Source organism: Streptomyces sp. NPDC048604, from assembly GCF_043199435.1.
In the GTDB taxonomy this organism is placed as follows: Bacteria; Actinomycetota; Actinomycetes; order Streptomycetales; family Streptomycetaceae; genus Streptomyces.
In genome coordinates, this window is the sequence record NZ_JBICVX010000005.1 from 238,711 (window position 1) to 346,701 (window position 107,991).

At 70.8% G+C, this 107,991-nt stretch carries 127 protein-coding genes and 4 tRNA genes (1 of these 131 only partly in view); 41 read left to right on the forward strand and 90 right to left on the reverse strand.

Annotated elements, in window-relative coordinates; genetic code table 11:
* Nucleotides 1-792, reverse strand: the 5' portion of a protein-coding gene (locus ACGFMM_RS12780; protein WP_393645883.1) for a polysaccharide deacetylase family protein. It extends 177 nt beyond the left edge of the window; only the first 792 of its 969 coding nucleotides appear in the window; the start codon lies at nt 790-792; the stop codon falls past the left edge of the window.
* Nucleotides 793-874: 82 nt separating this feature from the next.
* Between ACGFMM_RS12780 and ACGFMM_RS12785 the strand changes: the two genes are divergently transcribed.
* Nucleotides 875-2,065, forward strand: coding sequence for an SAM-dependent methyltransferase (locus ACGFMM_RS12785; protein WP_393646294.1), 1,191 nt, complete (start codon nt 875-877; stop codon nt 2,063-2,065).
* A gap of 199 nt (nt 2,066-2,264) precedes the next feature.
* Here ACGFMM_RS12785 and ACGFMM_RS12790 read toward each other — a convergent pair whose 3' ends face one another.
* The 8 genes from ACGFMM_RS12790 to tsaB form a co-directional block, all read right to left on the reverse strand.
* Nucleotides 2,265-2,888 (reverse strand): hypothetical protein, encoded by a 624-nt coding sequence (locus ACGFMM_RS12790; RefSeq protein ID WP_393645885.1) that lies wholly within the window; start codon nt 2,886-2,888, stop codon nt 2,265-2,267.
* Nucleotides 2,889-2,898: 10 nt separating this feature from the next.
* Entirely contained in the window at nt 2,899-4,116 is a 1,218-nt protein-coding gene (locus ACGFMM_RS12795; RefSeq protein WP_393646296.1) for an RNA polymerase sigma factor, read from the reverse strand.
* 83 nt (nt 4,117-4,199) lie between these two features.
* Nucleotides 4,200-4,559: a YciI family protein gene (locus ACGFMM_RS12800; protein ID WP_393645887.1), complete on the reverse strand. Its 360-nt coding sequence runs from the start codon at nt 4,557-4,559 to the stop codon at nt 4,200-4,202.
* 116 nt (nt 4,560-4,675) lie between these two features.
* Nucleotides 4,676-5,527: a polysaccharide deacetylase family protein gene (locus ACGFMM_RS12805; protein ID WP_393645889.1), complete on the reverse strand. Its 852-nt coding sequence runs from the start codon at nt 5,525-5,527 to the stop codon at nt 4,676-4,678.
* Nucleotides 5,528-5,593: 66 nt separating this feature from the next.
* Entirely contained in the window at nt 5,594-5,866 is a 273-nt protein-coding gene (locus ACGFMM_RS12810; protein ID WP_393645891.1) for a hypothetical protein, read from the reverse strand.
* Nucleotides 5,863-7,008: a tRNA (adenosine(37)-N6)-threonylcarbamoyltransferase complex transferase subunit TsaD gene (tsaD, locus tag ACGFMM_RS12815; RefSeq protein ID WP_393645892.1), complete on the reverse strand. Its 1,146-nt coding sequence runs from the start codon at nt 7,006-7,008 to the stop codon at nt 5,863-5,865. Before tsaD ends, ACGFMM_RS12810 begins: the two co-directional genes overlap by 4 nt.
* Nucleotides 6,998-7,492: a ribosomal protein S18-alanine N-acetyltransferase gene (gene rimI / locus ACGFMM_RS12820; protein WP_393645894.1), complete on the reverse strand. Its 495-nt coding sequence runs from the start codon at nt 7,490-7,492 to the stop codon at nt 6,998-7,000. Before rimI ends, tsaD begins: the two co-directional genes overlap by 11 nt.
* Entirely contained in the window at nt 7,489-8,145 is a 657-nt protein-coding gene (gene tsaB, locus ACGFMM_RS12825; protein WP_393645896.1) for a tRNA (adenosine(37)-N6)-threonylcarbamoyltransferase complex dimerization subunit type 1 TsaB, read from the reverse strand. The genes rimI and tsaB overlap by 4 nt, the downstream gene beginning before the upstream one ends.
* A 129-nt stretch (nt 8,146-8,274) precedes the next feature.
* Here tsaB and ACGFMM_RS12830 point away from each other — a divergent pair, with 129 nt between their 5' ends.
* Complete coding sequence (locus tag ACGFMM_RS12830; protein WP_393646298.1) at nt 8,275-8,817, forward strand: hypothetical protein; 543 nt, start codon at nt 8,275-8,277, stop codon at nt 8,815-8,817.
* Between the two features lie 84 nt (nt 8,818-8,901).
* Here the strand turns inward: ACGFMM_RS12830 and ACGFMM_RS12835 are convergent, their stop codons facing one another.
* The 9 genes from ACGFMM_RS12835 to ACGFMM_RS12875 form a co-directional block, all read right to left on the reverse strand.
* Nucleotides 8,902-9,024 carry a hypothetical protein gene (locus tag ACGFMM_RS12835; protein WP_393646325.1) on the reverse strand — a complete coding sequence of 41 codons (123 nt, stop codon included), beginning with the start codon at nt 9,022-9,024 and terminating at the stop codon, nt 8,902-8,904.
* A gap of 157 nt (nt 9,025-9,181) precedes the next feature.
* Entirely contained in the window at nt 9,182-9,700 is a 519-nt protein-coding gene (gene tsaE, locus ACGFMM_RS12840; protein WP_393645897.1) for a tRNA (adenosine(37)-N6)-threonylcarbamoyltransferase complex ATPase subunit type 1 TsaE, read from the reverse strand.
* Entirely contained in the window at nt 9,663-10,868 is a 1,206-nt protein-coding gene (locus ACGFMM_RS12845; protein ID WP_393645899.1) for an alpha/beta fold hydrolase, read from the reverse strand. Before ACGFMM_RS12845 ends, tsaE begins: the two co-directional genes overlap by 38 nt.
* 12 nt (nt 10,869-10,880) lie before the next feature.
* On the reverse strand, nt 10,881-12,038 hold the full coding sequence (gene alr / locus ACGFMM_RS12850) for an alanine racemase (protein WP_393645901.1): 1,158 nt from the start codon (nt 12,036-12,038) through the stop codon (nt 10,881-10,883).
* Nucleotides 12,039-12,095: 57 nt separating this feature from the next.
* Entirely contained in the window at nt 12,096-12,695 is a 600-nt protein-coding gene (locus ACGFMM_RS12855; RefSeq protein WP_393645902.1) for a DUF4291 domain-containing protein, read from the reverse strand.
* A gap of 70 nt (nt 12,696-12,765) precedes the next feature.
* Nucleotides 12,766-14,208, reverse strand: a complete 1,443-nt coding sequence (locus ACGFMM_RS12860) for an NAD(P)H-hydrate dehydratase (protein WP_393645904.1) — start codon at nt 14,206-14,208, stop codon at nt 12,766-12,768.
* Between the two features lie 4 nt (nt 14,209-14,212).
* Nucleotides 14,213-14,581, reverse strand: coding sequence for a holo-ACP synthase (locus ACGFMM_RS12865; RefSeq protein ID WP_393645906.1), 369 nt, complete (start codon nt 14,579-14,581; stop codon nt 14,213-14,215).
* Nucleotides 14,582-14,598: 17 nt separating this feature from the next.
* Nucleotides 14,599-16,446, reverse strand: coding sequence for a glutamine--fructose-6-phosphate transaminase (isomerizing) (gene glmS, locus ACGFMM_RS12870; protein WP_393645908.1), 1,848 nt, complete (start codon nt 16,444-16,446; stop codon nt 14,599-14,601).
* Between the two features lie 127 nt (nt 16,447-16,573).
* Entirely contained in the window at nt 16,574-17,332 is a 759-nt protein-coding gene (locus tag ACGFMM_RS12875) for a hypothetical protein (RefSeq protein WP_393645910.1), read from the reverse strand.
* A gap of 125 nt (nt 17,333-17,457) precedes the next feature.
* On the opposite strand from ACGFMM_RS12875, the gene ACGFMM_RS12880 reads away from it, so the two are divergent.
* Nucleotides 17,458-18,003 (forward strand): GNAT family N-acetyltransferase, encoded by a 546-nt coding sequence (locus ACGFMM_RS12880; protein ID WP_393645911.1) that lies wholly within the window; start codon nt 17,458-17,460, stop codon nt 18,001-18,003.
* Between the two features lie 21 nt (nt 18,004-18,024).
* On the opposite strand, the gene ACGFMM_RS12885 is transcribed toward ACGFMM_RS12880, so the two are convergent.
* On the reverse strand, nt 18,025-18,762 hold the full coding sequence (locus tag ACGFMM_RS12885) for a helix-turn-helix domain-containing protein (RefSeq protein WP_393646300.1): 738 nt from the start codon (nt 18,760-18,762) through the stop codon (nt 18,025-18,027).
* A gap of 254 nt (nt 18,763-19,016) precedes the next feature.
* Between ACGFMM_RS12885 and ACGFMM_RS12890 the strand changes: the two genes are divergently transcribed.
* The 5 genes from ACGFMM_RS12890 (at nt 19,017) to ACGFMM_RS12910 (ending at nt 23,614) form a co-directional block, all read left to right on the forward strand.
* Entirely contained in the window at nt 19,017-19,682 is a 666-nt protein-coding gene (locus ACGFMM_RS12890; RefSeq protein WP_393645912.1) for a DUF4097 family beta strand repeat-containing protein, read from the forward strand.
* Nucleotides 19,683-19,711: 29 nt separating this feature from the next.
* A complete protein-coding gene (locus tag ACGFMM_RS12895) occupies nt 19,712-20,701 on the forward strand; it encodes an ATP-binding cassette domain-containing protein (protein ID WP_393645914.1) in 990 nt (329 codons plus the stop codon).
* On the forward strand, nt 20,698-21,489 hold the full coding sequence (locus tag ACGFMM_RS12900; RefSeq protein WP_393645916.1) for an ABC transporter permease: 792 nt from the start codon (nt 20,698-20,700) through the stop codon (nt 21,487-21,489). Before ACGFMM_RS12895 ends, ACGFMM_RS12900 begins: the two co-directional genes overlap by 4 nt.
* Before the next feature lie 251 nt (nt 21,490-21,740).
* Nucleotides 21,741-22,664, forward strand: a complete 924-nt coding sequence (gene coaA, locus ACGFMM_RS12905; protein WP_393646302.1) for a type I pantothenate kinase — start codon at nt 21,741-21,743, stop codon at nt 22,662-22,664.
* Nucleotides 22,665-22,666: 2 nt separating this feature from the next.
* Entirely contained in the window at nt 22,667-23,614 is a 948-nt protein-coding gene (locus tag ACGFMM_RS12910; protein ID WP_393645918.1) for a TIGR00341 family protein, read from the forward strand.
* A gap of 30 nt (nt 23,615-23,644) precedes the next feature.
* Here the strand turns inward: ACGFMM_RS12910 and glmM are convergent, their stop codons facing one another.
* The 4 genes from glmM to ACGFMM_RS12930 all read right to left on the reverse strand — a co-directional run bounded on the left by glmM (nt 23,645) and on the right by ACGFMM_RS12930 (nt 28,014).
* A complete protein-coding gene (gene glmM, locus ACGFMM_RS12915) occupies nt 23,645-25,003 on the reverse strand; it encodes a phosphoglucosamine mutase (protein ID WP_393645919.1) in 1,359 nt (452 codons plus the stop codon).
* 151 nt (nt 25,004-25,154) lie between these two features.
* Entirely contained in the window at nt 25,155-25,667 is a 513-nt protein-coding gene (gene rpsI / locus ACGFMM_RS12920; RefSeq protein WP_393645921.1) for a 30S ribosomal protein S9, read from the reverse strand.
* A gap of 44 nt (nt 25,668-25,711) precedes the next feature.
* Nucleotides 25,712-26,155, reverse strand: coding sequence for a 50S ribosomal protein L13 (gene rplM / locus ACGFMM_RS12925; protein WP_033201974.1), 444 nt, complete (start codon nt 26,153-26,155; stop codon nt 25,712-25,714).
* Nucleotides 26,156-26,382: 227 nt separating this feature from the next.
* Entirely contained in the window at nt 26,383-28,014 is a 1,632-nt protein-coding gene (locus ACGFMM_RS12930; RefSeq protein WP_393646304.1) for an ABC-F family ATP-binding cassette domain-containing protein, read from the reverse strand.
* A gap of 47 nt (nt 28,015-28,061) precedes the next feature.
* Between ACGFMM_RS12930 and ACGFMM_RS12935 the strand changes: the two genes are divergently transcribed.
* Complete coding sequence (locus tag ACGFMM_RS12935; RefSeq protein ID WP_393645922.1) at nt 28,062-29,006, forward strand: hypothetical protein; 945 nt, start codon at nt 28,062-28,064, stop codon at nt 29,004-29,006.
* Here the strand turns inward: ACGFMM_RS12935 and truA are convergent.
* The 31 genes from truA to rpsJ all read right to left on the reverse strand — a co-directional run bounded on the left by truA (nt 28,974) and on the right by rpsJ (nt 46,184).
* On the reverse strand, nt 28,974-29,834 hold the full coding sequence (gene truA, locus ACGFMM_RS12940; protein WP_393645924.1) for a tRNA pseudouridine(38-40) synthase TruA: 861 nt from the start codon (nt 29,832-29,834) through the stop codon (nt 28,974-28,976). The two genes, ACGFMM_RS12935 and truA, sit on opposite strands and share 33 nt — an antisense overlap.
* An 88-nt stretch (nt 29,835-29,922) precedes the next feature.
* Nucleotides 29,923-30,393, reverse strand: coding sequence for a 50S ribosomal protein L17 (gene rplQ, locus ACGFMM_RS12945; RefSeq protein WP_393645925.1), 471 nt, complete (start codon nt 30,391-30,393; stop codon nt 29,923-29,925).
* 80 nt (nt 30,394-30,473) lie between these two features.
* Nucleotides 30,474-31,496, reverse strand: coding sequence for a DNA-directed RNA polymerase subunit alpha (locus ACGFMM_RS12950; RefSeq protein ID WP_003956430.1), 1,023 nt, complete (start codon nt 31,494-31,496; stop codon nt 30,474-30,476).
* Between the two features lie 130 nt (nt 31,497-31,626).
* Complete coding sequence (gene rpsK, locus ACGFMM_RS12955) at nt 31,627-32,031, reverse strand: 30S ribosomal protein S11 (RefSeq protein ID WP_017949643.1); 405 nt, start codon at nt 32,029-32,031, stop codon at nt 31,627-31,629.
* 65 nt (nt 32,032-32,096) lie between these two features.
* A complete protein-coding gene (rpsM, locus tag ACGFMM_RS12960) occupies nt 32,097-32,477 on the reverse strand; it encodes a 30S ribosomal protein S13 (RefSeq protein WP_384421354.1) in 381 nt (126 codons plus the stop codon).
* 186 nt (nt 32,478-32,663) lie between these two features.
* A complete protein-coding gene (gene rpmJ / locus ACGFMM_RS12965; RefSeq protein WP_003956441.1) occupies nt 32,664-32,777 on the reverse strand; it encodes a 50S ribosomal protein L36 in 114 nt (37 codons plus the stop codon).
* A gap of 61 nt (nt 32,778-32,838) precedes the next feature.
* A complete protein-coding gene (gene infA, locus ACGFMM_RS12970; protein WP_003956442.1) occupies nt 32,839-33,060 on the reverse strand; it encodes a translation initiation factor IF-1 in 222 nt (73 codons plus the stop codon).
* A 187-nt stretch (nt 33,061-33,247) separates the two neighbouring features.
* A complete protein-coding gene (gene map, locus ACGFMM_RS12975) occupies nt 33,248-34,105 on the reverse strand; it encodes a type I methionyl aminopeptidase (protein ID WP_393645926.1) in 858 nt (285 codons plus the stop codon).
* Nucleotides 34,106-34,203: 98 nt separating this feature from the next.
* Complete coding sequence (locus ACGFMM_RS12980) at nt 34,204-34,851, reverse strand: adenylate kinase (protein WP_393645928.1); 648 nt, start codon at nt 34,849-34,851, stop codon at nt 34,204-34,206.
* Nucleotides 34,851-36,170: a preprotein translocase subunit SecY gene (gene secY / locus ACGFMM_RS12985; protein WP_393645930.1), complete on the reverse strand. Its 1,320-nt coding sequence runs from the start codon at nt 36,168-36,170 to the stop codon at nt 34,851-34,853. Before secY ends, ACGFMM_RS12980 begins: the two co-directional genes overlap by 1 nt.
* 348 nt (nt 36,171-36,518) lie before the next feature.
* Entirely contained in the window at nt 36,519-36,974 is a 456-nt protein-coding gene (gene rplO / locus ACGFMM_RS12990; RefSeq protein ID WP_393645932.1) for a 50S ribosomal protein L15, read from the reverse strand.
* 1 nt (nt 36,975) lies between these two features.
* Nucleotides 36,976-37,158, reverse strand: a complete 183-nt coding sequence (gene rpmD / locus ACGFMM_RS12995) for a 50S ribosomal protein L30 (RefSeq protein WP_005313525.1) — start codon at nt 37,156-37,158, stop codon at nt 36,976-36,978.
* Nucleotides 37,158-37,763, reverse strand: a complete 606-nt coding sequence (gene rpsE, locus ACGFMM_RS13000; RefSeq protein WP_393645934.1) for a 30S ribosomal protein S5 — start codon at nt 37,761-37,763, stop codon at nt 37,158-37,160. Before rpsE ends, rpmD begins: the two co-directional genes overlap by 1 nt.
* A 45-nt stretch (nt 37,764-37,808) precedes the next feature.
* Complete coding sequence (rplR, locus tag ACGFMM_RS13005; protein WP_393645936.1) at nt 37,809-38,192, reverse strand: 50S ribosomal protein L18; 384 nt, start codon at nt 38,190-38,192, stop codon at nt 37,809-37,811.
* 3 nt (nt 38,193-38,195) lie between these two features.
* Complete coding sequence (gene rplF / locus ACGFMM_RS13010) at nt 38,196-38,735, reverse strand: 50S ribosomal protein L6 (protein ID WP_393645938.1); 540 nt, start codon at nt 38,733-38,735, stop codon at nt 38,196-38,198.
* A 21-nt stretch (nt 38,736-38,756) separates the two neighbouring features.
* On the reverse strand, nt 38,757-39,155 hold the full coding sequence (rpsH, locus tag ACGFMM_RS13015; protein WP_393645940.1) for a 30S ribosomal protein S8: 399 nt from the start codon (nt 39,153-39,155) through the stop codon (nt 38,757-38,759).
* Between the two features lie 222 nt (nt 39,156-39,377).
* Nucleotides 39,378-39,563 carry a type Z 30S ribosomal protein S14 gene (locus ACGFMM_RS13020; protein WP_003956452.1) on the reverse strand — a complete coding sequence of 62 codons (186 nt, stop codon included), beginning with the start codon at nt 39,561-39,563 and terminating at the stop codon, nt 39,378-39,380.
* Between the two features lie 5 nt (nt 39,564-39,568).
* A complete protein-coding gene (gene rplE, locus ACGFMM_RS13025) occupies nt 39,569-40,126 on the reverse strand; it encodes a 50S ribosomal protein L5 (protein WP_393645942.1) in 558 nt (185 codons plus the stop codon).
* Complete coding sequence (rplX, locus tag ACGFMM_RS13030) at nt 40,126-40,437, reverse strand: 50S ribosomal protein L24 (protein ID WP_393645944.1); 312 nt, start codon at nt 40,435-40,437, stop codon at nt 40,126-40,128. Before rplX ends, rplE begins: the two co-directional genes overlap by 1 nt.
* A 2-nt stretch (nt 40,438-40,439) precedes the next feature.
* Nucleotides 40,440-40,808 carry a 50S ribosomal protein L14 gene (gene rplN, locus ACGFMM_RS13035; protein WP_003956455.1) on the reverse strand — a complete coding sequence of 123 codons (369 nt, stop codon included), beginning with the start codon at nt 40,806-40,808 and terminating at the stop codon, nt 40,440-40,442.
* 101 nt (nt 40,809-40,909) lie between these two features.
* Nucleotides 40,910-41,194, reverse strand: a complete 285-nt coding sequence (gene rpsQ / locus ACGFMM_RS13040; protein ID WP_318103813.1) for a 30S ribosomal protein S17 — start codon at nt 41,192-41,194, stop codon at nt 40,910-40,912.
* Nucleotides 41,194-41,418, reverse strand: coding sequence for a 50S ribosomal protein L29 (gene rpmC / locus ACGFMM_RS13045; RefSeq protein WP_030759371.1), 225 nt, complete (start codon nt 41,416-41,418; stop codon nt 41,194-41,196). The genes rpsQ and rpmC overlap by 1 nt, the downstream gene beginning before the upstream one ends.
* On the reverse strand, nt 41,418-41,837 hold the full coding sequence (gene rplP / locus ACGFMM_RS13050) for a 50S ribosomal protein L16 (RefSeq protein WP_393645947.1): 420 nt from the start codon (nt 41,835-41,837) through the stop codon (nt 41,418-41,420). The genes rpmC and rplP overlap by 1 nt, the downstream gene beginning before the upstream one ends.
* A gap of 5 nt (nt 41,838-41,842) precedes the next feature.
* Nucleotides 41,843-42,673, reverse strand: a complete 831-nt coding sequence (rpsC, locus tag ACGFMM_RS13055) for a 30S ribosomal protein S3 (RefSeq protein ID WP_393645949.1) — start codon at nt 42,671-42,673, stop codon at nt 41,843-41,845.
* Nucleotides 42,673-43,020 carry a 50S ribosomal protein L22 gene (gene rplV, locus ACGFMM_RS13060; RefSeq protein WP_004571827.1) on the reverse strand — a complete coding sequence of 116 codons (348 nt, stop codon included), beginning with the start codon at nt 43,018-43,020 and terminating at the stop codon, nt 42,673-42,675. The genes rpsC and rplV overlap by 1 nt, the downstream gene beginning before the upstream one ends.
* Before the next feature lie 44 nt (nt 43,021-43,064).
* Nucleotides 43,065-43,346: a 30S ribosomal protein S19 gene (rpsS, locus tag ACGFMM_RS13065; protein ID WP_023547380.1), complete on the reverse strand. Its 282-nt coding sequence runs from the start codon at nt 43,344-43,346 to the stop codon at nt 43,065-43,067.
* 12 nt (nt 43,347-43,358) lie between these two features.
* Nucleotides 43,359-44,195, reverse strand: a complete 837-nt coding sequence (gene rplB / locus ACGFMM_RS13070) for a 50S ribosomal protein L2 (RefSeq protein ID WP_393645951.1) — start codon at nt 44,193-44,195, stop codon at nt 43,359-43,361.
* A 40-nt stretch (nt 44,196-44,235) separates the two neighbouring features.
* Entirely contained in the window at nt 44,236-44,559 is a 324-nt protein-coding gene (gene rplW, locus ACGFMM_RS13075; protein WP_393645953.1) for a 50S ribosomal protein L23, read from the reverse strand.
* Complete coding sequence (gene rplD, locus ACGFMM_RS13080; protein WP_393645955.1) at nt 44,559-45,209, reverse strand: 50S ribosomal protein L4; 651 nt, start codon at nt 45,207-45,209, stop codon at nt 44,559-44,561. The genes rplW and rplD overlap by 1 nt, the downstream gene beginning before the upstream one ends.
* A gap of 4 nt (nt 45,210-45,213) precedes the next feature.
* Entirely contained in the window at nt 45,214-45,858 is a 645-nt protein-coding gene (gene rplC / locus ACGFMM_RS13085) for a 50S ribosomal protein L3 (RefSeq protein WP_393645957.1), read from the reverse strand.
* 17 nt (nt 45,859-45,875) lie between these two features.
* Complete coding sequence (rpsJ, locus tag ACGFMM_RS13090; protein ID WP_003948644.1) at nt 45,876-46,184, reverse strand: 30S ribosomal protein S10; 309 nt, start codon at nt 46,182-46,184, stop codon at nt 45,876-45,878.
* A 485-nt stretch (nt 46,185-46,669) separates the two neighbouring features.
* Between rpsJ and ACGFMM_RS13095 the strand changes: the two genes are divergently transcribed.
* The 3 genes from ACGFMM_RS13095 to ACGFMM_RS13105 all read left to right on the forward strand — a co-directional run bounded on the left by ACGFMM_RS13095 (nt 46,670) and on the right by ACGFMM_RS13105 (nt 50,164).
* Nucleotides 46,670-47,041: a VOC family protein gene (locus tag ACGFMM_RS13095; protein ID WP_393645959.1), complete on the forward strand. Its 372-nt coding sequence runs from the start codon at nt 46,670-46,672 to the stop codon at nt 47,039-47,041.
* Nucleotides 47,042-47,080: 39 nt separating this feature from the next.
* Entirely contained in the window at nt 47,081-47,935 is an 855-nt protein-coding gene (locus tag ACGFMM_RS13100; protein WP_393645960.1) for an RNA repair domain-containing protein, read from the forward strand.
* A gap of 195 nt (nt 47,936-48,130) precedes the next feature.
* Nucleotides 48,131-50,164, forward strand: coding sequence for a PIG-L family deacetylase (locus ACGFMM_RS13105; protein WP_393646305.1), 2,034 nt, complete (start codon nt 48,131-48,133; stop codon nt 50,162-50,164).
* A gap of 132 nt (nt 50,165-50,296) precedes the next feature.
* On the opposite strand, the gene tuf is transcribed toward ACGFMM_RS13105, so the two are convergent.
* From tuf to ACGFMM_RS13135, 6 genes are all read right to left on the reverse strand, one after another.
* The gene (gene tuf / locus ACGFMM_RS13110) at nt 50,297-51,490 is read right to left on the reverse strand and encodes an elongation factor Tu (RefSeq protein WP_393645962.1); all 1,194 of its coding nucleotides are present in this window, start codon (nt 51,488-51,490) and stop codon (nt 50,297-50,299) included.
* A 149-nt stretch (nt 51,491-51,639) separates the two neighbouring features.
* Entirely contained in the window at nt 51,640-53,766 is a 2,127-nt protein-coding gene (gene fusA / locus ACGFMM_RS13115; RefSeq protein ID WP_393645964.1) for an elongation factor G, read from the reverse strand.
* 39 nt (nt 53,767-53,805) lie between these two features.
* Nucleotides 53,806-54,276 (reverse strand): 30S ribosomal protein S7, encoded by a 471-nt coding sequence (rpsG, locus tag ACGFMM_RS13120; RefSeq protein WP_393645965.1) that lies wholly within the window; start codon nt 54,274-54,276, stop codon nt 53,806-53,808.
* Between the two features lie 2 nt (nt 54,277-54,278).
* Complete coding sequence (gene rpsL / locus ACGFMM_RS13125; protein ID WP_003948652.1) at nt 54,279-54,650, reverse strand: 30S ribosomal protein S12; 372 nt, start codon at nt 54,648-54,650, stop codon at nt 54,279-54,281.
* 258 nt (nt 54,651-54,908) lie between these two features.
* Nucleotides 54,909-55,595 (reverse strand): hypothetical protein, encoded by a 687-nt coding sequence (locus tag ACGFMM_RS13130; RefSeq protein ID WP_393645967.1) that lies wholly within the window; start codon nt 55,593-55,595, stop codon nt 54,909-54,911.
* Nucleotides 55,596-55,801: 206 nt separating this feature from the next.
* A complete protein-coding gene (locus tag ACGFMM_RS13135; RefSeq protein ID WP_393645968.1) occupies nt 55,802-56,239 on the reverse strand; it encodes a helix-turn-helix domain-containing protein in 438 nt (145 codons plus the stop codon).
* A gap of 201 nt (nt 56,240-56,440) precedes the next feature.
* Here ACGFMM_RS13135 and ACGFMM_RS13140 point away from each other — a divergent pair, with 201 nt between their 5' ends.
* The 3 genes from ACGFMM_RS13140 to ACGFMM_RS13150 all read left to right on the forward strand — a co-directional run bounded on the left by ACGFMM_RS13140 (nt 56,441) and on the right by ACGFMM_RS13150 (nt 57,929).
* Nucleotides 56,441-56,719, forward strand: a complete 279-nt coding sequence (locus tag ACGFMM_RS13140; RefSeq protein ID WP_393645969.1) for a WhiB family transcriptional regulator — start codon at nt 56,441-56,443, stop codon at nt 56,717-56,719.
* A 200-nt stretch (nt 56,720-56,919) separates the two neighbouring features.
* Complete coding sequence (locus ACGFMM_RS13145) at nt 56,920-57,711, forward strand: hypothetical protein (protein ID WP_393645971.1); 792 nt, start codon at nt 56,920-56,922, stop codon at nt 57,709-57,711.
* Complete coding sequence (locus tag ACGFMM_RS13150) at nt 57,708-57,929, forward strand: hypothetical protein (protein WP_393645972.1); 222 nt, start codon at nt 57,708-57,710, stop codon at nt 57,927-57,929. Before ACGFMM_RS13145 ends, ACGFMM_RS13150 begins: the two co-directional genes overlap by 4 nt.
* Before the next feature lie 256 nt (nt 57,930-58,185).
* Here the strand turns inward: ACGFMM_RS13150 and ACGFMM_RS13155 are convergent, their stop codons facing one another.
* Nucleotides 58,186-58,518 carry a hypothetical protein gene (locus ACGFMM_RS13155; RefSeq protein WP_393645974.1) on the reverse strand — a complete coding sequence of 111 codons (333 nt, stop codon included), beginning with the start codon at nt 58,516-58,518 and terminating at the stop codon, nt 58,186-58,188.
* Nucleotides 58,519-58,755: 237 nt separating this feature from the next.
* Here ACGFMM_RS13155 and ACGFMM_RS13160 point away from each other — a divergent pair, with 237 nt between their 5' ends.
* From ACGFMM_RS13160 to ACGFMM_RS13240, 17 genes are all read left to right on the forward strand, one after another.
* Nucleotides 58,756-59,163: a hypothetical protein gene (locus ACGFMM_RS13160; protein ID WP_393645976.1), complete on the forward strand. Its 408-nt coding sequence runs from the start codon at nt 58,756-58,758 to the stop codon at nt 59,161-59,163.
* 123 nt (nt 59,164-59,286) lie between these two features.
* Nucleotides 59,287-59,877, forward strand: coding sequence for a phage tail protein (locus tag ACGFMM_RS13165; protein WP_393645977.1), 591 nt, complete (start codon nt 59,287-59,289; stop codon nt 59,875-59,877).
* Nucleotides 59,878-59,975: 98 nt separating this feature from the next.
* Nucleotides 59,976-60,266 (forward strand): hypothetical protein, encoded by a 291-nt coding sequence (locus ACGFMM_RS13170; RefSeq protein WP_393645978.1) that lies wholly within the window; start codon nt 59,976-59,978, stop codon nt 60,264-60,266.
* Nucleotides 60,267-60,331: 65 nt separating this feature from the next.
* Nucleotides 60,332-60,670, forward strand: a complete 339-nt coding sequence (locus ACGFMM_RS13175) for a hypothetical protein (RefSeq protein ID WP_393645979.1) — start codon at nt 60,332-60,334, stop codon at nt 60,668-60,670.
* Nucleotides 60,671-60,721: 51 nt separating this feature from the next.
* Nucleotides 60,722-61,432, forward strand: coding sequence for a hypothetical protein (locus ACGFMM_RS13180; RefSeq protein WP_393645981.1), 711 nt, complete (start codon nt 60,722-60,724; stop codon nt 61,430-61,432).
* A gap of 33 nt (nt 61,433-61,465) precedes the next feature.
* Nucleotides 61,466-62,668 carry a phage tail protein gene (locus tag ACGFMM_RS13185; RefSeq protein ID WP_393645983.1) on the forward strand — a complete coding sequence of 401 codons (1,203 nt, stop codon included), beginning with the start codon at nt 61,466-61,468 and terminating at the stop codon, nt 62,666-62,668.
* The gene (locus tag ACGFMM_RS13190; RefSeq protein ID WP_393645985.1) at nt 62,665-63,933 is read left to right on the forward strand and encodes a tape-measure protein; all 1,269 of its coding nucleotides are present in this window, start codon (nt 62,665-62,667) and stop codon (nt 63,931-63,933) included. Before ACGFMM_RS13185 ends, ACGFMM_RS13190 begins: the two co-directional genes overlap by 4 nt.
* Nucleotides 63,934-63,967: 34 nt before the next feature.
* Entirely contained in the window at nt 63,968-64,879 is a 912-nt protein-coding gene (locus tag ACGFMM_RS13195) for a phage distal tail protein (RefSeq protein WP_393645987.1), read from the forward strand.
* 84 nt (nt 64,880-64,963) lie between these two features.
* Complete coding sequence (locus ACGFMM_RS13200) at nt 64,964-65,866, forward strand: phage distal tail protein (protein ID WP_393645989.1); 903 nt, start codon at nt 64,964-64,966, stop codon at nt 65,864-65,866.
* Nucleotides 65,867-65,878: 12 nt separating this feature from the next.
* Nucleotides 65,879-67,045, forward strand: coding sequence for an H-type lectin domain-containing protein (locus tag ACGFMM_RS13205; RefSeq protein WP_393645991.1), 1,167 nt, complete (start codon nt 65,879-65,881; stop codon nt 67,043-67,045).
* A gap of 11 nt (nt 67,046-67,056) precedes the next feature.
* Nucleotides 67,057-68,115: a hypothetical protein gene (locus ACGFMM_RS13210; protein WP_393645993.1), complete on the forward strand. Its 1,059-nt coding sequence runs from the start codon at nt 67,057-67,059 to the stop codon at nt 68,113-68,115.
* Nucleotides 68,112-69,221, forward strand: a complete 1,110-nt coding sequence (locus ACGFMM_RS13215) for a hypothetical protein (protein WP_393645995.1) — start codon at nt 68,112-68,114, stop codon at nt 69,219-69,221. The genes ACGFMM_RS13210 and ACGFMM_RS13215 overlap by 4 nt, the downstream gene beginning before the upstream one ends.
* Nucleotides 69,221-69,934 carry a hypothetical protein gene (locus ACGFMM_RS13220; protein WP_393645997.1) on the forward strand — a complete coding sequence of 238 codons (714 nt, stop codon included), beginning with the start codon at nt 69,221-69,223 and terminating at the stop codon, nt 69,932-69,934. Before ACGFMM_RS13215 ends, ACGFMM_RS13220 begins: the two co-directional genes overlap by 1 nt.
* 13 nt (nt 69,935-69,947) lie before the next feature.
* Nucleotides 69,948-70,160 (forward strand): hypothetical protein, encoded by a 213-nt coding sequence (locus tag ACGFMM_RS13225; RefSeq protein ID WP_393645999.1) that lies wholly within the window; start codon nt 69,948-69,950, stop codon nt 70,158-70,160.
* 86 nt (nt 70,161-70,246) lie between these two features.
* Nucleotides 70,247-71,158, forward strand: coding sequence for a peptidoglycan-binding protein (locus tag ACGFMM_RS13230; protein ID WP_393646001.1), 912 nt, complete (start codon nt 70,247-70,249; stop codon nt 71,156-71,158).
* A gap of 15 nt (nt 71,159-71,173) precedes the next feature.
* Nucleotides 71,174-71,407: a hypothetical protein gene (locus tag ACGFMM_RS13235; RefSeq protein ID WP_393646003.1), complete on the forward strand. Its 234-nt coding sequence runs from the start codon at nt 71,174-71,176 to the stop codon at nt 71,405-71,407.
* Nucleotides 71,394-71,657: a hypothetical protein gene (locus ACGFMM_RS13240; RefSeq protein WP_393646005.1), complete on the forward strand. Its 264-nt coding sequence runs from the start codon at nt 71,394-71,396 to the stop codon at nt 71,655-71,657. Before ACGFMM_RS13235 ends, ACGFMM_RS13240 begins: the two co-directional genes overlap by 14 nt.
* 74 nt (nt 71,658-71,731) lie before the next feature.
* On the opposite strand, the gene ACGFMM_RS13245 is transcribed toward ACGFMM_RS13240, so the two are convergent.
* The 9 genes from ACGFMM_RS13245 to ACGFMM_RS13285 form a co-directional block, all read right to left on the reverse strand.
* Complete coding sequence (locus tag ACGFMM_RS13245; RefSeq protein ID WP_393646007.1) at nt 71,732-75,631, reverse strand: DNA-directed RNA polymerase subunit beta'; 3,900 nt, start codon at nt 75,629-75,631, stop codon at nt 71,732-71,734.
* A 107-nt stretch (nt 75,632-75,738) separates the two neighbouring features.
* Entirely contained in the window at nt 75,739-79,221 is a 3,483-nt protein-coding gene (gene rpoB / locus ACGFMM_RS13250; protein WP_393646008.1) for a DNA-directed RNA polymerase subunit beta, read from the reverse strand.
* A gap of 528 nt (nt 79,222-79,749) precedes the next feature.
* A complete protein-coding gene (rplL, locus tag ACGFMM_RS13255) occupies nt 79,750-80,133 on the reverse strand; it encodes a 50S ribosomal protein L7/L12 (protein ID WP_393646010.1) in 384 nt (127 codons plus the stop codon).
* Nucleotides 80,134-80,243: 110 nt separating this feature from the next.
* Nucleotides 80,244-80,774 (reverse strand): 50S ribosomal protein L10, encoded by a 531-nt coding sequence (gene rplJ, locus ACGFMM_RS13260; protein ID WP_030757401.1) that lies wholly within the window; start codon nt 80,772-80,774, stop codon nt 80,244-80,246.
* A 324-nt stretch (nt 80,775-81,098) separates the two neighbouring features.
* A complete protein-coding gene (gene rplA, locus ACGFMM_RS13265; protein ID WP_393646012.1) occupies nt 81,099-81,827 on the reverse strand; it encodes a 50S ribosomal protein L1 in 729 nt (242 codons plus the stop codon).
* Nucleotides 81,828-81,905: 78 nt separating this feature from the next.
* On the reverse strand, nt 81,906-82,340 hold the full coding sequence (rplK, locus tag ACGFMM_RS13270) for a 50S ribosomal protein L11 (protein ID WP_393646013.1): 435 nt from the start codon (nt 82,338-82,340) through the stop codon (nt 81,906-81,908).
* A 160-nt stretch (nt 82,341-82,500) separates the two neighbouring features.
* Nucleotides 82,501-83,385 (reverse strand): transcription termination/antitermination protein NusG, encoded by an 885-nt coding sequence (gene nusG, locus ACGFMM_RS13275; RefSeq protein ID WP_393646015.1) that lies wholly within the window; start codon nt 83,383-83,385, stop codon nt 82,501-82,503.
* A gap of 78 nt (nt 83,386-83,463) precedes the next feature.
* On the reverse strand, nt 83,464-83,751 hold the full coding sequence (gene secE, locus ACGFMM_RS13280) for a preprotein translocase subunit SecE (RefSeq protein ID WP_393646017.1): 288 nt from the start codon (nt 83,749-83,751) through the stop codon (nt 83,464-83,466).
* 104 nt (nt 83,752-83,855) lie between these two features.
* A tRNA-Trp gene (locus ACGFMM_RS13285) sits at nt 83,856-83,928 on the reverse strand.
* A 203-nt stretch (nt 83,929-84,131) separates the two neighbouring features.
* Here ACGFMM_RS13285 and ACGFMM_RS13290 point away from each other — a divergent pair.
* Together ACGFMM_RS13290 and ACGFMM_RS13295 are read left to right on the forward strand one after the other, a co-directional pair.
* Nucleotides 84,132-85,358, forward strand: coding sequence for a pyridoxal phosphate-dependent aminotransferase (locus ACGFMM_RS13290; protein WP_393646019.1), 1,227 nt, complete (start codon nt 84,132-84,134; stop codon nt 85,356-85,358).
* A 134-nt stretch (nt 85,359-85,492) separates the two neighbouring features.
* A complete protein-coding gene (locus tag ACGFMM_RS13295) occupies nt 85,493-86,554 on the forward strand; it encodes an adenosine deaminase (protein WP_393646021.1) in 1,062 nt (353 codons plus the stop codon).
* On the opposite strand, the gene ACGFMM_RS13300 is transcribed toward ACGFMM_RS13295, so the two are convergent.
* Nucleotides 86,499-87,218 (reverse strand): hypothetical protein, encoded by a 720-nt coding sequence (locus ACGFMM_RS13300; protein ID WP_393646023.1) that lies wholly within the window; start codon nt 87,216-87,218, stop codon nt 86,499-86,501. The genes ACGFMM_RS13295 and ACGFMM_RS13300 overlap by 56 nt on opposite strands.
* A gap of 42 nt (nt 87,219-87,260) precedes the next feature.
* Nucleotides 87,261-87,863, reverse strand: coding sequence for a TetR/AcrR family transcriptional regulator (locus ACGFMM_RS13305; protein WP_393646025.1), 603 nt, complete (start codon nt 87,861-87,863; stop codon nt 87,261-87,263).
* A 102-nt stretch (nt 87,864-87,965) separates the two neighbouring features.
* On the opposite strand from ACGFMM_RS13305, the gene ACGFMM_RS13310 reads away from it, so the two are divergent.
* Nucleotides 87,966-88,604, forward strand: coding sequence for an NAD(P)-dependent oxidoreductase (locus tag ACGFMM_RS13310; RefSeq protein ID WP_393646027.1), 639 nt, complete (start codon nt 87,966-87,968; stop codon nt 88,602-88,604).
* Between the two features lie 49 nt (nt 88,605-88,653).
* On the opposite strand, the gene ACGFMM_RS13315 is transcribed toward ACGFMM_RS13310, so the two are convergent.
* The 6 genes from ACGFMM_RS13315 to ACGFMM_RS13340 all read right to left on the reverse strand — a co-directional run bounded on the left by ACGFMM_RS13315 (nt 88,654) and on the right by ACGFMM_RS13340 (nt 91,227).
* On the reverse strand, nt 88,654-89,766 hold the full coding sequence (locus ACGFMM_RS13315) for a UDP-N-acetylmuramate dehydrogenase (protein WP_393646029.1): 1,113 nt from the start codon (nt 89,764-89,766) through the stop codon (nt 88,654-88,656).
* A gap of 35 nt (nt 89,767-89,801) precedes the next feature.
* Nucleotides 89,802-90,230: a MaoC family dehydratase gene (locus ACGFMM_RS13320; RefSeq protein WP_393646031.1), complete on the reverse strand. Its 429-nt coding sequence runs from the start codon at nt 90,228-90,230 to the stop codon at nt 89,802-89,804.
* Between the two features lie 2 nt (nt 90,231-90,232).
* On the reverse strand, nt 90,233-90,685 hold the full coding sequence (locus ACGFMM_RS13325; protein ID WP_393646033.1) for a MaoC family dehydratase N-terminal domain-containing protein: 453 nt from the start codon (nt 90,683-90,685) through the stop codon (nt 90,233-90,235).
* Nucleotides 90,686-90,788: 103 nt separating this feature from the next.
* A complete protein-coding gene (gene rpmG / locus ACGFMM_RS13330) occupies nt 90,789-90,953 on the reverse strand; it encodes a 50S ribosomal protein L33 (RefSeq protein WP_003948671.1) in 165 nt (54 codons plus the stop codon).
* Nucleotides 90,954-91,039: 86 nt separating this feature from the next.
* Nucleotides 91,040-91,112, reverse strand: a tRNA-Met gene (locus ACGFMM_RS13335).
* Between the two features lie 42 nt (nt 91,113-91,154).
* Nucleotides 91,155-91,227 (reverse strand) — tRNA-Thr (locus ACGFMM_RS13340).
* 218 nt (nt 91,228-91,445) lie between these two features.
* On the opposite strand from ACGFMM_RS13340, the gene ACGFMM_RS13345 reads away from it, so the two are divergent.
* Nucleotides 91,446-92,720 carry an amidohydrolase family protein gene (locus tag ACGFMM_RS13345; RefSeq protein ID WP_393646035.1) on the forward strand — a complete coding sequence of 425 codons (1,275 nt, stop codon included), beginning with the start codon at nt 91,446-91,448 and terminating at the stop codon, nt 92,718-92,720.
* A 2-nt stretch (nt 92,721-92,722) separates the two neighbouring features.
* Nucleotides 92,723-93,379, forward strand: coding sequence for an SDR family oxidoreductase (locus ACGFMM_RS13350; protein WP_393646037.1), 657 nt, complete (start codon nt 92,723-92,725; stop codon nt 93,377-93,379).
* 24 nt (nt 93,380-93,403) lie between these two features.
* Here the strand turns inward: ACGFMM_RS13350 and ACGFMM_RS13355 are convergent, their stop codons facing one another.
* Together ACGFMM_RS13355 and ACGFMM_RS13360 are read right to left on the reverse strand one after the other, a co-directional pair.
* The gene (locus ACGFMM_RS13355; protein WP_393646039.1) at nt 93,404-95,632 is read right to left on the reverse strand and encodes an FG-GAP-like repeat-containing protein; all 2,229 of its coding nucleotides are present in this window, start codon (nt 95,630-95,632) and stop codon (nt 93,404-93,406) included.
* 193 nt (nt 95,633-95,825) lie between these two features.
* Nucleotides 95,826-95,907, reverse strand: a tRNA-Tyr gene (locus tag ACGFMM_RS13360).
* 193 nt (nt 95,908-96,100) lie between these two features.
* On the opposite strand from ACGFMM_RS13360, the gene ACGFMM_RS13365 reads away from it, so the two are divergent.
* The 3 genes from ACGFMM_RS13365 to ACGFMM_RS13375 all read left to right on the forward strand — a co-directional run bounded on the left by ACGFMM_RS13365 (nt 96,101) and on the right by ACGFMM_RS13375 (nt 97,795).
* A complete protein-coding gene (locus tag ACGFMM_RS13365) occupies nt 96,101-96,589 on the forward strand; it encodes a YajQ family cyclic di-GMP-binding protein (protein ID WP_393646040.1) in 489 nt (162 codons plus the stop codon).
* 70 nt (nt 96,590-96,659) lie between these two features.
* Complete coding sequence (locus tag ACGFMM_RS13370; RefSeq protein ID WP_393646042.1) at nt 96,660-97,166, forward strand: methylated-DNA--[protein]-cysteine S-methyltransferase; 507 nt, start codon at nt 96,660-96,662, stop codon at nt 97,164-97,166.
* 2 nt (nt 97,167-97,168) lie between these two features.
* Nucleotides 97,169-97,795 (forward strand): alpha-ketoglutarate-dependent dioxygenase AlkB family protein, encoded by a 627-nt coding sequence (locus tag ACGFMM_RS13375; RefSeq protein WP_393646043.1) that lies wholly within the window; start codon nt 97,169-97,171, stop codon nt 97,793-97,795.
* 10 nt (nt 97,796-97,805) lie between these two features.
* On the opposite strand, the gene ACGFMM_RS13380 is transcribed toward ACGFMM_RS13375, so the two are convergent.
* Nucleotides 97,806-98,075, reverse strand: coding sequence for a GlsB/YeaQ/YmgE family stress response membrane protein (locus ACGFMM_RS13380; RefSeq protein WP_393646045.1), 270 nt, complete (start codon nt 98,073-98,075; stop codon nt 97,806-97,808).
* A gap of 81 nt (nt 98,076-98,156) precedes the next feature.
* On the opposite strand from ACGFMM_RS13380, the gene ACGFMM_RS13385 reads away from it, so the two are divergent.
* The gene (locus tag ACGFMM_RS13385; protein ID WP_393646047.1) at nt 98,157-99,380 is read left to right on the forward strand and encodes an APC family permease; all 1,224 of its coding nucleotides are present in this window, start codon (nt 98,157-98,159) and stop codon (nt 99,378-99,380) included.
* 67 nt (nt 99,381-99,447) lie between these two features.
* Here the strand turns inward: ACGFMM_RS13385 and ACGFMM_RS13390 are convergent, their stop codons facing one another.
* The 9 genes from ACGFMM_RS13390 to ACGFMM_RS13430 form a co-directional block, all read right to left on the reverse strand.
* On the reverse strand, nt 99,448-99,840 hold the full coding sequence (locus ACGFMM_RS13390) for a YccF domain-containing protein (protein WP_393646048.1): 393 nt from the start codon (nt 99,838-99,840) through the stop codon (nt 99,448-99,450).
* Complete coding sequence (gene htpX / locus ACGFMM_RS13395; protein ID WP_393646050.1) at nt 99,837-100,700, reverse strand: zinc metalloprotease HtpX; 864 nt, start codon at nt 100,698-100,700, stop codon at nt 99,837-99,839. Before htpX ends, ACGFMM_RS13390 begins: the two co-directional genes overlap by 4 nt.
* A 168-nt stretch (nt 100,701-100,868) precedes the next feature.
* Complete coding sequence (mscL, locus tag ACGFMM_RS13400) at nt 100,869-101,342, reverse strand: large conductance mechanosensitive channel protein MscL (RefSeq protein ID WP_393646052.1); 474 nt, start codon at nt 101,340-101,342, stop codon at nt 100,869-100,871.
* Nucleotides 101,343-101,394: 52 nt separating this feature from the next.
* Nucleotides 101,395-102,894 (reverse strand): NADH-quinone oxidoreductase subunit N, encoded by a 1,500-nt coding sequence (locus ACGFMM_RS13405; protein WP_393646307.1) that lies wholly within the window; start codon nt 102,892-102,894, stop codon nt 101,395-101,397.
* A gap of 44 nt (nt 102,895-102,938) precedes the next feature.
* Nucleotides 102,939-104,492: a NuoM family protein gene (locus ACGFMM_RS13410; protein ID WP_393646309.1), complete on the reverse strand. Its 1,554-nt coding sequence runs from the start codon at nt 104,490-104,492 to the stop codon at nt 102,939-102,941.
* A 32-nt stretch (nt 104,493-104,524) separates the two neighbouring features.
* Nucleotides 104,525-106,504 (reverse strand): NADH-quinone oxidoreductase subunit L, encoded by a 1,980-nt coding sequence (locus tag ACGFMM_RS13415; RefSeq protein ID WP_393646053.1) that lies wholly within the window; start codon nt 106,502-106,504, stop codon nt 104,525-104,527.
* The gene (gene nuoK, locus ACGFMM_RS13420; protein ID WP_393646055.1) at nt 106,501-106,872 is read right to left on the reverse strand and encodes an NADH-quinone oxidoreductase subunit NuoK; all 372 of its coding nucleotides are present in this window, start codon (nt 106,870-106,872) and stop codon (nt 106,501-106,503) included. The genes ACGFMM_RS13415 and nuoK overlap by 4 nt, the downstream gene beginning before the upstream one ends.
* Complete coding sequence (locus ACGFMM_RS13425; RefSeq protein WP_393646057.1) at nt 106,872-107,423, reverse strand: NADH-quinone oxidoreductase subunit J; 552 nt, start codon at nt 107,421-107,423, stop codon at nt 106,872-106,874. Before ACGFMM_RS13425 ends, nuoK begins: the two co-directional genes overlap by 1 nt.
* Entirely contained in the window at nt 107,420-107,941 is a 522-nt protein-coding gene (locus ACGFMM_RS13430; protein ID WP_393646059.1) for a 4Fe-4S binding protein, read from the reverse strand. Before ACGFMM_RS13430 ends, ACGFMM_RS13425 begins: the two co-directional genes overlap by 4 nt.
* Between the last annotated feature and the right edge of the window lie 50 nt (nt 107,942-107,991).

The following is a 107,991-nucleotide window of genomic DNA, read 5'->3' on the forward strand; positions in this document are numbered from 1 at the left end:
GAACGCCTCGGCCGCCCACAGCGGCACGGCCTTGACGCCGCAGGACTGTGCGGCGCGCAGCGTGTTCTCGTTGTAGTTGCCGTACGGCGGGCGGAACAGCGGCGGCCGCTTGCCGTAGCGCTTCTCGAGGGTGGCCTGCTGGTCGCAGATCTCGTGCTTCTGCTGCGCGTACGACAGACCGGGCATGTAGCGGTGGTTCAGGGTGTGGTTGTGCAGCGCGACCCCGGCGTCCTGCATCTTCCTGAAGTAGCCGTAGTCCTCCTTGACGAGGTAGTCGCTCAGGAAGGCGCTGTACGGGATCTGCAGTTCGGACATCATCCGCAGCAGTTCGGGGTCCTTCTCCGCGCCGTCGTCGATCGTCAGGAAGACGATCTTCTCCTTGGTGGGCACGGTGGTGAAGACGGGCGGCAGCCCCTCGCCGTCGGTCTCGAAGCCCTTGCGGGTGGTGATCTTCGGCTTCACCGCGGGCGGCGGGGGCGCGGGCAGCGGGGTCTGCGCCAGGCCCCACTTCTTCGCGGCGGCGGCGCGGGCGGCCTGGGCCTTGCGGACCTTCTCGACGTACGCGGCCAGCGCGCCGGCCGTGCCGCGGTCCTCGGCGCGCGCCCCGGCCGCGGGGGCCGGCTTGGCCTGCGCCGGCCCGGCGACAGGCTTCCCGGCGGCTTCGCCGGCGGGCGGTCCGGAGCAGGCGGAGGCGAGCGCCCCGACGGCCAGAACTGCGGCGAGCGCGATCGCCCGACGCGCAGGACCCGTACCCCTCATCCTGATTTCTTCCTTTTGTCGTACTTGCTGCATGGGGCCGCATCCTGTCAGCGCGACGCCCCTCCCCCGCGCCGACACCGCCGCCCGGCGCGCGCGGTCCCCCGGCTGGCCCACAATGGGGCAGGTGACCGATCTTTCCGCCTTCCACTCCCTGCTCACCCCCGAGGGCCAGGACCTGCTCGCCGCCCTGCGCGACTACGACCCGGCCCAGGAGCTCGCGGTCGCCTCCCGGCTGCGCCGCGAGCACCCGGCGGAGCTGGTCACGGCGGCCCTCGCGCAGGCCCGGCTGCGGCAGCGCGCGGCGGCGAAGTTCGGCGCGCAGGACGCGTACCGGATGTACTTCACGCCGCACGGCGTCGAGCAGTCGACGCGGGCCACGGTCGGCGCGTACCGGGCCGGACGGCTGCGCGCGCTCGGCGTACGCAGCGTGGCGGACCTCTGCTCCGGGATCGGCGGGGACGCGCTCGCGCTGGCCCGCGCCGGGATCCGGGTGCTCGCCGTGGACCGCGACCCGCTGACCGCCGAGGCGGCCAGGGCCAACGCGGAGGCGCTCGGGCTCGCTGACCTGATCGAGGTGCGCTGCGCGGACGTCACGGACATCGACACCGGCCCGTACGAGGCCGTGTTCGTCGACCCGGCGCGGCGTGGGGGACGCGGCCGTATCTTCGACCCCGAGGCGTACTCGCCGCCGCTGTCCTGGGCCGTCGAGGCGGCCCGCAGCGCCCCGCACGCCGCACTGAAGATCGCCCCCGGCATCCCGCACGAGACGGTGCCGCAGGAGGCCGAGGCGGAGTGGATCTCGGACGGCGGGGACGTGAAGGAGGCCGTCCTGTGGTTCGGCACCGCGCCGGGCGCGCGCCGCGCCACGCTGCTGCCGTCGGGCGCCTCGCTGACCGGCCGCGGACTGCCCGACCCGCAGGTCCACAAGGTCGGCCGCTACCTGTACGAGCCGGACGGCGCGGTCATCCGGGCGCACCTGGTCGCGGAGGTCGCCGAGGAGCTGGACGGCGGGCTGGTCGACGAGACCATCGCGTACATCACCGCCGACGAACTGCGGCCCACGCCGTACGCGGCCGCGTACGAGATCACCGACGAACTCCCGTTCAACCTCAAGAAGCTGAAGGCCCTGCTGCGCGAGCGCGAGATCGGCACGCTGACCGTGAAGAAGCGCGGCTCGGCGGTGGAGCCGGAGGAGCTGCGCCGCAAGATGAAGCTCAAGGGCCGGAACGCGACGACGGTCTTCCTCACCCGCGTCGCCGGCGCCCCGACGATGCTGCTCGGCCACCCGGCGGGCGCGGCGGGCTAGGGGGTGTCTGACAATTCCCCGTGGAACAAGGAGCGGCGTCCGGTGCGTGCGATCGCAAGGCGCCGGAGAGCCCTCGGTTGGGGTCTCCCCTGCTCGAACGGAGCTGAGAGCTTGGGGAAGGAGCTACTAGGGCTTTTCGGCAACGCGGCGAGCGTGCGTGCCGGACGCCGCGACGCCGCGGGGAATTGCCAGACACCCCCTAGCTGCCGAGCCGGATCGCCAGGCGGTAGTGGGCGTACGCCTTGGTCAGGCCGATCAGGCCGTGCGCCCACAGCAGCAGCGCGGTGCCCATGAAGTACGCGACCGTGCCGTACCCGCCCCGGGTCGGGCCGACGAACATGTTCGGCACCGCGAAGGCGACCCACAGGCCGAGCGCGCACAGGGCGAACGACAGCACCGCCCACCCGATGCCGAACCCCGGCGCGCGGATCGCCCGGTCGTGGGTGGCGTCGCGGTCGAGTCCGGCCCACTGCGCGAGGCGTTCGCGGCAGGTGATGTCCGCGCGCAGGCCGTGCACCACGCCGAAGAGCGAGGGGATCAGCGCGCAGACGCCGAGCACCGCGAACACGCCCACGAAGATCATCGTCAGCGGGTCGACCATCTCCTCGTCGAAGATCCCGATCAGCGCGGCGCCCACCAGGCCCCAGCCGAGCTGGCAGGCGGCCAGGAAGAGCAGGAAGAACACCAGGCGCCGCACGCCGAGTTGACGCTTCGTCAACTCGGCCATGGCATGCGCCCGGTCGGCGAGCAGAGCGTCCCGGCCGGGCCAGGTGCGGAGTCCGGCGGGCGGAGGAGGAGGCGGCAGAGGCGTTCGACGAGCCATGGCCACGACATTACCGGCCGTCGGGCCGCTCCCGTACGGAGGCCGCCTTGGCCGTCAGCAGCGCGCGCTCCCGCTCGTTGCGGGTCAGCGTCGCCGCCCGCGCGAACGCGGCCCGCGCCTCGGCCCCCCGCCCCAGCCGGGCCAGCAGCTCCCCGCGCACGCTGGGCAGCAAGTGGTACTCCTCCAGGCCCGGTTCGGCGGCCGCGAGCCGCTCCACCATGTCCAGCGCGACCTCGGGCCCGTACGCCATCGACACGGCCACCGCGCGGTTCAGCTCCACCACCGGCGACGGCGCGGCGGCCGCGAGCCGCTCGTACAGCGCGGCGATCGTGCGCCAGTCGGTGTCCTCGTACCGCACCGCCCGCGCATGGCAGCCGGCGATCGCGCCCTGCAGCGCGTACGGCCCGTACTCCCCCGTGCCCGCGCGCTCCAGGGCGGCGAAACCGCGCCGGATCAGCAGCCGGTTCCAGCGCCGCCGGTTCTGGTCCGCAAGCAGCACCGGCGCACCGTCCGGCCCGGTGCGCGCCGCGGTCCGCGAGGCCTGGAACTCGAGCAACGCGGCCAGCCCGTGCACCTCGCCCTCCCCCGGCATCAGCCCCTGCAGCACGCGGGCCAGACGCAACGCGTCCTCGCAGAGCGCCGGCCGCAGCAGGTCGTCGCCTGCGGTGGCCGCGTACCCCTCGTTGAAGATCAGGTAGATGACCTCCAGGACCGACCCGAGCCGAGCCGCCCGCTCCTCCCCGTACGGCGTCTCGAACTCCACCCCGGCCTTGGCCAGCGCCCGCTTGGCCCGCACGATCCGCTGGGCCACGGTCGGCTCCGGTACGAGAAACGCCCGCGCGATCTCGTCCGTGCGCAGCCCGCCGACCAGCCGCAGCGTCAGCGCGGTACGGGCCTCGGCGGAGAGCACCGGGTGGCAGGCGGTGAAGACCAGCCGCAGCAGGTCGTCGTCGATGTCGCCGGGCCCGGACGGCTCGGGGTCGTACGACTCCTCGGTGAGCTCCCGCCCCGCCTCCGCGAGCTTGCGGGCATAGACCTCACGCCGCCGCACGAGGTCGACGGCGCGGTTCTTGGCGGCGGCCGTCAGCCAGGCCGCCGGCCGCTCCGGGACACCGGTCCGCGGCCACTGCTCCAGGGCGGCGACGAGCGCGTCCTGGGCGAGCTCCTCGGCGATGCCGACGTCCCGGACGATCCGCGCCACGGTGGCGATGATCCGGGCGGACTCCATGCGGAAGACGGTCTCGACGACCGTGGCAGGACTCTGTGCTGTCACGGCTCACCATGACAGCACAGAGTCCTCGCCCGCGGGGCTCAGCCCATCTCCTCGATCTCCCGCACCTCGACGGTGACGTCCCAGTACGGCGGGTGGACCTCCAGGAACCGCTTGGCCCACTCCATGGCCTCGGCCTTGTCCTTGCACTGGGTGATCGAGTACCCGCCGACGACCTCCTTGGTCTCGGTGAACGGCCCGTCGGTGTAGCTGATCTTCCCGCCGGACCAGTGGATCCGGGTGGAGTCCGCGGTGGGCTTGAGCCCGGCGGTCTCCAGCATCACGCCGGCCTTGGTGATCTCCTCGAACAGCGCCATCATGCGCGCGTCGAAGCCCTCGTCGGCGTCCTCCAGCTCGAAGGCGCCCTCCTGGATGCGGACCAGCGTCAGATAGCGCGGCATGGCGTACTCCTCGGTGTGCGAGCGGGGCCGTTCCCCGCCTCCCACTCTTTCGTCGAACGAGCACGAGGCACTTCGACACACCGGGAGAAGATTTTCCGGAGCGGTTCCGGGCGGGCTCAGACGTAGTCCTCCAGGCGGGCCACCGTGAAGCCCTGGTCCTGGATGTGGCGGAGCATGTTGGCGGTCATCTTCGTCATCGTCGTGCCCTTGAGCTCGGCGGGGCCGCGGAAGTGGGCGAGGATGATGTCGCCGGGGTGGAGCTTCTTGTCGCCGCGCTGGTACTGCATGTTCTTGATCTGCATGGACTCGCGCCACAGCACGATCGCGTCGACGCCGCAGGTGCCCGCGGCGGTCCGGGTGGCCTCGTTCCAGTTGCCGTAGGGCGGGCGGAAGAGGCGGGGGGCCTCGCCGTACTGCTGCTTCAGTTTCTGCTGCTGGCCGCAGATCTCGCGGCGCTGGGCCTCGGGGCCCAGCGTGCGCAGGTTGGGGTGGCTGAGGGTGTGGTTGGCGACGCCGTGGCCCTGGGCGGCCAGCTTGCCGAAGTAGCCGTAGTCGGTGCGTATCGCGGAGTCGGTGAGGAACATCGTCACCGGGATCTTGAGGTCGTTCATCATGCGGACGAACTCGGGGTCCTTCTCCGCGCCGTCGTCGATGGTGATGAAGACGATCTTCTCGGTCGTCTCTATGTCGCTGATGACCGGGACCTGGCCGCCCGGCTGCCGGTTCTCCGGCTTGACCTTCGGCGGGGGCGGCGGGGTCCGGAACGGCTTGAGACCCCAGCGGGCGTACGCCGCCGTCGCCGCGGCCTCCGGGTCCGCCGCGGAGGGGGCCTCGGAGGGCTTGCTCTGCCCGAGCAACGCCGGCGGCTGCCGCTCCGGCGGCGCGTCCGCGTCCGCCCGCTGCGTGCAGCCCGTCATCAGCAGCGTGGCGACGGTCAGCGCCGCCCACACCACGATCTTCTTGTCCACCCGATCCCCCGCACCCACACCCGAACACGCGACCTACGCCGACATGTTTGATGCGGAAACGGGCTCTCAGGTTGCGCGGGGCTCCGTGTCCACCGATTCGAAGCGCCAGCGGTGCACCGGACGCGTGATCAGCTCCGCCGCCGGTTCCGGCAGCTCGGGGAGCTCCGCGTCGATCGTGTCCGCCTCCCACCAGGTCAGCACCAGGACCCGGTCCTGCGGGGCGCGGAAGGTCTCACGGCGCAGCGGCTCGTACGGCAGGACCTGCGTCCGCGCCCACTCCAGGAGTTCGGCGCCGCGGCCCTGGACCGCGCGCGCCTCCCACATCAGCGAGATCCTCATGAGTAGAGGTTCTTCCCGCTGATCTCGTGCACATGGTCGTGCCCGTGGCCGTGCCCATGCCCATGCCCATGGTCGTGGTCGTGGTCGTGCCCGTGGTTCCCCGGTACGTGCGGGTCCGTCACCGGCAGCGAGGAGTCCGCGGACAGCTCCAGGTCCGACGCCGGCCGGTTCCGGGCGACCATCTCCGCGCCGAGCGCCGCGACCATCGCACCGTTGTCGGTGCACAGCCCCGGCCGCGGCACCCGCAGCCGGATCCCGGCCCGTTCGCAGCGCTCCTCGGCCAGCGCCCGCAGCCGCGAGTTGGCGGCCACGCCGCCGCCGATCATCAGGTGGTCGACGCCCTCGTCCTTGCAGGCCCGGACGGCCTTGCGGGTCAGCACGTCCACCACGGCCTCCTGGAAGGACGCCGCCACGTCCCGTACCGGCACCTCCTCGCCGGCCGCCCGCTTCGCCTCGATCCAGCGGGCGACGGCGGTCTTGAGACCGGAGAACGAGAAGTCGTACGCCGGGTCCTTGGAGCCGGTCAGACCGCGCGGGAAGGCGATGGCCTGCGGGTCGCCCTCCCGGGCCAGCCGGTCGATCACCGGGCCGCCGGGGAAGCCCAGGTCGAGCACGCGGGCGATCTTGTCGAAGGCCTCGCCGGCCGCGTCGTCGATCGTCGCGCCCAGCGGCCGGACGTCGGCGGTGATGTCCGGGGCGAGCAGCAGCGAGGAGTGCCCGCCGGAGACCAGCAGCGCCATCGTCGGCTCGGGCAGCGGACCGTGCTCCAGCTGGTCCACGCAGATGTGCGAGGCCAGGTGGTTCACGCCGTACAGCGGCTTGCCGAGCGCGTACGCGTACGCCTTCGCCGCCGAGACGCCGACCAGCAGCGCGCCCGCGAGGCCGGGGCCGGCGGTGACGGCGATGCCGTCGAGGTCCTTGGCCGAGACGCCGGCCGTCTCCAGGGCCCGCTCGATGGTCGGGACCATCGCCTCCAGGTGCGCGCGCGAGGCGATCTCCGGCACCACGCCGCCGAACCGGGCGTGGGTGTCGACGCTCGACGCGATGGCGTCGGCCAGCAGCGTCGTGCCCCGGACGATGCCGACCCCGGTCTCGTCGCAGGAGGTCTCGATGCCGAGTACCAGCGGTTCGTCAGCAGCCATCAGAATCAGTCTCAGTTCCTTGAACGGTCAGTCGCATCACGAGGGCGTCGACGTTGCCGGGCTGGTAGTAGCCGCGTCGGAAGCCGATCGGTTCAAAGCCGAAGCGCTCGTACAACTTCTGGGCGCGGGTGTTGTCCACCCGCACCTCCAGCAGCACCTCGTCGCACTCGAAGGCGGTGGCGTGCTGCAGCAGCTCGGTCAGGAGCCGGGCACCCAGGCCCGTGCCCCACTGGTCGCGGGCGGCGGCGATGGTCTGTACGTCGCCGAGGCCGCCGGCCGCGGCGAGCCCGGCGTAGCCGACGAGCCGGCCGTCCGCGTCCTCCGCGACGATGTACCGGCGGGTGGCCCGCGGGCCGCGGGCGTGTGCCAGCTCGGACCAGAACATCCCCTCGGACCAGGCGTCCTCAGGGAACAGGTCGTGTTCGAGCACCAGCACCGGCGCGAGGTCCCACCAGCGCATCTCGCGCAGCACGACACCGGTCACTTGGGGGTGACCACCTTGTAGTTCTTCGGCACCTGCGCGTCGGGCCGGCGCAGGTAGAGCGGCCGCGGGTCGAGGAACTCCCCTCCGGCGGCCACCAGTTCCGCCGCGCGCGCGGCGAGCGCGGCCGCGGACTGGTGCTCCGGGCCGCGGGCGTCCGGGAACGCCTCCGGGTAGAGCAGCGCGCCCGCCCCGACGACCGGGAGCCCGGCGACCTGCTCGGCGATGTCGGCCGGCCGGTCGACGGACGGCTCGCTCACGCGGGTGCGGAAGTCGTCGTACCGGGCCCAGTAGACCTCCTTGCGGCGGGCGTCCGTGGCCACCACGAAGGGCTCGGTGAGCCCGGAGGCGTACGCGAGGCCGTCCAGGGTGCACAGGCCGTGCACCGGGACGCCGCCGAGCGCGGAGGCGAAGGTCGACGCGGTGACCAGGCCGACGCGCAGGCCCGTGTACGGCCCCGGACCGACGCCGACGACGATGCCGGTGACGTCGGCGAGCGTACGGCCGGCCTGCTTCAGGACCTCGTCGACGGCGGGCAGCAGCAGCTCCCCGTGGCGCCGGGCGTCCACCCGGCTCGACTCGGCGACGACGGAGCCGCCGTCGTGGAGGGCGGCGGTGACGGCGGGGGTGGCGGTATCAAGGGCGAGCAAGAGCACGCGAACAGCCTACGGCTCCGGCGGCCGGGGCACGGCGTCCCGTCCGGTCCCCGCCCTGCTGCTAACGTCACCACGGGTACATACGTCTGAGAGGTGGGCAGCACCGTGGCACGTGGCAGCGCCGGATTCGTGACCGGGCTCACGGCGGCCGCACTCGCCGCGGTCGGTTTCCTCGCCTACCAGGCATCGGCGAACGCCCCCGCGAACCTGTCGGCCGCGCCGAAGTCCCCGGGCGCCTCCGCCTCCGTCACCGCGGCGCCGACCGGCCCCGCGAAGCCGCAGAAGGACCCGCTGGCGATCCCGGCCGAGTCCGGCAAGGGCCTGCGCGTGGTGTACGGGCTCACGGAGAAGCGGGTCTGGCTGGTGGACGCCAAGGGCCAGGCCAGCAGCACGTTCAAGGTCATGCCCAGCACGGTCCACCCGGCGCCCGGCACCTACCGCGTGACCTCGCGCTCGAACACGGTGCGCGGCTCGGACGGTGTGCAGATCGAGCACGTGGTCCGCTTCACCAGCGTCGACGACGTGGCGATCGGCTTCAGCGCGGCCGTGGACGGCACGCTGCCGAAGCCGGACCCGGCGCGCAAGACCGGCGGCATCCGCATGAAGAAGGCGGACGGCAACGCGATGTGGCTGTTCGCGACGATCGGTTCGAAGGTCGTCGTCGTCGCCTAGCCCGCGTCGCCCGGCCCACCTCGCCGATCCGCCTCAACCGGCCCGCGTCGCCCAACTCACCCGTACGGGGGACCCGGAGAGGGCTCAGGCGGCGTCCTGCCGTACGGCGGGCTCCGCCTCGTCGCGCCGTTCCGGCTCTCTGTCGCGCGGCGGGGTCGACACCGCGTCGGCGGCGGCGCAGGCGGCCAGCAGATCGCGCATGTTCACGACCTGAATCTGGGGCTCACGCTCTGGCGTCGACATGAAGGCCTCCCGTAGGTTAGGTACACCTAACCAGCTCGTGCCTCCATGTCATCACGCCCCGTACGACCTGCGCAACATCTTCCCGACACCTTGTCGGAACATACGTGATCAGGACAGCTGATCAGGACAGCCGCAGGTCCTCGCCCGCCCAGCGCGCGCCGATGCCACGCAGCACGACCGTGCGCCGGTCGTCGTCGGTGTCGCCGACGACCCGGTGGATGAGCACGTGCAGCCGGTCGTCGGTCAGGTCCTCGACCTTGCCGTCGCCCCACTCCACGACGACGACCGAGTCGGGCAGCGAGACGTCGAGGTCCAGGTCCTCCATCTCGTCCAGCCCGCCGCCGAGCCGGTACGCGTCGACGTGCACCAGCGCCGGGCCGCCGGTCAGCGACGGGTGGACGCGGGCGATGACGAAGGTGGGCGAGGTGACCGCGCCGCGCACGCCCAGGCCCTCGCCGAGGCCGCGGGTCAGGGTCGTCTTGCCGGCGCCGAGCTCGCCGGTGAGCATGACGAGGTCGCCGGGGCGGAGCAGTTTCGCGAGCCGCCGGCCGAACTCCTGCATCTGCCCGGGGGAGTCGACGGCAAGGGTGGCCTCGGCGGCCTCAGCGGCCGCGGCCGCCGGAGTCTGCGGTGGTTCCATGCGGCCCAACGTTAGTCGCTGCCGGAACCGCGCCGACCCTGACGAGCAGGTCCGCGAGCCGGTCGGTCACCGTCTCCGGGTGCTCCAGCATCACCAGATGCCCGGCGTCGGGGACGATGACCAGTTCGGCGTCCGGCAGCAGGTCCGCGAGGGCCTCGGTGTGCGAGCTGGGCGTGATCATGTCGTGGTCGCCGGCCAGGGCGAGCACCGGGACGCCCGCGAAGTGCCGCAGCGCGTCCGCCTTGTCGTGCTCGGCGAACGCCGGGTAGAACTCGGCGACCACGTCGATCGGCGTCGCCTCGATCATCCGCTCCGCGAAGCGGGCCACGGCCGGGTCGACGTCGCGCGAGGAGAACGAGTACTTCTTGATCAGCCCGGCGAAGAGGTCGGCGGTCGCGCGCCGGCCGCGCTCCACCAGCTCCGGCTGCGAGCCGAGGGCGCGCAGCATCCCCGGCAGCACCCGGCGGACCATGCTCGCGCCGACGCCCGGCAGCCCGTACGTGACCTCGGCGAGCCGGCCCGACGAGGTCCCCACGAAGGCCACGCCCACGACGCGCTCGCGGATCAGCGCCGGGTACTGGTCGGCCAGGGCCATCACCGTCATGCCGCCCATGGAGTGGCCGACCAGGACGAGCGGGCCCTCGGCGGCGGCCGCGTCGATCACGGCCTTCAGGTCGCGGCCGAGGGTGTCGATGGAGACCGGCACGCCGTCCGCGCCGGACTGCGCCGCGCCGCGGGCGGACCGGCCGTGGCTGCGCTGGTCCCAGTAGACGGTGCGGACCAGGCCGCGCAGGGCGGCGCGCTGGAAGTGCCAGGAGTCCTGGCCGAGGCAGTAGCCGTGGCTGAAGACGACGGTGACGGGCGCGGGGGTGCGGCGGCCGAAGATCCGGCGGCGGCGCTTCTCGCCCGGCTGGGGCTCGACGTCGTCGACCTCGTAGTACAGGACGGTGCCGTCGTCGGCGACGGCACGGCCGGAGGCGCCGCGCAGCGAGCCGTACGGGCCGGAGGCGTCGAGAGCGAGCCGGGCCTTCTTGCGCATCCCGCGGCCGACGGTGAGCCGCTCGACGGCGACACCGGCCGCCGCGCCCGCGGCGAGCACGCCTATCGCGGCGCCCGCGACCCCGGCCCGGCGCCATGCGCCCACGTCCCCCGTGCTGCTCTCGCTCACGGCCGCTCCCCCTTACTCGTGGTCCCTGTCGACGTAGACGCGCGGGACGCGCGCGCCGATGCGGGTGACGATCTCGTACGCGATGGTGTCGGCGGCCTCGGCCCAGTCCTGGGCGGTCGGCTCGCCGCGGTCGCCCGGGCCGAAGAGCAGGGCCTCGGTCCCGGGGGCGGGGTCGTCGCCGCCGAGGTCGACGACGAACTGGTCCATGGCGACCCGGCCGGCGACGGTGCGGACCTTGCCGTCGACGAGGACGGGGCCGCGGCCGGAGGCGTGCCGGGGGATGCCGTCGGCGTAGCCGAGGGGGACGAGGCCGAGGGTGGTCTCGCGCTCGGTCGTGTAGTGGTGCCCGTACGAGACGCCGTGCCCGGCGGGCGCGTGCTTCACGAGGGCGACGGAGGCGGCGAGGGACATGACCGGACGGAGCCCGAAGTCGGCGGGCGTCCCGAGCTCGGGGCTGGGAGACACCCCGTACATGGCGATCCCGGGCCGGACGAGATCGAAGTGGGACTCGGGGACGGTGAGCGTGGCCGGCGAGTTCGCGATGTGCCGGACCTCGGGGCGGACCCCGGCCTTCTCGGCGTGCTCCAGCATGGAGTGGAAGAGGTCCAGCTGGGCCGTGATGGAGGGGTGACCGGGCTCGTCGGCGCAGGCGAAGTGCGACCAGAGGCCGGTGACGCGGAGCAGCCCCTCCTCCTGGGCGCGCAGCGCCTCGCCGACGAGCTGGGGCCAGTCGGCGGGCTGGCAGCCGTTGCGCCCGAGCCCCGTGTCGGCCTTGAGCTGGACGCGGGCGGGGCGGCCGAGGCGGCGCGCGGCCTCGGTGACCTCCCGCAGGGCCCACAGCCCGCTGAGGGACATGTCGAGCTCGGCCTCGATGCCCCGGTCCCAGGGGTCGCCGGGGGTCCACAGCCAGCACATGACCCGCGCGTCCGTGATCCCGGCGGCGCGCAGCGCGAGCGCCTCGTGCGGGGTGGCGGTGCCGAGCCAGGTCGCGCCGGCGTCGAGCGCGGCCCGCGCGCAGGGCACGGCCCCGTGCCCGTACGCGTCCGCCTTGACGACGCCCATGACCTGGACGTGGGGCGCGACGCGGGCGCGCAGCGTGCGCACGTTGGCACGCAGCGCCCCGAGATCGATCTCGGCGCGGGCTCGGCGGGGCGGCGGTGTCTGGCTCATCGCGCCCAGTCTCTCAGGTGTCCCGCCCGGGACACCCGCACCGCCGTGTCGTGGAGGTCACGTCGAGGTCAGATGGGCCAGGGAGCCGTCGGGGAGCGGGTACGGCCGCTCGTCTGGCAGCAGCCGCCGCGCCGCGTCGAGGTCCCCGTCCCGGACGAGGGCGTGGACGGCGTGCGCGCGCTCGGTCACGTCCGTGACGGAGACGAGCCACTCGTCGGCGTACCGCCGCGCCGCCTCGCCGGCCAGGCCGAGCTGGAGGGAGCGGTACGGGAGCTGCTGCAGGCGCAGGTCCCGCTCGGGGTCCCACTGCACGCGGGTGGGCGCGCGCCGCAGCTCCCGCTGCCAGGAGGCGCGGTCCGGGTGGAGGCCGCGGACGTAGTGCGACAGGCAGGCGTGCTCCAGCGCCCAGTCGAAGCCCTCGCGGCTGATCTCGACGGCGAGGACGGTCTCCTGACCCTCCTTCTCACCCCAGCCGCAGCGGTACATCATCCACAGGAACGACGGCTTGATCCACGTCATCCGGTCCCGCTTCCAGACGTCGGGGAACCTCCCGTCCCGGGCCGCGGGCAGGCCGATCTCGGGCCGGTAGGCCTGGTAGACGGTGACGGTGGAGTCGGTGAAACGGGCACGAATGCGATGCTGAGGTTCTGCTGACACGGCTTCAGCCTGGCGCAGGGGGACGGGACGGCGCGAGGCAATTTCGCCGCTGCCGGGCCCGCGCCGGGGCCTACTCCGGCCCCATCACGTTCCCCCACGCCCTCGGCAGCCCGTCCGCCACGTCGCCCGCCGACACCGGCGCGGTCCCGCCCGAGGCCAGGCGGGCCGAGAGGCCGTGGAGGTACGCGGCGGCCGACGCGGCGTCGCGCGGGCGCAGGCCCGCCGCCAGCAGCGAGCCCGCCAGGCCCGACAGGACGTCGCCGCTGCCCGCCGTCGCCAGCCACGACGTGCCCGTCGGGTTCACCCGCACCGGCGACGAGCCGTCCGTGTCGGCCACCAGCGTCGTCGAGCCCTTCAGCAGCACCGTCGCGCCGAAACGCGCCGCCAGTTCCCGCACCGCCCACAGCCGGTGCGCCTCCACCTCGCCGCGCTCCACGCCCAGCAGCGCCGCCGCCTCGCCCGCGTGCGGGGTCAGCAGCGTCGGGGCGGCCCGGCCCCGTACCGCGTCCGGGGACAGGTCGCGCAGGCCGTCCGCGTCCACCAGGACCGGGACGTCCGACGCCAGGATCTCGGGCACACCGGGGCCGTCGCCGAGCCCCGGGCCCACCACCCACGCCTGGACCCGGCCCGCCTTCCGGGGCGGGCCGAAGGAGACCAGGGTCTCCGGGAAGCGGGCGATCACCGCGTCCGAGGCCGGGCCCACGTACCGCACCGCCCCGGCCCCGCCGCGCAGCGCGCCGGCCACCGCAAGGACCGCAGCGCCGGGATAGCGGGCGGAGCCCGCGACGACGCCGACCACACCCCGCCGGTACTTGTCGCTGGACGCGCCCGGCTCCGGCAGCAGCCACGCCACGTCCTCGTGCTGCAGCGCCTCGACGTCCGGCACGGACGGCAGCGTCGCGTCGAGCCCGATGTCGACCAGCCGCACCGCCCCCGCGTACTCCCGCGCCGGGTCGACGAGCAGCCCCGGCTTGTACGTCCCGAACGTCACCGTCGCGTCCGCCCGCAGCGCCTCCCCGGTGACCTCGCCGGTGTCCGCCGACACCCCGCTCGGCAGGTCGACCGCGACCACCACCGCGTCCGAGCCGCGCGCCGCCCGCGCGACCGGCACCGCGTCGGGCCGCAGCCCGCCCGTGCCGCCGATCCCGGTGATCCCGTCCAGGACGAGGTCCGCGACCGCCAGCGCCTCGAACGGGTCGTCGCTCACCCGCCCTCCGGCGGCCCGCAGCGCCGCGAGCCCCGCCTCGTGGGCCCGAGAGCCGAGCAGCACGGCCGTGACCCCCGCCCCGCGCCGTGCGAGGCGGGCCCCCGCGTACAGCGTGTCGCCGCCGTTGTCGCCGCTGCCGACGAGCAGCACGACCCTCGCCCCGTACACCCGCCCCTTCCCCAGCAGGGAGCAGCAGGCGGCGGCGAGCCCGGCGGCCGCGCGCCGCATCAGCGCGCCCTCCGGCAGCGCCGCCATGAGTTCGGCCTCGGCGGCCCGTACGGTCTCCACGCGGTGAGCGATGCGCATGGCGTCAACCCTCCGCGATCACCACCGCCGACGCCACCCCGGCGTCGTGACTGAGCGACACGTGCCATGTCTTGACGCCCAGTTCGGCGGCCCGGGCCGCGACCGTCCCGCGCACCCGCAGCCGCGGCTGCCCGCTCTCCTCGACGTACACCTCGGCGTCCGTCCAGTGCAGTCCGGCCGGCGCGCCGAGCGCCTTCGCGACCGCCTCCTTCGCGGCGAACCGCACCGCGAGGGAGGCCGTACCGCGCCGCTCCCCGCTGTCCAGGTACAGCTCCCGCTCCACGAAGAGCCGTTGCAGCAGCCCGGGCGTCCGCTCCAGCGACGCGCCGAAGCGGTCGATCTCGGCCACGTCGATCCCCACCCCGATGATCATCCGACTACGACTCCCACTCACTCCACCGTCACGGACTTCGCCAGATTCCGCGGCTGGTCCACCTCGTTGCCCCGGGCCGTCGCCAGCTCGCAGGCGAAGACCTGGAGCGGGACCGTCGCGACCAGCGGCTGCAGCAGCGTAGGCGTCTGGGGGATGCGGATCAGATGGTCGGCGTACGGGGCGACCGTCTCGTCGCCCTCCTCCGCGATCACGATGGTCCGCGCTCCGCGGGCCCGGATCTCCTGGATGTTGGAGACGATCTTGTCGTGCAGCACCGACCTGCCGCGCGGCGAGGGCACCACGACGACCACCGGCAGATCCTGCTCGATCAGCGCGATCGGACCGTGCTTCAGCTCGCCCGCCGCGAAACCCTCCGCGTGCATGTACGCGAGCTCCTTCAGCTTCAACGCGCCCTCCAGGGCCACCGGGTAGCCCACGTGCCGGCCGAGGAACAGCACCGTGTCCTTGTCGGCGAGCGACCGGGCCAGCGCACGTACCGGCTCCATCGTCTCCAGGACCCGCTCGACCTTCTCCGCGCTGCGCGCCAGCTCCCGGACGACCGCGTCGATCTCGTCGCCCCACTTGGTGCCGCGCACCTGGCCCAGATACAGCGCGACCAGGTAGCAGGCGACCAGCTGCGTCAGGAACGCCTTGGTCGAGGCGACCGCGACCTCCGGCCCGGCGTGCGTGTACAGCACGGCGTCGGACTCGCGGGGGATGGTGGACCCGTTGGTGTTGCAGATGGCGAGCACCTTCGCGCCCTGCTCCCGGGCGTGCCGCAGCGCCATCAGCGTGTCCATGGTCTCGCCGGACTGCGAGATCGCCACGACCAGCGTCCGCGCGCCGAGGATCGGGTCCCGGTAGCGGAACTCGCTGGCCAGCTCCACCTCGCAGGGGATCCGGGTCCAGTGCTCGATCGCGTACTTGGCGATCAGCCCGGCGTGGAAGGCCGTGCCGCAGGCGACGATGACGATCTTGTCGGCCTCGCGCAGTTCCGCGTCGGAGATCCGCAGTTCGTCGAGGGTCAGCGAGCCGGACGCGTCGATCCGGCCGAGGAGGGTGTCGGCGACCGCCTTCGGCTGCTCGGCGATCTCCTTGAGCATGAAGTAGTCGTAGCCGCCCTTCTCGGCGGCGGAGGCGTCCCAGTCGACGTGGTACGCGCGGACCTCGGCCGGCGCGCCGTCGAAGTCGGTGACGGTCACGCCCTCCCTGGTCAGCTCCACGACCTGGTCCTGGCCGAGTTCGATCGCCGACCGGGTGTGCGCGATGAACGCGGCGACGTCGGAGGCGAGGAAGTACTCGCCCTCGCCGACGCCCACCACCAGGGGCGAGTTGCGCCGCGCCCCGACGACCACGTCCGGCTGGTCGGCGTGCACCGCGACCAGCGTGAACGCCCCGTCGAGCCGCCGGCACACCAGCCGCATGGCCTCGGCGAGATCGCCGCAGGACGAGAACGTCTCGGCGAGAAGATGCGAGACGACCTCGGTGTCGGTCTCGGAGGCGAGCGCGTGCCCCCGCTCCGCCAACTCGCCCCTCAGCGCGGCGAAGTTCTCGATGATCCCGTTGTGGACGACGGCGACCCGGCCCGCGTTGTCGAGGTGCGGGTGCGCGTTCGCGTCGGTCGGCCCGCCGTGGGTGGCCCAGCGGGTGTGTCCGATGCCGGTGGGGCCGCTCGGCAGCGGCCGGCCCTTGAGCTCCTTCTCCAGATTGACGAGCTTGCCCGCCTTCTTGGCCGCGGCGAGCCCGCCGTCGGCGAGCACCGCGACCCCGGCCGAGTCGTACCCGCGGTACTCGAGCCGCTTGAGCCCCGCGATGACCACATCAAGCGCCGACTGCCCGCCGACGTACCCCACGATTCCGCACATGTCGGCAGCCTACGACCGACCCGGCCGGTACGCGTGTCTCAGCGCTGCCACCGGTCGCGCTCGGGCAGCACGACCCACACGTCCGGCGGACCCGTGACGGCCCGCCTGCCGGCGGGCCGGAGCCGGCTCAGCCGAGCTTCTTGACCTGCGCGTCGACGATGGCCTTCGGCAGGGCCTCGACGTTGCCGCCGAGGCTGACGGTGGAGAAGGAGGCGAGCGTGTTGCCCTTGCGGACGGCGACGACCTTGGAGACCGTCCGCTCGCCGTCGATGTCGCTGGTGACGGTGTAGGCCAGGGCCTCGTCGCCGCCGGTGACGCCGGCCTCCGGCGCGACCTTGACGACCTTCGTCTTCTCACCGGCCTGCGTCACGCCGAAGCCCGCGGCGCAGGCCGCCCCGGCGCCGCGCAGCGAAGCGAAGGCGTCCTGGGCGCCCTGGCCGTCGTACGAGCCGAGGGTGACGGCGGTGACCGGGGAGGTGAGCGCCTTCAGGGCGTTCTCCTGCGGGGAGGCCTTCGGGTCCTTCTCCGGCAGCGCGAGGGCCTTCACGCGGGCGGTCGCCCCGGGCTTGCCGGTGGCGATGAAGGCCATGGCGTCGGCGATCGGCTTGCAGGCGGCGTTGTCGGTGACGACGGCCTCGGCCGGGACGACGTCGGCGGGCCCGGCCTCCTTGGCCATGTGCCCCGCGGGGAGGTCCGCCTGCGCGACGAGCAGCTTCTGCAGCTCGGCGGCGGACAGCGCCTTGGCGTCGGGCGCGGCGGACGAGGCGGGCGCGGACGCCTCGCCCTTGCCGGCCTCCTTGCCCTCCCCGCCGCACGCGGCGAGCAGCAGAGCCAGGGAACCCACGGAGGCGACGACGGCGGTACGGCGAATGACGGAGGCGCGCATGAACCAGCTTTCTTCTTCGAAGAACGACGCGCCCACGATGACCGAAACCCACCCCGGTGATCAAGAAAATTACGACTCCACCACACCCGCCGTCCCGACTACGCCGGCGACTACGCTGACCAGCCGTGAACGCACCCTTCCCGGCCGAGGCCATCGGCACCGCGCGGCTGGACCTGCTGCCGCTGCGCGTGGAGCACGCCGAGGAGATGGCCGCCGTGCTGTCCGACCCGGCGCTGCACACCTTCACCGGCGGCACTCCGGACAGCCCGGAAGCCCTGCGCTCGCGCTACCGGCGCATGACCGCGGGGTCTCCCGATCCGGCCGTCTCCTGGCTGAACTGGGTGATCCGGCTCCGCGAGGAGTCCTGTCTGACCGGCTACGTCCAGGCCACGGTCGGCCCCTGTGGCGACGGCCCCCTCGCCGAGATCGCCTGGGTGGTGGGCGCCCCGTGGCAGGGGCGGGGCATCGCCACCGAAGCAGCCCGCGCACTCGTCGACTGGCTCGGCCGGCAGCCCGTGCCCACCGTCGTCGCCCACATCCACCCCGACCACCGGGCATCCGCCGCCGTCGCCACCGCCGCCGGACTCACGCCCACCGACGAGTCGCAGGACGGCGAGCTCCGCTGGCGCCTGGTCACCGACGGCGACGTTCGCGTCCGCCCCGTCGGCTGACACCCCGCCAGGACGCTCGGCTCACTCCTCAGGGTTTCCGGGAGCCGGCCACGGCTTCTCGTGGAGGATCGCGCGGGCCTGTTCGGCCGCGCGGACGATGCTCTCGGAGACGAAGTCGAGGAAGCGGGCGACGTTCTCCAGGCGGGCGGCGGCGGGGGTGTCGGAGCCGAGGATGCCGACGCCCTCGCGGGCGGTCTCGACGAGTTGGGCGTTGGCGCGGGCGCTGGCCAGGGACGACTGGTACCAGACGTCGGCGTCGACGTAGTAGCGGTCGCGGCGGCGTTCGTCCCGTTCGCGGCGCAACAGGCCCTGGCCTTCGAGGAACGCGACGGCCTTGGAGACGGACGCCGGGCTGACCTGGAGCCGCTGGACGAGCTCGGCCGCGGTGACGCTGCCCGTGTCGCTGGTCAGGAGCAGCGCCAGCACCTGGGACGGCATCTTCGTCAGGCCCGACGCCATGATGACGGTGGTGAACTTCTCCTCGTACGCGCGCACCGCCTCCGGGTCGCGCCCGTAGGGCTGCTCGGACGCCCGCGCGTCGCGCTGCGCGGGCTGCCGGCGGCGCTGGGCGCGGTGGCCGGTGGCGCGCTGGGCCAGGTCGGCGCGGTACCCGGCGGGGCCGCCGTTGCGCATGACCTCGCGCGTGACCGTCGAGGTCGGGCGGTCCAGGCGCCGGGCGATCTCCGCGTAGGCGAGGCCGTCGGCCAGCCCCACTGCGATCTGCTGGCGTTCCTGCTGGGTGAGCCTGCCTCCCGGCATCCGGGCCTCCTTCGTGTCCGTGGCGTCCGTGGCGTCCACAACCATAGCGTTCAGCTGCATTCCATTGCAACGTTTCACCCCTGAGCGTTGCGTTAGACGTCAGCATCGTTGCAATGATTTCCCGCACTTGACGTGCGAATTCAAGGAATTGGCGCAACGCGCTTGTTGCTGGATCCTTGAACGCAACGTAGCTTTTCCCGTGTCGGAAACACCACGGCAACGAAGAAGTCAACGAAGAAGCCCAGGAGCTCACCATGAAGAAGTTCGACACCCCCGCCCCGGTCTCGGTCGTCCTCGACATCCCCGCCGGCCACTTCCGCTTCATCGCGGCCGACCGGGCCGACACCACCGTCGAGGTCCGCCCCGAGAACGCCGGCAAGAGCAAGGACGTGAAGGCCGCCGAGCAGACCGCGGTCAGCTACGACGGCGGCGTCCTGCGGATCGAGATGCCCGAGGCCAAGAACCGGGTCTTCGGCCACTCCGGCTCCGTCGAGATCACCGTCCAGCTGCCCGCCGGCTCCCGCGTCGACGCCAAGGCCGCGGCCGCCGAGTTCCGCGGGGTGGGCCGTCTCGGCGACGTCGCCTTCGACGGCGGTCACCGCTCGGTCAAGCTCGACGAGGCCGCGAGCGCCCGTCTCACCTCCCACGACGGCGACATCACCGTCGGCCGCCTGAACGGCCCCGCCGAGATCAGCGTCCAGCGCGGCAACGTCCACATCACCGAGGCCCACAGCGGCGACGTCACCCTCAGCGCCCAGCAGGGCGACATCACCGTCGGCGCCGCCCGCGGCGTCTCCGCCGCCCTCGACGCCGGCACCTCCTACGGCCGCGTCCGGAACGCGCTCAAGAACGACGGCGACGCCGGCCTCACCATCCGGGCGACCACCTCGTACGGCGACATCACCGCCCGCAGCCTCTAAACCACAGCCATCCACAGGGGGTACCTCTCATGACCGAGCTCGCCATCGCGGCACACGGGCTGCGCAAGTCCTACGGGGACAAGACCGTCCTCGACGGAGTCGACCTGGCCGTCCCGGAAGGGACGATCTTCTCCCTGCTCGGCCCGAACGGCGCCGGCAAGACGACCGCGGTCAAGATCCTCTCCACGCTCATCTCCCCCGGCCCCGGCAGCGGCGCCATCCGGATCGGGGGCCACGACCTCGCCGCCGCCCCGCAGGCCGTACGCGCCGCGATCGGCGTCACCGGACAGTTCTCCGCCGTCGACGGGCTGATCACCGGCGAGGAGAACATGCTCCTCATGGCCGACCTGCACCACCTGTCCAAGGCCGAGGGCCGCCGCGTCACCGCCGAACTGCTCGCACGCTTCGACCTCACCGAGGCCGCCAAGAAGCCGGCCTCCACCTACTCCGGCGGCATGAAGCGCCGCCTCGACATCGCGATGACCCTGGTCGGCGACCCGCGGATCATCTTCCTCGACGAGCCCACCACCGGCCTCGACCCGCGCTCCCGTCACAACATGTGGCAGATCATCCGGGAGCTCGTCACCGGCGGCGTCACCGTCTTCCTCACCACCCAGTACCTGGAGGAGGCCGACGAGCTCGCGGACCGCATCGCCGTGCTCCACGGCGGGAAGATCGCCGCCGAGGGCACCGCCGAGGAGCTGAAGCGGCTCGTCCCGGGCGGGCACGTCCGGCTCCGCTTCACCGACCCGGCCACATACCGAACCGCCGCCTCCGTCCTCGCCGAGGCCGCCCGGGACGACGAGGCCCTCGTCCTTCAGCACCCCTCCGACGGCAGTCAGCGCGCCCTGCGCTCGCTCCTCGACCGGCTGTACGCGGCCGGCCTCGAGGCCGACGAGCTGACCGTGCACACCCCCGACCTCGACGACGTCTTCTTCGCCCTGACCGGCACCACCGACATCCCCGCCCAGTCCGCCCCGTCCGCCCAGACCGACTCGTCCACGGAGGCCGTCCGATGAGCTCCCTCTCCCTCGCCGTCCGCGACTCCGGCACCATGCTGCGCCGCAACCTCCTGCACGCCCGGCGCTACCCGTCGCTCACGCTGAACCTGCTGCTCACGCCGATCATGCTGCTCCTGCTGTTCGTCTACATCTTCGGCGACACCATGAGCGCGGGCATGGGCGGCGGCGGCGCCGACCGCGCCGAGTACATCGCGTACCTCGTCCCGGGTCTGCTGCTCATGACCATCGGCAGCACGACCGTCGGCACCGCGGTCTCCGTCTCCAACGACATGACCGAGGGCATCATCGCCCGCTTCCGCAGCATGGCGATCCACCGCGGCTCGGTGCTCGTCGGGCACGTCGTCGGCAGCGTGCTGCAGTCGATCGTCAGCGTGGTCCTCGTCGGCGCCGTCGGCGTGGCCATCGGCTTCCGCTCCCACGACGCCTCCGTCCTGGAATGGCTCGCGGCCTTCGGACTGCTCGTCCTCTTCGCCACGGCGCTCACCTGGATCGCCGTCGGCATGGGCCTGGTCAGCCCGAACGCGGAGGCCGCCAGCAACAACGCCATGCCGCTGATCTTCCTGCCGCTGATCTCCAGCACCTTCGTCCCGGTCGACGCGATGCCGGGCTGGTTCCAGCCGATCGCCGCGTACCAGCCCTTCACCCCGGCCATCGAGACCCTGCGCGGCCTGCTGCTCGGCACCGAGATCGGCCACAACGGCTGGCTCGCCCTGGCCTGGTGCGCCGGACTCGCGGTCCTCGGCTACGTCTGGTCGACCAAGAGGTTCAACGACGACCCGAAGTAACCGCAGTGACCGCGCGGGCCGCACCCGCCACACGTCCCACCCGAGGGCGGCGTACACCGACACCACGTCGAGGTACGCCGCCCCTTCCGCTTTCCCCGCGCACCCCCGCTCCGCCACGTGACCCACCCCACCCCCCACGACTCCCCCGCACCCCCGACAATGGCCAGGTGATCACAACGTCGACGCAGGGCTCGAACGGCGGTACCGGCAATGGCGCCGGCTCCAAGCCGCGGGCCGAGGCCACCCCGTACGTGGACCTCACCCGGACGGAATGGAGCGCGCTGCGGGACAAGACGCCGCTGCCCCTGACCGCCGGCGAGGTCGAGCAGCTGCGCGGGCTCGGCGATGTCATCGACCTCGACGAGGTCCGTGACATCTACCTGCCGCTGTCCCGGCTGCTCAACCTGTACGTGCAGGCCACCAGCGGACTGCGCGGCGCCCTGAACACCTTCCTCGGCGAGCGGGGCGAGCAGCGCGGCACGCCCTTCGTCATAGGGGTCGCCGGCTCCGTGGCGGTCGGCAAGTCCACCGTCGCCCGTCTCCTCGAGGCACTGCTCGCCCGCTGGCCCGAGCACCCGCGGGTGGAGCGGATCACCACCGACGGGTTCCTGTACCCGATGGAGGAGCTGAAGGCGCGCGGGCTGATGTCGCGCAAGGGCTTCCCCGAGTCGTACGACCGGCGGGCGCTCACCCGGTTCGTCGCCGACATCAAGGCCGGCAAGGACGAGGTCACCGCCCCCGTCTACTCGCACCTCATCTACGACCGCGTCCCCGGCGACCAGCTCGTCGTGCGCCGCCCCGACATCCTCATCGTCGAGGGGCTGAACGTGCTCCAGCCGGCCCTGCCCGGCAAGGACGGCCGCACCCGCGTCGGCCTCGCGGACTACTTCGACTTCTCGGTGTACGTGGACGCCCGCGCCGAGGACATCGAGCAGTGGTACCTCAACCGGTTCCGCAAGCTGCGCCAGACCGCGTTCCAGGACCCGTCCTCGTACTTCCGGCGCTGGACCCAGGTCTCCGAGGAGGAGGCCCTGGACTACGCCCGCACGATGTGGCGGACCGTCAACAAGGTGAACCTCCTTGAGAACGTGGCCCCCACCCGCGGCCGTGCGACGCTCGTCCTGCGCAAAGGCCCCGATCACAAGGTCCAGCGACTGAGCCTCCGTAAGCTCTGAGCATGCTGCATCTCAGGCTGATCGTCCCGCCCGACCGCACCGACGAGGCCGTGGGGCTCATCGAGCGGACCGTGGGCACCACCCACGTGGTCGTGCTGCCGGGCGCCGCCCGCGACCCGGCCGGGGATCTCGTGCTGTGCGACGTGGCGCGCGAGGCCGGTGACGAACTCCTGCACGGACTGCGGGAGCTGAGGATCGATCAGGACGGCTCCATCGCCGTCGAGAACATCGACTTCTCGCTGTCGACGCGCGCCGAGGCGGCCGAGGAGGAGGCGCCCGGCGAGGCCGCGGACGCGGTCATCTGGGAGCAGCTCACCGAGGCGACCCACGAGGAGTCGACGCTCACCATCACGTACTCCGCGTTCATGATCCTCGCGACGATGATCGCGGCCTGCGGTGTGGTGCTCGACAACGCGGTCCTGATCGTGGGCGCGATGGCCGTCGGCCCGGAGTTCGGCCCGCTCGCGGGCGTCTGCACCGCCGTCGTGCAGCGGCATCCGAAACTGGCCGTGCGTTCGCTGTCCGCGCTGCTCATCGGATTCGCCGCGGCGATCGTCGCGACGACCGTGTTCAGCCTCGGCATGGACGCGCTGGACCTGTTCAGCGTGGAGCAGTTGGACGCCGACCGGCCCAACACCAGCTTCATCTGGCAGCCGGACCCGTTCTCGTTCGTGGTCGCGGTGCTCGCCGGCATCGCCGGAGTCCTCTCGCTGACCTCGTCGAAGTCCGGGGCGCTGGTCGGCGTGGCGATCTCGGTGACGACCGTGCCCGCGGGCGCGAACGCCGCCGTGGCGCTCAGCTACGGGCAGTTCGGCCAGATGTGGGGCTCCATCGAGCAGCTGCTGCTCAACCTGTTCGGCATCATGCTCGCCGGCGTGCTGACCCTGTACGGGCAGAAACTGCTGTGGCGGACCCAGCGCGGGCACTGGGTCCGCCCCACGAAACGCTGACGGAGCCGGACAGGCCCCGCCGGACAGGACCTAGCCGAGCGCCGACTTCACCACGTCCGCCAGCCGGCCGGCGACCGAGCGGGCCTGCTCGAGGTCCGCGGCCTCGACCATGACGCGGACGAGCGGCTCCGTGCCGGAGGGGCGCAGCAGCACCCGGCCGGTCTCGCCCAGCTCGCGCTCGGCGTCGGCGACGGCGGAGGCCAGCTCGGCGGAGGTCTTCACGCGGGACTTGTCGACGTCCGGCACGTTGACGAGGACCTGCGGCAGCCGCTCCATCACCGCGACCAGCTCGGCGAGGGACCGGCCGGTCGCCGCGACCCGGGCCGCCAGCATCAGACCGGTCAGGGTGCCGTCGCCGGTGGTGGCGTGGTCGAGGACGATGACGTGGCCGGACTGCTCGCCGCCGAGGGCGTAGCCGTGCTCCTTCATCGACTCCAGGACGTACCGGTCGCCGACCGCGGTCTGCACCAGCGAGAGACCCTCCCGCTCCATCGCCAGCTTGAAACCGAGGTTGGACATCACGGTCGCCACGACGGTGTCCCCGCGCAGCGTGCCGGCCTCGCGCATGGCGAGGGCGAGCACCGCGAGGATCTGGTCGCCGTCGACCTCGTTGCCGTCGGCGTCCACGGCGAGGCAGCGGTCGGCGTCACCGTCGTGGGCGATGCCGAGGTGCGCCCCGTGCTCGACGACAGCGGCCTTCAGCAGACCGAGGTGGGTGGAGCCGCAGCCGTCGTTGATGTTGAGGCCGTCGGGCTCCGCGCCGATGGTGACGATCTGGGCGCCGGCCCGGGCGAACGCCTCGGGCGAGACGCGGGCGGCGGCGCCGTGCGCCTCGTCCAGGACGATCTTCAGGCCGTCGAGCCGGTTCGGCAGGACGCCGATGAGGTGGGCGACGTACTTGTCGAAGCCCTCGTCGTAGTCGCGGACCCGGCCCACGCCGGCGCCGGTCGGGCGCTGCCACGGGGCGCCGGTGCGGTGCTCCTCGTAGACGGTCTCGATGCGGTCCTCGAGCTCGTCGGCGAGCTTGTGGCCGCCGCGGGCGAAGAACTTGATGCCGTTGTCGGGCATGGCGTTGTGGCTGGCGGACAGCATGACGCCGAGGTCGGCGCCGAGCGCGCCGGTGAGGTACGCCACGGCCGGCGTGGGCAGCACGCCGACGCGCAGCACGTCGACGCCCGCGCTCGCGAGGCCGGCCACGACGGCGGCCTCCAGGAACTCTCCCGACGCACGCGGGTCACGGCCGACCACGGCCGTCGGCCGATGTCCCTCGAAGGTGCCCGCCTCGGCGAGCACGTGTGCCGCCGCGACCGACAGACCGAGCGCCAGCTCCGCCGTCAGATCCGCGTTGGCCTCACCGCGCACGCCGTCCGTGCCGAAGAGTCGTCCCACAGCTGTCCTCCGAAAATGCTCCGTCAGTGCAATCCCCTGAGCGCTCGGTTCCGTTGTACGGCCGAACCCGCCCAAAGTGAAGAAAAGACGTACGCCCCGGCAGCACGGGAAGTGCCGCCGGGGCGTACGTACAAGCAGTCCGAGCAGGCGGTTAGCGCTTGCTGTACTGCGGGGCCTTACGGGCCTTCTTGAGACCGGCCTTCTTCCGCTCGACCGCACGGTCGTCACGGGAGAGGAAGCCGGCCTTCTTCAGCGGGCCGCGGTTGTTGTCCACGTCGGCCTCGTTGAGGGCGCGGGCCACACCGAGGCGCAGGGCGCCGGCCTGGCCGGAGACGCCGCCACCCGAGATGCGGGCGATGACGTCGTAGCGGTCGTCGAGCTCGAGCACCTTGAAGGGCTCGTTGACTTCCTGCTGGTGGACCTTGTTCGGGAAGTAGTCCTCGAGCGTACGCCCGTTGATCTTCCACTTGCCGGTGCCCGGGACGATCCGGACGCGGGCGATGGCGTTCTTGCGACGGCCCAGGCCGGCGGCCGGCTGCGGGTCGCCGAAGCGCGACGCGAGGGACTCGGAGGTGTAGTCACCCTCGACGACCTCGGTCTCGGTGGTGTACTCCTCGACGCCCTCGAACTCGTCGACGGGGGTCTCAGGGGTGGTCTCGGCCACGATGCTCCTCAGATTTCTTTCGTTCTTAGGGGGTGTGGCCGGAACTACTGCGCGACCTGGGTGATCTCGAACGGAACCGGCTGCTGCGCAGCGTGCGGGTGGTTCTCGCCCGCGTAGACCTTCAGCTTCGAGATCATCTGACGGCCCAGGGAGTTCTTGGGGATCATGCCCTTGATGGCCTTCTCGACGGCCTTCTCGGGGTTCTTGTCCAGCAGCTCGTCGTAACGGACGGAGCGCAGACCACCCGGGAAGCCGGAGTGGCGGTAGGCCAGCTTCTGGGTCTTCTTGTTGCCGGACAGGTGCACCTTGTCAGCGTTGATGATGATGACAAAGTCGCCCATGTCCATGTGGGGCGCGTAGACCGGCTTGTGCTTACCCCGGAGGAGGTTCGCAGCCGTGGTCGCCAGACGGCCCAGGACAACGTCCTGCGCGTCGATGATGTGCCACTGGCGAGTGACATCGCCGGGCTTGGGGCTGTACGTACGCACTTCGTAGCCTTCGCTTCTTCAGTGGATGGAATCCAGACACACCTGAAGCGATCATGCAGCTGGGGCCTGCACTGCCGGGAACACTGCCCGTATGCGAGCCACTGGTAACTGCTCCAGGGAACCTGCGTAAGGGCTCGTCGCGTGAGAACGACGAAGCCACTACGCATAACAAACCGCAACAGTACCCGCGCCACCCCCGACGGGTCAAAACGCCGCGAGACCCCAGGTCAGCGCACCCGCTCGACCCGCCGCTCGTCCCACACCGGCTCGGACGTCTCCCGTACGACCCCGTCCGAGCCGAAGACCAGGAACCGGTCGAAGGACTTCGCGAACCAGCGGTCGTGCGTGACCGCCAGCACCGTGCCGTCGTACGACTCCAGACCGTCCTGCAGCGCCTCCGCCGACTCAAGGTCCAGGTTGTCCGTCGGCTCGTCCAGCAACAACGCCGTCGTGCCGGCCAGCTCCAGCAGCAGAATCTGGAAGCGGGCCTGCTGGCCGCCGGAGAGCTTGTCGAACGGCTGGTCGCCCTGGCGCTCCAGCTCGTAGCGGCGCAGTACGGACATGGCGCCGCCGCGGTCCTTGGCGTGCTCGGTCCACAGGATGTCGACCAGCGTCCGGCCGAAGAGCTCGGGGTGCGCGTGGGTCTGCGCGAAGTGGCCGGGGACGACGCGGGCGCCCAGCTTCCACGTACCCGTGTGCGCGACGCTCTCGTCGCCCGCGAGGAGCCGCAGGAAGTGCGACTTGCCGGAGCCGTTCGAACCGAGGACCGCGACCCGCTCGCCGTAGAAGATCTCCAGGGAGAACGGCTTCATCAGGCCGGTGAGCTCCAGGTTCTCGACCGTGACGGCCCTCACGCCGGTACGGCCGCCGCGCAGTCGCATCCGGATGTCCTGCTCGCGCGGCGGCTCCGGAGGCGGGCCGGCCTCCTCGTACTTCCGCAGGCGGGTCTGCGCCGCCGCGTAGCGCGAGGCCATCTCGTGGCTGACCGCGGCCGCCTGCCGCAGGGTGACCACCAGCTTCTTCAGCTGGGCGTGCTTCTCCTCCCAACGCCGCTTCAGCTCCTCGAAGCGGGCGAACCGCTCCCGCCGCGCCTCGTGGAAGGTGGCGAAGCCGCCGCCGTGCACCCACACGTCGGAGCCGGCCGGTCCGGGCTCCACGGCGATGATCTTCTGCGCGGCCCGGGACAGCAGCTCCCGGTCGTGCGAGATGAACAGCACCGTCTTACGGGTCTCCCGCAGCCGCTCCTCCAGCCACCGCTTGCCCGGCACGTCGAGGTAGTTGTCCGGCTCGTCGAGCAGCAGGACCTCGTCCGGGCCGCGCAGCAGCGACTCCAGGACCAGCCGCTTCTGCTCGCCGCCGCTGAGCGTGCGGACCTGCCGGAACTGGGCCTTCTCGTACGGCACGCCCAGCGCGGCCATGGTGCAGATGTCCCAGACGGTCTCGGCCTCGTAGCCCTGGACCTCGGCCCAGTCGCTGAGCGCCTGCGCGTACGCCATCTGCGCGGCCTCGTCGTCCACGGTCATGATCAGGTGCTCGGCCGCGTCGACGGCCTTCGCGGCGTCCCGGATGCGCGGCTGCGCGACGGAGACCAGCAGGTCGCGGACGGTGGACTCGTCCCGCACCGAGCCGACGAACTGCGGCATCACACCGAGCCCGCCGCTGACGTTGACGGAGCCGCCGTGCGGCTGGAGCTCTCCGGCGATCATCCGCAGCAGCGTCGTCTTGCCGGCGCCGTTGGCGCCGACCAGCGCGACGACCGCGCCCTCACCGACCCTGAAGGAGGCGTCGCCGAGCAGCACCCTCCCGTCGGGAAGGTAGTACTCCAGATGCGCGGCCTCGACATGTCCCATGAGGGGCATTGTCACCGGCGGACCCGCCGTCGCCCAACCGGATTAGGATGCGCGGCATGAGCTTTGGGGGACCGCAGTGGCCGCAGCAGCCGCAGCACGGGCAGCAGCAGGGTCAGCAGCCGTTCGGCGGACAGCAGCAGCAGCCGTTCGGACAGCAGCCCTTCGGGGGGCAGCAGCAACAGCAGCCGTTCGGCTCCGGCGGGCCGACGCCCGACTGGGGCGCCCTCGCCGACGCCTCGGCCTCCCGGGCCCGCCGCAAGCGCTGGCTGATGATCGGCGGCGGCGCGCTGGCCACCCTGGTGGTCGGCGCGATCGTCGCCACGGCCATCGTGACCGGCGGCGGTGACCCGGAGACGACCGGCAAGAACGGCGGCCCGACGCCGTCGCTCTCCCCCACGGACTCCCCCGAGCCGCAGCCGTCCTTCTCCTCGATCGCGCCGCCGCCCCCGCCGAACCCGAAGGACTACATCTCCAGCGAGTCCAAGGACAAGGCGCCGATCAGCCCGGAGAGCCTGTTCCCCGGCAAGAAGCTCACGATGAGCGGCCGGGCGTACGCGAAGGGCCCCACGTCCTCCACGACGAACTGCGCCTCCGTCGGCCAGGGCGGCCTCGGCGAGGTGCTGAAGCGCAACGGCTGCGACCGCGTGATCCGGGCCACGTACACCAAGGACGGCGTCGCGATCACCGTCGGCGTCGCGATCTTCTCCACCGAGGCCGAGGCCCTGAAGGCCAAGGCGCAGGCCAAGGGCGGCATCGCCCCGCTGGCGGGCGGGAACGTCAAGGACTTCTGCCGGGCCACCGTCTGCCTGCGCCGCGCGAACGCGGTCGGCCGCTACGCGTACTTCACCCAGGCCGGCTTCGCCGACGGCAAGAAGGTCACCACGAAGGACGCCGCGGTCTTCAAGGCCAGCGACGACCTGGGCAACTTCGTCTTCAACCAGATCTACGCCCGCGGCCGCATGCAGGCCTCAGCAGCAGCCACCGCTCCCGCCGGGCAGTGACCGCTTGTTCCTGGCCTCCTTGTTCCGGGCGGCCAGGAGCTCGTCCGCCGGGTAGCCGACCTCCTCGAGGGTGAGCCCGTGCGGGCGGACGACATGCACCGCGGAGTCCCGCACGCCCGCCGCGAGGACCTTGCCCGGCCAGTCCGCCGGCCGGTGGCCGTCGCCGACGAAGAGCAGCGCGCCGACCAGCGAGCGGACCATGTTGTGGCAGAAGGCGTCGGCCTTGACCGTGGCCTCCAGGATCCCGCCCGGGCGGCGCTCCCAGCGCAGCTCCTGCAGGGTCCGGATGGTGGTCGCGCCCTCGCGCTTCTTGCAGTACGCGGCGAAGTCGCGCTCGCCGGTCAGCGCGGCGGCGGCCTCGTTCATGGCGTCCATGTCCAGCGGCCAGTCGTGCCACAGGACGTGCCCGCGCAGCAGCGGGTCGACGCCGCCGGGGTTGTCGGTGACACGGTAGGCGTAGCGGCGCCAGATGGCCGAGAATCGCGCGTTGAAGCCGTCCGGGGCCTCCTCGGCCCTCCAGACCCGCACATCGTGCGCGAGGCGGCCGGCGAGCCGCCGGAGCAGCCTCTCGCGGTGCTCCTGCCACAGCTCGACGGGCAGGTCGACATGCGCCACCTGGCCGCGCGCGTGCACGCCGGCGTCGGTGCGGCCGGCGACGGTCAGCTCGTACGTCTCCTTCGACCGGGTGACGGTGCGCAGGGCGTCCTCGATGTCGCCCTGGACGGTCCGCTGCCCGCGGGCCTGCTTGGCCCAGCCGGAGAAGTCCCTGCCGTCGTACGACAGGTCGAGCCTGATCCGTACGAAGCCCGGCTGCACGTCGTCGCTCACGCCGAAAATCCTCTCAATGCCTCTGTACACGCGGAACGGGCCCGCTCCCCGAGGGGTGCGGGCCCGCCCACGAGATCGTTCAGAACGCTCAGGCGTCCTTCGCGTCCTCGGTGGTCTCCTCGGCCTTGGCGGCCTCGTCGGCCTCCTTGACGGCGCGCTTGGCAGCGGCCTCGGCCTCGGCGACGGTCGCCTTCTTGGCGATCTCGCCCTCGACCAGCTCGATCACGGCCATCGGGGCGTTGTCGCCACGACGGTTGCCGATCTTGGTGATGCGGGTGTAGCCACCCGGGCGCTCGGAGTAGCGCGGGGCGATCTCGGTGAAGAGCGTGTGGACGACGCCCTTGTCCGTGATCGTCTGCAGCACCAGGCGACGGTTGTGGATGTCGCCCTTCTTCGCCTTGGTGATCAGGCGCTCGGCGACCGGACGCAGGCGGCGGGCCTTGGCCTCGGTCGTGGTGATGCGGCCGTGCTCGAAGAGCGACTTCGCCAGGTTGGCGAGGAGCAGCTTCTCGTGCGCGGCGGAGCCGCCCAGACGGGCACCCTTGGCGGGACGCGGCATGGTGTTTCTCCTTGAGATCTGCCCCGGCCGTATCAGGTACCGGGGTCAGGGCCCCGCAGGCGGATGCCTGCGGGCAGCTATCAGTACTGCTCGGTCTCGACGAAGCCGGCGTCGGCGTCGTCGTCCGCACCGAACGCGTCGGCGGCGGCGGTCGGGTCGAACCCGGGCGGGCTGTCCTTCAGGGCCAGGCCCATGCCGGCCAGCTTCGCCTTGACCTCGTCGATCGACTTCGCACCGAAGTTGCGGATGTCGAGCAGGTCGGCCTCGGAGCGCGCCACGAGCTCACCCACGGAGTGGATGCCCTCGCGCTTGAGGCAGTTGTACGAACGAACGGTGAGCTCGAGCTCCTCGATCGGCAGCGCGAGGTCGGCGGCCAGGGCGGCGTCCGTCGGGGACGGGCCCATGTCGATGCCCTCGGCGTCGATGTTGAGCTCACGCGCCAGACCGAACAGCTCGACCAGGGTCTTGCCGGCGGACGCCATGGCGTCGCGCGGGCGCATGGCCTGCTTGGTCTCGACGTCGACGATCAGCTTGTCGAAGTCGGTGCGCTGCTCGACACGGGTCGCCTCGACCTTGTACGTGACCTTCAGCACCGGCGAGTAGATGGAGTCGACCGGGATACGGCCGATCTCCTGGCCGACCTGCTTGTTCTGCACGGCGGAGACGTAGCCGCGACCGCGCTCGACGGTCAGCTCCATCTCCAGCTTGCCCTTGCCGTTGAGCGTGGCGAGGACGAGGTCGGGGTTGTGCACCTCGACACCGGCCGGGGGCGCGATGTCGGCGGCGGTGACCAGACCCGGGCCCTGCTTGCGCAGGTACATCACGACCGGCTCGTCGTGCTCCGAGGAGACGACCAGCTGCTTGATGTTCAGGATGAGGTCGGTGACGTCCTCCTTGACGCCCGGCACGGTGGTGAACTCGTGCAGGACGCCGTCGATGCGGATGCTGGTGACAGCAGCGCCGGGGATCGACGACAGGAGGGTGCGGCGGAGGGAGTTGCCGAGGGTGTAGCCGAAGCCCGGCTCCAGCGGCTCGATGACGAACCGCGAGCGGTACTCGTCGACAACCTCTTCGGTCAGCGAGGGACGCTGAGCGATCAGCATGTCTGTGATTCCTTCGTTTGTGGACGCCCACTATTTGACGTCCGACAGGTACTGCAAGGGTACGGGCGGCACGCCCCCGATGGGGACGTACCGCCCGGCCACTCAAAGACGCACAAGTGCGCCCGCTGCGTCAGACGCGGCGGCGCTTCGGCGGGCGGCAGCCGTTGTGCGGGGTGGGGGTGACGTCCTGGATCGAACCCACCTCGAGGCCGGTGGCCTGGAGGGAGCGGATCGCGGTCTCACGGCCGGAGCCGGGACCCTTGACGAAGACGTCGACCTTGCGCATGCCGTGCTCCTGCGCGCGACGCGCGGCCGACTCGGCGGCCATCTGCGCGGCGAACGGGGTGGACTTGCGCGAGCCCTTGAAGCCGACGTGGCCGGCGGAGGCCCAGGAGATCACGTTGCCGGACGGGTCCGTGATCGAGACGATCGTGTTGTTGAACGTGCTCTTGATGTGCGCGTGGCCGTGAGCGACGTTCTTCTTTTCCTTGCGGCGCACCTTCTTGACGGCGCCCTGACGTCCCTTGGGGGGCATCTCTTAACTCCTACGGGAGGTGGTCGGTCCTACAGCGAAGACCGTGGACAGTCGTCCGCTGTGGACTACTTCTTGCCCGGCTTCTTCTTGCCGGCGATGGCGCGACGCGGGCCCTTGCGGGTACGAGCGTTCGTGCTGGTGCGCTGACCGCGGACGGGCAGGCCACGGCGGTGACGCAGACCCTGGTAGCAGCCGATCTCGACCTTGCGGCGGATGTCGGCGGCGATCTCACGGCGGAGGTCACCCTCGGTCTGGAGGTTGGCGTCCACGTACTCGCGGATCTTGACGAGGTCTTCCTCGGCAAGGTCGCGGACACGGGTGGACGGGTTCACGCCGGTGGAGGCGAGGATCTCCTCGGACCGGGTGCGCCCGATACCGAAGACGTAGGTGAGTGCGACCACCACACGCTTGTCACGCGGGATGTCAACACCGGAAACGCGTGCCATTCAATGGCTCCTGTGTTCTCGGGGGTCTGCCGCAGAACCGGTCCCGACCGCCGTGCGAGGTACGAATCGGGTCCCCGGCCCCCGCCGGAGGTGTCGCCGACCCTGTCGGGTTGGGCGGGTTCTGCGTATGTACGAATTGCTATGCGTCGCGCGAAGAACTGCGAGATGCAGGTCGGTCGGCGTGCGTCAGCCCTGGCGCTGCTTGTGGCGCAGGTTGTCGCAGATGACCATGACCCGGCCGTGGCGGCGGATCACCTTGCACTTGTCGCAGATCTTCTTGACGCTCGGCTTGACCTTCATGGGATGTGAGGTTCTCCGGGTCAGTGCCACCCCCCGCGCGACGGCGGGGTGCGAGCAAGATCTACTTGTAGCGGTAGACGATCCGGCCACGCGTCAGGTCGTACGGAGACAGCTCCACGACGACCCGGTCGTCCGGGAGGATTCGGATGTAGTGCATCCGCATCTTGCCGGAGATGTGCGCGAGGACCTTGTGACCGTTCTGGAGCTCCACCTTGAACATGGCGTTCGGCAGGGACTCGATCACGGTGCCCTCGATTTCGATGGCACCTTGCTTCTTGGCCACGCTTCGCCCTTCGAATCGGCTACCTTGATCGACTCTCGCCTTCGTATGCGGACACACGGGTACACGAGAGCCGACGCATCAGTCTACGTCAGGCCCCTGGAAAAGACGAATCCGTCCAGTCTGCCCAACGCAGGAGATCATTACGCAGCCAGGGGGCCGCCTTACGCCTTGGGGTCTCCCCAGGCCCTCAGGGCCTAGGGGAAGGGTCCGGGGCGGCCGTGACGCCCAGCTCCGCCAGCTTCGCCTTGCCGCCGTCGACGGCGGTGAGGACCAGGGGGCCCTCCTCCGTGAGGGCGACCGAGTGCTCCCAGTGGGAGGACCAGGTGCCGTCCGTGGTGATGACCGTCCAGTCGTCGGCGAGGACCTCGGTGCGCGGGGTGCCGAGGGAGATCATCGGCTCGATCGCCAGGCAGAAGCCGGGGACCAGCTTCGGGCCCTTGCCGCGCTTGCGCGAGACGTAGTTCAGCAGGTGCGGGTCCATGTGCATCTCGGTGCCGATGCCGTGGCCGCCGTAGTCCTCGATGATCCCGAACTTGCCGAGGCTGTGGTCACCGACGGTCGGCCGCGGCTGCCGCTTGATGTACGTCTCGATCGCACGCGAGATGTCGACCAGGCGGTTGCCGAGCTTCATCGCCGCGATGCCGGCCCACATCGACTCCTCGGTCACCCGGGAGAGCTCGACCAGCTCCGGTGCGTGACCGGTGCCGACGAACGCGGTGTACGCGGCGTCGCCGTGCCAGCCGTCGATGATCGCGCCGGCGTCGATGGAGATGATGTCGCCGTCCTTGAGGACGGTCTTCTCGTCGGGGATGCCGTGGACCACGACCTCGTTCACCGAGGTGCAGATGGTCGCGGGGAAGCCGCCGTACCCGAGGAAGTTCGACTTCGCGCCGTGGTCCGCGATCACCTTGCGGGCGACCTCGTCCAGGTCCTTCGTCGTGGCGCCCGGCACGGCCGCCTCGCGGGTCGCCGCATGGATGGCGGCGACGACCAGCCCCGCCTCGCGCATCTTCGCGATCTGCTCGGGGGTCTTGAGCTGCACCATCGTGGCCGGGGCCTTTCCTTACGCGTACACGGGACAGAGAACAACGATACGGCCGTGGCGCCCCTGGGGGAGCCACGGCCGTATCGGACGAACCGGGGTTACTTCTTCAGCGCGGCCATGGCCTTCGCCGTGACCTCGTCCACCTTGCCGAGCGCCGTGATCGTCACGACCAGGTTCTGCGCCCGGTAGTAGTCGATGATCGGCTCGGTCTGGGTGTGGTAGACCTCCAGGCGCTTGCGGACGGTCTCCTCGGAGTCGTCCGGGCGCTGGTACAGCTCGCCGCCGCAGGCGTCGCAGACGCCCGCGGTCTTCGGCGCGTTGTACTCCACGTGGAACACGTGGGAAGAGTCGTTGCGGCAGATGCGGCGGCCCGCGATCCGCTTCACGACCTCGTCCTCGGGGACCTCCAGGTCCAGGACCGCGTCCAGCTGCATGTCCTCGGCCTTGAGGACGACGTCCAGCGCCTCGGCCTGGGCGACGTTGCGCGGGAACCCGTCGAGCAGGAAGCCGTTCGCGGCGTCCGGCTGGGCCATGCGGTCCTTGGCCATCCCGATCGTCACCTCGTCGGGCACCAGGTCGCCGGCGTCCATGAACGCCTTCGCCTTGAGGCCCAGCTCCGTGCCCTGCGAGATGTTGGCGCGGAACAGGTCGCCGGTGGAGATGTGAGGGATGTCCAGGTTCTTGGCGAGGAACGCGGCCTGCGTTCCCTTGCCGGCCCCGGGCGGTCCGACGAGGACGATTCGCATCAGCGGAGGAACCCTTCGTAATTGCGCTGCTGGAGCTGGCTCTCGATCTGCTTCACGGTCTCCAGCCCGACACCCACGATGATGAGGATGCTCGTCCCGCCGAACGGGAAGTTGGCATTGGCGCCACCGAAGCCTGCCAACGCCATCGTCGGCACAAGAGCGATCAGACCCAGATACAGCGAGCCCGGCCAGGTGATCCGGTTGAGCACGTAGCTCAGGTACTCGGCAGTAGGTCGACCAGCCCGGATACCCGGGATGAAGCCACCATACTTCTTCATGTTGTCCGCGACTTCCTCGGGGTTGAACGAGATCGCCACATAGAAGAAGGCGAAGAACACGATCAACAGGAAGTACGCGGCGATGTAGTAGGGGTGGTCACCCGTGACGAAGTGCGATTCGATCCAGGTTTTCCAGCCGGCCGTCGAGTTCGAGAACTGGGCGATCAAGGCCGGGATGTAGAGCAGCGACGAGGCGAAGATGACAGGAATCACACCTGCCTGGTTCACCTTGAGAGGGATATAAGTGGACGTTCCGCCGTAGGACCTGCGGCCGATCATCCGCTTCGCGTACTGCACCGGAATGCGGCGCTGGGCCTGCTCGACGAAGACCACCAGCGCGACCATCGCGAATCCGACGAGGATCACGGTGCCGAATTCGATCCAGCCGTCGGCCAGGTCGCCCTCGAGCTTGATCTTCCACAGCGCGGCCGGGAAGCCGGCGGCGATCGAGATGAACATCAGGATCGACATGCCGTTGCCGATACCGCGGTCGGTGATGAGCTCGCCCAGCCACATGACCAGAGCCGTACCCGCGGTCATGGTGATGACCATTGTCACAGTGACGAAGATCGACTGATCCGGGACGACCTGCCCGGCGACCGAACAACCGCTGAACAGCGCTCCGGTGCGGGCCGTCGCGACCAGACCGGTGCCCTGGAGGATCGCCAGCGCGACCGTCAGATAACGCGTGTACTGCGTGATCTTCGCCGTGCCGGACTGGCCCTCCTTCTTCAGGGCCTCCAGGCGCGGGATGACGACGGTGAGCAGCTGCAGGATGATGCTCGCCGTGATGTACGGCATGATGCCGAGCGCGAAGATGGTGATCTGCAGCAGCGCGCCGCCGCTGAACATGTTCACCAAGCCGAACAGGCTGTTGTTGCCCTGGCTCGCCTCGTCCACGCACTGCTGGACCGAGGAGTAGTCGACGCCGGGCACAGGGACATGCGCTCCGAGCCGGTACAGCACGATGATGGCGAGCGTGAAGAGCAGCTTCTTGCGCAGGTCGGGCGTCTTGAACGCCCGGGCGAACGCGGTGAGCACGGTGCCTCCTGCGACCCCCGCGTGAGAGCGCGTGAGGTGACGGTTTGTAAGGGAGCGGGGTATGGAACACGGCAGCCGTACGCGGGTGAGCGCAGACTGCCGGGCAAGCTAACAGCCGCTACCATACCCGCCCCCACAGCCAGCGGGAAACGTCTCCTGGGCACGTCAACGGCGGTTCAGCCATGGGCAAACGCGTCGACTGGGGGTATGTGCGTTTCGTCGGGTCCGTGGGCGTACGGGCGGCCCGAGGAACACCCGGACGAGTGACCCCTGGGGCAGACATGAAAAAAGCCTGGCCGGCTCCCCCGAAGGGGAGCCGGCCAGGCTTCAGTGCTGGCGCACCGGGGCTCAGACGAGCTCGGTGACCGTACCGCCGGCGGCGGTGATCTTCTCCTTGGCGGAGCCGGAGACGGCGTCGACCGTCACCTGCAGCGCCACGGAGATCTCGCCGGTGCCGAGCACCTTGACGAGGCTGTTCTTGCGCACCGCGCCCTTGGCGACCAGGTCGGCCACCGTGACCTCTCCACCCTCGGGGTAGAGAGCGCCGAGCTTGTCCAGGTTCACGACCTGGTACTCGGTGCGGAACGGGTTCTTGAAGCCCTTGAGCTTCGGGAGACGCATGTGGAGGGGCATCTGCCCACCCTCGAAGCGCTCCGGAACCTGGTAGCGGGCCTTCGTGCCCTTGGTGCCACGACCGGCCGTCTTACCCTTCGACGCCTCACCACGACCGACACGGGTCTTGGCGGTCTTGGCGCCCGGGGCGGGACGGAGGTTGTGGACCTTCAGCGGGTTGTTCTCCGCCATGTCAGTCGACCTCCTCGACCGTCACGAGGTGGCGGACGGTGTGCACCATTCCGCGGAACTCGGGGCGGTCCTCCTTGACGACCACGTCGTTCAGGCGCTTGAGCCCGAGCGAACGCAGGGTGTCGCGGTGGTTCTGCTTGCTGCCGATGTACGACTTCGTCTGCGTGATCTTGAGGCGGGCCATTACGCACCCGCTCCCGCACGCGCACGGAGCAGAGCCGCGGGGGCGACGTCCTCGAGGGGCAGACCACGGCGAGCCGCGATCTCCTCGGGACGCTGCAGGCCCTTGAGGGCCGCCACGGTCGCGTGCACGATGTTGATCGCGTTGTCGGAGCCGAGCGACTTCGACAGGATGTCGTGAACGCCGGCGCACTCCAGAACGGCGCGCACCGGGCCACCGGCGATCACACCGGTACCGGGGGAAGCAGGCTTCAGCAGGACGACGCCCGCGGCCTTCTCACCCTGGATCGGGTGCGGGATGGTGCCCTGGATACGGGGGACCTTGAAGAAGTGCTTCTTGGCCTCCTCAACACCCTTGGCGATGGCGGCCGGCACCTCCTTCGCCTTGCCGTAACCGACACCCACGGTGCCGTCAGCGTCACCCACCACGACCAGCGCGGTGAAGGAGAAACGACGACCACCCTTGACAACCTTGGCGACGCGGTTGATCGCGACGACGCGCTCAACGTACGCGGTCTTCTCGGCGGCAGCGGCGCCACCGTCGCGACCCTTCCGGTCCCGCCGCTCGCCGCCACCGGCACCGCTGCCGCGGCGCTGGGGTCCAGCCATTGGAATACCTCTCTCTGTTACGTCCGTTAGTCCCGGAACCGGGGCTTAGAACTTCAGCCCGGCTTCGCGGGCGGCGTCAGCCAGAGCGGCAATGCGCCCGGCGTACCTGTTGCCACCACGGTCGAACACGACGGCCTCGACGCCGGCGGCCTTGGCGCGCTCAGCGACCAGGGCACCGACCTGCTTGGCCTGCGCGGACTTGTCACCCTCGCCACCACGGACCGACGCGTCCAGGTGCGACGCCGACGCAAGGGTGTGACCCTTGAGGTCGTCGATGACCTGAGCGGTGATACCGCGGTTGGAACGCGTCACGACGAGGCGCGGACGCTCCGACGTACCCGACACGCTCTTGCGGATGCGGAGGTGACGGCGCGCCTTGGCAGCGCGCTTGTAAGCGTCGCCCTTGGCGATCTTCACACCGTATGCCATGGCTTACTTACCAGCCTTTCCGACCTTGCGGCGGATGACTTCGCCCTCGTACTTGACGCCCTTGGCCTTGTACGGGTCGGGCTTCCGCAGCTTGCGGATGTTCGCGGCGACCTCGCCGACCTTCTGCTTGTCGATGCCCTCGACCGAGAACTTGGTCGGCGTCTCGACCTTGAAGGAGATGCCCTCGGGCGCCTCCACCAGGATCGAGTGGCTGTAGCCGAGCTGGAACTCCAGGTTGGAGCCCTTCGCGGCGACGCGGTAACCGACACCGCTGATCTCGAGCTTCTTCACGTAACCCGTGGTCACGCCGGTGATCATGTTGGCCACCAGCGTGCGGGACAGGCCGTGCAGGGCCTTGTTCTGACGCTCATCGTTCGGACGGGTGACGTTCAGAACGTCGCCCTCGCCCTTGACGATCTCGATCGGCGCGGCGACGGTGTGGATCAGGGTGCCCTTGGAACCCTTCACCGTGACCGTGCGGCCCTCGATGGTGACGTCCACGCCGGCGGGAACCGTGATGGGGAGCTTGCCGATACGCGACATTGGCTTTTCCTCCGTTCCCGACTACCAGACGTAGGCGAGGACTTCCCCACCCACGCCCTTCTTCTGAGCCTGCTGGCCGGTCAGGAGGCCGTGGGACGTGGAGATGATCGCCACGCCGAGACCGCCGAGAACCTTCGGCAGGTTGGTGGACTTCGCGTAAACCCGGAGGCCCGGCTTCGAGATCCGCTTGATGCCCGCGATGGAGCGCTCACGGTTCGGACCGAACTTGAGGTCGACGACGAGGTTCTTGCCGACCTCGGCGTCCTCGACCTTCCAGCCGGTGATGAAGCCCTCCTGCTGGAGGATTTCCGCGATGTGGGACTTGATCTTGCTGTGCGGCATCGTCACGGAGTCGTGGTACGCCGAGTTCGCGTTACGCAGACGCGTGAGCATGTCTGCGATCGGATCAGTCATGGTCATGAATTGGCCTTCGGCCTCTCTCGCCGGGGTTTCCTGGTGCACCATCCCTCTCCCCGATCCGAGACGGGGCGGGTGCGGTGCGGGGGACCTACGGCGTAGTAAGTCGTACGGGCGGCGGACGCCCAACCCCACAAGCCTACGGCATGTGAGGAAGGGCCTCCGCCGGCCCCTATGCCTACCGAGAGATCCGGGTAACCCCTACGCCCAAAGGGCAGTAGGTGCTTACCAGGAGCTCTTGGTCACGCCCGGCAGCTCGCCACGGTGAGCCATCTCACGAAGGCACACGCGGCAGAGGCCGAACTTGCGGTACACGGAGTGGGGGCGACCGCAGCGCTGGCAGCGGGTGTACGCACGCACACCGAACTTGGGCTTGCGGGCAGCCTTCGCGATGAGAGCCTTCTTCGCCATCTCGCTTACGCCTCCTTGAACGGGAAGCCGAGGTGACGCAGAAGGGCACGGCCCTCTTCGTCGTTGGTCGCCGTGGTGACCACGGTGATGTCCATACCCCGGACGCGGTCGATCTTGTCCTGGTCGATCTCGTGGAACATGACCTGCTCCGTGAGACCGAAGGTGTAGTTGCCACGGCCGTCGAACTGCTTGGGGGACAGACCACGGAAGTCGCGGATGCGCGGCAGCGCGAGCGACAGGGTGCGGTCCAGGAACTCCCACATGCGGTCGCCACGGAGCGTGACGTGGGCACCGATCGGCTGACCCTCACGCAGCTTGAACTGCGCGATGGACTTGCGGGCCTTGGTGATGGCCGGCTTCTGACCGGTGATCGTGGTCAGGTCACGGACGGCACCGTCCATGAGCTTCGAGTCCCGGGCGGCGTCGCCGACACCCATGTTGACCACGATCTTGACGAGGCCGGGGATCTGCATGACGTTCTCGTACTTGAACTCGTCACGCAGCTTGCCCGCGATCTCCTCGCGGTACTTCGTCTTGAGACGCGGAGTGGTGGTGGTAGCCATCAGATGTCCTCACCCGTCCGCTTGGCAACGCGAACCTTGTTGCCCTCGTCGTCGAAGCGGTAACCGACACGCGTGACGACCTTCTTGCCGTCCTTCTCCACGACGAGCTGAACGTTGCTCACGTGGATCGGGGCCTCGGTGGTCACGATGCCGCCGGCCTGCGAGGGACCGGCCTTCGTGTGCTTCTTGACCCGGTTGACACCCTCGACCAGGACACGCTCGTCGCGCGGGAAAGCGGCAATGACCTTGCCCTGCTTGCCCTTGTCCTTGCCGGTGATGACCTGGACCAGGTCGCCCTTCTTGATCTTCATGCTTACAGCACCTCCGGCGCGAGCGAGATGATCTTCATGAACTTCTTCTCGCGCAGCTCACGGCCGACCGGGCCGAAGATGCGGGTGCCGCGAGGGTCGCCGTCGTTCTTGAGAATGACAGCGGCGTTCTCGTCAAAGCGGATGTACGAGCCGTCCTGGCGGCGGCGCTCCTTGACGGTGCGAACGATGACCGCCTTGACGACGTCACCCTTCTTCACGTTGCCACCGGGGATCGCGTCCTTGACGGTGGCGACGATGACGTCACCGATGCCCGCGTAGCGGCGGCCCGAGCCACCGAGAACACGGATGCAAAGGATCTCCTTGGCACCAGTGTTGTCGGCGACGCGAAGCCGCGACTCCTGCTGGATCACGTCTATCTCCTGATTTGTCTGCCGGTTCCCGGCCGGGGCTTCACGAGGAGGCCCCGGCCGAGCCTGGCGGAACTGTTCCTAGGGGGTCCCCCTAGGAGGGATTACTTGGCCTTCTCGAGGATCTCGACGATGCGCCAGCGCTTCGTGGCGGACAGCGGCCGGGTCTCCATGATGAGGACACGGTCGCCGACACCCGCGGCGTTCTGCTCGTCGTGCGCCTTGAGCTTGTTCGTACGGCGGATGACCTTGCCGTACAGGGCGTGCTTCACGCGGTCCTCGACGGCGACGACGACGGTCTTGTCCATCTTGTCGCTGACGACCAGACCCTCACGGGTCTTGCGGAAACCGCGCTCGGTCTTGTTCTCAGTCACGTTGCTCTCGCTCATCAGGCGTTCTCCACCGTCTCGATGCCGAGCTCACGCTCGCGCATGAGGGTGTAGATCCGGGCGATGTCCTTACGGACCGCCTTCAGACGGCCGTGGTTCTCGAGCTGGCCCGTCGCCGCCTGGAAGCGGAGGTTGAACAGCTCTTCCTTGGCCTCGCGGAGCTTCGCAACAAGCTCCTCGTTGCCCAGCTCGCGCAGCTCGGACGCCTTGGTACCGGCCGACATCACGCTTCACCTGCCTCGCGCTTGACGATCCGGCACTTCATCGGCAGCTTGTGGGCCGCGCGAGTCAGAGCCTCACGTGCGATCTTCTCGTTCGGGAAGGACAGCTCGAACATCACCCGACCGGGCTTGACGTTCGCGATCCACCACTCCGGGGAACCCTTACCGGAACCCATGCGGGTCTCGGCCGGCTTCTTGGTGAGGGGACGGTCCGGGTAGATGTTGATCCAGACCTTGCCGCCACGCTTGATGTGGCGGGTCATCGCGATACGAGCGGCCTCGATCTGGCGGTTGGTCACGTAGGCCGGGGTGAGGGCCTGAATGCCGTACTCGCCGAACGCAACCTGCGTGCCACCCTTGGACATACCGCTGCGCTTCGGGTGGTGCTGCTTGCGGTGCTTGACCCTACGGGGGATCAGCATTTCGGTCAGGCCTCCGTTCCGGTGCTCTCAGCAGCCGGAGCGGCGGGAGCGTCGGCCTTGGGGGCCTCGGCAGCCTGAGCCTGCTGCGGCTTGCGACCGCGACCGCCACGCTCGCCACCGCGGCCACCGCGGCCGGCCGGACGGTCAGCGCCGCCACGGGCCGGGCGGTTGCCCGCACGGGCAGCAGCGTTCTCGGCGCGGACCTCGGCGATGTTCTTGACGTCGCCCTTGTAGATCCAGACCTTCACGCCGATGCGGCCGAAGGTCGTCTTGGCCTCGAAGAAGCCGTACTCGACGTTCGCGCGCAGCGTGTGCAGCGGCACACGACCCTCGCGGTAGAACTCCGAGCGGGACATCTCGGCGCCGCCGAGACGGCCGCCACACTGGATCTTGATGCCCTTGGCGCCGGCCTTCATGGCGGACTGCATGCTCTTGCGCATGGCCCGACGGAAGGAGACGCGGGAGGACAGCTGCTCGGCCACGGCCTGGGCCACGAGCTGAGCGTCGACCTCGGGGTTCTTGACCTCGAGGATGTTCAGCTGGACCTGCTTGCCGGTCAGCTTCTCCAGCTGGCCACGGATCTTGTCGGCCTCGGCGCCGCGGCGGCCGATGACGATGCCCGGGCGAGCGGTGTGGATGTCCACGCGGACACGGTCACGGGTGCGCTCGATCTCAACCTTCGAGATGCCGGCGCGCTCCATGCCGGACGTCAGCATCCGACGGATGGCGACGTCTTCCTTGACGTAGTCCTTGTACAGCTTGTCGGCGTACCAACGCGACTTGAAGTCGGTGGTGATGCCGAGCCGGAACCCGTGCGGGTTTACCTTCTGGCCCATTACCGGGTTCCTTCCTTGCTGCTGACGACCACGGTGATGTGGCTGGTCCGCTTGCGGATCCGGTAGGCACGGCCCTGGGCACGCGGACGGAACCGCTTCAGGGTCGGGCCCTCGTCGACGTACGCCTCGCTGATGACCAGCGAGGAGGCGTCCGTGTGGTCGTAGTTGTGCGCGGCGTTGGCAATGGCGCTGTCGAGCACCTTGCCGACCGGCACAGAGGCTGCCTGCGGAGCGAATCGCAGAACAGCCTGAGCCTCCGTGGCGTCCATGCCACGGATCAGGTCCACCACGCGGCGGGCCTTCATGGGCGTGACGCGGATGTACCGCGCCTGGGCCCTGGCTTCCATGGTTGTCCCTCTCAGTTACTTACGTGTCTGAATGCGATCCGCTACTAGCGGCGCTTCGACTTCCGGTCTTCCTTGACGTGACCCCGGAAGGTGCGCGTCGGCGAGAACTCGCCGAGCTTGTGACCAACCATCGACTCGGTGACGAACACCGGGATGTGGGTCTTGCCGTTGTGCACCGCGAGCGTGTGGCCGAGCATGGCCGGCACGATCATGGAGCGACGGGACCAGGTCTTGATGACGTTCTTGGTGCCGGCTTCGTTCTGGGCGTCCACCTTCTTGATGAGGTGGTCGTCGACGAAGGGCCCCTTCTTGAGACTGCGCGGCATCTAAACCCGCTCCTAGCGCTTCTTGTTCGTCTTGCGGCGGCGGACGATGTACTTGTCGCTGGCCTTGTTACGGTCGCGAGTACGCATTTCCTTCTTGCCCCACGGGGAGACCGGGTGGCGACCACCGCTGGTCTTGCCCTCGCCACCACCGTGCGGGTGGTCGACCGGGTTCATCGCGACACCACGGACGGTCGGGCGAACGCCCTTCCACCGCATACGGCCGGCCTTGCCCCAGTTGATGTTCGACTGCTCGGCGTTGCCGACCTCACCGACGGTCGCGCGGCAGCGCGCGTCGACCAGGCGGATCTCACCGGAAGGCATACGAAGGTGGGCCATCGTGCCCTCCTTCGCGAGCAGCTGCACCGAGGCACCCGCGGAACGGGCGAACTTGGCGCCACCGCCGGGACGGAGCTCGATCGCGTGGATCGTGGTACCGACCGGGATGTTGCGGAGCGCGAGGTTGTTGCCCGGCTTGATGTCGGCGCCAGGGCCGTTCTCAATCCGGTCGCCCTGCTGCAGACCGCGCGGCGCGATGATGTAGCGCTTCTCGCCGTCGGCGTAGTGCAGCAGCGCGATGCGCGCGGTGCGGTTGGGGTCGTACTCGATGTGCGCGACCTTGGCCGGCACGCCGTCCTTGTCGTGACGACGGAAGTCGATCACGCGGTAGGCGCGCTTGTGGCCACCGCCCTGGTGACGGACGGTCACACGACCGGTGTTGTTACGGCCGCCCTTGCTGTGCAGGGGGCGGACCAGCGACTTCTCCGGCGTGGACCGCGTGATCTCGACGAAGTCGGCTACGGAGGAGCCACGACGGCCCGGCGTAGTCGGCTTGTACTTGCGGATTCCCATTTCTCAGTCCTCGTCCGATTCCGGACGATCCAGACCGCCCTTAGGCGGTCGGACCGCCGAAGATGTCGATACGGTTGCCCTCGGCGAGGGTCACGATGGCGCGCTTGGTGTCCTTGCGCTTGCCGAAACCGGTCTTGGTGCGCTTGCGCTTGCCCTGACGGTTGATCGTGTTGACCCCGGTGACCTTGACCGAGAAGACCGCCTCGACGGCCTGCTTGATCTGGGTCTTGTTGGCGCCGGGCGCGACGATGAACGTGTACTTGTTCTCGTCGAGCAGCGCGTAGCTCTTCTCGGAGACAACCGGCTTGACGAGGACGTCGCGCGGGTCCGTGAAGGTCTTGCTGGTGATCGTGGCCTCGGACATCAGGCCTCGCTCCCTTCGGTCTCAACGGCCTTGGGGCCAGACACGAAGGACTCGAGGGCGGCCTGGGTGAAGACCACGTCGTCGGATCGCATCACGTCGTACGTGTTCAGCTGGCCCGGCTCCAGGATGTGCACCTGGGGCAGGTTGCGGGCGGACAGCCACGCGGCCTCGTCGGAGCGCTCGGCGACCAGGAGCACGTTCTTGCGCTCCGAGATCTTGCCGAACAGCGTCTTGGCGGCCTTGGTGGAGATGCCACCCTCGACCACGCCGGTGACGACGTGGATGCGGGAGTGGGTCGCCCGGTCGGAGAGGGCGCCACGCAGAGCGGCGGCCTTCATCTTCTTCGGGGTCCGCTGCGAGTAGTCACGCGGCACGGGACCGTGCACGACGCCACCACCGGCGAACTGCGGGGCGCGGGTCGAACCCTGACGGGCGCGGCCGGTGCCCTTCTGGCGGTACGGCTTGCGGCCACCACCGCGGACCTCGCCACGCGACTTGACCTTGTGCGTGCCCTGACGGGCGGCGGCCAGCTGCGCGACGACGACCTGGTGGATCAGCGGGATGCTGACCTTGGCCTCGAAGATCTCGGCCGGGAGCTCGACGGTCCCGGTCTTGTCGCCGGAGGGCGACAGAATGTCAATGGTGCTCATATCCTCAGGCCCCCTTGGCCGCGGTGCGGACCAGGACGAGGCCGCCGTTCGGACCAGGAACCGCACCCTTGATCAGGAGCAGGCCCTTCTCCGCGTCAACGGCGTGAACGGTCAGGTTCTGGGTGGTCACGCGCTCGTTGCCCATGCGGCCGGCCATGCGCATGCCCTTGAAGACGCGGCCCGGGGTGGCGCAGCCACCGATCGAACCGGGCTTGCGGTGCACGCGGTGGGCACCGTGGGAGGCCTTGCCACCACGGAAGTTGTGGCGCTTCATGACACCGGCGAAGCCCTTGCCCTTGCTCTTGCCGGTCACGTCGACCTTGATGCCGGCCTCGAACACCTCAGCGGTGATCTCCTGGCCGAGGGTGTACTCGCTGGCGTCAGCGGTACGGATCTCGACGAGGTGGCGACGGGGGGTGACGTCGGCCTTCGCGAAGTGGCCCTTGAGGGGCTTGTTCACCTTGCGCGGGTCGATCTCGCCGAACGCGATCTGGACGGACTCGTAGCCGTCGACGTCGTTCGTACGGACCTGGGTCACAACGTTCGGACCGGCCTTGACGACGGTCACGGGAACAACGCGGTTGTTCTCGTCCCAGACCTGCGTCATGCCGAGCTTCTCGCCCAGGATGCCCTTGATCTGCTTAGCCATTCTCAGATCACCGGCCTTCAGAGCTTGATCTCGATGTCGACACCGGCCGGGAGGTCGAGTCGCATCAGGGAGTCAACGGTCTTCGGCGTCGGGTCGAGAATGTCGATCAGGCGCTTGTGCGTGCGCATCTCGAAGTGCTCGCGCGAGTCCTTGTACTTGTGCGGCGACTTGATGACGCAGTACACGTTCTTCTCAGTGGGCAGCGGCACCGGGCCCGCGACCGACGCACCAGTACGGGTCACCGTCTCGACGATCTTCTTCGCCGAGGAGTCGATGACCTCGTGGTCGTAGGCCTTGAGCCGGATGCGGATCTTCTGTCCCGCCATGGCTACTCAGTAGTCCTTTGTCTCGTTTAACGCTCTGGAACCCGGGGGATCTGAAGACCCCTCCTCCGACCCACGCGGTCGGGCGTGTCGCACTCCCTCTACGAAGAAGTCCCGAAGGATTTCCCAACCAAGGGGGTACGGGCCCATGACCCGCGGACCGGGGGCGGACACCCACCGGGCGCCTGGTCGGCACCCCGCTGACGCTTCCCGAAAGATTCCCGTACGTCCGCTCCTGACAAGGAGCGACGAGTACTGTGGGACTCGCTTCCGGTCCTCCCGGCGGGAGGCGCGCAGCATCGGCACTCAACCGAGCAACCCCGACAGTCTGCCATACAGGGCCTCGCCCCCGCCAATCGGGGCGAAGACTGTACCCCACGTCACCCAGGGGTACACACGGCCACGCACTGCGGCGAAAAGCAGGTGCCGGGCGGACAGGGAACGGGTTTCCTGGGCCGCGTCCGTGATCATCACCCCCGGGAGACGCCATGGCCCCGCCGATGACCCTGTCCGCGATCACCCTCGACTGCGCCGACCCCATGGCGCTGATGGCGTTCTACCGGGACGCCACCGGGCTGCCGCCGCACCCCGAGTCGGACGACGAGTTCGCCGGGCTCGGCGGCTTCGGGAAGCTCTTCCTCGGCTTCCAGCGCGTCGACGGATACCGGCCCCCCACCTGGCCCGACCAGCTCGTCCCCCAGCAGCTGCACATCTGCTGGGAGGCCGACGACCTGGACGCCGCGGAGACCCGGCTCCTGGAGCTGGGCGCGGGCAGGCCGGACCACCAGCCCGAACCGGACCGCTGGCGCGTCCTGACGGACCCGGCCGGGCATCCGTTCTGCCTGGTGCCCCGGCCCTGAGGGGCCCACGCTGGTGGTGAGGCAGGGCAGGTGTTCGGCGTGCGCACCAGTGACGAGATCTACCACCGGGTGGTGTGGGACCCGCGGTTCGATCCCGGGCGGTTCGTCATGGGGATCGCGGAGCGGGGGGCCGGGCCCGTACGGGTCGCGCTGGAGGACTTCGTACCCGGCGGGGAGATTCCCTGGCACCGGGTGGTGTTCTTCGAGGCGGACGGGCGGGTCGTCTGGGACCGGGCCTCCGGCGTCGACCGGCTCGGCGAGGCGGTCGACGGACTCGTGGGGCCGGATCCCGACCCCGACCTCCTCGCCGTCCCGCCGGTCGGCCGCACCGCCGTCGCCTGGCTGCCGCCCGAGGAGCTGTGGCCGCCGATCCAGCACATCCGCCGGACCCACGACCGGCAGATCCGGCGCTGGCCGCCGCATGTGAACGTGCTCTTCGGCTTCGTGCCGGAGGGGCAGTTCGGCCGGGCGCTGCCGCTGGTCGCGGCCGCCGTCGCGGAGACCCCGCCGTTCACCGCCCGCCTGGCCGGCGTCCACTGGTTCGGGCACCGCGAGGACGCCACCGTCTGGCTGGACCCGGCCGCCGCCGGCCCCGAGCCCTGGGCCCGGCTGCGGGACTCCCTCGAGCTGCGCTTCCCGCTGTGCGGCGGCAGCTCGCACGGCTTCACACCGCATCTCTCGCTGGGCCGCGCCCCGGACCCGCACCCGCTGGTCCGCGAGGCCGAGGCGCTGCTCGCGCCGATGACGGCCCGGGTCGCCGAACTGGTGCTGCTCGCCCGCCGCGGCGACGAGCCGATGCAGGTCAGGGCGAGCGTGGCGCTCGGCACGGGAGACGTACGCCACGCCGCGAAACCCGCCCCTCCGGGCAACCCTGCGCCGCCCACGGCCGTCTAGTCAGTCGCGGCAGCGGGCCACGACCGGGCCCTGCCGCAACCACCGAGGTCATTCAGTACGCAGTACGGGGGGCAGCACGCGCCGGACCGCTGCGGGGGAAGCGGACGGAGCAGCCCAGTGCGCGCAGGCATACCCGAGCACATATCCGGCCCGGAGCGCGGGCCGGAGCCGGCCCGCGCGGGAGCCCCCGCCGCCCTGCGCCGCCGCGGCGTCCTCGCCTCCGCCGCCGCCCTCTCGCTGGCCGCGGCCGGCGCGCTCACCGGGTGCTCGGTGCCCGCGCCCCCGCGGCGCAAGGCCCGCGCGGCCGATCCCGCACCCGGCCTTGCCATCGCCGGGGCGCGCCGCGCGCAGCTGATGCAGATCGCCGCGCATCCGGACGACGACCTGTACTTCATGAACCCCGACGGACAGCGCATGCTCGACGCGGGCGTGCCCCTGGTCTGCGTGTACGTCACCGCGGGCGAGCACGACGGGAAGAACCACGTCCCCGGGCAGGGGCGCACCGACACGCCCGCCGACCGGCCCGCGTACTCCTCCGCCCGCCACCAGGGACTGCGCCAGTCCTACGCCGAGGCCATCGGGCTCGGCCGGTTCACGGCCTGGCAGAAGAGCGTGGTCGCGCTCCGCGGCGGCCGCACCGCCGAGGTCAACCGGCTCGCCAACGGGGCCCGCCGGGTCGAGCTGGTCTTCCTCAACCTGCCCATGCACACGCCCCGCCGCTGGATGGCGCTGCCCGCGCTGTGGAGCGACCGCGCGCTGGAGCTGCGTACCGTCATCTCCGCCGACTCCCCCGTCGCCAAGTCCTCGACCTACGACTTCGACCAGCTCGTCGACGTGCTCGCCGGGCTGATGGAGACGTACCGGCCGACCGTGATCCACACCCTGGACCCGGATCCGGACATGCAGCACAGCGACGAGAAGAAGCGGAAGTTCGACAGCGAGCAGCCCGGCTACTCCGACCACGGCGACCACACCGCCGTCGCCTCCTTCAGCTGGGCCGCGATGATCCGCCGGGTCGCCGAGGCCAGCGAGGCCGGCGGCGTGGTCCCGGCCTTCGCCGCGACCGCGTTCCGCGGGTACTACAACCGGCACTGGCCCAAGAACCTCCCCTCCGCGGTGCTCAAGGAGAAGGCCGCCCATCTCGTCCCGTACGGCGGCGACGCCTCCTGGCAGTGCGGCAACGCCTCCGGCTGCGGCGACTACAGCGTGGGCGGCGACCGGCCGCTGAAGAACGTCAAGGGGTGGGTCCGGGCGACCCACCACCGCCACCCCGACCAGGGGCCGGTCGTCGTCACCGGCAAGGACGGGCGGCTCACCGCGTACGGCGTGCTCGGGCTGCGCGCGGTGCGCTGGCGCGAGACCGCGCCGGGCAGCGGGCTGTGGGCCGAACCGGAGGACCTCGGCGGCGGGCCGCTCGCCCCCGCCCTGGGGTCGGCGACGCTCGCGGACGGCCGCCTGCTGCTGTTCGCGCTGCGGTTCTCCGCCCTCGGCGGGCACGGCGGCCCCAACCACCGTGAGCTGGTCGTCCTGGAGCAGCGCTCCCCCGGCGGCCCGTTCCTCGCCTGGAAGGGCCTCGACGGCCCGGAGCGCGGCGACGACCGCGGCCGCCGTATCGGCGTCCCGGTCACGGTCGCCGCGCCGGACGGCCGCGTCCACCTCTTCGTGCGCAACGCCGACAAGGGCGTGTCCACGCGGGTCCGGCGGGCCGACGGCTCCTGGGAGCGCTGGCGGGTGCTGCCCGGCGACGCGGAGGTCCAGGACGGGCTGCAGGCCCTCGTGGACGCGCGAGGGCGGGTGCACCTGTTCGCCGCGGGGCGCGCCGAGATACGGCACTGGGTGGACGGGCGCGAGGACAAGGCGCTGCCCGTGGCCGGCGATCCGGTGGCCGCCGTCGCCACGGCCGCCGCCGTGGACGTGTACTTCCGGGGCCCGGCCGCCGCGCAGCTGCTGAGGACGCCGGCCGCCGGCGGGACACCGCGCAGCGCCGCCTTCAACGGGTACGGCGCGGTCGCCGCGGCCGCAGACGCCGGCGGGACCGTGCTGCTCGGGCGGGATCTGCGCGGCCGGCTCCAGCTGCGCCGCGGCGACGCGCTGCACACCCGTACGCAGGGCGTCGTCCCGGTCGGCAACGCGGCCCTGCGCCTGACCTCCCGCGGGGCGCTCGCGGTCGGCCTCGGGGCGGACGCGCACCCCTGGACCTGGCGGCCGGAGCACCCCACCACGGGCTGACCTCGGCGGCCGGCGCGACCGCAGCCGCTGCGGCGGCGCGGCGGCCGGTGCCGGACAACGCGAAGGGCCCCGCACCTCTCGGTGCGGGGCCCTTGCGTAGGAGCTCAGCGAGCTACCAGGTCACACCACGAATTACTTCGTGATGGAGACGACCTGGCCGGCGCCGACGGTCCGGCCACCCTCACGGATGGCGAACTTGAGGCCCTCCTCCATGGCGATGGGCTGGATCAGCTCAACGCTCATGGCGGTGTTGTCGCCCGGCATGACCATCTCGGTGCCCTCGGGGAGGGTCACGACGCCGGTCACGTCCGTGGTACGGAAGTAGAACTGCGGGCGGTAGTTGTTGAAGAACGGGGTGTGACGGCCACCCTCGTCCTTCGACAGGATGTAGGCCTGGGCCTCGAAGTTGGTGTGCGGCGTGACCGAGCCCGGCTTGATGATGACCTGGCCGCGCTCGACGTCCTCGCGCTTGATGCCACGGAGGAGCAGACCGACGTTCTCACCGGCCTGGCCCTCGTCGAGCAGCTTGCGGAACATCTCGATGCCGGTGACCGTGGTGGTGGTCTTCTCGGTCTTGATGCCGATGATGTCGACGGTCTCGTTGACCTTCAGGACACCACGCTCGATACGGCCGGTGACGACCGTGCCGCGACCGGTGATCGTGAAGACGTCCTCGATCGGCATGAGGAACGGCTTGTCGACGTCGCGCTCCGGCTGCGGGATGGCCTCGTCGACGGCGTTCATCAGGTTGAGGACCGACTCGGCCCACTCCGGGTCGCCCTCGAGCGCCTTCAGAGCGGAGACCTTGACGACCGGCAGGTCGTCGCCCGGGAACTCGTACTCGGAGAGGAGCTCACGGACCTCGAGCTCGACGAGCTCCAGGATCTCCTCGTCGTCCACCATGTCGGCCTTGTTCAGGGCGACGACGATGTACGGAACGCCGACCTGGCGGGCCAGGAGCACGTGCTCCTTGGTCTGCGGCATCGGGCCGTCGGTGGCGGCGACCACGAGGATGGCGCCGTCCATCTGCGCGGCACCGGTGATCATGTTCTTGATGTAGTCCGCGTGACCCGGGCAGTCGACGTGCGCGTAGTGACGCGACTCCGTCTGGTACTCGACGTGCGCGATGGAGATCGTGATACCGCGCTGACGCTCCTCAGGAGCCTTGTCGATCTGGTCGAAGGCCGAGGCCTCGTTCAGGTCCGGGTACTTGTCGTGCAGCACCTTGGTAATGGCGGCCGTGAGGGTCGTCTTACCGTGGTCGATGTGACCGATGGTGCCGATGTTGACGTGCGGCTTAGTCCGCTCGAACTTCGCCTTCGCCACTGGGGTCCTCCTGGGGAGTGGTTCTGTACGCCTTACTCATCGGCGCCAGGTGATCTTTGCTGGGATGCCGGCCGCCGGGGTCCGGTGCTCCGGGTTCGGGGTCGTCACCCCGGCGGTCGGGTCAAGCCTAAAGCGTGGAACGCAGTGCGTTACTCGCCCTTGGCCTTCGCGATGATCTCCTCGGCGACGTTCCGCGGAACCTCGGCGTAGGAGTCGAACTGCATCGAGTAGCTTGCGCGACCCGAGGTCTTGCTGCGGAGGTCTCCGACGTAGCCGAACATCTCCGACAGGGGCACGAGGCCCTTCACGATGCGGGCACCGTGACGCTCCTCCATGGCCTGGATCTGGCCACGGCGGGAGTTGATGTCGCCGATGACCTCACCCATGTAGTCCTCGGGCGTGGTGACCTCGACGGCCATCATCGGCTCGAGGAGCACGGGCGAAGCCTTGCGCGCGGCCTCCTTGAAGGCCTGCGAGCCGGCGATCTTGAAGGCGAGCTCGGAGGAGTCGACCTCGTGGTACGCACCGTCGTGAAGGATCACGCGGACGCCGGTCATCTCGTAACCGGCGAGGATGCCGAACTGCATGGCCTCCTGCGCGCCCGCGTCGACCGAAGGGATGTACTCCTTCGGGATGCGGCCACCGGTGACCTTGTTCACGAACTCGTACGAGGACTCGCCGCCCTCGATCGGCTCGATGCCGATCTGGACCTTGGCGAACTGACCCGTACCACCGGTCTGCTTCTTGTGCGTGAAGTCCACGCGCTCGACGGCCTTGCGGATCGTCTCGCGGTAGGCGACCTGCGGCTTGCCGACGTTGGCCTCGACCTTGAACTCACGGCGCATACGGTCGACCAGCACCTCGAGGTGCAGCTCGCCCATGCCGCCGATGATGGTCTGGCCGGTCTCCTCGTCCGAGTGGACCTGGAAGGAGGGGTCCTCCTCCGCGAGACGCTGGATGGCGACACCCAGCTTCTCCTGGTCGCCCTTGGACTTCGGCTCGATGGCGACCTGGATGACCGGGGCCGGGAAGTCCATGGACTCCAGGATCACCGGGTTCTTGTCGTCACAGAGCGTCTCACCGGTGGTGGTCTGCTTGAGACCCATCACGGCGATGATGTCGCCGGCGCCCACCGCGTCGATCTCCTCACGCTTGTTCGCGTGCATGCGGTAGATCTTGCCGATGCGCTCCTTCTTGCCCTTCACGGAGTTCAGGACAGAAGAACCGGACTCGAGGCGGCCGGAGTACACGCGGACGAAGGTGAGCTTGCCCAGGTGCGGGTCGCTCATGATCTTGAACGCGAGGGCCGACAGCGGCTCGTCCTCGGACGGCTTGCGCTTGACGACGACCTCGGGGTCCTTCACGTCGTGGCCTTCGATGGCCTCGACGTCGAGGGGCGAGGGGAGGTAGCGCACGACCGCGTCGAGCAGGGGCTGGACGCCCTTGTTCTTGAACGCGGTGCCACAGAACACCGGGGTGACCGTGGTGTCCGCGGACTTGCCGGAAGCGATCGTGATGCGGCGCACGGCCGCGTACAGCTGCTCCTCGGTGGGCTCGACGCCCTCGAGGAAGAGCTCCATGATCTCTTCGTCGTTCTCGGCGACGGCCTCGACGAGCTTGCCGCGGTACTCCTCGGCCAGCTCGGCGTGGGAGGCCGGGATGTCGACGACGTCGTACATCTCGCCCTTGGTGGCCTCGGCGGACCACACGAGGGCCTTCATGCGGACGAGGTCGACGACGCCCTGGAAGTCGGCCTCGGCACCGATCGGGAGCTGCATGACGATCGGCGTCGCACCCAGGCGGTCGCTGATCATCTCCACGCAGCGGAAGAACTCGGCGCCGGTGCGGTCGAGCTTGTTGACGAAGCAGATACGCGGAACGCCGTAACGGTCCGCCTGCCGCCACACGGTCTCGGACTGCGGCTCGACGCCCGCCACGCCGTCGAACACGGTGACAGCACCGTCGAGCACGCGCAGCGAACGCTCCACCTCGACGGTGAAGTCGACGTGGCCCGGCGTGTCGATGATGTTGATCGTGTGGTCGACGTCCTCGAGCGGCCAGTGGCAGGTCGTCGCGGCGGACGTGATCGTGATGCCGCGCTCCTGCTCCTGCTCCATCCAGTCCATCGTGGCAGCGCCGTCGTGGACTTCACCGATCTTGTACGAGACACCGGTGTAGAACAGGATCCGCTCGGTGGTGGTCGTCTTGCCCGCGTCGATGTGAGCCATGATGCCGATGTTGCGCACCTTGGCAAGGTCAAGCGAAGTGGTAGCCATATCGGCTCAGTCTTCTCTCGGTCTCGATGTGGGTTGCGACTACCAGCGGTAGTGCGCGAAGGCCTTGTTGGACTCGGCCATCTTGTGCGTGTCCTCACGCTTCTTGACCGAAGCGCCGAGGCCGTTCGAGGCGTCCAGCAGCTCGTTCATGAGGCGCTCGGTCATGGTCTTCTCGCGACGGGCGCGGGAGTAGCCGACCAGCCAGCGCAGCGCGAGGGTGGAGGCGCGACCGGGCTTGACCTCGATCGGCACCTGGTAGGTGGCGCCACCGACACGGCGGGACTTGACCTCGAGAGACGGCTTGACGTTCTCGAGGGCGCGCTTCAGCGTGATGACCGGGTCCTGGCCGGTCTTGTCGCGAAGACCTTCCATGGCGCCGTACACGATCCGCTCGGCAGTGGAACGCTTGCCGTTGAGCAGGATCTTGTTGATCAGCGAGGTGACAAGAGGAGAACCGTAGACCGGGTCGATGATGACCGGGCGCTTCGGGGCGGGGCCCTTACGAGGCATTCTTACTTCTCCTTCTTGGCGCCGTAGCGGCTGCGGGCCTGCTTGCGGTTCTTGACGCCCTGGGTGTCAAGGGAGCCGCGGATGATCTTGTAGCGAACACCCGGCAGGTCCTTCACACGGCCACCACGCACGAGCACGATGGAGTGCTCCTGCAGGTTGTGTCCCTCACCCGGGATGTAGGCCGTGACCTCGATACCCGAGGTCAGACGCACACGCGCGACCTTACGGAGGGCCGAGTTCGGCTTCTTCGGGGTGGTCGTGAACACACGCGTGCAGACGCCGCGACGCTGGGGCGAACCCTCGAGGGCGGGCGTCTTGTTCTTCTCGACCTTGTCCTGCCGGCCCTTCCGGACCAGCTGCTGGATCGTAGGCACTACTTCTCCGGTTTCTGTGTGCCGTATAAAGCTAACCTGGAACGTTGCCGACCCACGCGGTCGGGTGTGTCGAACCCGTCGGATCTTCACCGAGAACGGAGAAGGCGCGGATTGCGGTGGCCGTAGATCGGGCTCCGTGCGGCAGATGACACGCACAAGAGCCCAGGCACACCCCAGGCACAAGGTCTGAGCGTACCTAGCGCATGGACTGCGGTCAAAACAAATGACCACGCACCGGGGCGAGCGGTCGCCGCTGCGTCAAGGGGTCTCGCCGTCGGGAGCGCGCCGGGGCCGCCGGGGGGCGTCGAGCCGCGGAATCGTGGGGACCTTGGAACTGCGGCTCTTGGGGGCGAAAGCGGGGCGCGCGGGAGGTAACGCCGCGCCGCCGGAGGGCTCGTCCCGGCCCGCCGGTTCGGGCGCCTCCGGTTCGGGCTCCGCGGGCCGCGGTGGCCGGTCGGGGCGCGCCGGGCGGCGGCCCCGGGGGAAGGGGATCACCGCGCCCTGTCCGGGGGTGCGGTCGGACGGCCGCTCCGTACGGGCCGCCTCCTCGGCGGCGAAGTGGGCGGCCGCGTCGCGCCAGCCGTGGGCGTACGCGGCGAACTCGCGGCGTTCGAGCTCCTCGCGGAGCAGGATCGCGACGTCCTCGGGCGCCCGGCCGTCGAGCAGCCCGCCGAGAAGGGCGAGCAGGCCCGCGAGGTCGCCGGGGGGCGACGGGGGCGTGTCGGCGGGACGGGGAGGCCGGGGGCGGTCGCCGGCGTCGCGGGGAGGGCGGGGGGCGTCGTCGCCCTTGCGGGGAGGCCGGGGGCGGTCGCTGCTGTCGCGGGGAGGCCGGGAGCGGTCAGCGGTGTCGCGGGGAGGCCGGGGGCGGTCCTCGGCGTCGTCGTGGGAAGGCCGGGAGCGCTCGTCGCCGCTCTCGGCCATCCGCCCTTCTCTCTCGCGTCCCATCGCTGGCCACCCCCGCCATGGCTCGACGGCACACTCCCGCGACGCCTCCGTCGCCGGAGGGCCCGTGAGTGTGCGGTACGTGAGGGGGGCACGGCCTGCGTGGTCTTTGGGGGGACAGGCCGAGACAGCTTACTGGGGGCGGATTTCCGGGGGCGAAGGGGACGCGAGGGTCGCAAGGCGGACGCGGGCCCCGCCGGGCCGGGCGTTCAGTCCTGGGCGGCGGGTCTGCGGCGGGCCGGGGCCTCGGGCAGGAACTGGCCGGCGACCTTGATGAACAGCTCCCACTGGTCGGCCGGGACGCCGAGCCCCTCGGCGGCCTCCTCCAGGGTCAGCCGGCGCGCTCCGGCGCCCGACGGCGCGCCCTCGGCGGCCTCCGGCAGCGGAAGGTCGTCCTCGGTGAGCCGGCCCGAGCGGATCAGCATGTCGCGGACCGGTACGTCGAGGACGTGGGCGAGGCGCCGGGTGGTCTCCAGGTCCGGCATGCTCTGCCGCTGCAGGAGCCGGGTGATGGCGGCGCGGTGGACGCCTGCCTCGTCGGCGAGGCGGGACTTCCCGCCGCCGCGCGGGCTGTCGATGTCGAACCCGCGCCGACGGATCAGGTCCTCGATCCAGGTGGCGAACTGGTCCAGATCACTGGCGTTCATGGTGATGTGTCGCCTCCCTCCGAAGCGGCGGCCAGCTTATCGCGCTTGCGCGCAAGGAATTACGTGCTCCTGCGCGCGCACGGTGAAGACTTCGGGCAGACCCTGCGGGAAGTTTGTTGCGAGCGAGCACGCAACGTGGAAGTGTGCGGATACGCAACAGTCCCTTCCGTGCCGCACGGTCGGCCGAGACAGGAGTGCCGTATGCCCGCCGCACCAGTCCCGCCGTTGTCCGAGGTCCTGGAGTTCCTCGGCTGGCGGGCCGCCGCCGCGTGTCTCGGCCTGCCCCCGCAGGTCGTCTTCGCCCGCCGCGAGTCCGAGGCCCTGCCTGCGCTGATGGCCTGCCGGCGGTGCCCCGTGGCCCGCCGCTGCGAGGAGACCGTGGCCCCGGCGGAGAGCTGGTTCGACGGCGTCAGCGGCGGCCGGCTGTGGCGCAACGGCCGCCCGGCCACGGGCCGGGGGCAGCACCGGGACGCCGGGTGACGCGAGCGTTGCGGCCGCGCACGCTGCGGGCTGGAGGGCCTCCTCCCTCGCCGCAGACGGCCGGACACGTCCGACGTATGCCGCCTACGCCCGACTGCCCGATACACCAGCCCGTGCGCCGTATGCGCCCCCGCCCCGCGCCCGCGCCCGGCCCCGGAACGCACGGCTACGCACCCGTACCACCGCCTTGGGGAGGCACCATGGTCACGCCCGCACCCATCCCTCCGACGGCTCGGTCCCACTCCGGACGCGACGTCCGGGACGCCGCGCTCTGGATCGAGGCGCTGCTGAAGCAGTTCCCCGAACTGCTGGACGAACTGGCCCCCGGCCGCCGCTCCGCCGCCGCCTCGCCCGCCACCGCCTCCCCCGCCCCCTCCGCCGAGGCCGCGCGGCGGCAGCGGGACGAACACCGGGACGAGCGCCGGGACGCGCTGCTCATGGAGCAGCGGCACGGTCTCGCGGTCCCCGGCCACTCCGCGGCACCGCTGCGGCTGCACGTCTCCGACGCCGTACGGGACATCACTGACGGTGTCGTCGAACTGGACGAGGCCGTGCACGACCGGCTCGGGCTCGGCCGCCCGCGGCACGCCCGGGTGCCCCAGCGGCTGGTCCGCCTCGCCGGGCTCCTGGACGGGGTCGCCGGGGACCCGGTGCTCGCCGCCCACGTACGGGACGAGGCGCGCCGGATGGCGCGGCGGTGCGCCCGGATCCTCGGCGACCCGGAGTCGATGGTCCGGGTGCGCGGGCGCTGCCCGTGGTGCGACTCGGTGTCGCTGCGGGCCTTCCCGGCGCGCCGGGCGGTGCTGTGCGTGAACCCGGCCTGCCGCTGCGGCGACGCGGAGTGCGACTGCGCCGCGGACCCGGCGTACCGGCACGTCTGGCACGAGGCGGAGTGGGCGGAGCTGACGGGCGCGGCGGGGGCGGAGCGCACCGAGATCGACGCCGCGATGGACGAGACCGCCGACGCCCGCACCGCGGAGGTGGGCCGGTGATCGCCGCCGACACGCTGATCAACGGCGAGCTGGCCGCGAGCGAGGCCGGCGTCGTGCCCGCCACGATCCGCAAGTGGGTCCAGCTCGGCCACCTCGCCCCGGCGGGCCGCCGGGGCCGGGCCCTGCTCTACCGGCTCGAGGACGTCTTCGCCGCGGAGCGCGCGGCCCGGCGCCGGCCGGGCGAGGACAACGGACGCGGGATGACGCCCGCGGGATGACGCGACGGCAGGAGAGGCGGGCCCCCCCCCCGGGGGGGCCGCGCGTTAGCGGACGCCGGCCCCCGGCCCCCGCCCGGGGCCGCCCCCCCCCCCACCCCCCCCCCGCCCCCCGCGCCCCCCCCCACCCGCGGGACCCCCCCCGGGGGCCCCCCCCCGGGGGCGCCCGCCTCTTTCGCGTACGCGCGCGCCTGCCCCGTACGCGGGCCCGCCCCTCCCCGTACGCGCACGCCTCCCCCTTCGCCCGCCCATACCGGCGTCACGCATCGGGGTCGTCCTCCGGGCGGATGGGCAGCACCTGGGCGTCCCCGGGGCCGGCCTCCGGCCGGGCCGCGCCCGTGTGGCGGACGGCCTCCTGCCAGCCGGCGCCGAAGCCCCGGATCTCCGCCTCCACGGCGATCCGCGCCCCCGCCTTGCCCACCACGGCGACGAGCGCCCGCGCGACCTCGGCGGTGTACGCCCCGGACTCCCCCGCCTCCGCGGCCACCTCGACGACCGCCGCGACCACGTCGGTCAGCCGTTCCTGCGCACTGCCGGCACCGCTGACCACCTGCACCTGCCGTTCCGCGTCCGTCGCACAACGGGCCGCCATCCACCTCACCGACCTTTTCGAATTTCTGTTCGAAGTTCGAAGTCCCGAGAGTAACGCCCCGCACGCACACGACACCACTCTGAACACACCCCACTCAGCGCGACCGCGCGCGAACTAGTTGCGCGCTCGCACGATCTCAATCACAATGGATGCAGCGGCGGAGCTGTGCCCCCATCCCTCCCGGGCACCGCTCCGCCGCCGTCGTCCGCCCCCGCACGAACAGGAGTGATGCCCCGCATGACCACGCCTCCGAGCACGTTCCCCGATGTGGAGGCCATCGTCGTGGACCTCCTCGACGACCGGCCGGAGCTGGCGGGCGCGATCGTGGACGAGACCCCGCCGGCCGGTTTCGACGGCACCCAGCGGGCCGTGATCGTCTCCCGCCGCGGCGGCGCCTGGATCGACGACCTCCATCTCGACCAGCCGCTGATCGAACTCGAGGTCTACGGCCCCGACAAGCCGTCCGCCCACACCCTGGCCAACGCGGCCCGGTCCGTACTGCTGCGCGCCGCCGGCACGGTCTTCGGCGACACCGTCATCACCGACGTCACCGAGGCCGACGGCCCGCGCTGGCTCCCCGACTACGTCTACACCGCGGCCAACCGCTACCTCGTCGTCCTGCGGCTCTCGCTGCACACCGCCTGACGCCCCGCGTCCGGCGCACACCCCAGAGCAGGCCCCGCCCCTTCCGGGCGGGGCCTTCGCCGTACCCGCGGCGAACCGGCACCACCCACACCCCCTTCCACGGGCACACCCAAGGAGCACTGCATGGCAGGCAACAACTCGTCCGAGATCCGCGTCGCCGGAACCGGCCGTGTCCTGGTCGCGCCGGTCGGCGCGACCCTCCCGACGACCTTCTCCTCCACCCCCGCCACCGACTGGGCGGGCTGGACGGACCTCGGCTACACCTCCTCGGACGGCGTCACCTTCGCCAAGAAGGACAAGCTCGACCCGGTCGAGACCTGGCAGTCCATCAGCCCGGCGCGGTTCGTCTACGCCGACCGCGACCTCACGCTGAAGTTCTCGATGCTGCAGTTCAACGAGGAGACGCTGCCGTTCTTCATCGGCGGCAGCAAGACGGACATCACCTCCGACACCGTCGCCAATCCCGGCGTGTACAAGTTCGACGTCCCGGACGGCCCGAGCTTCGACGAGCGCGCGCTCGGCCTGGAGTTCAAGGACGGCAAGGACGTCGTGTACCGCTTCGTCATCCCGCGCGGCCAGGTCACGGCCACCGACGACCTGAAGCTGGCCCGCAAGTCCGCGGCGATGCTCGGCGTCACCTTCACCGCCCTGTCCGGCGGTGACGGCAAGCCGCTGGCCACCTTCGTGATGAAGGACCCGGCCTACGCCGCGTGACGCCCCCGGGCGGGGCCGGCGCACGCCCGGCCGGCCCCGCCCGGGCCTCCCCCCTTCCCCGCGTTCCCCGCGACACCCACAGAAGACGGAGTACATGCATGGCTGCCTTCGACGTGAACGCCGCCCGCGCCCAGCGCATGGAGGCGCTCGGCCGCACCTGGTCCTTCGAGCTCGACGGTGACACCTTCGAGCTGCCCACCGAGCTGACCCGCGCCACCGCCACGGCGCTGCGCCGGCTCGACGACAACGACGTGGACGGTCTGCTGAGCCTGCTGATGGGCGGGGAGCAGTTCGCCCGCTTCGAGCGGCACGACGTCACGATGCAGGACATCGCCGCGATCCTGGAGGCGTACGGCAAGGAGACCGGGCTCGGCCTGGGGGAAGGCTGAGCCTCGACGCGTTCGTAGCCGAACACGCCGAGGCTCTGGAAGCCGACCTGCTCCGGCACTACGGCGTGGACCTGCTGGACTGGCACCGCGGCCGGCTCTCCTCGCGCCGGCTCGCGGTGCTGGTCAAGCACATGCCGCGGGACAGCGCGATCGCCCGGCAGCAGGACGCCGAGACGGCGGAGTGGTCGGTCACCGACTATCTGCTGGCCGCCGCGGTCGACCATCTGGCGGCGGCGAACTGGATGTTCGCCAGCGTCCACACCGACGAGGACGACGAACCCCCGGAGCAGCCCGCCCCGGTACCGCGCCCGGGCGACCGGGAAGCGCCCGGCGCCGGAGAGCCGTCCGAGGACCCGGAGCCGGCCCTGCCGGACACGGCCGAACTCGGCCGCTTCTTCTCCTGACGGCCCGCGTCCGGCGCACACCCCACCCAGCCCACAGCCCAGGAGACCCGGATGGCCAAGAACGCCCCTCCGCCCCCCGGACCGCCCGGCCCCCCGCCCCCGAAGACGCGGAGCCTCGTCCAGCTCGACACCGCGGTCCAGCAGCTCGAGGACGCCGCGAAGAGCACGAACAAGTCGTCCACCAGCGACACCTCCAGGACCGTCAACCGGCTCTCGGAGACCGTCAACCAGATCAGCAGGACGCAGAACGACCAGAGCTTCACGGTCAACCGGTACAGCAAGACCGTCAACGACGTGAGCGTGACGGTGAACAACCTGAGCGGCACCGTCTCGAAGCTCAGTGGCACCGCCGCCTGGGCGTCGGGCACCGCGACCGCGCTCACCGCGAGCCTCGCGGCCCTGACCATCGGCATCTCGCTGTTCAAGGTCGACGAGAAGGGCATCACGATCCTCGGCGCCACCCGCGAGTTCAAGTGGACCAAGAAGCTGATCGACAAGCTCCAGAAGAAGATCGAGAACAGCGAGCAGAAGGCGGAGCGCGCGGCGAAGGAGGCGGCGAAGCAAGAACTCGCCGCCGTCAAGGCGGACGTCGAGAAGATCAAGAACGCTCTCAGGACCGTGGGCCAGACCGCCCGGCCGCAGACCCCGCACGCGCGCGGCCTCGACAGCACCCACGGCAACGGCCCCACGGTCAGGGGCGTGGCCGCCGACGTCCGCGTCCTGCGCAGCGCCGTCAACGAGCTCGCCACCGCCTTCGCCTAGCCGCCCCGCCCGCCCCCCGTCCAAGGAGTCGCCATGTCGCTCGCCTCGGCAGCCGCACGTGCCTCTGGCTCGCTGAAACAGTTCAAGGCCCAGGCGGACGCCTCGGCCCGCGCGGCCCAGGGCATCGGGAACGGAGCCCGCAGCGGGCAGAGCGGACTGACCCAGCTCCGGTCCGCCGCCCAGGGGTCCACCCGTGAACTGAACAACCTCAAGACCGCCGCCGACCGCGCGGACAAGTCGCTCGCCAAGGCCGGCCGGACCGGCGCGTCCGGCGGCACGCAGATCGGCCGGTTCAAGCAGGGCGCGGACAACGCGTCCAAGGGAATGAACGGCCTCAACAAGTCCATGAAGGGCAACTTCATCGCCCGGCTCATGGAACTGTTCATGCCGCTCATCGAGAAGGTGGTCGAGATGGCCACCCGCTCCAAGACCATGCAGAAGGTCCTCAAGACCGCCTTCGACGCCGTCAAGGCGGTCATCAGCAGCGTCATGAAGGCCGTCGGGCCGATCATGAAGGCGGCCGGGGACCTGATCAAGAAGGTCTGGGACGGCATCAAGAAAGCCGTCTCCGTCGTCGTCCAGGCCGTCGCCAAGGTGATCACGACCTACTTCAACGCCTGGAAGAAGGTCATCACCACGGTGATGAACGCGATCAAGTCGGTGATCTCCGGCGTCTGGAACGGCGTCAAACGGATCATCACCCCGGTCGTCGACTGGATCCGGAACGTCGTCCCGCGCGCCTTCAGCGCCGTCAAGGACAAGCTGTCCAGCATCTGGGGCGGTCTCAAGGACATCGCCTCGCGCGCCTTCGACTCCGTCAAGAGCGCGGTGAAGGGCCCGATCAACGCCGTCATCGGAATGATCAACTCGGCGATCGGCAAGCTCAACGGCATCCGGGTGTCCATCCCCGGCTGGGTCCCGCTCGTCGGCGGGAAGTCCTTCGGGGTCAGCCTGCCGCGCATCCCGCTGCTCGCCCAGGGCGGTCTCGTCGCGCCCCGCGCCGGCGGCGTGCCGGCGATCATCGCGGAGGCCGGCGAGGCCGAGGCCGTACTGCCGCTGTCCAAGCTGAACCGTCTGCTGCGGCACACCGCGATGCGCGCGCGGGCGCAGACCGCCGCCACGGCCGCCGCCCCCGCCGGCGCGGCCTTCCACATCGAGCACTACTACGCCGCCCCGTCCGGCGACGCACGGGACACGGCGCGGGCGCTGATGTTCCTGGCGAAGGCCCGCGGATGAGCACCGCCGCGATCGGGGCGACGCTCGACCCGCTCGCCGGACTCGCCCAAGCCCTGCGGGACTTCCGCGGCACCGCCGGCCAGGTCGGCCGCGCGCTGCGGTCCGTGGGCGGCGGGGTGAAGCAGGCGGCCGGCGCCGTCGGGCGCGTCAAGGCCGGCGCGGGCGGCGCCGCTCCGGCGGTGCGCCAGGCCAAGGAGCGCGCCTCGGCCGCCGACCGCTCGCTCGCCAAGGCCGGGCGGGACGCCGGTACGGCCGCGGGCGGGCTGCGCACCGGTGCCGCCCGGACCCGTACGTCCGGCCGGGCGCTCGGCGAACTGGTCTCGTTCGCGGGCGAGTTCGTCTCCGTGACCGACCTGCTCGGCAAGGCCGGCCTCGGCGTCGCCGCGCTCCTCGGCCCGCTCGGCGGCGCGCTCACCGTGGCGGCCGGGGCGATGACCGCGGTGAACGTCGCCATGCGGGCCAACCCGCTGGGCTTCGTCCTCGGACTGCTGGTGCCGGTCATCGGGTACCTGCTGGAGCCGGCGCTCAACTCCGAGACCGGGCAGCGGATCATGAAGCAGGTCTTCGATCAGGTCCTCAAGGTGTTCGTGACCATCGGGAAGTTCCTCGGCCCGGTCGTCCGGGCGTACGGAAGCGTGGTCTCGGCGTCCTTCCAGGCCGTCCTGACCGTCGTCACCGGCGTGGTCAGGGGCATCGGCGCCGTAGTGGACCGGGGCTTCCCCGCCGTCCGCGACGGCGTCACCGCGCCGGGCCGCGCGCTCGGCGGGATCGTCCGGCGCAGCTGGGACGGGCTGAGAAACGCGGTGAAACCGGTGCTCGACTGGCTCACCCGCCGGATCCCCGAGGGCTTCACCCGGGTCAGGAACGCCACCGGCGACACCCTGCGCGGCATGGGCGAGTTCGTCCGGACCGGGCTGCAGGCCGTCGTCGGCGTGATGAAGGCCCCGCTCGAAGGGCTGATCGCCTTCGCCAACTGGGTCATCGACGGTCTCAACAGCCTCAGCTTCAGCTTCTTCGGCAAGAAGTTCGGGGTGAACATCCCGAAGATCCCCATGCTCGCGGAGGGCGGCGTCGTCACGCCGTCCGGCACCCGCCCCGGCGCGATCGTCCCGCTCGGCAGCGTCCCGGAGCTGCGCGCCGCCGAGCCGGGCCGGCACACCCGGCCCGCCCCGCGCCGGATCGTCGTGGACACCTTCCGCGAACGCCCGGGCAGCACCGCGCACGGCGTCGCCGAGGACCTGCTGTTCCTCGCCCGCGCCTCATGACAGGAGGTGACGGCATGACAGGAGGTGACGGCCCATGGCCGAGACCCTGACCCCCGACCGGAACGACGCCTCCCCCGGCTCGCTGATCGACCGCGACGGCCAGATCCAGTGGGCCGGACTGCTGCTCGGCCCCGGCACCCCGTACGCGATCGACCGCCAGGGCCTGACCGGCTGGGAGGACCTGCCCGAGGCCGACTCCACCGACGCCGACCGGCCCACCGGCCACGGCGCCTGGACCGGCGCCCAGTACGCCCGGCCCCGCCGCGTCGCCGGCACGCTGTGGCTGCTGCCCGGCCCCGGCGCGGACCCGCTGGACACCCTGCGCACCCTGCGGCGCGCCCTCGCCCTGCAGGACCGGGAGCAGTGGCTCGCGGTCCGGATGCACGGCGAGACCCTGCTGGTCCGCGCCCGCGTCGTCCAGCGGGTGATCCCCGCGGACCGCCAGCTGCTCACCGGCGGACCGGTGCGCGCGGCGGTGCAGTGGCTGGCCGCCGACCCGCGCCGGTACGAGTCGGCCGAGCAGTCCGCGCGGACCGGCCCGCCGCAGCCGGAGACCGGCCTCGTCTGGCCGCTGACCTGGCCGCTGGACTGGGGGCAGCCGGCCGTGACCGGCGACGTGCCGGCGGACAACGACGGCTCCGCGCCCACCCAGCCGTTGATCGTCTTCCACGGCCCCTGCGGCAACCCGACCGTGACCGAACGATCCACCGGACGGCGGCTGCGCTATCTGATCGACCTCGGCCCGGACGACGAACTCGTCGTCGACACCGCCGCCGGCACCGTCACCCTCAACGGCACCGCCTCGCGCCGCCACACCGCGGCGCCCGACAGCAGCCCCGAGGAACTGTTCGCCTTCGCCCCCGGCCGCTCCGAACTGGCGTTCCGACCGGACCGGTCCGGACCGGGCGCGACGGTGACGGCCCGCTGGCGCAGCGCCGAATGGTGACCCGACCGCCCACACCACGAAGGGGTACGACCATGAATCCACGCCGCGGCCGGCCCGCCCCGGCCGGGCTGCTGTGAGGCGGCCATGACCATCACCGACCTCGCTTCCTCCCCCGGCTCACTGATCGACCGCGACGGCCAGATCCAGTGGGCCGGACTGCTGCTCGGCCCCGGCACCCCGTACGAGATCGACCGCCAGGGCGTCACCGGCTGGGCCGATCTGCCCGGCCTGGACTCCGCCGACGCCGCCCGGCCCACCGGCCACGGCGCCTGGCCCGGCGCCCGCTGGGCCCAGCCCCGTACCGTCACCGCCGGCGTCTGGCTGCTGCCGGGCGCCGGCCCCGCGGCGGCCGGCGAACTGCTCGACGCCTTCGTGCGCGCCACGCACGCCGAGGACGCCGAACAGTGGCTCGCGGTCCGGATGCACGGACGCACCACCGCCGTACGCGCCCGGATCACCCAGCGCGCGCTGCCCACCGACCGCGGCTTCGTCACCGGCGGCGCCGCCCGGGCCACCGTCCAGTGGACGGCCACCGACCCGCACCGCTACGCGCTGCGCGAGGAACTGCTGTCGCTGTCGCTGCCGCAGTACGGCAGCGGGCTGCGCTACCCGCTGGACTATCCGCTCGACTACGGCGCCCCCGCCGCCACCGGCTCCGGCGTCGCCGTCAACGGCGGCAGCGCCGCCACCTCCCCGCGTGTGGTGTTCACCGGACCGGTGACCCGCCCCCGGCTGGTCAACCACACGACCGGCCGCGCCCTGGAGTACAACCTCGCGCTCGCGGCCGGCGACCGGCTCGTCGTCGACACCGTCGAGGGCACCGTCCTCCTGGACGACCGCGCCTCGCGCCTCTACACCGCCCTGCCCGGCAGCAGCCCCGAGCAGTCGTTCGTCCTGCTGCCCGGCGAGAACCGGATCGACTTCCGCGCCCCCGAAGGCACTTCGGCGGCCTCCGCACAGCTGAGCTGGCGCTCGGCGCACCTCTGAGGAGTACAGACCATGACCGTACGTGTGGGTCGGCTCACCGACGGAATGACCCCGGAGGACCACCGCCTCGCCGCCTCGGCGGGCATGGCCCCGGCCGGTCCGCTCACCACCCGCGGCGGCTGCATACCCGGCGGCCTCGGGCTCACCGGGACCTCCGCGATGCAGGCCACGCTGTACCCGGGCCGGCTGTGGATCCAGGGCGCGAACGCCGCCACCCAGGGCGGCTACGCCGTCACCCTCGACGCCGACGTGCAGCTGACGTTCGCCCCGGGCGACGCCACGCACAGCCGGATCGACGCGGTCGTGGTGCGCGTCCGCGACCACGTCCACGACGGCTCCCAGCTCTACCGCGGCGAGGTCGAGATCATCGTCGGCGCGCCCTCCGCCACCCCGCAGGCGCCGCTGTCCCCCGCCAACAGCGAGAAGCTGTACGAGGTGACCGTCCCGGCCGGCGCGAGCGCCGGCGCCGGCGGCCTCGACTGGGGCGCCGCCGTCGCCGACCGCCGCCGCTACACCGCGGCCCTCGGCGGCATCGTCCCGCCCGGCTGGGCGACCGGCTTCGACGGCGGCCACGTCGGCCAGTACCGGGACGCGAACGGCGTCCTGGAGCGCTGGAGCGGCACCGAATGGGAGCCGATCCTGCGGCTCGGCAACAACGGCCAGCTCCAGCTCGGCGACGCCCGCCTGTACCGCGACGGCACGAAGAACCTCGCCACCGACGGCATCCTGCGCATCTACCGCGGCCCGGGCGACAACGCGCTGTCCGTGCGCCAGCCCGGCGAGACCAACTCCCGGATGTTCGTCAACGGCGACGGCGGCATCTACTGGGGCCCGGGAGGCACGTCCATCACCGACACCAACCTGTACCGCTACGGCCCGAACCAGCTGAAGACCGACGACGACCTGCTGATCCGCACCCACAAGGCGCACTACGGCGAGAGCGGCACCGTCCCGCTGACGTTCACCAGCTCCACCAGCTTCACCTGGACGTTCAACTTCGCCACGCCCTTCGCCGCCGCGCCCCGGGTCTTCGCCAACATCAACTCCGGCATCGCCGCCACCGCGAGCTGGAACGTCCGGGTCATCAACATCACCGCCACCGGCTGCACCCTCTTCGGCTTCGGCCCGTCCGCGACCTGGTCCAGCGTCCCGGTCGCCTGGGCCGCGTTCGCCGCCTGAAAGGAGTCCTCATGACCGTCCGCAGCGCATGGCTGCTTCCCACCGGACAGACCCGCGAGGACACCCGGCTGGCCGGCTCGACCCTCCTCACCCCCAACGGCGAGCTGACCGCGCGTCAGGGCGTCGTGCCCGGCGGGCTCCAGCTCACCGGCGTCTCGGCGATGCGGTGCACCGTCGGCGCCGGCCGGGCCGTCGTCCAGGGCAGCGCCCAGCAGGGCCCGTACCTGGTGGCCGTGTCCGAACCCGAGACCCTGACGATCGAGGACGGCGACCCCGCGTACGCCCGCATCGACCGGATCGTCCTGGACGTCGAGGACCACGCCCACGACGGCAGCGGGGCTACCCGCGCCCTGGTGCGGATCATCAAGGGCCAGGCCTCGGCCACCCCCCAGGAACCGGCCCTGCCCGCCTCCGCGCTCCCGCTCTACAACGTCTCCGTACGCGCCGGCGCCTCCGCCGGCAACGGCGGCATCGACTGGGCCACCGCCGTCGGCAACAAGCGGTACGCCACCGCCGCGCTCGGCGGCATCGTGCCGTCCGGCGGCTTCGACGGCCTCTACACCGGCCAGTACCGGGACAACGGCAGCCGGCTGGAACGCTGGAACGGCACCGCCTGGACCGAGTACCCGCCCGTTCCGGTCTGGCGCGGGTACACCCCGGTGTGGACCACGTCCAGCGGCGCCAACACCCCGTCGTACGGCAACGCGCTCGTCGAGGCCAAGTACGTGCAGCACGGCCCCACCGTGCACCTCAACTTCCGGATCCACTTCGGTGCCACGACCGCGTTCGGGGGCGGCGGCACCGGCGACAACTGGCGCTTCTCGCTGCCCGTCCAGGCCGCCGGCCTGACCCACGGCATCGGCTTCGCCGAACTCGGCGGCACCACCAACTCCCGCCTCGCGGCCCGGATCCGCATCACCACCCCCTCCCATTTCGAACTGGAGATCAGCTCCGGCCGGGTGGACGCGACGGCGGTCGGCAACACCGGCCTGGTCGACTCGCTGAGCCCGTACACCTGGGCATCCGGGTACTACCTCGTCGGCTCCGCCACGTACGAGGCCGCGGCATGAGCGGCGCCGCCAGCCCGTACCGGGTGCTCTTCTGCGATCTGCGCACCGACCGGCCCATCGACGTGCTCCCGCTGCGGGACGTCTCCCTCGACGACTACATCGGCCGCCCCGGCTCCCTGACCGGCAGCATCCCGGTCCCCGACGCGGCGCTCGCCGAGCGCGTCCGCCGCATCGAGGACGGGCGCACCGCGGTCTACCTGGAGCGCGGCGGCGACCTGTGGTGGGGCGGCATCCTGTGGACCTCCACACTGCAGGCCGACGACAAAGGCGTGCTCACGCTCGCCCTGCAGGCGGCGACGTTCGACTCGTACGCGGCCCGCCGGCGCATCCGCAAGGACCTGTACTACGCCGCCCAGGACCAGCTGGACATCGCCCGCAAGCTCTGGGACCACATCCAGGGGACCCCGGGCGGCGACATCGGCGTCACCACCGGCACGGAGACCTCGGGCATCCTGCGCGACACCTCGTGGCGGGACGGCGACGAGACCGCGGTCGACGAGGCGTTCCGTCAACTGGCCGAGGTGGAGGGCGGCTTCGAGTACCACATCGCCGTCTACCGCGACCCGGTCGGCGGGCAGCGGGTGAAGCGGCTGCGGCTCGGCCATCCGAAGCTGCTCACCGGCAGCACCGACCTCGTACTGGACCGCCCCGGCGCGGTGCTCAGCTACGCCTTCCCGCGGGACGCCACCCGCGGCGGCACCACCGCCCGGGCCCGCGGGGCCAGCGCCAACAGCGACCAGAGCCAGGAGAGCCGGCCGGCGATCTCCGCCGAGCACGTCGCCCAGGACCTGATCGACGGCGGCTTCCCGCGGATCGACCTGGCCTCCGACCACTCCTCGGTGAGCTCCGTGGCGACCCTGAACGCCCTGGCCGCCGCCCAGCTCGCCGAGTCCCGCGGCGCGGTGGTCATCCCCGAGGTGACCGTCCGGCTCGACGACCGGGCCCCCGTCCCGCCGATGCTGCTCGGCCGGACGGTACGCCTGCGGATCACCGACGAGTGGCATCCGCAGGGCCTCGACGCCCGGTACCGGGTGATCGGGGTCAAGGTCGCGCCGCCGCAGCGCGGCCGCCCGGAGACCGCCGAACTCTTCCTGGAGGCGCACTGATGCCGGCCCTGCCCGAGGACCTCCTGGACCTCATCCGCGAACTGCAGCGCCGGGTGCACCGGCTGTCCACCGCCGCCGTCACCCGGCCCGCGCTGAACACCATCTCCGGCGGCGACGTCACCATCACCGGCGGCGGCCGGCTCATGGTGAAGGACAAGGCCGGCAACTCCCTGCTGCACATCGGCGGGATCAGCGCGCACGCCGACGGCACCCCGCAGCAGGGCGTGCTGATGCGGCGCGAGGACGGCAGCCTGGCGTTCGGGATCTACGGACCGGACACCCAGTTCCTGTCGGTCTGGGACCGCTTCGGCAGCATCGTCGTCGCCGACGACACCCAGACCGGCGGCCTGGCCCGCCCGTACGTCCCGATCCCGATGTATCCGTCCCCCACTCCCGTCACCTCGGCGTCGTGGACCCGGGTGCTCCAGGGCGGCATGTACCTGCAGCACCCGCGGCTCGCCGTCGGCGTGTGGGTCCAGGCCGACACCGGTACGACGGTGGAGGCGCGGGTCCGCTACCTGGCCGCCGACGGCAGCACGGTGCAGCTCGGCGGCGACGTCAGCGCCACCGGCCAGTCGTTCACCGAGGCGCTCGTCGCCCCGCACGGGCAGCCCACCTTCAGCTGGAGCAACCTCTTCGTCGAGGGCCGCCGGGTCAGCGGCACCGGCGCCGCGGCGGTCGGGGTGCTCTTCGCCGAGGGCCGCCAGTCCTGAGAGAGGAGTCGAGTTGTCCCAGGCCGACGACGTGATCCGCCCGCCGGGCGGCGAGCTGCTGCTCCCGCCCGCCCCGCCCCCCTACCCCGCCCCCGCCGACGAACCGCCCCCGGAGCAACACCCCCCGGGCGAACCGCCCCCGTCCCCCGTGCCCCCGCCCGCCCCGGACGGGGACCCGCCGCAGGAATCCACCTCCGAATCCACACCGGCCGCGACCAGCGACTGACCACCGGCCGACCCCCGCACCACGACCGAAGCCCCGTGCCGCCTCCCCGCGGCGCGGGGCTTCGTGTCTTCCCGGAAGGAGCCCCCATGGCCACTCCTCTCACCCCGGACCGGCTCCTCGCCGCGCTCCGTGCCGAGGGCGTCAGGGTCGTCGAGCACGACGGCTGGCGCACCCACCACCGCAACCACGCCGGCGCCTGGGGCCCGGTGAGCGGCGTGATGATCCACCACACCGTCTCCAGCGGCACCGCCTCCTCCGTCGAGCTCTGCTACCGCGGCTACGCCGGCCTGCCCGGCCCGCTCTGCCACGGCGTCATCGCCAAGGACGGCACCGTCCACCTCGTCGGCGGCGGCCGCGCCAACCACGCCGGCGGCGGCGACCCCTCCGTCCTGCGGGCCGTGGTCAGCGAGACGTACGCCGACCGGCCGCCCGCCCCGCGCGAGCACCAGGGCAGCCCGGGCGCCGTCGACGGCAACGCCCGCTTCTACGGCTTCGAATGCGTCAACCTCGGCGACGGCGCCGACCCCTGGCCCGCCGCCCAGCTCGACGCCATCGAACGGGCGTCGGCCGCGCTCTGCCGCGCCCACGGCTGGGGCGCCCGGTCGGTCATCGGCCACCTGGAGTGGTCCGACTGGAAGAGCGACCCGCGCGGCTTCGCCATGCCGGGCCTGCGCGACCGCGTCGACAAGCGGCTCGGCGCCGCCGCCGACCCGCGTCCCCCGGCCCCACAGCAGCCCGCGCCCCCGCGGTACCACCCGTTCCCCGGCGCCTCGTTCTTCCGCGGCAGCCCCAGCTCGCCGGTCGTCACGGCCATGGGCCGCCGGCTGATCGCCGAGGGCTGCGGCCGCTACCGCGTCGGCCCGGGCCCCCGCTGGACCGAGGCCGACCGGGCCTCGTACGCGGCCTGGCAGCACAAGCTCGGCTTCCGCGGCTCCGACGCCGACGGCTGGCCGGGCGCCGCCTCCTGGAACGCGCTCAAGGTCCCGTACACGAAGTGAGATGAGGAGCCCCCCATGTCCGACGCCGCCAGGCGCACCGCCCGCACCGTCCTCCAGTCCGCCGCCGGCATCGCCGTCCTGCTCCCCGCGCTCGTCGAGGCCTCGGGCCTGCCGGCGACCCTCCCCTGGGTCGCCGGGGCGCTCGCCGTCGCCGGTGCGCTGACCCGGGTGATGGCCGTCCCGGGCGTCCAGACCCTGCTGCCGTCCTGGCTGCGGAGCACCCCGGGAGACGCCGGTGACCGAGGCTGATCCGAACGACCCCGTCGCCGTCGCCGTCGAACTGGAACGGCTCCGCGGCACCCTGGAGGCCGGCTTCGCCCGGGTGGACGGCTCCCTCGCGCTGCTGGTCCAGCGCAGCGACCAGACCGACAAGCAGCTCGCCGACATGGAGAGCCGCCTCGACGCCCTGGAGCGGGGCCGCTGGCCGCTGGCCTCGGTCGCCGCGCTGACGGCGTGCGGCGGGGTGCTGCTGGCGGTCTGGGAGCTGGCCACCCGCTGACCCGGCCGGTGCGCACAACGCCGCAGGGCGGCCACCCCGAGTGGGGTGACCGCCCTGCGGTTCTGACGTACGCCTTACTGGTTGTACGGACCGTAGTCGTAGTCCTCCAGCGGAACGGCCTGGCCGGAGCCGGTGCCGAACGGCGAGTAGTCGATGTCGTCGTAGCCGACGGCCGAGTACATCGCGGCCTTGGCCTCCTCGGTCGGCTCGACCCGGATGTTGCGGTAGCGGGACAGACCCGTACCGGCCGGGATGAGCTTACCGATGATGACGTTCTCCTTGAGGCCGATGAGGCTGTCGGACTTGGCGTTGATCGCCGCATCCGTCAGGACTCGGGTCGTCTCCTGGAAGGAGGCGGCCGACAGCCAGGACTCCGTCGCCAGCGAGGCCTTGGTGATACCCATCAGCTGCGGACGGCCGGAGGCGGGGTGACCGCCCTCGGTGACCACACGACGGTTCTCGGTCTCGAACTTCGAGCGCTCGACGAGCTCGCCCGGCAGCAGCTCCGCGTCGCCGGACTCGATGATCGTCACGCGGCGCAGCATCTGCCGGATGATGATCTCGATGTGCTTGTCGTGGATCGACACGCCCTGCGAGTTGTAGACCTTCTGGACCTCGCCGACCAGGTGGACCTGGACGGCGCGCTGGCCGAGGATGCGCAGCACGTCGTGCGGGTTGGTGGCACCCACGGTGAGCTTCTGGCCCACCTCGACGTGGTCGCCCTCGCCCACCAGCAGACGGGCACGCTTCGAGATCGGGAACGCCGTCTCGTCGCTGCCGTCGTCCGGGGTGACGACGATCTTCTTGGTCTTCTCGGTCTCCTCGATGCGGACGCGGCCGGCCGCCTCCGAGATCGGGGCGACACCCTTGGGCTGACGGGCCTCGAAGAGCTCGACGACACGCGGCAGACCCTGGGTGATGTCGTCACCGGCCACACCACCGGTGTGGAAGGTACGCATCGTCAGCTGGGTACCGGGCTCACCGATGGACTGGGCGGCGATGATGCCGACCGCCTCACCGATGTCGACCAGCTTGCCGGTGGCCAGCGAGCGGCCGTAGCAGAACGCACAGGTGCCGACGGCGGACTCACAGGTCAGGACCGAACGGGTCTTGACCTCCTCGACGCCCGCGCCCACGAGGGCGTCGATGAGCACGTCACCGAGGTCCACGTTGGCCGGCGCGATGACCTTGCCGTCCACGACGACGTCCTCGGCCAGCATCCGCGCGTACACGGACGTCTCGACGTCGTCCGCCTTGCGGAGCACACCCAGCTCGTCCTTGGCCGCGATCCGCAGCTTCAGACCGCGCTCGGTGCCGCAGTCCTCCTCGCGGATGATCACGTCCTGCGAGACGTCCACCAGACGACGGGTCAGGTAACCCGAGTCGGCGGTACGCAGGGCGGTGTCGGCGAGACCCTTACGGGCACCGTGCGTCGAGATGAAGTACTCGAGCACGGACAGGCCCTCGCGGAAGGACGCCTTGATGGGACGCGGGATCGTCTCGTTCTTGGCGTTCGACACCAGACCACGCATACCGGCGATCTGCCGCATCTGCATCATGTTTCCTCGGGCACCCGAGTCAACCATCATGAAGATGGGGTTCGTCTTGGGGAAGTTCTCGTTCATCGCCTCGGCGACCTCGTTGGTCGCGTTGGTCCAGATGCCGATGAGCTCCTGCGTGCGCTCGTCCTTGGTGATCAGACCGCGCTCGTACTGCTTCTGGACCTTCTCGTCCGCGGCCTCCCAGCGGGCGACGATCTCCTTCTTCGCCTCGGGGACGACAACGTCGGAGATGGCCACGGTGACGCCGGAACGGGTCGCCCAGTAGAAGCCGGACGCCTTCAGGTTGTCGAGCGTCGCCGCCACGATGACCTTGGGGTACCGCTCGGCGAGGTCGTTGACGATCTCGGAGAGCTGCTTCTTGCCGACGGAGTAGTCGACGAACGGGTAGTCCTCGGGCAGCAGCTCGTTGAAGAGCGCACGGCCCAGCGTGGTCTTCAGACGGAAGCTGTCACCCTGCTGCCACTCCGGCTCACCCTCCTCGGCGACCGGGGGAACCCAGCCGCGCGGCGGAACGGTGCCGATCGGGAAGCGGATGTCGATCTCCGACTGCAGCGCGAGCTCGCCGGCGTCGAAGGCCATGATCGCCTCGGCCGTGGAGCCGAACGCGCGGCCCTCGCCCTTGACGTCCCGCAGCTCGCCGTCGGTGGTGAGGAAGAACAGACCGAGGACCATGTCCTGGGTCGGCATCGTCACCGGACGGCCGTCGGCCGGCTTGAGGATGTTGTTCGAGGACAGCATCAGGATGCGGGCCTCGGCCTGCGCCTCCGCGGAGAGCGGCAGGTGCACGGCCATCTGGTCACCGTCGAAGTCCGCGTTGAACGCGGTGCAGACGAGCGGGTGGATCTGGATGGCCTTGCCCTCGACCAGCTGCGGCTCGAAGGCCTGGATGCCGAGGCGGTGCAGCGTGGGCGCACGGTTCAGCAGAACCGGGTGCTCGGCGATGACCTCTTCGAGGACGTCGTACACGACCGTGCGGCCGCGCTCGACCATCCGCTTGGCGCTCTTGATGTTCTGCGCGTGGTTCAGGTCGACCAGGCGCTTCATCACGAACGGCTTGAAGAGCTCCAGCGCCATGGCCTTCGGCAGACCGCACTGGTGCAGCTTCAGCTGCGGACCGACGACGATGACGGAACGCGCGGAGTAGTCCACACGCTTGCCGAGCAGGTTCTGACGGAATCGACCCTGCTTGCCCTTCAGCATGTCGCTGAGGGACTTCAGCGGACGGTTGCCGGGGCCCGTGACCGGGCGACCGCGACGGCCGTTGTCGAAGAGGGCGTCGACCGCCTCCTGGAGCATCCGCTTCTCGTTGTTCACGATGATCTCGGGGGCACCGAGGTCGAGCAGACGCTTCAGACGGTTGTTGCGGTTGATCACACGGCGGTACAGGTCGTTCAGGTCGGAGGTCGCGAAGCGGCCACCGTCCAGCTGCACCATCGGACGCAGGTCCGGCGGGATCACCGGCACGCAGTCGAGAACCATGCCCTTGGGGCTGTTCGCGGTCTGCAGGAACGCGGAGACGACCTTGAGGCGCTTGAGCGCACGGGTCTTCTTCTGGCCCTTGCCGGTACGGATGATCTCGCGGAGGCGCTCGGCCTCCTCCTCCAGGTCGAAGGACTCCAGGCGCTTCTGCAGCGCCGCCGCGCCCATCGAGCCGTCGAAGTACGTGCCGAAGCGGTCACGCAGCTCGCGGTAGAGGAGCTCGTCGCCCTCCAGGTCCTGGACCTTGAGGTTCTTGAAGCGGGTCCAGACCTCGTCGAGACGGTCGATCTCGCGCTGCGCGCGGTCGCGCAGCTGCTTCATCTCACGCTCGGCGCCCTCGCGCACCTTGCGGCGCACGTCGGCCTTGGCGCCCTCGGCCTCGAGCTCGGCCAGGTCGGTCTCGAGCTTCTTGGCGCGGGCCTCCAGGTCGGAGTCGCGACGGTTCTCGATCTGCTGACGCTCGACGGAGACGTGCGCCTCCAGCGAGGGCAGGTCACGCGTACGACGCTCGTCATCGACGAACGTGATCATGTACGCGGCGAAGTAGATGACCTTCTCGAGGTCCTTCGGCGCCAGGTCGAGCAGGTATCCGAGGCGCGACGGGACGCCCTTGAAGTACCAGATGTGGGTGACGGGAGCGGCGAGCTCAATGTGGCCCATCCGCTCACGGCGCACCTTGGCGCGGGTGACCTCGACGCCACACCGCTCACAGATGATGCCCTTGAAGCGGACGCGCTTGTACTTGCCGCAGTAGCACTCCCAGTCCCGGGTAGGGCCGAAGATCTTCTCGCAGAAGAGGCCGTCCTTCTCGGGCTTCAGGGTGCGGTAGTTGATGGTCTCCGGCTTCTTGACCTCGCCGTGGCTCCACTGGCGGATGTCGTCAGCGGTGGCCAGACCGATCCGGAGCTCGTCGAAGAAGTTGACGTCGAGCACTATGCGTCAATCCCTCTCAGGGTTGTAAGTCTTGGGGTCTGAAACGGGGGTCCTGGGGCCGGCGGGGGACTCAGCGGAATGCACCGAGTCCCCGCACCGGACTCCCGTCAGACCTCTTCGACGCTGCTCGGCTCGCGCCGGGACAGGTCGATACCGAGCTCCTCCGCAGCGCGGAAGACGTCCTCGTCGGTGTCGCGCATCTCGATGGACATGCCGTCCGAGGACAGCACCTCCACGTTGAGGCACAGGGACTGCATCTCCTTGATGAGCACCTTGAAGGACTCGGGGATGCCGGGCTCAGGGATGTTCTCGCCCTTGACGATGGCCTCGTAGACCTTCACGCGGCCGGTGACGTCGTCGGACTTGATCGTCAGCAGCTCCTGGAGGGCGTACGCGGCGCCATAAGCCTCCAGCGCCCACACCTCCATCTCACCGAAGCGCTGACCACCGAACTGGGCCTTACCACCCAGCGGCTGCTGGGTGATCATCGAGTACGGACCGGTCGACCGGGCGTGCAGCTTGTCGTCGACCAGGTGGTGGAGCTTGAGGATGTACATGTACCCGACCGAGATCGGGTCCGGGAACGGCTCGCCGGAGCGGCCGTCGAACAGTCGCGCCTTGCCGGTCGGGAGCACCATGCGCTCGCCGTCGCGGTTCGGGATGGTGTGCTGGAGCAGACCCGCGAGCTCGTCCTCACGCGCACCGTCGAACACCGGGGTGGCGACGTTGGTGCCGGGGGCGACCTGGTCGGCGCCGATCGCCTGGAGGCGCTGCGCCCACTCGTCCGCGAGGCCGGAGACGTCCCAGCCGCGGCTGGCGAGCCAGCCGAGGTGGATCTCCAGGACCTGTCCCGGGTTCATTCGGGACGGGACACCCAGCGGGTTGAGGATGATGTCGACCGGGGTGCCGTCCTCCAGGAACGGCATGTCCTCGATCGGCAGGATCTTGGAGATGACGCCCTTGTTGCCGTGACGGCCGGCGAGCTTGTCACCATCGGTGATCTTGCGCTTCTGGGCCACGTAGACGCGGACCAGCTGGTTGACGCCCGGAGGAAGCTCGTCGCCCTCCTCGCGGTCGAAGACCCGGACGCCGATGATCTTGCCGGTCTCGCCGTGCGGGACCTTCAGCGAGGTGTCACGGACCTCACGCGCCTTCTCACCGAAGATCGCACGGAGCAGGCGCTCCTCCGGAGTCAGCTCGGTCTCACCCTTGGGCGTGACCTTGCCGACCAGGATGTCGCCGGCGACGACCTCGGCGCCGATGCGGATGATGCCGCGCTCGTCGAGGTCGGCGAGGACCTCCTCGGAGACGTTCGGGATGTCCCGGGTGATCTCCTCGGGGCCGAGCTTGGTGTCACGGGCGTCGACCTCGTGCTCCTCGATGTGGATCGAGGAGAGGACGTCGTCCTGCACGAGGCGCTGCGACAGGATGATCGCGTCCTCGTAGTTGTGACCCTCCCACGGCATGAACGCCACGAGCAGGTTCTTGCCCAGCGCCATCTCGCCGTCTTCGGTCGCGGGACCGTCGGCGAGAACCTGGCCCTCGATCACCCGGTCGCCCTCGTCGACGACGACCTTCTGGTTGACCGAGGTGCCCTGGTTGGAGCGGGAGAACTTGTGCAGGCGGTACGTGTTGTACGTGCCGTCGTCGTTGGCGACCGTGACGTAGTCCGCGGACAGCTCCTGGACCACACCGGCCTTCTCGGCCTTGAGCACGTCGCCGGCGTCGGTGGCGCAGCGGTACTCCATGCCGGTGCCGACGAGCGGGGCCTCCGACTTGATCAGCGGAACGGCCTGACGCATCATGTTCGCGCCCATGAGGGCACGGTTGGCGTCGTCGTGCTCGAGGAACGGGATCATGGCGGTCGCGACCGACACCATCTGGCGCGGCGAGACGTCCATGTAGTCCACGTCGGCCGGGAGGACGTAGTCGACCTCGCCCCCACGACGGCGGACCAGCACACGTGCCTCGGTGAACTGCAGGTCGTCGTTGAGCGCGGCGTTGGCCTGCGCGATGACGAAGCGGTCCTCCTCGTCGGCGGTGATGTAGTCGACCTCGTCGGTGACCTGGCCGTCGACGACCTTGCGGTACGGCGTCTCGATGAAGCCGAACGCGTTGACGCGGCCGTACGAGGCGAGCGAACCGATCAGACCGATGTTCGGGCCTTCGGGGGTCTCGATCGGGCACATGCGTCCGTAGTGGGACGGGTGCACGTCTCGGACCTCGAAGCCGGCCCGCTCACGGGACAGACCACCCGGGCCGAGCGCGGACAGACGACGCTTGTGCGTCAGCCCGGACAGCGGGTTGTTCTGGTCCATGAACTGCGACAGCTGGCTGGTGCCGAAGAACTCCTTGATGGAGGCGACGACCGGCCGGATGTTGATCAGGGTCTGCGGCGTGATCGCCTCGACGTCCTGGGTGGTCATGCGCTCACGCACGACGCGCTCCATACGGGCCAGACCCGTACGGACCTGGTTCTGGATGAGCTCGCCGACGTTGCGCAGACGACGGTTGCCGAAGTGGTCGATGTCGTCGGTCTCGACGACGATCTCCCGGCCCGACTCGCCGATCGTCTCGGTCTCGCCGGCGTGCAGCTTCACCAGGTACTTGATGGTGGCGATGACGTCGTCGGTGGTGAGGACGCCCGCGTCCAGCGGCTCGTCGGCGCCGAGCTTCTTGTTGACCTTGTAGCGGCCGACCTTGGCCAGGTCGTAGCGCTTCGGGTTGAAGTACAGGTTCTCGAGCAGCGTCTGCGCGGCCTCGCGCGTCGGGGGCTCGCCCGGACGCAGCTTGCGGTAGATGTCGAGCAGCGCGTCGTCCTGGCCCTGGGTGTGGTCCTTCTCCAGGGTGGCGCGCATGGACTCGTACTCGCCGAACTCCTGCAGGATCTGCTCGGTGGTCCAGCCGAGCGCCTTGAGGAGGACGGTCACGGACTGCTTGCGCTTGCGGTCGATACGCACGCCGACCATGTCGCGCTTGTCGATCTCCATCTCCAGCCAGGCACCCCGGGACGGGATGATCTTGGCGGAGAAGATGTCCTTGTCGGACGTCTTGTCGATGGAGGAGTCGAAGTACACGCCCGGCGAGCGGACGAGCTGCGAGACGACGACACGCTCGGTGCCGTTGATGACGAACGTGCCCTTGTTGGTCATGAGCGGGAAGTCGCCCATGAAGACCGTCTGGGACTTGATCTCGCCGGTCTCGTTGTTGGTGAACTCGGCCGTGACGAAGAGCGGGGCGCCGTAGGTGAAGTCCCGGTCCTTGCACTCGTCGATCGAGTTCTTCGGCGGCTCGAAGCGGTGGTCGCGGAAGGTCAGCGACATCGACCCGGAGAAGTCCTCGATCGGGGAGATCTCCTCGAAGATCTCCTCCAGACCCGACTTCGTGGGGACGTCCTGTCCCGACTCAAGGGCCTCCTCGACGCGAGCCTTCCACGCCGCGTTGCCGAGCAGCCAGTCAAAGCTCTCGGTCTGCAGCGCGAGCAGGTTCGGAACCTCGAGGGGCTCCTTGATCTTTGCAAAGGAGATGCGCAGCGGGGCGGTGCTGGCACCGGTGTTCATATTGGTCGAGGCGTTGCGCGAGGCGGCCAAGAGGGGGTCCTTCCGAGGGCTCGGACTCACTGCGCGCGTACCGGTCCCAAGCAATGATCAGAGACAGAAACCCCAGGTCAGGGCTGTTCCGGCCAGTGATTCTCTTGCGAGGTCATGCCCCTGGTGACGGGCAGGGGGCAGCTAACAGGCAGCGCAAAGGGACAGTGTAGCCACTTGGCCCACTGATGTCCAGGGCGGGTAATTCACGACCCTCGTTGTTCTCAACTCCGCGGTACCTCGCGCCGTGCGGCGCACCTCGATACTGCCCACTCGGTCGTCGATCCATGCCTCGGATACGGATCGTGTGACGACGCGTCCTGAGAATTGCGCGCGGCGTGCGGTTCGTCAAGGCCCCCGGCCTGCGGGGCGCACGGCGAAGATCACCATACTCTGCCCCGGACCTGGTACAAGACCACCGCCACGCGCCCTCCAGGGAACGCCGAAAGGCGACCACCCGCATGGGTGATCGCCCTTCAGTGCTCCCGCGTTACACGCGGGCAGGAGTCAGCTCAGTGACCCGCAGAGGTGTTACTTGACCTCGACGGCCGCACCGGCGCCCTTGAGGGCCTCGGCAGCCTTCTCGGCGGCGTCCTTGGCGACCTTCTCGAGGACCGGCTTCGGGGCGCCGTCCACGAGGTCCTTGGCCTCCTTCAGACCCAGGGAGGTCAGCTCACGCACGACCTTGATGACCTGGATCTTCTTGTCGCCGGCGCCGGTGAGGATGACGTCGAACTCGTCCTTCTCCTCGACGGCCTCGACCGGGGCGCCCGGGACGCCCGGACCGGCAACGGCGACGGCCGCGGCGGCGGTGACGTCGAACTTCTCCTCGAAGGCCTTCACGAACTCGGAGAGCTCGATGAGGGTCATCTCCTCGAACTGGGCGAGGAGGTCGTCCTGAGAGAGCTTCGCCATGATGGGCGATCCTTCCACTAATTCGGCAGGTGCCGGTTGTATAGAGAGGCGGGCGTATCGGCCCGCTACGACCCGCGCGCTAGGCGGCGCGGATCAATGCGCGAGCCGAGTTACTCGGCACCGCCCTGCTCGGCCTGCTTGGCGCGCAGCGCGTCCACGGTGCGGACGAGCTTCGACGGCAGCGCCTGGAAGAGCTGAGCAGCCTGGGACTGCTTGCCCTTGAAGGCACCGGCCAGCTTGCTGAGCAGAACCTCGCGGGACTCGAGGTCCGCAAGCTTCTTGATGTCGTCGGCGGAGAGAGCCTTACCGTCAAGGACACCGGCCTTGATGATGAGGTTCGGGTTCTCCTTGGCGAAGTCACGCAGAGCCTTCGCCGACTCCACCGGGTCACCGGTGACGAAGGCGACCGCGGTCGGACCAGCGAAGTGCTCGTCCAGTGCGGTGATCCCGGCCTCGTTGGCCGCGATCTTGGTCAGCGTGTTCTTCACCACGGCGTACTGGGCGTTCTCACCGAGAGAGCGACGCAGCGTCTTGAGCTGCGCGACGGTGAGACCCCGGTACTCGGTCAGCACGGCGGCGTTGGAGCTCTGGAACGCGTCCTTGAGCTCGGCCACCGATGCAGCCTTGTTGGGCGTCGGCATAGTGCTTCGGCCTCCTTCCGGGTGATGAGGACCGCTCAGAAGGGGCTGAACAAAGCAAAACGCCCCGGGCGCAGGCGCACGGGGCTCAGCTCGACCGAATCATACGATCCGGGAACTCTTCCACGATCACCTGCGCGGGTCGTTCGCATCAGTCAGCGAATCCTTCGGCCACCGCACCCTCACGGGCACAGCAACGACCAGCGGTCTTTGGCTTCTGGAAGACCATACGCGAACCGGTACGCGGCAAGCAAATCGGGCCCCGCTCCTCCGGAGAGGTGCGGGGCCCGAGGCGCTTCAGAGCCGGCCCTGAGGGCCTTCAGAGGCTCAGACCGCGGCCGGGTCCTCCTCGACGAGGAGGTTGCGGGTGCGGTTGGAGTCCAGCGGGATGCCGGGGCCCATCGTCGTCGTCAGGGTCGCCTTCTTGATGTAGCGGCCCTTGGCGGCGGACGGCTTCAGACGGAGGATCTCCTCCAGAGCCGCGGCGTAGTTCTCGACCAGCTTCGTCTCGTCGAAGGAGACCTTGCCGATGATGAAGTGCAGGTTCGAGTGCTTGTCGACGCGGAACTCGATCTTGCCGCCCTTGATGTCGTTGACAGCCTTGGCGACATCGGGGGTGACGGTGCCGGTCTTCGGGTTCGGCATGAGACCACGCGGGCCGAGGACGCGGCCGAGGCGGCCGACCTTGCCCATGAGGTCCGGGGTGGCCACCACGGCGTCGAACTCGTTCAGGCGCTGGCCCTTGGAGATCTCGTCGATGAGCTCGTCGGAGCCGACGATGTCGGCGCCCGCGGCAATCGCGGCCTCGGCACGCTCACCGGTCGCGAAGACCAGGACCCGGGCGGTCTTGCCGGTGCCGTGCGGGAGGTTCACGGTGCCACGGACCATCTGGTCGGCCTTGCGCGGGTCGACGCCCAGGCGGAAGGCGACCTCGACGGTGCCGTCGAACTTCGTGGTGGCGGTGTCCTTGGCGAGGCGGACGGCCTCGAGGGGAGCGTAGTTCCGCTCGCGGTCCACCTTGGCGTCCGCGGAGCGGAGAGCCTTGCTGCGCTTCACTGCTTCTCCTGTTGGTTCAGGTGTGGAGTCGTGGTGCGGGCCGCGCCGGCCCTACCACTGAGGTCACGAGGGGGGTGATCAGCCCTCGACCGTGATGCCCATGGAACGGGCGGTGCCGGCGATGATCTTCGACGCGGCGTCCAGGTCGTTGGCGTTCAGGTCGGGCAGCTTGACCGTGGCGATCTCGCGGACCTGCTCGGCCGTGAGCTTCGCGACCTTGGTCTTGTGCGGCTCGCCGGAGCCCTTGTCCACACCCGCGGCCTTGAGGATCAGCTTCGCGGCCGGCGGAGTCTTCGTGACGAAGGTGAAGGAACGGTCCTCGTAGACCGTGATCTCCACCGGCACGACCATGCCACGCTGCGACTCGGTCGCGGCGTTGTAGGCCTTGCAGAACTCCATGATGTTGACGCCGTGCTGGCCGAGCGCGGGGCCGACCGGCGGGGCCGGGTTCGCCGCACCGGCGTTGATCTGGAGCTTGATAAGCCCCGTGACCTTCTTCTTCTTGGGAGGCATAGCTCTCTCCGGGTCCTAGTGAGAGTTTTCAGCCGATCCATCCGGTCATCCGGATGGAGGCATACCGCACAACGATAACGGGTATGGCTGCGCGGCCAAAAACCGAGCAGGTCAGAGGGGCTGTGACAGCCGCTCTGACCTGGTCGGAAATCTGTGAACGCTAGTTCTTCTGGATCTGGTCGAAGCTGAGCTCGACCGGGGTCTCGCGACCGAAGATCTCGACGAGGCCCTTGACCTTCTTCGAGTCGGCGTTGATCTCGTTGATCGTGGCCTGCAGCGTCGCGAAGGGGCCGTCGGTGACGGTGACGGAGTCGCCGACCTCGAAGTCCAGCACCTCGACCGTGACCTTGCGAGCCGGCGCCGGCTTGCCCTCGGCCTCGGCGGCCTCGCGGGCGGCCTTCTCCTCGGCCTCCGGGGCGAGCATCTTGACGATCTCGTCCAGGGTCAGCGGGTACGGGTCGTAGGCGTTGCCCACGAAGCCGGTGACGCCGGGGGTGTTGCGGACGACGCCCCAGGACTCGTTCGTCAGGTCCATGCGGACGAGCACATAGCCGGGCAGCTTGTTCTGCCGGACGTTCTTGCGCTCGCCGTTCTTGATCTGGACGATCTCTTCCTCGGGGACCTCGGCCTGGTAGATGAAGTCCTCGACGTTCAGCGAGACGGCGCGCTGCTCCAGGTTGGCCTTCACGCGCTTCTCGTAGCCCGCGTAGGTGTGGATCACGTACCACTCGCCGGGCAGACCGCGGAGCTCGTCGCGCAGCGCCTGGACGGGGTCGACCGGAGCGGCCGGCTCCTCCTCGGCGGCCTCGACGACCTCGGCCTCTTCGGCGTCGGTCTCGGCCTCGTCGGCGTCCTCCGCCTCGGCGGCGGCCTCGTCGACCTCTTCCGACTCTTCCGTCTCGTCCTCGCCGGTCTCGTCGTCGACGTGGACGGCGGACTCCTCGGCCGCCTCGCCCGCAGCGGCGTCAGCAGCCTCGGCCTGGTCCTCGTCGGCGGCCTCGACGATGTCGAGCTCGTCCTCAACGTTCAGGTTCGGGTCAGACACGGTGGCTGCTTCTTCCTGCGATACAGATTGGGGTGGAACATGCGAGAAGAGGCGCCGCGGGGGCGCCCTCCGCGGGAATCAGCCGAAGACGTACTTGACTGCTTCCTGGAAGCCCAAGTCAATCACGGTGACAAGGCCGATCATGACGACGACGAAGACGATCACCACAGTGGTGTAACTCGTCAGCTGGCCGCGCGTGGGCCAGACGACCTTGCGGAGCTCCGCGATGATCTGCCGGTAGAAGACGGCGAGGCGGCCCAGAGGGCCCTTCTTCCCGCGCTTGCCGCCCTTACGCGGCTTCTTCTTCGAGTCCGGCGCCTCGTCCTGGGCATCAGGCATGTCGATGGAGCCTACGGCGTCCGTCACGATCTCTCACCTGATTCCGGGTCGTGGCCGTGCCGCGCCCGGATGGAGCCGCACGGCGGTGCAATGAAGACGTACATGCGCACACAACCTGGCGGTGTGTGTAGCAGGGCCGGAGGGACTTGAACCCCCAACCGCCGGTTTTGGAGACCGGTGCTCTACCAATTGAGCTACGACCCTTTGCGGTGTCCCCAACCTACCGCATCGTGAGACGTGGTCGGTGAGGGCCAACGAGCAGTGAGTGTACGTGTTCATGAGCGCCGCGTCGAACAGAAAGCACGTGGGGGCACTGCCGAGCCCCCAGCGTGACCGTTAATGACCGATCCTGTCCGCCCCTCGAAACCTGTGTGCCCGCCCCGAAAGCCGTCTGGGACCATGGCCGCATGAGCGCTGCCACTTCTCCCACCGAGCGCCGGGTCTCCGCCCGAGTCGGCGCGATCTCCGAGTCCGCCACCCTCGCCGTCGACGCCAAGGCCAAGGCCCTCAAGGCCGCAGGCCGTCCGGTGATCGGCTTCGGCGCCGGTGAGCCCGACTTCCCGACCCCGGACTACATCGTCGAGGCCGCAGTCGAGGCCTGCAAGAACCCCAAGTACCACCGCTACACGCCGGCCGGCGGTCTGCCGGAGCTCAAGAAGGCGATCGCCGAGAAGACCCTGCGCGACTCCGGTCTCGAGGTCGACCCGGCCGAGGTACTGGTGACCAACGGCGGCAAGCAGGCCATCTACGAGGCCTTCGCCGCGATCCTCGACCCGGGCGACGAGGTCATCGTCCCGGCGCCGTACTGGACCACCTACCCGGAGTCGATCCGGCTGGCCGGCGGCGTCCCGGTGGAGGTCGTCGCCGACGAGACCACGGGCTACCGGGTCTCCGTCGAGCAGCTGGAGGCGGCGCGCACCGAGAACACCAAGGTCCTGCTCTTCGTCTCCCCGTCCAACCCGACGGGCGCGGTGTACAGCGAGGAGGACGCGCGCGCGGTCGGCGAGTGGGCCGCCGAGCACGGCCTGTGGGTGCTGACCGACGAGATCTACGAGCACCTGGTCTACGGCGACGCGACGTTCACCTCGCTGCCGAAGCTGGTCCCGGCCCTGCGCGACAAGTGCATCATCGTCAACGGCGTCGCCAAGACGTACGCGATGACCGGCTGGCGCGTCGGGTGGATCGTCGGCCCGAAGGACGTGGTGAAGGCCGCGACCAACCTGCAGTCGCACGCCACCTCCAACGTGAGCAACGTGGCCCAGGTGGCCGCGCTGGCCGCCGTCTCCGGCGACCTGGACGCCGTCGCGGAGATGCGCAAGGCGTTCGACCGCCGCCGCCAGACCATCGTGAAGATGCTCAACGAGATCGACGGCGTGCTCTGCCCGACCCCCGAGGGCGCGTTCTACGCGTACCCGTCGGTGAAGGGCCTGCTGGGCAAGGAGATCCGCGGCAAGCGCCCGCAGACCTCCGTGGAGCTCGCGGCGCTGATCCTGGACGAGGCCGAGGTCGCGGTCGTCCCCGGCGAGGCCTTCGGCACCCCGGGCTACCTGCGGCTCTCGTACGCGCTGGGCGACGAGGACCTGGTCGAGGGCGTCTCCCGGATCCAGAAGCTGCTGGCGGAAGCGCGCGACTGACGCCTCACCTCTGTGACGGGCCCCCGGCGGAACACCGCCGGGGGCCCGTTCTCGTACCCGTATTCACGTACGAGCAAGGTCCCGATCGTGGAAAGGGACTCCCGTAGTCCATTCGGGTGGGGCAAGATCGGGCGATGCTGCACCCTTCAGGGGGACACCCCCCGAACCCCCCGTACGTACGCGATCTCACGCTTCTGCCGAAGGCCCATCTGCATCTGCACTTCACCGGCTCGATGCGGCCCACGACGCTGATCGAGCTGGCCGACAAGTACGGAGTGCACCTCCCCGAGGCGCTGACCGGCGGCGAGCCGCCGAAGCTGCGCGCCACGGACGAACGCGGCTGGTTCCGGTTCCAGCGGCTGTACGACATCGCCCGCTCCTGCCTGCGCGCCCCGGAGGACATCCAGCGGCTGGTCCGGGAGACCGCCCAGGAGGACGTGCGGGACGGCTCCGGCTGGCTGGAGATCCAGGTCGACCCCACCTCGTACGCGCCGCGGCTCGGCGGCCTGATCCCGGCGATGGAGGTCATCCTCGACGCGGTGGAGACCGCCTCGCGCGACACCGGCCTCGGCATCAGGGTCCTGGTGGCCGCCAACCGCATGAAGCACCCCCTGGACGCCCGTACGCTCGCCCGGCTCGCGGTCCGCTACGCGGACCGGGGCGTGGTCGGCTTCGGCCTCTCCAACGACGAGCGGCGCGGCATGGCCCGCGACTTCGACCGGGCCTTCGCCATCGCCCGCGAGGGCGGGCTGCTGGCGGCCCCGCACGGCGGCGAGCTGACCGGCCCGGCGTCGGTCCGGGACTGCCTGGACGACCTGCACGCGGCCCGCATCGGCCACGGCGTCCGCGCCGCGGAGGACCCGCGGCTGCTGCGCCGGCTGGCGGAGAGGGGCGTGACCTGCGAGGTCTGCCCCGCCTCGAACGTGGCCCTCGGCGTGTACGAGAAGCACGAGGACGTTCCCCTGCGCGCCCTGTACGAGGCGGGCGTCCCCATGGCCCTGGGCGCGGACGACCCCCTTCTGTTCGGCTCCCGTCTGGCCGCCCAGTACGAGATCGCCCGCCGGCACCACGGCTTCACGGACACCGAACTGGCGGAGCTGGCACGGCAGTCGGTGCGGGGCTCGGCGGTTCCGGAGGACGTCAGGCGGAAGCTCCTGTCCGGGATCGACGACTGGCTGGCCGTCCCGGCGGCCTGAAGTGCCGCAGCGGCGGGCGGGCCTGGAAGCCGATGTCGAGCTCGGTCCGATGACCGTTCCGCGGCTGGGCCAGGAGGTGTGTGAGCGTGGCGATCAGGACGTCGTGGCCCTTGCGGGCGCCCTTCTCCAGCGGCCCGAAGCCGGCGGCGAGCGAGAAGCCTACGGAGGCGGCGGAGAACACGTCCCGGCCGCCGTGCAGGAACAGGGTGCCGGCGTGCACGGACGGGTGCAGCCACTCGACGGCCCGCTCATGACGGCGCTCGCTCTCCCGTTCCCAGTCGGCGGCGTGGGCGGCGGTGCGCTGCTCGTTCGTGCGGACGGTCAGCGGGGTGCCGTCGCGGAGCCGCGCGCGCAGTGCGGGCCAGACGGAGGGGCGCAGTCCGGGTGACCGGTGGGCGAGGACCAGGTCGACCGGGTCCTCGGGGAAGAACGTGCGCGGGATGCTCTGCCGCAGGGGGACGTGGACGATCGTGTGCCGCGAGAAGGCGGCGAAGGAGAAGAGCGCGGCGAGGGCGTTCAGGCCCTGGTGGTCCCCTTGGAGATAGCCCCAGTGGTGGCTCATGGGCTCGTTGACGGTCGTGTGCCGCAGCGGGTGCCACGGCTGGACGATCCGGTACGCGTGGGGTCCGGTACGGATCCTGAACTCACGTACTTTCAGGCGCATGCGGGCCAGCCTGACGGGAGCGGCCGGGCGTCGGCAACGTGATTACGACGGGGCGATGCCGGCCATGAGGGTGCGGGCGAGGCCGGCGGCGAACTCGTCGAGCGGGCGGGGCGGGCGGCGCTCGGGGGACATCTCGTAGGCGAAGGCGCGGTGCACGCAGGCGCCGAGGAGCAGGGACGCGGCGGCGTGCGTGTCGGCGTCCGGGGCGATGCGGCCGTGCTGCTGCTCGGCGCGGAGATAAGCGTCGAGTCCTTCGATGGGCTTGTGCGGGCCCGCGCCGAGGTCCCGCATGACCTCCTCGTGACGGCGTTTGAGCTGCGGTTCGGCGTAGAGGGACGCGGCCATCGGAAAGGTCTGCTCGTAGAAGAGGGCCGCGCTGCGGGCGATCTCGGTGAGGTTCTCCTCGACCGAGCGGCCGCCGGGGTCGGCGGCGAGGGTGCCGAGCAGCGAGCCGAGCCCGGGCAGCCGCTCGTTGAGCACCGTCACGAACAGCTCTTCCTTGCTGCTGAAGTACTTGTAGAGCGCGGCCTCGGAGCAGCCCGCGGCCTTCGCGATCTCCTTGGTGGTGGTGCGGGCGAGGCCGGCGGTCAGCATCAGGTGGCGGGCCGCGTCGACGATGCGGACGCGCGTCGGCTTCTGTTCCATGAACGCTCCAGTCGGGTTCGCCGATTGCGCTTGACGAGTGAGTGAGTGCACACCCACCCTAGGGGTGAGTGAATACTTACCCACCCCCAAGGAGGGTGCGACATGAGGCTCACAGTCTTCGGCGCGACCGGCGGCATCGGCCGCGAGATCACCCGCCAGGCGCTCGCCGCCGGTCATCAGGTGACGGCGGTGGTACGGGACCCCGCGCGGTTCGCCGTCACCGGCGAACGCCTCCAGGTCGTCCGCGGGGACCTCTCCGCCCCCGAGTCGCTGCGCCCCGCCGTCGCAGGCCAGGACGCGGTCCTCTCCGGCCTCGGCGCCCGCAACCGCGCGGACGCGGCCTCGGGCGTCGCCGCGCGCCTCACGCGCTCGGTGCTCGCGGCGATGGAGGCCGAGGGCACCCGGCGGCTCCTCGTGGTCAGCGCGGCCCCGCTCGCCGCCACTCCCCCGGACGAGCCGCTGCTCGACCGGCTCGTCGTCGCGGCGGTCCGGGCCGCCCTGAAGGACGTCTACGCGGATCTACAGGTGATGGAGGAGGAGCTGGCGCGCAGCGCGACGGACTGGACGTCCGTGCGGCCGCCCAAGCTCGGCGACAAGCCGCTGACCGGCACGTACCGGACGGTCGTCGGCGCGAATCCGCGCTCGGGCCGCACGATCGGCCGGGCGGACGTGGCCCACGCGATGCTCGCGATGGTGTCCGACCCGGCCACGGTGAAACAGCCGGTGGGCGTGGCGTACTGAGCCGCCCGGGGGCCCGGACCGGGGATCCGGGGTCTCGCCGTGGGGTCGCTCAGATCTCGACGCCGACCGTCACCGGCTCGTTGACCAGGGTCACGCCGAAGGCGGCGTGGACGCCGGTGACGACCTCGCGCGCGAGGCCGAGCAGGTCCTCGGTGGTGGCCGCGCCGCGGTTGGTGAGGGCGAGGGTGTGCTTGGTGGAGATGCGAGCGGGACCGGCGCCGTAGCCCTTGGTGAAGCCGGCCTTGTCGATCAGCCAGGCGGCGGAGGTCTTGGTGAGGCCGTCGCCGGCCGGGAAGGCGGGCGCCTGGGCCTCGGGACCGAGGCGCTCGGCGACGCGGCCGGCGAAGGCGGCGAACTCCTCGTTCGTCAGGATCGGGTTCGTGAAGAACGATCCGGCGGACCAGGTGTCGTGGTCCTCGGGGTCCAGCACCATGCCCTTGCTCGCCCGCAGCCGCAGGACGGTCTCCCGGGCGTGCGCCAGCGGGACCCGCTCGCCCATCCCCACGCCGAGGGCGCGGGCGGTCTGCTCGTACGCGATCGGCGCGGACAGGCCGCCGGCGTCCTCCAGCGCGAAGCGGACCCGCAGCACGACGTAGGCGTCCGGGCGCTTCTTGAAGAGGCTGTGGCGGTACGAGAAGTCGCACTGCTCGCCGGTGAGCGTGACGACCTGCCGGCCGACCCGGTCGTACGCGACGACCTCGGTGATCGTGGCCGAGACGTCCTGGCCGTAGGCGCCGACGTTCTGGATCGGGGTCGCCCCGGCCGAGCCGGGGATGCCGGCCAGGCACTCGATACCCGCGAGCCGGGCGTCGACCGTGCGCGTGACGGCGTCCGACCACACCTCGCCGGCCGCGAGCTCCAGCCGCGTCCCGTCGAGCTCGAAGCCCCGGGTGGCGATGCGCAGCACGGTGCCGTCGAAGCCCTTGTCCCCGATGACGAGGTTGGACCCGCCGCCGACGATCAACAGCGGCTCGCCGGCCGCGTCGGCCTCACCGACCGCGGCGATCACCTCGGCGTCGCTCGTGGCCGTGACGAGCCGCCGGGCCGGCCCGCCGAGCCGGAAGGTGGTCAGGGGCGCGAGGGGGGCGTCGTGGAGTACGTGCACGGGCACAAGAGTACGGGCCTTCGATTGCGACGGTGGAAAGGCGAATGCCCCCGGCACCAGGCGCCGGGGGCATCGTCACGCACTGCTACGGCTCAGGCGAGCCGGACCACCGCGCGGGCCATGCCCAGGACCTTCTGGCCGGCCGACGTCGCCGTCAGGTCGACGCGGACCTGGCCGTCGTCCAGCTTGGCCGCGACCTTCCCGCTGACCTCGATGAGCGCGCCGGTGCCGTCGTTCGGCACCACGACCGGCTTGGTGAAGCGGGTGCCGTAGTCGATGACCGCGCCGGGGTCGCCGACCCAGTCCGTCACGACCCGGATCGCCTCGGCCATGGTGAACATGCCGTGCGCGATGACGTCCGGCAGCCCGACCTCGACCGCGAACTTCTCGTTCCAGTGGATCGGGTTGAAGTCCCCGGAGGCCCCCGCGTACTGCACCAGCGTGGCGCGGGTCACGGGGAAGGACTGCGCCGGCAGCTCCGTGCCGACCTCGACCTCGTCGTATGCGATCTTCGCCGCCATGGTCAGCCCTCCTCGGCCGCGCGCGCCACGAGCTTCGTCCACGCGGTCACGACGTGCTCGCCGCTCGCGTCGTGGACCTCGCCGCGGATGTCCAGGATGTCGTTGCCCGCGAGGGACTTGATCGCCTCGATGGTGGAGACGACGGAGAGCCGGTCGCCGGCCCGCACCGGGCGGGTGTAGGCGAACTTCTGGTCGCCGTGCACCACACGGCTGTAGTCGAGCCCGAGCTGCGGGTCCGCGACGACCTGTCCGGCCGCCTTGAACGTGATCGCGAACACAAAAGTCGGCGGGGCGATCACATCGGGGTGCCCGAGCTCTTTCGCGGCCTCCGGGTCGGAGTACGCGGGATTCGCGTCGCCGACCGCCTCGGCGAACTCACGGATCTTTTCCCGGCCGACCTCGTACGGCGCGGTGGGCGGATAGGTCCGTCCCACGAAGGACTGGTCGAGCGCCATGAACTCGTTCCCTCCTGGCTGCTGCTGTCTCGGACTCTCGGAGTGCTGAAAAACGCCGCGAGGCCGCCCCCTGGAGTGGGGACGGCCTCGTGGACGAGCCTGTTTAGCGCGTTTCGCGGTGCGCAGTGTGCGCGTTGCAGCGCGGGCAGTGCTTCTTCATCTCAAGACGGTCCGGGTTGTTGCGCCGGTTCTTCTTGGTGATGTAGTTCCGCTCCTTGCACTCCACGCAGGCCAGCGTGATCTTCGGGCGGACGTCGGTGGCAGCCACGTGAGTGCTCCTTGACGGACTTGGACGGATTAACGCAAGAAAGAGTAGCCGATCGAAGGACCGACCCCACAATCGGCTACTGCGTGTAGCGGTGACCGGACTTGAACCGGTGACACAGCGATTATGAGCCGCTTGCTCTACCGACTGAGCTACACCGCTTTGATGATCGAGAACCACCCGAAGGCGGATCTTTCTCACCAGAGCCCCAATACGGAATCGAACCGTAGACCTTCTCCTTACCATGGAGACGCTCTGCCGACTGAGCTATTGGGGCGAGCGATGAAGACATTACACGGTCGGCGGCCGATCGCCCAAATCCGTTTCCTGCCCCCGCCCGGAGGTTCTCGCGGCACCCCCTCACGGGTGTCCCATGGGCCACACGTGGACACGTCGGTACGACTATTGCGCTCCTCCTCCACGTGCGACCGGACCAGCCCTAGGCTCGGGCCCACGCTGCGTGATCTTGATCTTGAGGAGCCCCGGAGGAGCCCCATGTCAGCCGACAGCAAGCAGCCCCAGCCCCCGGCCCCCGACGACTGGGGCGCCGCCACCGCCGACACCGCCTCGCTGCTGCTGTCGGGCGCCCGGCTCACCGACGGCCGGACCGTCGACGTACGGCTCGGGGGCGGCCGGATCGAGGCCGTCGGCACGGCCGGCAGCCTCACCGCCACGGGCGCCCGCGTCGACCTCGCCGGCTACCTGCTGCTGCCCGCCCCCGCCGAACCGCACGCGCACGCCGACACGGCGCTCAGCGCCGACGTGCCGGGGCCCGTCTCGTACGCCCCGGACGACGTGCAGCGGCGCGCCACGGAGGCGGCGCTGCTCCAGCTCGGGCACGGCGCGACCGCGCTGCGCGCGCAGGTGCGGATCGGGGACGTGCACGGGCTCGGCCCCCTGGAGGCGGCGCTGCAGGCCCGGCGCTCGCTGCGCGGCCTGGCCGACCTGACGGCGGTGGCGGTGCCGCGGCTGCTGACGGGGGTGGCCGGGGCGGACGACCTGGCGATGCTGCGGGACGCGGTGAAGATGGGCGCGGGCGTGGTGGGCGGCTGCCCGGACCTGGACCCGGACCCGACGGGGTACGTGGAGGCGGTCCTGGACCTGGCGGCGGAGCACGGCGCGCCGGTGGACCTGCACACGGACGGTGACGACCCGGCGCGGCTGGCCCGGCTGGCGGCGATGGCGGGCGGGCTGCGGGCCGGGGTGACGATCGGCCCGTGCGCGGGTCTCGGGCGCCTGCCGGCCGACGTGGCGCGGCGCACGGCGGACCGGCTGGCCGCGGCCGGGGTGACGGTGGTGGCGCTGCCGCAGGGCGGCTGCGCGGCCGCGGAGGCACGCGGGACGGCCCCGGCGCGGCTGCTGCGGGCGGCCGGGGTGCGGCTGGCGGCGGGCGGCGGGGCGCTGCGGGACGTGGCGAACCCGGTGGGGCGGGGCGACCCGCTGGAGCCCGCGTACCTGCTGGCCTCGCAGGGCGGGCTGCGGCCCCAGGAGGCGTACGACGCGGTGAGCGCGGCCGCGCGGGCGGCGATGGGGCTGCCGGAGGTGCGCGTGGAGGCCGGGTTCCCCGCGGAGCTGCTGGCGGTGCGCGGGAGCGGCCTGGCGGGCGTGCTGTCGCTCGCGTACAGCCGGATCGTGATCCACCGGGGGCGGGTGGTGGCCCGTACCAGCGCGGTGCGCGAGTACTGCGACTCGGCGGCGGCGCTCGACCTGCCGCGCCAGACGCGCCCGGACACGGGGAGCCCGCCGGGCGGAGGCGACGTACGGTCGTGAGTATGCGCATTGTCATCGCAGGTGGACACGGTCAGATCGCGCTGCGCCTGGAGCGGCTACTCTCGGCGGGCGGGCACGAGGTCGCGGGGATCATCCGCAAGCCGGAACAGGCGGAGGACCTGCGCGGGGCGGGCGCCGAACCCGTCGTACTGGACCTGGAGTCGGCGTCGGTCGAGATGGTCGCGGCGGTCCTGCAGGGCGCCGACGCGGCCGTCTTCGCGGCCGGCGCGGGCCCGGGCAGCGGCGCGGAGCGCAAGGACACGGTGGACCGCGGCGCGGCGGTCCTGTTCGCCGACGCGGCGGAACGTGCGGGCGTACGCCGCCACATCGTGGTCTCCTCGATGGGCGCCGACCCGCACCACGAGGGCGACGGGGTCTTCGACGTGTACCAGCGCGCGAAGGGCGAGGCGGACGCCTACGTCAGCTCCCGCACCGGCCTCGACTGGACCATCCTCCGCCCCGGCATGCTCACCGACGACGCGGGCAAGGGCGAGGTCCGCCTCGCCGCCCACACGGGCCGCGGCCCGATCCCCCGCGACGACGTGGCCGCCGTCCTCGCCGAACTCCTCGAAACCCCCGCCACCGCCGGCCTCACCCTCGAACTCGTCTCGGGCTCCGTCCCGGTGGCGGTCGCGGTACGGGACGTGGCGGGGAACTGACGGCCTCTCAGAAACCCTTCGGCATCAGAAGAGTTGGGTGAACTCTCCAGGAGCGACGGCGAGCGCGTTGTACGTCGCGCGACCGGGCTTGAAGGGCGCGTTCGCCTCGCCGGTGGACTCGTAGACGAACATGCGCCCGTCCGGCTTGACCGCAAAGACATCGGGGCGCCGGTCGTGGTTGGCGTCGCCGACGGCGAGCACATGGGCGAACGCGTTCCAGCCGCTGCCGACCCTGATGCGGGAGGCGAAGGTGCCGTTCCCATTGCCGGGATAGAGCCAGAGGACGCCGGCGGCGTCGCGGGCCACGAGATCGCCCGCGGCTCCGCCGGCGAGGTTCCCAGTGGCGACGATCTTGTTGTAGATCCCCCAGCCGTGCCCGGTCTTCACCCGCGGCGAGAAAGGAGCTGTGGCGTTGCCGGTCCCCTTGTAGAGCCACAGACCACCGGAGGCGTCGGTGGCCAACAGGTCGGTCCTGCCGTCGCCGGTGAGATCGCCGCCGGCGGTGATCCTGTTGTAGATCTGCCAGCCCGTGCCGACCTTCTTCCGGAGTTCGAACGGCCGCTCCGGCTTGCCGGTCCCCTCGTAGAGCCAGAGGACGCCGCTCCGGTCCCGCGCCACGACGTCGGCCTGTGCGGTGCCGGCGACGTTTCCGGGCGCGACGAGGCGATCGTAGATCTGCCAGCCGGTGCCGATCCCGGAACGGCCGGTCAGGAAGTGCCCGCCGTTCTCGGTGGAGGAGTCGTAGCGGTTCAGCCGCCCGGCGGAGTCGACGCCCAGGGCATCGGGTGAGCCGTTGTCGCTGAAGTCATGGGGCTTGGGTGTGCGGACCACCGTGAACGACCCGGTCCGCTCCACCGCCGGGCCGATGCCGTTCATCGGGACGCCTCTGAGCCGCCACGTGTAGTCACCGTTGTAGGCGGTGACGAACGAGCCCACCTCGCCCTTCTGCAGGTCCAGACGCCCGTCCCAGCCGCCCTTGATCGTGGCGGGCCCGTCTGCCCAGGGACTCGCCGGAACCCGGACGAGAAGATGCCGCCGCTGCGACGCGACATGCGTGAACTCGATCTCCAGGCGTACGTTGCTCCGGCTGAAAGTCGCCTCCAGGGGCACGAGACGCGTCTTGTCCAGGTCGATCACGCCGCTCGGTGTGACGGCCCTCAGCAGGTTGACTGCGGTCGCCTCCCCGGTGCTCGCGACGAGCGTGGCGAAGGGCGTGCCGTCGGCCCCGAGCGCGATCCGGTAGAAGCCCTCGCCGTGCTCCACGCTTCCGCCTTGCACCAGCAGTGCGCCGTCAGGCGTGGGGAAGGCGGTCGCGGAGTGGTCCAGCAGCTTGAGGGTCGCACCGGTCTTCATGTTGCGCGCGGTGAGCGCGAACAGGGGGTGCGGCGTGGTGGAACTCTTGGCCCCCTTGCCCGTGTACAGCACCCAGTCGCCCAGGAGGTCCACGCTCAGCTGAACCCCGCCGCCGACGAAGGTGCGCTCGACCGCTCCGGAGCCGCGGACAGAGGTCGACACTCCCGCCCCCGTGACGCTGTCGAGGTCACCCCAGGCGATGTGGGTCGCGGAGGCGGTGATGTCGGTCACCCCTCTCGACGTCGGCTCGGGTACACGGGTTTCGACGACGGCGGCCGAGGCCAGATCCACCAGGGCGATGCGCACGTCGGGATACATCTCGTAGCGGAGGAGGGCAGTCCCCCCGGGTGAGTCGATGTCCACGCGCACGTCCGTGACGCGCGGGGGCAGACCGGTGACCGTCCGGTCGGTGAGTTCGCCGTTCTGCATGGAGACGAGGTGCAGTTCGAGACCGCCCGCAGGGTTGGCGGCGGTCATGAGGAGCGTGGAGCCGAGGGGCCGGAGCAGCGTGTACCCGTTCAGCGCGGCACGTGGCATGCGGACCGGCGCGCTGCCGCCCGACATGTCGCGCAGGACGTACGCGTCGCTCTCGACCAGGAGGACGGTGTCGGAGACAGAGCCGTACACCTGGCCCGGCAGCTCCGTCACGACGCCGTCCGCGAGGCGCGTCCAGCGGTGGCTGGGCGTCCCCGCCTCGTCCCTGGTCACGGTGAGGAGGCCGGTCGATCCGACGCCCGTCAACGAGGAGCCCACCGGAAGGACGACAGCGCTCTGCTCCTCCCCCGCGGCAACCGGTGCGGCGATGGCGACGGGGGCGGCGAGGCCGCCGGCGCCGACGGTGAGTGCGACAGCGACGGCGGCCGAGGCGGCGAGGCGCCGTCGGGTGGTGCGTGAAGTCAAGGATCCCCCAAGAACCGAACGGCGCGGAACGGGTGCGCACGCCGCCCGATGAGACCTGCGAAGAAGGGGGACGGTTGTACGCAGGAGAAGACGTGTCCGGAGAGATCCCGCCTCCGGTACAGCCGCTCCTCGTCCGCGGACGCAGAACGGCCCCTGATCCACGTTTCCGTGAATCAGGGGCCGTTCCATCGCGTGGCGGCGCCAGGATTCGAACCTGGGTAGGCTAAGCCGACGGATTTACAGTCCGCTCCCATTGGCCACTCGGGCACACCGCCATGGGATGTCGCCGGTCGGAGCCGCTTGTAGGCGGTGCTCCGGGGCAACGACGTAAACAATACCCGATGCCCGGGGGTGGTTCGCCACCGGATTGATCAGCGGATCGGGGCGGGGCGGTGGCTAGGCTTTGGGGTGTAACCACACGTTCCCCCGCGCACGCGCGAATGGCATCGACGCAAGGAGCCACACGTCATGGCCGACTCCAGTTTCGACATCGTCTCCAAGGTCGAGCGGCAGGAGGTCGACAACGCCCTCAACCAGACGGGCAAGGAGATCTCCCAGCGCTACGACTTCAAGGGAACCAACGCCTCGATCGAGTGGTCGGGCGAGAAGATCGTGATGCAGGCGAACGGCGAGGACCGGGTCAAGGCGATCCTCGACGTGTTCCAGTCCAAGCTGATCAAGCGGGGCATCTCGCTGAAGGCGCTGGAGACCGGCGAGCCGCAGCTGTCGGGCAAGGAGTACAAGATCTTCGCGACGATCCAGGAGGGCATCTCCCAGGACAACGCGAAGAAGGTCGCCAAGGTCATCCGCGACGAGGGCCCGAAGGGCATCAAGGCGCAGGTGCAGGGCGACGAGCTGCGGGTCAGCTCCAAGAGCCGGGACGACCTGCAGACCGTGATCGCGCTGCTCAAGGGCAAGGACTTCGACTTCGCGCTGCAGTTCGTGAACTACCGGTAGGACCACGTCCGAAAACCGCCGGTTTCCCCGTGCGTGCCCGCGCAGACTGGGCGTCTGGAGAGGAGTGGTCATGAGTGACGTCGATGTTCTCTACGCTCGTGTCGACTCGCCCCTCGGGCCCGTGCTGCTCGTCGGGCGGGCCGGGGCGGACGGGCGGACCGTGCTCGCCTCGGTGTCCCTGCCCGGACAGAAGGGCGGCGCCGAGCCGGCGGACGGGTGGCGGCTCGCGCCGGAGGCGTTCACGGAGGTCGCCGGCCAGCTCGACGAGTACTTCGCCGGGCGCCGCGAGCAGTTCGACGTCCCGTTCGCGCAGAGCGGGACGGAGTTCCAGCGACGCGTCTGGAAGGCGCTGGAGGCCATCCCGTACGGGACCACGGTCACGTACGGGGACATCGCACGGCAGGTCGGCTCCTCCGGGGCCGGCGTGCGGGCCGTCGGCACCGCGATCGGGCGCAATCCGCTGCTCGTCGTACGGCCGTGCCACCGGGTGATCGGCGCGGACGGGGCCCTGCGCGGGTACGCGGCGGGGCTCGAGCGCAAGGAGCGGCTGCTCGCGCTCGAGGGCGGCCCGCGGTAGCGGTGGAGGGCCTGTTCCCGCGCGAGCGGGCCGTCGTCGCGCCCGGGGCCGTGCACGTCCCCGGGTGGCTCCCGGCCGCGCGCCAGCGGGAGTTGGTCGCGGCCTGCCGGGAGTGGGGGCGCGGGCCCGTCCCGTACCGGCACATCGTGCTGCCGGGCGGCGGCGTGATGTCCGTGCAGTCGCTCGGGCTCGGGCGGCGCTGGGTGCCCTACCGGTACGTTCCGGATGTCGCTGTCGAACTGCCCGGCTGGCTTGCCGCGTTGGGGCGGGAGGCCGTCGCCGAGGCGTACGGGGAGCCTTCCGGTTACGCGCCCGACACCGCCTTCGTGAACTACTACGACGCGGGCGCCGGCGCGAGGATGGGCATGCACCAGGACAAGGACGAACGGTCCGGCGCGCCCGTGGTGTCGCTCAGCCTGGGCGACACCTGCGTGTTCCGGTTCGGGAACACCGAGACGCGCGGAAAGCCGTACACCGACGTGGAGTTGGCCTCCGGCGATCTCTTCGTCTTCGGCGGCCCGTCGCGTTTCGCGTACCACGGCGTGCCCAAGGTGCACGCCGGGACCGCTCCGCCCGCACTGGGTCTGCGCGGCCGGCTCAACATCACTCTGCGGGAGACGGGGCTGTAAACCCCTCCTGCTATCGCTCGCGCGAGTGGCCGAAGAAGATGCGGTACGCGATCAGCAGCACCAGCGAGCCGCCGATCGCCGATATCCACGTCGCACCGTCGTAGAAGTCCGCATCGATGGGGCGGTCCAGGACGCGTGCGGAGAGCCAGCCTCCGACGAACGCGCCGACGATGCCGATGACGGTCGTGCCGATGAGGCCGCCCGGGTCACGGCCGGGCATGAGGATCTTGGCGATGACGCCGGCGAGCAGGCCCAGGACGATCCAGCCGATGATGGTCATGTCTGGGATGACGCGCGGGCCCGGAGCGTGGTTGCCGGGGCCGTCCCCGGGTGTTCCCCGGAGGCCCGTACTCTGCCCCGCATGGCACACGAACTGCGGCGCACGCTCGGGGTCTTCGACGCGGTCGTCATCGGGCTCGGGTCGATGGTCGGCGCGGGCATCTTCGTGGCGCTCGGGCCGGCGGCCGGGGCGGCCGGCTCGGCACTGCTGCCCGCGCTCGCCGTCGCGGGCCTGGTGGCGTACTGCAACGCCATGGCGTCGGCGCGGCTCGCGGCGCGCCACCCGGCGTCGGGCGGCACGTACGTGTACGGGCGGGAGCGCCTCGGACCGTTCTGGGGGTACCTGGCGGGCTGGGCGTTCGTGGTCGGCAAGACGGCCTCCTGCGCGGCGATGGCGCTGACGGTCGGGGCGTACGTCTGGCCGGAGCAGGCGCATGCGGTGGCCGTCGCGGCGGTGGTCGCGCTGACCGCCCTGAACTACACCGGCGTGCAGAAGTCCGCGCTGGTCACCCGGATCGTCGTGGCGGTCGTCCTTGCGGTCCTCGCGGCGGTCGCCGCGGTGTCCTTCGGGGCCGGGGACGCGGGGCGGCTGGGCGTGGGCGCGGACGCCTCGGCGGGCGGCGTGCTGCAGGCGGCCGGGCTGCTGTTCTTCGCGTTCGCCGGGTACGCGCGGATCGCGACGCTCGGCGAGGAGGTGCGCGACCCGGCGCGGACGATCCCGCGCGCGGTGCCGCTCGCGCTGGGCATCGCCCTGCTGGTGTACGCGACGGTCGCCGCGGCCGTCCTCGCGGTACTCGGTCCGGAGGGCCTCGCCGCCTCCGGGGCGCCGCTCTCCGACGCGGCGCGGGCGGCGGGCGCGGACTGGCTGGTGCCGGTGGTCCGGGCGGGCGCGGCGGTGGCCGCGCTGGGCTCGCTGCTCGCGCTGATCCTCGGGGTGTCCCGTACGACCCTGGCGATGGCCCGTGACGGCCACCTGCCGGCCGCCCTGGCGGCCGTCCACCCCCGCTTCCAGGTGCCGCACCGGGCGGAACTGGCGGTGGGCGCGGTGGTGGCCGTGGTGGCGGCGACGGCGGACGTGCGCGGCGCGATCGGCTTCTCGTCGTTCGGCGTGCTGCTCTACTACGGCATCGCCAACGCCGCGGCCTGGACGCTGGGTCCGCGCGAGCGCTACCTCGCGGCCGTCGGCCTCGTCGGCTGCGCCGTGCTGGCCTTCTCCCTGCCCTGGACCTCGGTGGCCGCGGGCGCCGCGGTGGTGGCGGCGGGGGCGGTCGCGTACGGGGTGACGGGGGGACGGCGAGAACGGTGACGCGGACGGCCCAGGGCGATCGCGGCCAGGTCGACCGGGGCCAGGTCGGCCCGCTGGGCCGTTCGGCTCAGCGGCCGCCGAAGGGCTGGTCGGTTCTGACGATCTCCTTGCCCAGCGGCAGCAGCGAGACCGGGATCAGCTTGAAGTTCGCGATGCCCAGCGGGATGCCGATGATCGTGAGGCAGAGCGCGATCCCGGTGGTGATGTGACCGAGCGCGAGCCACCAGCCCGCGAGGACCAGCCAGAGCACGTTGCCGACGCAGGACGGCGCGCCGGCGCCGGGCTGCTCCACGACCGTGCGCCCGAAGGGCCACAGGGCGTAGAGGCCGATCCGGAAGGCGGCCACGCCGAAGGGGATGCCGATGATCGTGATGCAGAGCAGGAGGCCCGCCAGGAGGTAGGCGAGGAACATCCAGAAACCGCAGAGCACGAGCCAGATGACGTTCAGAAGCGTTTTCATGGGCGACGACCTGCCATCTCCTCGAGACGGGCGATGCGCTCCGCCATCGGCGGATGCGTCGAGAACAGCTTGGAGAAGCCCCGCCCGGGTCGGAACGGGTTCGCGATCATCATGTGGCTTGCCGTCTCGATCCGCGGCTCGGGCGGCAGCGGCAGCTGCTTGGTACCTACCTCCAGCTTGCGCAGGGCACTGGCCAGCGCAAGCGGATCGCCGGTGAGCTGGGCTCCTGAGGCGTCCGCCTCGTACTCGCGGGAGCGGCTGATCGCGAGCTGGATGACCCCCGCGGCGATCGGCCCGAGGATCATGATCAGCAGCGTGCCGAGCAGGCCGGGGCCCTCGTCGTCGTCCGACCGGCCGACCGGGACGAGCCAGGCGAAGTTGACCAGGAACATGATCACGGAGGCGAGCGCGCCGGCCACGGACGAGATCAGGATGTCCCGGTTGTAGACATGGCTGAGCTCGTGGCCGATCACGCCGCGCAGCTCGCGCTCGTCGAGTATCTGCAGGATGCCCTCGGTGCAGCAGACCGCCGCGTTTCTCGGGTTCCGGCCGGTCGCGAAGGCGTTCGGAGCCTGGGTGGGCGAGATGTACAGCCGGGGCATCGGCTGCCGCGCCTGCGTGGAGAGCTCCCGCACCATCCGGTACAGCGCCGGGGCCTCGAACTCGCTGACCGGACGGGCCCGCATGGCGCGGAGCGCCAGCTTGTCGCTGTTCCAGTACGCGTAGGCGTTCGTGCCGAGGGCGACGAGGACGGCGATGATCAGACCCGTACGGCCGAAGAGGCCGCCGATGACGATGATGAGGGCCGAGAGCCCTCCGAGGAGTACGGCGGTCCTCAGCCCGTTGTGCCGGCGGTGCACGGTACGCCCTCCAAGTGGTGCGGCAGGGGAACCCTTTGCTGGGTGCGGATCCACTCTCCAGTGGACCCTCCCGTACTGGTCAACGCCAGGCGGGAGGCCCGGGTTCCCTGGCCGCGCCGGGGCCGGCGTGAGCCGTCCGGGTGAGCGCGGGGGGCGTGACGGCAGGCGTCAGCGCTGCGCCGGGACGCCCGTCTTCGCCAGGTCGTCGGTCGGCAGGGCGGCCGGGGCGAGAGGCTCGACGGTGCCGGTGCAGTGGGCGCAGCGGGTGGCGATCGCCGGGATCTCGCTGAAGCAGGCCGGGCAGTCGCGCTTCTCGGACTTGGCGTCCTGCGCCTCCTCCTTCGCGAACCGCTCCTGGAACTTGGTCATGGGGACGACGATGCAGAAGTACAGGACCGCGGCGGTGATCACGAAGGCTATTGCGGCGGAGATCGCCAGACCGTACGGGAAGATCGTCTTGCCGACGGTGAACTTCGCCTCGCTGAAGTCGCCGACCGAGCCCGTGGCCAGACCGATGAGCGGGGTGATGAACGCCTTGCTGAAGCCGGTGACGACGGCCGTGAACGCGGAGCCGACGGCCAGACCGATGGCCATCGAGACGACGTTCCCGCGAAGTATGAAGTCCTTGAAACCGTTCAGCACGGCAGTGCTCCTTGGTGCATTTCTGTGGGGGCGGTGGGGGGACGGTGGGGGGTCAGAAGAGGCTGGTCGCCGCGAAGCGGAGCGCGAACTGCGGGTACCCCGACAGCACGACGCCCGCGACGGCCGTCAGCACGATCGCCACGGTCACGGGGGCCGGCGCCCGGTGCCGGACCGGCTCGCCCTCGGGCGCGCGGAACAGGACGGCCGTCCACCGCAGGTAGTAGTAGAGGCCGATCACGACGTTCACGCCCATGACGACGGCCAGCCAGCCGAGGCCCGCGTCCACCGCCGAGGAGAACACCGTGACCTTGGCGAAGAGGCCGATGATACCGGGCGGCAGTCCGGCCAGGTTGAGCAGGAAGAAGCCGAGCACCAGCGCGGTGACCGGGCGGGAGGCGTACAGGCCGCGGTAGTCCGCGATCCGGTTCTGCGGGTGCGTACGCCCCACCAGGGCGACCACCGCGAACGCGCCCAGGTTCACGACGGCGTACATCAGCGCGTACGCGACCGTCGCGCCGATCTGGTCGTCGCTGGAGTACGCGGCGGACGCGATCGGCACCAGCAGATAGCCGGCCTGGGCGACGGACGACCAGGCCAGCAGCCGGACCGCGCTCCACGGCCGGTCGGCGGCCTGGCGCGCGGCGGCCACGTTGCCGACGGTCATGGTCAGCGCGGCCAGCACGGCCAGCGCGGGGCCCCAGACGTCCGCGTACGTCGGGAACGCCACGACCGTCACCAGGATCAGGCCGGTGAAACCCACCGCCTTGCCGACGACGGAGAGGTACGCGGCGATGGGCAACGGCGCGCCGACGTACGTGTCCGGCACCCAGAAGTGGAACGGCACGGCCGCCGTCTTGAAGGCGAAGCCGACGAGGGTGAGCACGACTCCGGTCTGGGCGAGGACGTCCAGCTGCGCCGGGACGTCGTCGAGCAGGTGCGCCAGCTCGGTCAGGTGGAGGGTGCCGGTCGCGGCGTACACGAAGCTGACGCCGAGCAGGGTGACGGCGGTGGCGGTGACCGAGGAGAGGAAGAACTTCAGCGCCGCCTCGCTCGACATCCGGTCCCCGCGGCGCAGGCCGACCAGCGCGAACGCGGGCAGCGAGGCCACTTCGAGGGCGACGACGAGGGTGGCGAGGTCCCGGGAGGCGGGCAGCAGCGCCGCGCCGGCGGCCGAGGAGAGCAGCAGGAACCAGTACTCGCCGGCCGGCAGCCGCTCCTTCGTCTCGGTGACGGACAGCAGCGCGGTCAGCAGGGCGCCGCCGAGCACCAGGAGCTGGATGACCAGGGTGAAGCGGTCGGCGGTGTAGCTGCAGGCCTGGACGTCGGTGGTGAGACAGAAGGTCGAGCGGTCGCCCTTGCGCAGCGGTACCAGCAGGGCGATCGAGGCGACCAGGCCGGCGATCGAGGTCCAGCCGAGCAGCTGCCTGCGCGAGGCCGGCAGGAACAGATCGGCGACGAGGACGGCGACGCCGACGACGGCGAGGAGGACGGGCGGCGCGATCGCCAGCCAGTCGACGGACTGGACGAGACTCGCGTCGGCGGCGTGGAGCACGCTCGCGTCGGCGGCTCCCGTGGCGGGGCCTGCGGCGGTAGGGGTCACTGCTTGCCTCCGGCGAGGAGCTGCTGCACGGCCGGGTCGGTGAGGCCGAGGAGGACCGCGGGCCAGAGCCCGGCGACGACGGTGAGGACGGCGAGCGGGGTCCAGGCGGCGAACTCGTACCCCTGGACGTCGGCGATCTCCGCCTCGCCCGCCGGCCGCACGCCGCCCATGCAGACGCGGCGGACGACGACGAGCAGGTACGCGGCGGTGAGCAGCGTGCCGAAGCCGCCGATGACCATGAACGTGAGGAACGCGGGGCGGCTGAGGCCCTCGGCCGGCTCGAACGCGCCGAACAGCGCCAGCATCTCGCCCCAGAAGCCCGCAAGACCGGGCAGGCCGAGGGAGGCGACGGCGGCGAAGGCGAGCAGTCCGCCGAGGCGCGGGGCGCGGCCGTAAAGGGCGGCGCCGGTGGCCCCGGCGAGGGTGTCGAGGTCGGCGGTGCCGTACCGGTCCTTCACCGCGCCGACCAGGAAGAACAGCAGGCCGGTGATGAGACCGTGGGCGATGTTGGCGAACAGCGCGCCGTTGACGCCGGTGGGCGTCATGGTCGCGATGCCGAGCAGGACGAAGCCCATGTGGCCGACGGACGAGTACGCGATGAGGCGCTTGAGGTCGCCCTTGTTGCCGGGCCTCGCGAGGGCGAGGCAGGCCAGCGAACCGTAGACGATGCCGGCGACGGCGAAGGCGGCGAGGTACGGGGCGAAGATCCGCATCCCGTCGGGGGCGACGGGGAGCAGGATCCGCACGAAGCCGTACGTGCCCATCTTCAGCAGCACGCCGGCCAGGAGGACCGAGCCGACGGTCGGGGCGGCGGTGTGGGCGTCCGGGAGCCAGCTGTGCAGCGGCCACATCGGGGTCTTCACGGCGAGGCCGACGCCGATCGCCAGAACGGCGATGACCTGCACGGCCGTGGTCAGTCCGCGGCCGTTGTCAGCGGCGAGTGCCACCATGTCGAACGTGCCCGCCTTCACGCCGATGAGGAGCAGGCCGAGCAGCATGACCACGGAACCGAGCAGCGTGTAGAGGATGAACTTCCAGGCGGCGGCCTGCCGGCCCTCGCCGCCCCAGCGGGCGATCAGGAAGTACATCGGGACGAGCACCATCTCGAACGCCAGGAAGAACAGCACGAGATCGAGGACGGCGAAGGTCGCCAGCGTGCCGGACTCGAGGACGAGGAGCAGCGCCACGAAGCCCTTGGGGGACGGGCCCGCGGGCATCTTGAAGTAGCTGTACAGCGCGCAGAGGAACGTCAGCAGCGCCGTCATGACCAGAAGGGGGAGGGAGATGCCGTCGACACCGAGGTGGATCCGCACGTCGATCGCGGGGATCCACTTGATGTCCGTCGTGGCCTGCATCCTCGACGGCTGGTCGTGGTCGAAGCCGAGCGCGAGGACGATCGTGGCGGCCAGGACCACACCGGTGACCGTCACGCCGTGGCGGAGCACGGCCTGGTCCGGCGACTTCCCCTTCAGCCCGGGCGGGGCGGGCAGCAGAGCCGCGGCCGCGCCGATGAGCGGGCCGGCGACGATCAATGCGAGAAGGAACTGCATCACGGATTCGCTGATATCGATCACGGCTCGGCTCACGACCCCGCGTTGACGTTGGCAAGGACGACGGCGGCGACCGCCAGGACCACGGAACCGGCGAGCAGCACGCTCAGATACGTCTGCACGTTGCCGGTCTGGGCCTTGCGGACCAGCCACCCCAGGCCCTTGGTGCCGCTGCCGGCGCCGTTCACATACGTGTCGACGACCTCGCGGTCCAGGAAGCGGACCAGGCCCGCGGCCGCGACGACGGGACGGACGAACAGGCGGTCGTAGACGGCGTCGAGGTGGAAGCCGACGGCCGCGTGGCGGTGCAGCGGGCCGAGGAGCAGCCGGCCGGGGTCGGCGGGGTCCTCGGACGGGTGCGGCAGGTGCAGCGCCTCCGCCTCGACCGTGCCGGCCTCGGCGTCGGGGTGGGCGACGGTCGGCGCCGGCGCGGGGGCGGGCGCCTTGGTCCGCAGGCTGCTCCAGACCGCGTAGGTGATCACCGAGCCGACCAGGGCGAGGCCGGTGCCGAGGACGGCCGTGGTGACCGTCGGGGTGAGCGCCTCGCTGTCGAACCAGTCGTCGAGGTACGCGACGGTGAGTCCGAAGCCGAGCGACGGGACGGCGAGCACCCACAGGACGGCGTTCATCGCGATCGGCTGGCGGCCGTGTTCGGGGGCCTCGGCGCCGCGGCCGTGGAAGGCGAGCAGCCAGAGGCGCATCGCGTACGCGGCGGTGCCGAGGGCGGTGAGGAGGGCGGCGATCAGGACGATCCAGCCGGCTCCGGCGGGAGCGACGGTGCTGTCGCCGAGCGTGGTGTGCTCGGCGGCGACCAGGACGGCCTCCTTGGAGAAGAAGCCGGCGAACGGCGGGATCGCGGCGAGCGCGAGCAGGGCGACGGTCATCGTCCAGTACGCGTCCGGGACCCGCCCGGCCAGTCCGCGCATGCGGGACATCGCGGAGAGCGAGTTGGTGCCGGCGGCGTGGATGACGACGCCGGCGGCGAGGAACAGCAGGGCCTTGAAGGCGCCGTGCGAGAGGAGGTGGAAGACGGCCGCACCGGGGTTCCCGACGGCGAGCGCGCCGGCCATGTAGCCGAGCTGGCCGATGGTCGAGTAGGCGAGGACGCGCTTGATGTCGTCCTGGGCGAGCGCGGCGAGCGCCGAACCGACCATCGTCACCGCGGCCATGACGGCGAGCACGGTCATCGCGGCCGCCGAGGCGGCGAAGACCGGCATCAGCCGGGCCACGAAGTAGATGCCGGCGGCGACCATCGTCGCGGCGTGGATGAGCGCCGAGACGGGGGTGGGGCCGGCCATGGCGTCGGGGAGCCAGGTGTGCAGCGGGAACTGGGCGGACTTTCCGGCGACGCCGGCGAGCAGCAGCAGCGCGATCAGGGTCGGGTGGTCGAGCCCACGGGTGTCGACGGTGTGGAGGATCTCGGTGATCCGGAAGGAGTCTGCGTCGACGGCGAGCGCGAACAGGCCGATCAGGAAGGGGACGTCGCCGAGCTTGGTGACCAGGAACGCCTTCAGGGACGCGGAGCGCGCCTCGGGGGTCTCCCAGTAGTGGCCGACCAGGAAGTACGAGCAGATGCCCATGATCTCCCAGCCGACCAGGAGGAGCATCAGGTCGCCGGAGTAGACGACCAGCAGCATCGCGGAGGTGAAGAGCGAGACGAGGGCCGCGTACGAGGAGTAGCGCGGGTCGTGGCGCAGATAGCCCGTCGAGTAGATCTGCACGCAGGACGCGACGACGCCGACGAGGACGGCGACCAGGGCGGCGAAGCCGTCGATGTACAGGGCCAGATCGATCGGGACCGAGCCGGTCGGGGTGAGCTGGGTGGCCGCGTCGATGGCCTTCCCGCCGCCCTGGCGGGCCGCGACCAGCGCCGCGAGGACGGCCGCGCCGAGCGTCGGCAGGACGGCCAGCGGGCGGACGAGTCCGGGCACGGTCCGGCCGAGGAGCAGGCCGGCGAGCGAACCGAGGAAGGGGAGGACGGGGACGAGGACCGCGAGGGTCGTGGTGGTCACGCGGTGGCCTCCGCCTTCTCGTCGCCGGTGGCGGGGGTCGGGGTCTCGCCGAGGGGCGCGTCGGGCTCCTTGGTGTCGCGGAGCCGGTCGACGTCCGAGGTGCCGCGGTTGCGGTACACCATCAGGACGATCGAGAGACCGATGCCGATCTCGGCGGCGGCGATGGCGACGGTGAACAGGGTCAGGGCCTGGCCGGCGTGGAGGGTGTCGCGGAGCCAGACGTCGAAGGCGACCAGGTTGAGGTTGACCGCGTTGAGCATCAGCTCGACGGACATCAGGACCAGGATCGCGTTGCGCCGGGCGAGGACGCCGTACAGGCCGACGGAGAAGAGGAGGGCGGCGAGGACGGCCGGGTAGGCGAGGTGCATCAGCGCGCGTCCTCCTTGTCGCCCTTGCGGGACAGCACGATCGCGCCGATCAGGGCGGCGAGGAGCAGGACGGAGAGCGCCTCGAAGGGCAGCACCCAGTGGCGGAACAGCATCTCGCCGGACACCTTGGTGGAGCCCTGGACGGGTCCGCCCAGGTCGATCCAGGTGGCGCGGAAGGCGTCGACGACCACCCAGACCAGGGCGGCCGCGGCGGCGACGGCGACCACGAGGGCGGCCGGGCGGTTGCCCGAGTCGGCGTCCGGGGAGCGGCCGATGGGCGCCTTGGTGAGCATCAGACCGAACAGGAGGAGCACGACGACGGAGCCGACGTAGATCAGCACCTGCACCCAGGCGATGAACTCCGCGGTGAGCAGCAGGTACTCGACGGCGAGCCCGCCGAGGGCGACGACCAGCCAGAGGGCGGCGTGCACCAGCTGACGGGTGGTGACGGTGACGACGGCCGCGCCGAGGGTGGCGAGGCCGACGAGGACGAAGGCGATCTCGACGCCGGTGGGCGAGAGGAAGCCGGGGTGGGCGGCGGCGAGGTTCACTGCGCGTCCCCCTCGGCGGAGTCGGCCTGGGCCGCGGCTTCGGCGGCGGCTTCGGCGGCGGCGGCCTTCTCGACGGCCTTGCGGGCGGCGGCGAGTTCCTTGGGCTCCTCCGCGCGCGGGTCGAGCGCGGGCGGCTCCGGCACGGTCCACATCCACTCGCGCAGCTTGTCGCGCTCGTGGGTGAGCTCGTGGATGTCGGTCTCGGCGTACTCGAACTCCGGCGACCAGAACAGCGCGTCGAAGGGGCAGACCTCGATGCAGATGCCGCAGTACATGCAGAGCGAGAAGTCGATGGCGAAGCGGTCGAGCACGTTGCGGCTGCGCTCGCGGCCGCCGGGGGCGGCGGCGGGGACCGTCTCCTTGTGGGAGTCGATGTAGATGCACCAGTCCGGGCACTCGCGGGCGCAGAGCATGCAGACCGTGCAGTTCTCCTCGAACAGCCCGATCACGCCGCGGCTGCGCGGCGGGAGTTGGGGCTGGACCTCCGGGTACTGCGCGGTGTGGGACTTCCGCGTCATCGTGCGGAGGGTGACGGCCAGGCCCTTGGCGAGGCCGGATCCGGGGAATG

What these genes read in the sequence shown, in the direction of transcription:
- ACGFMM_RS12785 (WP_393646294.1), top strand. Translation starts at nt 875, where the DNA reads ATGGGGCAGGTGACCGATCTTTCCGCCTTCCACTCCCTGCTCACCCCC.
- ACGFMM_RS12790 (WP_393645885.1), bottom strand. Translation starts at nt 2,888, where the DNA reads ATGGCTCGTCGAACGCCTCTGCCGCCTCCTCCTCCGCCCGCCGGACTC.
- ACGFMM_RS12795 (WP_393646296.1), bottom strand. Translation starts at nt 4,116, where the DNA reads ATGGAGTCCGCCCGGATCATCGCCACCGTGGCGCGGATCGTCCGGGAC.
- ACGFMM_RS12800 (WP_393645887.1), bottom strand. Translation starts at nt 4,559, where the DNA reads ATGCCGCGCTATCTGACGCTGGTCCGCATCCAGGAGGGCGCCTTCGAG.
- ACGFMM_RS12810 (WP_393645891.1), bottom strand. Translation starts at nt 5,866, where the DNA reads ATGAGGATCTCGCTGATGTGGGAGGCGCGCGCGGTCCAGGGCCGCGGC.
- tsaD (WP_393645892.1), bottom strand. Translation starts at nt 7,008, where the DNA reads ATGGCTGCTGACGAACCGCTGGTACTCGGCATCGAGACCTCCTGCGAC.
- tsaE (WP_393645897.1), bottom strand. Translation starts at nt 9,700, where the DNA reads ATGGAACCACCGCAGACTCCGGCGGCCGCGGCCGCTGAGGCCGCCGAG.
- alr (WP_393645901.1), bottom strand. Translation starts at nt 12,038, where the DNA reads ATGAGCCAGACACCGCCGCCCCGCCGAGCCCGCGCCGAGATCGATCTC.
- ACGFMM_RS12860 (WP_393645904.1), bottom strand. Translation starts at nt 14,208, where the DNA reads ATGCGCATCGCTCACCGCGTGGAGACCGTACGGGCCGCCGAGGCCGAA.
- ACGFMM_RS12865 (WP_393645906.1), bottom strand. Translation starts at nt 14,581, where the DNA reads ATGATCATCGGGGTGGGGATCGACGTGGCCGAGATCGACCGCTTCGGC.
- glmS (WP_393645908.1), bottom strand. Translation starts at nt 16,446, where the DNA reads ATGTGCGGAATCGTGGGGTACGTCGGCGGGCAGTCGGCGCTTGATGTG.
- ACGFMM_RS12875 (WP_393645910.1), bottom strand. Translation starts at nt 17,332, where the DNA reads ATGCGCGCCTCCGTCATTCGCCGTACCGCCGTCGTCGCCTCCGTGGGT.
- ACGFMM_RS12885 (WP_393646300.1), bottom strand. Translation starts at nt 18,762, where the DNA reads ATGCCGGGAGGCAGGCTCACCCAGCAGGAACGCCAGCAGATCGCAGTG.
- ACGFMM_RS12890 (WP_393645912.1), top strand. Translation starts at nt 19,017, where the DNA reads ATGAAGAAGTTCGACACCCCCGCCCCGGTCTCGGTCGTCCTCGACATC.
- ACGFMM_RS12895 (WP_393645914.1), top strand. Translation starts at nt 19,712, where the DNA reads ATGACCGAGCTCGCCATCGCGGCACACGGGCTGCGCAAGTCCTACGGG.
- ACGFMM_RS12900 (WP_393645916.1), top strand. Translation starts at nt 20,698, where the DNA reads ATGAGCTCCCTCTCCCTCGCCGTCCGCGACTCCGGCACCATGCTGCGC.
- ACGFMM_RS12910 (WP_393645918.1), top strand. Translation starts at nt 22,667, where the DNA reads ATGCTGCATCTCAGGCTGATCGTCCCGCCCGACCGCACCGACGAGGCC.
- ACGFMM_RS12930 (WP_393646304.1), bottom strand. Translation starts at nt 28,014, where the DNA reads ATGCCCCTCATGGGACATGTCGAGGCCGCGCATCTGGAGTACTACCTT.
- ACGFMM_RS12935 (WP_393645922.1), top strand. Translation starts at nt 28,062, where the DNA reads ATGAGCTTTGGGGGACCGCAGTGGCCGCAGCAGCCGCAGCACGGGCAG.
- rplQ (WP_393645925.1), bottom strand. Translation starts at nt 30,393, where the DNA reads ATGCCGCGTCCCGCCAAGGGTGCCCGTCTGGGCGGCTCCGCCGCGCAC.
- ACGFMM_RS12950 (WP_003956430.1), bottom strand. Translation starts at nt 31,496, where the DNA reads ATGCTGATCGCTCAGCGTCCCTCGCTGACCGAAGAGGTTGTCGACGAG.
- rpsK (WP_017949643.1), bottom strand. Translation starts at nt 32,031, where the DNA reads ATGCCCCCCAAGGGACGTCAGGGCGCCGTCAAGAAGGTGCGCCGCAAG.
- rpsM (WP_384421354.1), bottom strand. Translation starts at nt 32,477, where the DNA reads ATGGCACGCGTTTCCGGTGTTGACATCCCGCGTGACAAGCGTGTGGTG.
- rpmJ (WP_003956441.1), bottom strand. Translation starts at nt 32,777, where the DNA reads ATGAAGGTCAAGCCGAGCGTCAAGAAGATCTGCGACAAGTGCAAGGTG.
- map (WP_393645926.1), bottom strand. Translation starts at nt 34,105, where the DNA reads ATGGTGCAGCTCAAGACCCCCGAGCAGATCGCGAAGATGCGCGAGGCG.
- ACGFMM_RS12980 (WP_393645928.1), bottom strand. Translation starts at nt 34,851, where the DNA reads ATGCGAATCGTCCTCGTCGGACCGCCCGGGGCCGGCAAGGGAACGCAG.
- rplO (WP_393645932.1), bottom strand. Translation starts at nt 36,974, where the DNA reads ATGGCGGAGAACAACCCGCTGAAGGTCCACAACCTCCGTCCCGCCCCG.
- rpmD (WP_005313525.1), bottom strand. Translation starts at nt 37,158, where the DNA reads ATGGCCCGCCTCAAGATCACGCAGACGAAGTCGTACATCGGCAGCAAG.
- rpsE (WP_393645934.1), bottom strand. Translation starts at nt 37,763, where the DNA reads ATGGCTGGACCCCAGCGCCGCGGCAGCGGTGCCGGTGGCGGCGAGCGG.
- rplR (WP_393645936.1), bottom strand. Translation starts at nt 38,192, where the DNA reads ATGGCATACGGTGTGAAGATCGCCAAGGGCGACGCTTACAAGCGCGCT.
- rplF (WP_393645938.1), bottom strand. Translation starts at nt 38,735, where the DNA reads ATGTCGCGTATCGGCAAGCTCCCCATCACGGTTCCCGCCGGCGTGGAC.
- rpsH (WP_393645940.1), bottom strand. Translation starts at nt 39,155, where the DNA reads ATGACCATGACTGATCCGATCGCAGACATGCTCACGCGTCTGCGTAAC.
- ACGFMM_RS13020 (WP_003956452.1), bottom strand. Translation starts at nt 39,563, where the DNA reads ATGGCGAAGAAGGCTCTCATCGCGAAGGCTGCCCGCAAGCCCAAGTTC.
- rplE (WP_393645942.1), bottom strand. Translation starts at nt 40,126, where the DNA reads ATGGCTACCACCACCACTCCGCGTCTCAAGACGAAGTACCGCGAGGAG.
- rplX (WP_393645944.1), bottom strand. Translation starts at nt 40,437, where the DNA reads ATGAAGATCAAGAAGGGCGACCTGGTCCAGGTCATCACCGGCAAGGAC.
- rpsQ (WP_318103813.1), bottom strand. Translation starts at nt 41,194, where the DNA reads ATGAGCGAGAGCAACGTGACTGAGAACAAGACCGAGCGCGGTTTCCGC.
- rpmC (WP_030759371.1), bottom strand. Translation starts at nt 41,418, where the DNA reads ATGTCGGCCGGTACCAAGGCGTCCGAGCTGCGCGAGCTGGGCAACGAG.
- rplP (WP_393645947.1), bottom strand. Translation starts at nt 41,837, where the DNA reads ATGCTGATCCCCCGTAGGGTCAAGCACCGCAAGCAGCACCACCCGAAG.
- rpsC (WP_393645949.1), bottom strand. Translation starts at nt 42,673, where the DNA reads ATGGGCCAGAAGGTAAACCCGCACGGGTTCCGGCTCGGCATCACCACC.
- rplV (WP_004571827.1), bottom strand. Translation starts at nt 43,020, where the DNA reads ATGGAAGCCAGGGCCCAGGCGCGGTACATCCGCGTCACGCCCATGAAG.
- rpsS (WP_023547380.1), bottom strand. Translation starts at nt 43,346, where the DNA reads ATGCCGCGCAGTCTCAAGAAGGGGCCCTTCGTCGACGACCACCTCATC.
- rplB (WP_393645951.1), bottom strand. Translation starts at nt 44,195, where the DNA reads ATGGGAATCCGCAAGTACAAGCCGACTACGCCGGGCCGTCGTGGCTCC.
- rplW (WP_393645953.1), bottom strand. Translation starts at nt 44,559, where the DNA reads ATGTCCGAGGCCACGATCACCAGCAAGACCTTCACGGACCCGCGCGAC.
- rplD (WP_393645955.1), bottom strand. Translation starts at nt 45,209, where the DNA reads ATGAGCACCATTGACATTCTGTCGCCCTCCGGCGACAAGACCGGGACC.
- rplC (WP_393645957.1), bottom strand. Translation starts at nt 45,858, where the DNA reads ATGGCTAAGCAGATCAAGGGCATCCTGGGCGAGAAGCTCGGCATGACG.
- rpsJ (WP_003948644.1), bottom strand. Translation starts at nt 46,184, where the DNA reads ATGGCGGGACAGAAGATCCGCATCCGGCTCAAGGCCTACGACCACGAG.
- ACGFMM_RS13095 (WP_393645959.1), top strand. Translation starts at nt 46,670, where the DNA reads ATGGCCCCGCCGATGACCCTGTCCGCGATCACCCTCGACTGCGCCGAC.
- fusA (WP_393645964.1), bottom strand. Translation starts at nt 53,766, where the DNA reads ATGGCTACCACTTCGCTTGACCTTGCCAAGGTGCGCAACATCGGCATC.
- rpsG (WP_393645965.1), bottom strand. Translation starts at nt 54,276, where the DNA reads ATGCCTCGTAAGGGCCCCGCCCCGAAGCGCCCGGTCATCATCGACCCG.
- ACGFMM_RS13130 (WP_393645967.1), bottom strand. Translation starts at nt 55,595, where the DNA reads ATGGGACGCGAGAGAGAAGGGCGGATGGCCGAGAGCGGCGACGAGCGC.
- ACGFMM_RS13135 (WP_393645968.1), bottom strand. Translation starts at nt 56,239, where the DNA reads ATGAACGCCAGTGATCTGGACCAGTTCGCCACCTGGATCGAGGACCTG.
- ACGFMM_RS13140 (WP_393645969.1), top strand. Translation starts at nt 56,441, where the DNA reads ATGCCCGCCGCACCAGTCCCGCCGTTGTCCGAGGTCCTGGAGTTCCTC.
- ACGFMM_RS13145 (WP_393645971.1), top strand. Translation starts at nt 56,920, where the DNA reads ATGGTCACGCCCGCACCCATCCCTCCGACGGCTCGGTCCCACTCCGGA.
- ACGFMM_RS13155 (WP_393645974.1), bottom strand. Translation starts at nt 58,518, where the DNA reads ATGGCGGCCCGTTGTGCGACGGACGCGGAACGGCAGGTGCAGGTGGTC.
- ACGFMM_RS13160 (WP_393645976.1), top strand. Translation starts at nt 58,756, where the DNA reads ATGACCACGCCTCCGAGCACGTTCCCCGATGTGGAGGCCATCGTCGTG.
- ACGFMM_RS13165 (WP_393645977.1), top strand. Translation starts at nt 59,287, where the DNA reads ATGGCAGGCAACAACTCGTCCGAGATCCGCGTCGCCGGAACCGGCCGT.
- ACGFMM_RS13170 (WP_393645978.1), top strand. Translation starts at nt 59,976, where the DNA reads ATGGCTGCCTTCGACGTGAACGCCGCCCGCGCCCAGCGCATGGAGGCG.
- ACGFMM_RS13180 (WP_393645981.1), top strand. Translation starts at nt 60,722, where the DNA reads ATGGCCAAGAACGCCCCTCCGCCCCCCGGACCGCCCGGCCCCCCGCCC.
- ACGFMM_RS13185 (WP_393645983.1), top strand. Translation starts at nt 61,466, where the DNA reads ATGTCGCTCGCCTCGGCAGCCGCACGTGCCTCTGGCTCGCTGAAACAG.
- ACGFMM_RS13190 (WP_393645985.1), top strand. Translation starts at nt 62,665, where the DNA reads ATGAGCACCGCCGCGATCGGGGCGACGCTCGACCCGCTCGCCGGACTC.
- ACGFMM_RS13195 (WP_393645987.1), top strand. Translation starts at nt 63,968, where the DNA reads ATGGCCGAGACCCTGACCCCCGACCGGAACGACGCCTCCCCCGGCTCG.
- ACGFMM_RS13200 (WP_393645989.1), top strand. Translation starts at nt 64,964, where the DNA reads ATGACCATCACCGACCTCGCTTCCTCCCCCGGCTCACTGATCGACCGC.
- ACGFMM_RS13205 (WP_393645991.1), top strand. Translation starts at nt 65,879, where the DNA reads ATGACCGTACGTGTGGGTCGGCTCACCGACGGAATGACCCCGGAGGAC.
- ACGFMM_RS13210 (WP_393645993.1), top strand. Translation starts at nt 67,057, where the DNA reads ATGACCGTCCGCAGCGCATGGCTGCTTCCCACCGGACAGACCCGCGAG.
- ACGFMM_RS13215 (WP_393645995.1), top strand. Translation starts at nt 68,112, where the DNA reads ATGAGCGGCGCCGCCAGCCCGTACCGGGTGCTCTTCTGCGATCTGCGC.
- ACGFMM_RS13220 (WP_393645997.1), top strand. Translation starts at nt 69,221, where the DNA reads ATGCCGGCCCTGCCCGAGGACCTCCTGGACCTCATCCGCGAACTGCAG.
- ACGFMM_RS13230 (WP_393646001.1), top strand. Translation starts at nt 70,247, where the DNA reads ATGGCCACTCCTCTCACCCCGGACCGGCTCCTCGCCGCGCTCCGTGCC.
- ACGFMM_RS13235 (WP_393646003.1), top strand. Translation starts at nt 71,174, where the DNA reads ATGTCCGACGCCGCCAGGCGCACCGCCCGCACCGTCCTCCAGTCCGCC.
- rplL (WP_393646010.1), bottom strand. Translation starts at nt 80,133, where the DNA reads ATGGCGAAGCTCTCTCAGGACGACCTCCTCGCCCAGTTCGAGGAGATG.
- rplJ (WP_030757401.1), bottom strand. Translation starts at nt 80,774, where the DNA reads ATGCCGACGCCCAACAAGGCTGCATCGGTGGCCGAGCTCAAGGACGCG.
- rplK (WP_393646013.1), bottom strand. Translation starts at nt 82,340, where the DNA reads ATGCCTCCCAAGAAGAAGAAGGTCACGGGGCTTATCAAGCTCCAGATC.
- ACGFMM_RS13290 (WP_393646019.1), top strand. Translation starts at nt 84,132, where the DNA reads ATGAGCGCTGCCACTTCTCCCACCGAGCGCCGGGTCTCCGCCCGAGTC.
- ACGFMM_RS13295 (WP_393646021.1), top strand. Translation starts at nt 85,493, where the DNA reads ATGCTGCACCCTTCAGGGGGACACCCCCCGAACCCCCCGTACGTACGC.
- ACGFMM_RS13300 (WP_393646023.1), bottom strand. Translation starts at nt 87,218, where the DNA reads ATGCGCCTGAAAGTACGTGAGTTCAGGATCCGTACCGGACCCCACGCG.
- ACGFMM_RS13305 (WP_393646025.1), bottom strand. Translation starts at nt 87,863, where the DNA reads ATGGAACAGAAGCCGACGCGCGTCCGCATCGTCGACGCGGCCCGCCAC.
- ACGFMM_RS13310 (WP_393646027.1), top strand. Translation starts at nt 87,966, where the DNA reads ATGAGGCTCACAGTCTTCGGCGCGACCGGCGGCATCGGCCGCGAGATC.
- ACGFMM_RS13320 (WP_393646031.1), bottom strand. Translation starts at nt 90,230, where the DNA reads ATGGCGGCGAAGATCGCATACGACGAGGTCGAGGTCGGCACGGAGCTG.
- ACGFMM_RS13325 (WP_393646033.1), bottom strand. Translation starts at nt 90,685, where the DNA reads ATGGCGCTCGACCAGTCCTTCGTGGGACGGACCTATCCGCCCACCGCG.
- ACGFMM_RS13345 (WP_393646035.1), top strand. Translation starts at nt 91,446, where the DNA reads ATGTCAGCCGACAGCAAGCAGCCCCAGCCCCCGGCCCCCGACGACTGG.
- ACGFMM_RS13350 (WP_393646037.1), top strand. Translation starts at nt 92,723, where the DNA reads ATGCGCATTGTCATCGCAGGTGGACACGGTCAGATCGCGCTGCGCCTG.
- ACGFMM_RS13365 (WP_393646040.1), top strand. Translation starts at nt 96,101, where the DNA reads ATGGCCGACTCCAGTTTCGACATCGTCTCCAAGGTCGAGCGGCAGGAG.
- ACGFMM_RS13370 (WP_393646042.1), top strand. Translation starts at nt 96,660, where the DNA reads ATGAGTGACGTCGATGTTCTCTACGCTCGTGTCGACTCGCCCCTCGGG.
- ACGFMM_RS13380 (WP_393646045.1), bottom strand. Translation starts at nt 98,075, where the DNA reads ATGACCATCATCGGCTGGATCGTCCTGGGCCTGCTCGCCGGCGTCATC.
- ACGFMM_RS13385 (WP_393646047.1), top strand. Translation starts at nt 98,157, where the DNA reads ATGGCACACGAACTGCGGCGCACGCTCGGGGTCTTCGACGCGGTCGTC.
- ACGFMM_RS13390 (WP_393646048.1), bottom strand. Translation starts at nt 99,840, where the DNA reads ATGAAAACGCTTCTGAACGTCATCTGGCTCGTGCTCTGCGGTTTCTGG.
- ACGFMM_RS13410 (WP_393646309.1), bottom strand. Translation starts at nt 104,492, where the DNA reads ATGCAGTTCCTTCTCGCATTGATCGTCGCCGGCCCGCTCATCGGCGCG.
- nuoK (WP_393646055.1), bottom strand. Translation starts at nt 106,872, where the DNA reads ATGCACCTCGCCTACCCGGCCGTCCTCGCCGCCCTCCTCTTCTCCGTC.
- ACGFMM_RS13430 (WP_393646059.1), bottom strand. Translation starts at nt 107,941, where the DNA reads ATGACGCGGAAGTCCCACACCGCGCAGTACCCGGAGGTCCAGCCCCAA.